This is a genomic window from Cellulosilyticum sp. WCF-2, assembly GCF_003990395.1.
Lineage (GTDB): Bacteria > Bacillota > Clostridia > Lachnospirales > Cellulosilyticaceae > Cellulosilyticum > Cellulosilyticum lentocellum.
In genome coordinates this window covers 403,701-519,043 of record NZ_CP034675.1, presented here as the reverse complement: position 1 = coordinate 519,043, position 115,343 = coordinate 403,701, and the positions used below count along the sequence as shown (strand labels likewise).

Here is a 115,343-nt window from a genome sequence, read left to right as displayed (position 1 = left end):
ATCCAGGGACTAATATTATTGATGTTGAAGCAGTAGCCAACCTTGCTCATCAATATAAATTACCACTAATCGTAGATAATACTTTTGGAACACCTTATCTCTTTAGACCTATTGAGTTTGGAGCAGACATCGTTGTACACTCAGCTACTAAATATATAGGTGGACACGGTACTAGTATAGGTGGTGTTATTGTAGATGCAGGTAACTTTGACTGGGCAGGAAGTGGTAGATTTAAAGATTTTACATCTCCAGATCCTAGCTACAACAACATCGTCCCAGCAGAAGCTTTTGGAGAACTTGCATTCATACTAAGAGCTAGAGTTAACTTACTTCGTGATACAGGTGCTGCACTTAGTCCATTTAACTCTTTCTTATTTATTCAAGGACTTGAAACACTTTCTTTAAGAGTAGAAAGACATGTTGAAAATGCTAAGAAGATTGCAGAATACTTATCTAACCATCCAAAAGTAGCTTGGGTTAACTATCCATCATTAAAAGGAAATAAGTATTACGATTTAGCACAAAAATATTTCCCTAAAGGAGCAGGGGCTATCTTTACCTTTGGTGTAAAAGCAGGAGAAGATGCAGCTAGAAAGTTCACTGAAAGTCTAGAAATCTTCTCACTATTAGCTAATGTGGCAGATGCTAAATCACTTGTTATTCACCCTGCAAGTACAACTCATAGTCAACTAAATGATGAAGAATTAAAAGCAGCTGGTGCTACTAGAGATTTAGTACGTTTATCAATTGGAATAGAGGATGTAGAAGACTTAATTGCTGACTTAGAGCAAGCCTTTAATCAAATCTAATACGGGGAAGATTTGAATCTTTAAAAGCTCAATATACTTAGCTGAAAATGGCTAGATATATTGAGCTTTTATTATGTCCTTTTAATGATATAAAATGTGGGGCTGATACTAATATAGTATGTAAATCTTGTACTAGTATGATATGATATAAGGTAGAGTAGTCTTAATTGTGAAGGAGTGTTTATATGAACATTAAATTAGTACATACTATATCCGTAGAAGACTATAATGACCTAAGAAGTGGGGTAGGTTGGGAGACGTTAGAGAATGAACAAGCACAAAGAGGGATTGAAAATACATACTACTTAGTAGCAGCTATAAAGGATGAACGGACTATAGGTCTTACTAGAGTTATTAGTGATGGTGGCTATATTGCCCTCATTGCAGATGTTATAGTTAACCCTGATTATCAAGGACAAGGTATAGGCAAAATGTTGGTAGAAGATGCACTTACTTTTATAGAAACTCATTTAGGCAAGGATGAGTTAATGGTTATGGTGAGTTTAATGGCTGCCAAAGGGAAAGAAAAGTTTTATGAGAAATGTGGATTACGAGTAAGGCCAAATAACGAAGCAGGCGCAGGGATGTGCTTGTATTTTAATAAGAAATAAGAAAAGGAAAGAGAAAATAAGGAGACTAAACATGAGTATTTATTTAGTAGATTTCGAGAATGTAACATCAGAAGGGTTAAGTGGAGTAAGTAAATTAAGCGAGGAAGACAAAGTCATTCTTTTTTATAGCACAAAAGCTAATAAAATTTCGATGCCAATACATGTGGAGATGAGTAAAAGCTTAGCAAGCTTTGAATATAAAGAAGTATTAGTGGGAGGAAAGAATGCCTTAGATTATCAGCTTTCTACTTATTTAGGCTATTTAATCGGACAAAAGGAAGATACCAATTATTATATTGTAAGCAAAGATAAGGGATATGAGTATTTAAGTGATTTTTGGAAACAAACTTTAGGAGAAACAAAACAGCAAATTAGCATTGAACATATAGGTGCTATAAAAGCTGCTAAATCAGTTAATAAAATAGAAGCTATCCACGAGGAGCAGGAAGAAAAGGAAAATAAAATAGTAGAAGCTATTAGTGTGCAAGAAAGTAAACTTGTTCTAGAACCAACTAATAGAGAAACTAAGGAAGCAGAGGTAGCATTTAATAAAAAGTTTAATAACCAAAATAAGAGAAATGGTATGAAGAGTACATATCATATTAATAGGAAAAAACCAGTAGTCTCAGAAGCGCAAAATGTTCAAAAAACAAGTGAGTCTAAAAATTCTATCGTCGTTAAAGAAAACGCATTTTCTTATAATGAGAAGGTAGTCAAGGGAAATCAGCCCAATATAGAAGTTGAGAAGCAACTTAGACAATTGATAGATAAGGAATTACAAGAAGATCAAGTAAAACGAATTGTTCAGTACTTTAAGCAAGCAAAAAATAAACAAGAACTCCATCGTAAGATAGTAAAAGTACTAGGTCAAGATAGAGGAACAGTGATTTATCACAAAATCAAGAGACTTATTAAAAAATAAAGAAGCCTAGAATAAGTAATGAATGGTTATACTAAGTAGTAAATAGGCGTTAGTTTGAAATAGTAACGGTAATGAAAGTAAGGAGAGTAAAATGGCAAACGAAATAATGGTATATACAGATGGTGGAGCAAGAGGTAATGGAAAAGAAGACTGTGTTTCAGCTTGGGCATATACTTTAAGTTATGGAGAACATTACAAAGAAAATAAAGGCGCAATGTATGGCGCAACTAATAACCAGATGGAGATGACTGCTATTATTGAGGCTTTAAAAGCAATTAAAAATAAGACCATTCCTATCAAGTTACATAGTGATTCTGCCTATTGTATTACTGGTATTACTTCATGGATTCATAACTGGAAGAAAAAAGGTTGGATTAACTCAAAGAAGGAACCTGTGGAGAATAAGGAACTTTGGATTGAAATGGACAAGCTAGTTAGAGAGTGCACATCTATTAAATTTATTAAGGTTAAAGGTCATGCAGATGTACAGGGGAATATAAGAGTAGATGCCTTGGTTAACCTAGCTATGGATGAACTAATTGCAGAAGGAAGATAACAAAAAACACGTTTTCAATTTGGCTTTAACAAGCATTTTGAAGACGTGTTTTCACGTTTTAAAAGCCATATACTTTAGATTCGACATTAAAACTTAATTGATATATTACTTTCGTTATTACTTTCTTCAAAAAAAGAGTTCTAGATAGGATATCACAAAAAATGTAGCTATAGCTACATAAAATAAAAATCGGTTTGGTTATAATAAGCTTAATACAAGACAGAATAATAGGAGGTAATGATGAGTGCTTTTTTAGGACCGATTCATTATTGGTTATATAATAAAATACAAATGCAACAAGACTTAGTAGAAGAAATAATGCTATTAGCAGAGCAAAAATGGGGATTTAATTTAGCCGAAGAAGCTGATGAATGCTATGGAAAAGCAGAAAGAAGGCCACTAGAGCAAGTAATTGATGGGACTAATATTCATGGTTGGTTACAACAACAGGTTTCAAATGCTGAATACAGGCTTGCTTTTTGTGTGACTAAACTCATTAAAAATGATAAAAATGCGCTAGAATTTTTAAGAGTAATTTTTGAAAGCAAAGGTAGGGATAAGGCTAGAGCTATAGAAACAAGTTTAAAGGCAAATGAACTTTATAAAGTCATTACAGATAGTTGGTTAGATGGCATGCCTTGTGATCATGCCTATCTAGTAATAGAACAAGGTGAAGAGCGTATTACCTTTAGACGAAATAGTTGTGTACATGAATCATACTGGAAAGCAGTAGAGGGGAATATAGACGATTATTATGACCTTAGAAATGCTTGGATAAAGGGATTATTAGAGGAACAAAAAGCGAAACTGGAGAAGATAAATGAAGTAACCTATAAGTTAGAAAAGGAGGACAGGTATGAATAGTATAGAACTTATGATGGAAGAACATCGTTATATTTCACGTATGTTAAAAGTAGTACGTAAGGCTTGTTTAGGCATATTACAAGGTGAGGCCATTTGTTTTGAGGATTTTTACCAAATCATAGATTTTATTAGAAATTATGCAGATGCTCATCATCATGGAAAAGAAGAAAAGTTCCTATTTAAAGAAATGATAAATCATTTAGGGGAACTGGGTTCAAAATTAATTCGAAATGGTATGTTAGTTGAACATGATTTAGGAAGACTTTATATTAAAGATTTAGTTGAAGCATTAGAAAAAGTAAAGGTAGGTAATGAGGAAAGTAAATTAGATGTTATAGCTAATGCCATTAGTTATACGCATCTTTTAGAAAGACATATTTCCAAGGAAGACGAAGTAGTTTATAGTTTTGGTGCACGCCAATTATCTAAAGAAGTGCTTGAAATGGTAGATGAGCAAAGCACAATCTTTGAAGAGGAAGCTAAAAAGCAAGGTATTCAAGACAAATATATAGATTTATTAGAAGCATTAGAGAATAAATATACTGTGGTAAAATAGGATAAGTATAAAGAAAAACACCCATGAAAGATAGTTGATAGGTATCTTTCATGGGTGTTTTTTTGTTTTAAGAGGGAATTAAGGATTTTATGAATCTTAAATTATGATTTCATAAAATCATCATTAGAAAAGCGAACTTTATGAGTGATTTTATCTGTTAATTTAATTTTAAAGCCACAGATTAATGCAATAACTAGGGCGATAACTGAAACGTGGAAGCAAAGAACAGTAGCAACTAATACAGCTATGAGTGGTGCGTGAATGTAATCATGATCATCTTTGCTTAATACGAAATGAGTGGTTTTAAGTGTGTCTACATAAGTGTTAATTTGTTCCTGAGTTGTATTAATATTTGTACGGCGTGTTGCTTTACCTTCCTTTTCAAGAAGTGCTAGGGCTTCTACGATGTCACCATTACTTCTTTCTAAAGCATCTTTAGCTTCAGTATAAGTGGCATTAGTTCTTTTCATAATTAAATCGATTTGGTCTAGTGAAATTGACATATTGGATCTCCCCTTTTCATTTTTTAATTCATTTTCATTTTTGGATTCATCTTTGCTAAAAGTAATTGCCATTTTTTATAACTCCTTAAGTCGTTCTTTATGATATTAGTATAAGAAGCATGGATGAGAGTGCATTAAATAGAGGATTAAGATTTCATGAGAAAACTATGAAAGAATCTTAATATAGGATTTAATGAATTATGAGAAAAATTTATATGATTTACGTAAATGAGGTTGACTTTATCACTTTAGCACGCTAAAATATCTAAGTAGTTAGTTAAAAATAATGTTCAAGGGAGAGATATATTATGAGGTTAAGAAGCTTATTAAAACAAGTAGGCATATTTTCTATAGTAGGTTTACTAGCATTTAGTTTAGTAGGATGTGGTCAAAGTAAAAAAGAAGTATTAGTTGTAGGTCTAGATGATACTTTCGCACCTATGGGATTTAAAGATGAAAATGGGGAAATCGTAGGATTTGATATTGACCTTGCCAAAGCAGTTGGGGAAAAAATGGGCAAGGAAATGAAGTTTCAGTCTATAGATTGGAGTATGAAAGAAGCAGAACTTAATGCTAAAAACATTGATTTTATCTGGAATGGCTATAGTATTACTGATGAAAGAAAAGAACAGGTAGCATTTGGTACACCTTATTTGAAAAATAGACAAATCATTATCACTTTAGCAGATTCACCAATCAATACTAAAGCAGACCTAAAAGATAAAGTAGTAGGTGCTCAAACGGGGTCTACAGCAGTAGATGCTATCGAAACAGAACCAGAAGTATTAGCTACCTTTAAAGATGGTAAACCTGTTACATATGAAACAAATAATGATGTTTTAATGGACCTTGAAGCAGGACGTTTAGATGCTGTTGTGGCTGATGAGATTATTGTTAAGTATTATATTAGCAAAAAAGGTGCAGAGAAATACAAAATCTTAGATGAAGATTTTGGGGAAGAAGAATATGGTGTAGGTATGAGAAAAGAGGATACAGCTTTAGTAGAGGCTTTCAATAAAGCTTATGCTGAACTTAAACAAGAAGGTAAACTAGCTGAGATTTCAAATACATGGTTCGGAGAAGATATTACACAATAAATAGTAAAGAGGTTTATAAAACTTTAACCATAGCTTACCTATTAAATTGAGATGTAATTTAATAGGTAAGCTATAAATTATAAATCAACTTAAGTTATTAAAAGTCAAAAATAATGATTTAATTTGTTTTATAATAAAATAAATTGCCTATTGTTTTAAAATTATATATTATAAATGAGATAGGTGTTAATAAGCTTTTATATAGAAACTATATTATAAGACTAACAATAATATTCATAGGAGAGAAATGGGAGGACAATCAATGGATGGATTTTTAGACCAATTAGTGAATATAGCAGAGTATACAAAGATGATGCTGCCTCAGATGATGGAGGGCTTAGGGGTAACTTTACAGGTATTTGCTTTAACATTAATTTTTGCGATTCCTTTGGGGATATTGGTGGCTGTATGTCGTTTATCTCGTTTTAAGGTATTACGCAAGATAATGGAATTTTACATACTCCTTATGAGAGGAACACCTCTTCTATTACAAATTATATTTATATTTTTTGGCTTCCCAATATTAAATATTGCTATTCCTCGTATGCCAGCGGCACTTTTGGCATTTTCTTTAAATTATGCAGCTTATTTTGCTGAGATTTTTAGGGCAGGTATTAGTTCTATTGACCAAGGACAGTATGAAGGAGCAGAAGTGTTAGGGTTATCAAAGCAAGATACTTTCTTTAGAATTATTTTGCCACAAGCTTTCAAACGGGTATTGCCTCCTATTGCAAATGAAGTTATCACACTAGTAAAGGATACGGCCCTAGTTTATGCTGTAGGTTTTGATGATTTGCTTAAAATAGGTAAGACAGCTACTAATAGAGATGCAAGTCTTCTGCCTCTAGTGCTTGTAGCCGTAATTTACCTCCTACTTATCTTAGTTCTATCTAAGGTATTAGCAGCAGTTGAGAAGAAATATGACTATTATAAATAAAGGAGGCAAATCATATGCTTAAAGTAACTGGGCTCTATAAAAGTTTTGGAAAAGTAGAGGTTTTGAAAGGCGCTTCATTAGAAGTGAAATCAGGAGAAATTGTAGTAGTAGTAGGGGCCTCTGGAGGAGGAAAGACTACTTTATTAAGAAGCATTAATTACCTAGAGAGATGTTCGGCTGGTAGTATAGAGATTGCAGGAGAGTATCTATTAAAGGATGGTGCTTATGCATCTAAAGAAGAAATTAGGTCTATTAGAAGAAATATTGGGCTTGTATTTCAAAGCTTTAATCTTTTTCCTCATAAATCTGTACTTGATAATTTAATAGAAGCGCCTACTCGTGTATTAGGGCAGCGTAAAGAAGAAGCTACAAAGCAAGCTATGGATATTTTAAGTTTTTTAGAATTGGCAGATAAGGCGAATAGTTATCCTTTTGAACTCTCCGGAGGGCAAAAACAAAGGGTAGCTATAGGTCGTGCATTAGCTTTAAAACCTAAATTGATGTGTTTTGACGAACCAACCTCTGCACTAGACCCTACTTTAACAGGTGAAGTGGCTAAAGTTATTAGGAGCCTTAGTACGGAAGGAATGTCTATGCTTATTATTACACACGATATGGAGTTCGCTAAAATGGTAGCAGACCGTATTGTTTCTATGGAAGACGGACGAGTATTAGAAAAACATATTTATAGTAAAGAAGCGTAAAGATAAGGTGAGAAGGAAAGCAGTTATCCTTCTCTTTTTTCTTTAATAGAAGTTTAGATACTTATTTGGAGGGATAATGAAAAATGAGGAATGGGAGATATTCTAATTAACAATTCTTCATTATTACTTATTTATATGGAAATAGGATATGATATAATGAACATATTAAATGTCAATACTTCTACTAAAGAGGATAGAAAGAGGAAGAAGATGTACAAGGATTATAATGATAAAATCCCAAAAGAAGCAATACAAATTATACAAATGATAGAAGCTGCTGGCTATGAAGCCTACATTGTTGGTGGGTGCGTTAGGGATTTATTGATGAATAGGCAACCTCATGACTGGGATATTACTACTTCGGCTAAGCCAGAAGAGATTAAAAGAATATTTAAGCGTACTTATGATACAGGTATTGAACATGGAACAGTAACGGTTATTTTAAATACAGAGCATTTTGAAGTAACGACTTATAGAATAGAGGGAGAATACAAAGATTTTAGAAGACCGGATAAGGTGAGTTTTGTAGATGATATTACATTAGATTTATCTAGGCGTGACTTTACCATGAATGCTATTGCCTATCATCCAGATAGAGGGTTCGTAGATCCTTATGAAGGACAAAGGGATATTAAAAGACAGTGTATTCGATCTGTTAGATGCGCAAAGGAACGTTTTACAGAAGATGCCCTTAGAATACTAAGAGCTGTTAGATTTTCAGCTCAGTTAGGGTTTCAGATAGAGACAGAAACGCTAAAGGGTATAGAAGCTTGCAGAGCGTTATTAACTCATATTAGTAAAGAGAGAATTAGAGATGAATTCCTTAAAATTTGTGTTTCATCGAGGCCAGGACATATTGATCTGTTATATCAATTAAAACTACTAGAATATATTTTTCCAGATTTTATTAAAGCTTATGAAGTACCTCAAAATCATCCGCATCATACCTATAATGTAGCAAAGCATACCTTAGTAGCAATGGAAAATTCAGAGCCTACAGTAATTGTAAGATTAACAATGCTTTTACATGATATAGGAAAGGTTTATACGAGAACAACTGATAAGCATGGCATAGATCATTTTTACAACCATCCTAAGCGCTCAGAACAAATTGCATCAGAGATACTTAAGGATTTAAGAATGGATAATCATACCATTAAAGCAGTATGCGAGCTAATTCGTTACCATGATTATCATATAGAACATCACATTTCAAAGGTTTATGTAAAGAAAGTGATGATGGTTATAGGAGAAGAACTATTTGATGAACTTCTTAAAGTGCAGTATGCAGATGCTATGGCACAAAATCTAGAAAAATTACAGCCTAAACTAGATGCTATAGAGAAGCAAAGGAATTATAAAAATGAAGTTATAGCAAATCATGAACCCTATCATAAAGGAATGTTGGCTATTACAGGTTCAGATTTGATAGAAATAGGAATTCCAAAAGGCAAAATCATAGGAGATTTATTAGAAGCAGCACTTCAGAAAGTTATTCATGAACCTAATTTTAATCAAAAGGCTCTTTTACTAACGTATTGCATGGAGCATTACAAAGTAAAAGGAAAACAAGTTTAAGTTAAAACCAAAAAGGCGAAGAATGTAAATACATTCTTCGCCTTTTTGGCATGAGGTGATAAGAAAGTTAGTATGAGTCCTAACCAAGCCTATCATCATCTTTATCATGAAGCTCACTATAAAGAATATTAAATTGTGAAAGATTAAAATAAGGAATTCCCACAATTTCTGAGCGCCCATTAACTTGGGTATAACAAATATTTTCTTCCTCATTAACATTTCCAATAGTAAGAGATAGAGTATCGCCAGTTTTTAAATGAATGGTGCATTTAAGTAGGGGCGCATTAAAACCATAGACGCTTAATACATGTTCATTAGCTTCTTCAGTAATAAAGCTTTGAATCTTAGCAGTCTGTAAGAAGTTCATAAACTCATTTGCTAAGCGATTATCTAGCTCCTCACTAGCTAGAGAAATACCATTTTCAGTAATAGTAGGCATTAAAGTAGCAGCATGCCCTTTATAAGTTAAGTTGATTTTTTTCACATTAGTTAATTCAAAGTTAAGTAGTTCCTTGCTTCCCCAATCATTAGAGTTGGTACTAATACTACCAAAAGCAGTATTACTCATTGTATAAACTGTATCTGTTAATGGTGCATAGACATAATCACTTTTTTCATTAAAAGCCTTACCTTTAATTACCTTATACTCATGACCTGCTTCATCATATAAGGTAATACTTGAAGCCATATCATCTATGCCATAGTTTGTTAAATCAGAAGGAGATACCTCTACTACCTGTTCAAATAAAGGCTCCAAAAAAGGAGTTATAACATTGTATATATATAAGGCATCAGCTTTACGGTTGTTTGAGGTAGATAAACTCCAGTTGTCTTCTTCGCGTACAGCTTCAGTAACTTTACCTGCAGCTTCATAAGTAACTTTAACAATATCTGTTGATTTTTCCGACCAAATAATAGGCGGAAGATTAGTGGTATCAGCAAAGGATACAACCTCTTGTTTCTGCTGATAAGAAAAAAGAAAAATAATAGATATTAAAAAAACAACAATAGGAACAAGCCAACCTTTACGTTTCATTTCAATAACCTCACCGATTTCAAATCAAATTTATGTTTAAAAGTATTTTTATAATAGACATTTTTTACTAAAAAAAATAAAAGTTTTATGCAACATGAATATTATATCACACCCCGTGTGATAAAAAAGTGAATTTTTAAAGATAAGCTAAAAAATAAATGGAAATTAGATATTTTTTATTCTATCGTATCATATAAATTAAGAGACGAGAGGAGTAAGGGTGGGATACAGAAAGATCGCAGGATAGGAGGAGAAGAAGTGAGACCACTAAGTAGAGAGTTAATTGCTCAATATGATTTAAATATAAAGAAATATCAATATATAAGAAGTAACTATTATCTAGAGACCAATAAAGGTAAATTTGTACTACGTAGGGTTGAAATACCCAAAGAACAAATTTCTTTTAACTACGAGGTGGATACACAGCTTCAAGAGAGAAACTTTAATGGAATTAGTAATATATATGCTACTAAAAAGAAAATACCATATGCACTTTTGGGAGAACAGTATTACTTGATGCAAGCGTATGAGTCTTGTGAAGAGACTGATTTTAAAGAGTATGAAGATCTAAAGGGCATTATCACGTCCTTAGCTCTTTTTCATAAAGTAGGAGTAGAAATTAATAGTAAAATGAGAGGTGTAGAAGAGATAAAAATTAAGAATATTTATGAGTACTATTTAAGAAGAAGAGCAGAAAATACTAAGTTAAAGAAAAATATGATAGCTTTAAAGCAAAAATCCAACTTCGAAATTATGTTTTTAGAAGGCTGTGAAGAATACAGGGAGCTAGAAGAACTAGCATTACAAAGCATTGATTCACAGCTAGTAGAAAGGCTAATCAAAGGAGTAAAACAAAACAAAAGTATAGCGCATAAAGATTTCACTTATCATACGGTTAATAAGACTGAGAGCGGTAAATATATTATTAGTGGATTGGATGTATGTAATTATGATATTCAAGTTCTAGATCTTGCTCAAATTCTAAGTAAAATGATGCAAAAGAATGAATGGAATAATCAAATCTTATATGAGCTTATAGAAGAATATAATAAGGAAAGACCACTATCTCAAGATGAGTTTAAAATGCTTAAATTTATGATGATTTATCCAGAAAAATTTAATAGTATTTGTTTTAAGTATATTGGCTCAAAAAGAAGATGGAATTATAGTATGTTTGAACAAAAATGGGAAAACATGCTCCATTATAAAGAAAATCAAATTGAAGTCGCTAAACAAATTCATGGTTGGTAATCAAAGCAAGGGAGAATTTTCTTTGTATAATGAAATAAGGAATTATAATGATTAGAGGATGATTAAGGTGGGAGCCGAGATCATCTTTTACATTATCATTCCTTTTTTTGTGTGAATCCTGCTGAATTGACTTTTTAAGCGAAAGAGGTACAATAAAATGAGAAGTCAATAAAGGGGTGAAACAGTGAAAAGAAACAACAAAAAATTCATTATGAATATGATTATTGTTTCAGTGGTAGGACTCATTACATTAATGATTGTAATGTTTATGGTAATTAGTACATATATAAAAGATGAAGCTAAAGGAAACAGCGTTCAAGTAGAAGCTCAAGTAGAAGAAAACAATACAAAAGTAGAATATAGTTCTACGGTACTAGTTCTAGTTGAGAAGATTACACAAAGTGATATCATAGGTTTTGACATAGAGAATAAAACTGAAGTGAGTAGAAAGATAAGTGAAGGTACTAAAATTAATGACATGTATGGTAGTGTAATGCCAGCTTCACAGATTAAACCAGGAGATATTGTAGAGGTGGTTTATCAAGAAGATAAAGCCAAGGTACTTTCTATTAGTAAAACTTCTAGGGCAAAATCATGGAAGAAGATAAGTGGAGTCACAGTTGATCAAAGTAATAAGCAGATAAATATCGGGGGTACTGCTTATGAATATGTTGATGATACAATGATTTTCCAAAGCGATGGTAATAAAACTAACATGGCATTTGTAACACCTTTTGATGTTGTCAGTATTCAAAGTGTTAACAATGTTATTTGGAGCATTACTATTGATGAAGTAGCTGGTAGTATTGCTGTTACAGATTTGCCAACTACAAAAGGAAGCCTAGAGATAGACCGCTCTCGTTCCTTTAAATTAGATGAGCTTAAAGGAGATATTAGCGTTATTCCAGGACAGCATAAGGTTCTTCTACAAATGGAAGGATATGAAATCATTACAGAGAATATTACGATAGAATCGGGCGAAAGCTATGAAATTTCCTTAAAAGATGCTAAAAAGGCATATACAGTAATCAATCCTTTAGTTAATAGTGGTGTAACTAATTACACCATTAAGATAGGGGATAAAACGTATAATAAAGGTGAAGAAATTAAATTGCAACAAGGTACTTATAAAGTAGAAGCAGAAGCGGATGGGTATGAACCTTGGTCAAAAGAGATTATTTGTGATAAAGAAACTTATAATCTTTATGTATCTTTTATACAAAAACCAACACCTTCAGAATCGCCTGATGCAACGGGAGAAACAAATACTGTACTCAATAATACCCAAACAATTACTTTAAATACAAATCCAATAGGTGCTAAAGTCTACGTAAATGGTGTTTTTAAAGGAGAAACTCCTTGCACAGTAACATTGATTAATGGTAGCTATGGTGTCATATTTGAAAAAACAGGTTATAGTGCGTATTCTACTACCCTATTATTAGATGGTAGCAATGAACAAACCGGTTACTTATATGACTTAATTGCAAATTAAAAAATGAGAAAAGAAATTGATTAATTAAAAACTATATACATAAAGAAAGAAAGCTAAGAGGAAACTTTTAGCTTTCTTTCTTTATGTACTCAAAAATAAGAATAGAAACGAGCTCTAATTAATAAACATAGTAATAAATGGTCTTTAAAGAAGGTGTTATGGCGATGCTCAATATAGGAGATTATGTAGTAAGGCTGTCCTATAACAAGGATATTTTATTTCGTATAACATATATTTCACCCAATCAAATTGCTAGACTGAAAGGCGTGTCTTACCGCGTTATTGCAGATGCACCTATTTCGGACCTAGAACTCTCGGTAGGGATGCGTTATACCAATGAAGAAAGTAGTATTATGAGTACCATTGAAGCAACGGTAGAAAAAATCATGAAGAAAAGAGCAGAAATTGAAAAAGGGAAAGATCCTAGGTTCCAAAAAACAGGGACGGTTCTGCATGTAGATGGAGATGCTTTTTACTTAAACCTATGTCTTAAATATTATAAAATGCTAGATATACCAGCTATAGGAGAGCATATATCAGAATCAGAACAACCAAAGAGAATTAAGTACCTTTTGGAAAAATATGCTCCAGATATTTTAGTACTCACAGGGCATGATGCACTGAATAAAAACTATAAAACTTTATATGATATCAGCGAATATAGGAACTCACAGTATTTTGTAGAGTCTGTTAAGAGAGCAAGAGCTATTAAACCCAATATGTCGGAGCTGGTAATATTTGCAGGGGCTTGCCAGTCTTATTTTGAAGAGATATTAGCAGCTGGAGCTGACTGAATAAAAATGCGACAATTTTTTATAACCAAATTGCCTTGATAGAAGGGCCTTAACGTCTAATGGGGCTTTTTTTTTATGCCTTCAATAATACTTTCAACAGGCTCTATTGCCAATGATCCTGTATCTGAATCCCATACTATGTTTTTAAGAACCATACGGATAAGTTGTTGTTGTTCTTCAAAAGCAAGATTTCTAATATCTGCACATTTATCTAACATAATACCTAACATTGCTATTTCTATTTCTTGGTTATCTAGTGCCTTATTTTCTTCTTGTATAGTTTTTAGTTCTAATTCGCTTGTTGCAATTTCTTCTTTCAAAGTTTTTATTTTAGCTAGTAGTATTTTAGCGATATCATCATCAGTCATAGAGAGCTTATTAACTAAATTAGTGATTTGGTTTTGCTTGGAAGAGATTAAGGTAATTAATTCACCTTTTCTATTACTTCTAGTGATGTCTTTTCGCTGAGCTTTGTTAAAATCTATGAAATTATATAGTATTGTATCCTTTTTTATTCCTATGTTTTCAAGGTAACTAACCACAGATTCATCAATGTCACTTACTTTAACATTACCATTATCGCATTGTGATCCTTTAGAACGCTTTTTTAAAGCACAAGAATAATAATAAGTGCAATTACCAGTTTTTGTACTTATATGACCATGGTTAATCCTCATAAATGAACCACATTTACAACGTAATATGCTAGTAAGTAGGGCATTATGCGTTTTACCCATATTAGGATAACTATCCCTATTATCTGCCAGTGTTTTTTGAACATCTAACCACATTTCAGGATCCAATATACCGATGTGTCTGCTTACTGCAGCTACCCACTCAGTAATGTCTCTGGCATCTTTAGTTGTTTTACCTGATACTGTCTTGGTTTTATTATAGATAAGGATTCCATGTTTGCCATCTGGTGCACCACTTACATTCATTCCAGTTTCACTAAGGTAAGCAATTACATCTTTATTAGCTTTTACATACACAGGATTAGTAAGAATAAATTTAAGTGATGATAAGCTATAAAATCCATTTTTACGTGTTTTATAGTTATGCTGCATTAAATAGGTTTCAACTTTATTCAATGACTTAAGTTCTATATATTTCTTGTAGATTAATTTAACAGTTTCAATTTCAGGTTCATTCTTTTCTAGTTTATACATTTTTCTTTCAGTCATGTCATTGTCTAGGTAGTCAACTGGAATACTAATGTATCCAAGAGGAGTTGTACCGCCTAACCAATATCCGTTTTTAGCCAATTCAATCATATTATCTCTTACACGTTCAGCAATTGTTTCCCTCTCTAGCTGGGCGAATACACTCGCAATATAGATCATTGCCCTTCCCATTGGAGTACTGGTATCAAATTGCTCCTTGATGCTTACAAATGCCACTGAATTAGCTTCCAATAATTCTAGAGTAGAGGAGAAGTCGGATACATTACGACTTATACGATCCAATCGATAGCACATGAGTACATCAATTTTTTTATTCTTTATGTCATTAATAAGTTCTGTGAATTTAGGACGGTTTGTATTTTTACCACTAAACCCCTCATCCTCATAGATAATAAAATTTGTGTCTTTGTAATCATAGCGCTGAGCATATTCTTTACAAAGTTGAACCTGATTTTCGATACTATCACCAGATGTTGAGAATCTAGATTTTCGTGAGTAGATAGCTATATTCATGGACATCACATACCTTTCATTTACTTTCTATATTTTTTAGGTGTAAATTTGGCCTTACTTAACATTCGTGCTTTTTTAGTCACTTTTTCAAGAGCAATAAATAGTAGACGCTCACTCTCCTTATCTAACACAAGGTATTCTTGATTAGAGAAAAGTATTCCTTTATCATATTTTTCTCTAGTAACACGCATTTCTTTATCAATAATCCTTCTGTCCTTTTCAGTTAATGCTGAATCAATTTCTTCATCAGACATTTTTTTAACTTCATCAAAATTTATATAACTCATAATGTTGCCCCCTTTAAATTCATAATTAATATTTAAATCGAATATATGTTCGATTTGTGTGCTAAAAATAAAAAGGCTTTTGCCCATTAAGTTTAAGTTTTAACAATTCTGCAGGTAAGTATTCAGCTGCAGCTATTTCATTTATTGATTTTCCTATGTATTCACCTAGCAATTCATCATTTATTAGTAATTCACAAGCAAAGATATTCGCTTCTTTCTCTATCTTTGAACTACATAATAGTGTCTTGTTTTGAATAAAGTAGCAATTTGTAGTTGGATGCAATAGAGCATGGCCTAATTCATGTGCAAGTACAATTTTTCTTTGATGAAAACTAAGTTTCGAATTAAGAAAGATAACTTTCTTTCGTTTAAGCAACCTATAAGAACCAGCTTGATTTCCCAGATCCCATTCTACAATCTTTATATTTAAGAAATCAGCTAGTTTATCTGGATCGCTTGTATTATATTTCTTAATTAATTTAAGTACCTTTTGTCTTATTTGTTGATGCACTAATATCCCACCTCCAAGAGACAGTTGAGTAAAAATAAGTTTATGTTATTGGTGACCTTCTTCCGTAGCATTAAAATACTTCTTACCTAAATTTCTGTATATTTTATGTTTAAATCCATTAGTTTGATCTGTAAACTCAAGAACAATAAAGTGATCATGCAATTCTTGTGTGCTCAATTCATCAATCCATTTAGAAACAGTGGCTTTCCTACATTTTAAGCTTGGCATACTTGCTATGTTTGTACATAATTCCATTTGAGTATGTATAAATGATATGGGAGAGTCATTAATAGCAGCATCATAATTTGTTAGATCCTCAATACAGAATCCTTTATATAATAATGATTCAGAGTCTTTATTTTTACACAAGAAGAATTTTTCTACACCATGGTAAATATTTAGATAGCAAAGATTATATATTAATAATTGAGCGTTTTTTAAAAGATTATTTAAGTCACTTTCTAATGAGTTCTTATTCCTACCAACTTGAAAATCACAGCTAATAAGGCCTAATTCTATTGCTAATCTATAGATATGTTTACAAGGGTGCTTACGTCTAATAAAGTCTCCACATGAACAATTTCTAAGTGTAGCAATATAAGGGGTTTTGCCAGACCCTTTAAATTCACCAGTTTGTGAATCAATATCTATACGAGTGGGTGTAACATCGGCTGAGCAAGCTTTATCAAATCTCTTTTTCTGTTCACTATCCGTAGTAATTAAATCTAAAAAATCCATTAGTATCTCCCCCTAATAAAATTATTTTCGATATTTCTTCGGTGTATATTTTTCTTTGTTTTCTATTTTTATACTTCTTAGAGCAAATTCTAAAGCTTGTTCAAACAGGTCGGCATCATCTTGATCCATTTCTTCACCATTATAATAAATCGGTCCATCTTCACCAGCTTTTATTTTGTTCATTATTGATGCTATATCTTTAGCAATATCCCGTTCATCCTTTTTTGTGAGTTGCATATCTGGTAAATTATTTTTACTAGATGAAAAATTAGTCTTAGCTGAACTATGGCCTAACAAATAATCGATAGACACATTGAATAAAGAGGCTATCTTTAGTTTAATATCATCACTTGGAGTTCTATTTCCTGCTTCATACTGGGACAAAGTAGAGTTGGAAATATTAAGTTTTTTTGAAAGCTCTAGTTGGCTAAGATTATTATCTGTTCGTAGTTGTTTTATTCGTTTACCCAGTATATTTTCTTCCATAATAGTCCTCCTTTTTACAAAGTGTAAATTACTATTAGTATACCAATAAAAGAAAACAAAAAAATATGTTTTTACAAAAAGTAAAATACAGTATTGACTTTTACTAAGTGTAAAACTATAATCAAATCATAAGGTTTTACATTTAGTAAAAGTAAGGGGGTGTTTTTATTAATAGTAAAAAATCAACATTAACATTATATGATTTACGCATATCTAAAGGTATGACGCAGAAGCAAGTAGCAGAAAAGCTTGAAATATCTATATCTACGTATAATACCTATGAAAATGGAACAAGGAATATCCCGTTAAGAATAGCGGAAAATATTTCTAAATTATTCGACGTCAATTTAAATGAAATTTTTTTACCTGTAACTTTTACTATATGTAAAAGTGATATCGCATAGGACAAACCTTAACCGTCATAAATTGATATAAAGGAGTGAGGCCCATGAAGAAAAGGCAGATTAATATCATATGTGCATATACACCAGATGAACTTAGTGAGGGTTTATCAAATGCTTTATCAAGAATATTATTTGATAAATATTTAAAAGACCTTACATATGAGGAAGTTGAAACAATTATTCACAATTTAAAGCAAAGGCTTCAAACCTCTAATTCAGCATGAGTGTAATCAGTGAGTAGCTATTGGAGGCGTAGCTACATAAGATAATCTGATTATAATATACCAATAAATGGAAAACAATGGACGCGCGGGCCAAGTTTAGTGCATAATTTGGCCAGAAAATACACGAAAGGAGAAAAAATATGAGAACAAAAGAATTTACGAGATTAATCGTAAAGGCTAGAAAAGAACACAGACTCAGCCAACAGGAAGCATGTGAGTTACTAGGAATATCTGATGCTTCAACATTAAGCAAGTTTGAAAATGGGATAAAGGTTCCAGGGGAGGACATTGTGGTTAGGATGGTAGCTGTATATGATGAACCATTTATAGGTTATATGTACCTGAAGGAATGTACAAAGATAGGTGAAATGCTACTACCTAACGTGTTATTAGCTGAGTTAGATAACTTAGCACTTAACTTTCAGAATGAATTTGAAGATGTATCTGCCATCCGAAGGGAAATTCTAGCTATGGCACGAGACAACCTGATAGATGAAGATGAAAAGCCTCAATGGGAAGATGTAATTCAGAAAGAAATATCAGAATTACTAAGTGTACTAATACCACTTAGGATAAGAAATTTCAGTACAAAAAAACAAAAGCCCTCACAAGGCGGCAACCTTGTAAGAGCATGTTACTAAAAACTAAATTGATAACTAAATTATATCACTCGGATGTAATTTAGTCAAAGGGGATAATTAAATTGAAAAGAATATTTGATGCAGTAACTGATGAAGTAATTAATGAAGTTTTAGGGTGTATGGTTACAGTAATGCCACCTATAGCATGTGTGATTTTATGCCTTTATTTTTATTAATTGGAGGGACAACATGGGAATGAGTGTAATTGTAACAGGAAACAGAGAAACGGTAGAACGTAAGATTAGAATACTTAAAACTCAGATTGAACTAGATATAAATAAAGAAGACAGTAGATCATTAGTTAATCACCAGCTTGCATTAGAAGCACATGAAGATAGAGTGAACAAATTAAATGCAGAAGGAGTGGTTTAAAATGATGGACAAGCTTTATGTACAACATTATCAGGAGATTAAAAATCTATGCGATAAAGTAACGCATACGATAGAGAGCTTACCTCGTGGTGAGTATGTTCACACAATGGAAGAAGAGCATATTTATAACGCACTTTATAAGCTGAATGATGCACTAGAACATGCGCAAGATGCGATTGAATACTGTAAGAAAGAAACCAAAGAGGGTTATATTAAAGAATCACCTTATACAGAAGGTCGTTATGTACTAGGCAAACATGAATTTACTTGTGGGCAGGCTATTGAAATCTTTATTTGGGGCAAATGGCATAGGGGTAGAGCTGAATATGATGAGGAGTATTACTTCGTGGGATGTGGTAATCCCTCCTTTGCAGAGTTAAAGAAAAACAGGGTAAAGGTAAGAATAAGAATTTAGAGGGGGCAAAATAATGGATGAGGCTATTGTATATGCTAAACGTAAGATTAGAAGTTTCCCGGAGCTCTACAGAGCATACGCTGAAAACTTGGACTTGTTTAAAATGTTAGTGGAAGATTGCAGGAAACAGTTAGAGGCAGAACAAATGTCTCTAACTTACATAAAATTAATAGGGGGAATGAAGCGTGAGCAAAATATTATTTGATACATCCCCCTTAGTGGTGGATACCATATTAGCAACTCAAATAGGACTGAATGAAGCCATAGTATTACAACAGGTGCATTACTGGATAGAAGTGAATAAGGCTAAAAAGACAAATTATTATGATGGCTATTATTGGACCTATAACTCTATGAAAGAATGGAGCAAAAGATTTCCATTCTTTGCAGAGAAAACGTTAAAGAGAATATTTAACAACTTAGAGGAAATGGGCATTTTTAAAACGGGAAACTATAACAAAATGCGTATGGATAGAACCAAGTGGTACACAATCGACTACATAAAACTAGAAGAATACATAGATAAACATACTGTCAACGAAGAGGTAGTTGAAGAAGAGGAAGAAGTTACACATGAAGAGTGTTCACCTACTGAAAACACACCTAGACAAATTGACCCAATGCAATATCCCAAACGGGAAAATGCATTAGGACAAAATGACCCAATGCAAGAGGACAAATTGACCCAATGCAAAGGGACAAAATGGCCCAATGCATTAGGTCAAAATGACCCAACCAATACCAGAGATTTCACAGAGACTTCTTCAGAGATTTCTTCAGAGACTTCATCATCATCCATGAAAGACATTGTTGAGTTTTTCCAAAACAACTTCTACTTGCTACAAGCATATGAGGCAGAGGTATTAACTGATTGGGTAAATAGATTATCACATGAATTAGTTTTAGCAGCCATGAAGGAATCTCGGAAGAACAATGCAAAGACCTTAAAATACATTGAACGGACATTGCTTAATTGGGAGAGGGATGGCATTAAGACATTGCAGCAAGTAGAAGCATATAACAAGGCGAGGGAGGCGTACAAGAATGGACAAGGCAGGAGAGATAACAAAGCACCTGATGAGTCAAACGAATACAAAGGACTCGGACTTAAAATGTCAGATTTGCAGTAAGTGTGGCGCACCTAAGGAATACATCGTAAAGCTATTTGGTAGCAGCAAGAAGGTACCCATTGCATGCAAGTGTGAATCAGAAGCCTATGCCAAGAAAGAAGAAGAGGCTACCAAGCGCGATAAGATGAGAAAGCTTGAATCCTTAAAGCGATACTCGTTGATGGATGCATCATTTGAACAGTGCACCTTTGAAAATTGGGAAACCGATGAACATAATCAAATTTGGTACAAGCTAGGACAAAGGTATTGTGATGAATGGCAAAGTATGAAGCGTGAGAATATCGGGATGCTCCTTCATGGGGAGCCAGGGCGAGGAAAGTCCTATTTGAGTTATTGCATAGCCAATCGATTAATTCAGCAGGGAGTACCAGTGATAGCGACTAGCAGTATTAATATCATCAACAAAGTATATGAGTCATACTCAACTGGTGAAGAGGGTGAGGCAGATATACTCAATCAATTCAAGAATGCAAGTCTAGTGGTATTAGATGATTTAGGTGCAGAGCATGAGGGCAAGACAGGTAAAGAAAAGCAAATTATCTACTCACTCATTGATACAAGGATTAGACAACAGCTACCAACGATTATTACCACTAACCTTACCATGGACCAGTTAAAGAATAAGCTAACAGGAACGGATGGTATAGCTAGGACTTATGACCGGATCATAGAGGCTTGCCCAGCAATAGAGATAACTGGAAGGGCATACAGAATTGAAAAGGCTAAAGTAAAACTAAATAGGATTAGGGATTTAGTGAGGTGACAGGATGAATTTAACAGTAATATGCAGAGAACTAGTTGATTCTAAATGGATTTTTCATTTGGAGAGTGATGTAAAGCTAGGCAAGGACGAGTGGATAAGCTTGGTTAAGGCATACATTGAACAGAATGAGCACCAAGCAATATTTGAGAAAATCAAGCAAACAGTACAGCTATGGAACAAACATGATACCAAAGAGGAAATAGCACTTTTAGTATATGCATCAAAGTATTGTAAGCATGTAGAAATAGATAAAGAGATAGATAGCACCTCATACAGAGAGATAACAGATTGCATGGGGGAAAGGCAATTAAGTTTTTACTAAGGGGTGATAGGCATTGATCAAGTCAAAAGAGCAGCTACGCCAAGAGGCAAAAGGAAAGCTATTACAAGAATTTGGCAAGCTAGAAATAGATATAAATACAGTAGCTGCAGCTCTAAAGGAATTAGAGCATGACATCAAGAATGCTGAAACCATCGAAGTAAATGCAAGAGAGCAAAATATTTTAGCAGGGATGCGAAGAGATATGTTGATGATAAAAGATGATGTACATCGCATAAGAAAAACATTGCTATAGGGCCAGGAGAGATTATGGAAGATATAAAAGCATTTGAATTAGCAAAGTGGATGAATAAAGTAGTCAATAAGTACAACATCTCAGTGCTAACGATAACAGAAACATTCAAGAAAGAGCTAGATGAACACAAGGACATTGAAATTGCCAAGCTAAGCACAGTGAATAGATTAACGCATAGAGGATGATGCAATGTGAAAATAGTATTAGAGGTGATGAGTCACAGTACGGAACAGGTAAATAAAAGGCAGTTTGAACATTACAAACTTAAGGTATTAGAGGCTGACAAGGTATATGTAACAGAAGGATTTGCACAAGTAGGTGTAAAGATTGCGCCACGTGATGTTATAGAGCATATGAGCGTAGTAAAAAAGCTTTCATGCTCAGAACTATGTAGAGCATTCTATGAGGCAAAAGCCATTGAAGAAAAGACAAAGAAGAGCAGTCAAGTAATAAAAACCAGTGAGCCAGTAACAAGGATAGCACAAGTGATACAAAAAAAGGTTGAAGTAGTACATAAACAGGAAGTAGAGCAGATGAGTTTGTTTTAACAAAGTTGATTTTTATTAAGGGAGGTATAAAGGTGAGCTATAGCATTTATATTGGTAAAGCTATTATTTCATATAGCAATGAAGAAGGAGACGCATATGTAAGCGTTGAAGCCGAAGGAGAAGTAAATGAAGAAGCGCCTAACTTCGGGTATGGAGATATTAGTGGTCAAGGCAATGGGAGACATCCTGGATATTCTCAAATGGCTAATTTTTGTAGAGAAACAGGGCTTTATAATCTGTTTTATGATAAAGAGGATGGCATATTAAGGCATCATCCTGGTTGCGTACCGCTTGAAAAAAGGCATTTAAAGGCAGTAGTTACAGCAAAAGAAAAATGGGAATTAGATTATCCGGAATGCAAACAAAAGATACCATATGAATATACAGAACCAGAAAACTATAAAGACATGAGTTGGAATGAACGAGAAACGTATGAAAAACAGCAAGGATTTGACTGGTTTTACGCTAGACTTATTTGGTATGAGTTTTGGATGAAGTATGCATTAGAGAAATATGAAATGCCAGTTATTAGCAATACATAGAACAAAGTGTTTTTTGTTGATAGGGGGAATGAACGTGAGTTGTAGATGTGCAAAGCAAACGGATGAATGGCATGGATGGGAATGCAGCATTACAGAAGGACCTTGTATGTTTCTATATCCTAGCAGCAAGGCTTGTGCTGAAGAATACGGAGAAGGGCCAGATGCTTGCGAGGAGGAAGAGGAATGATTGATAAAGAAATGTTTGAACTTATTAAATCAGTGGAACCAGGCGCAAACATAGAAATAGATATTAAAGCATTAGATGGTCTAATTACACTAATTGGCAAGTATAAAGGTGGTTTACAACAAGAAGGTTTTTACAATCCTAAAAGTGGTGGATGGAGTTGCTATGAAAGCGAAGGTTGGGAACCTTGCTATGAATTCTATTTCCAAGAAGAAGGCAAGCGAAAAATATACATAATGCAAATAGGCTGGAAGGTTGAAGCAATAAGGATAATAAAATAACTTTTTTAAACGGAGGAAAATAAGATGAAAAAAATAATAGTAGTGGTAGCAGCAATGTTAATAATGGCAACAGTATTTGTAGGGTGCCAAACAGAATCACAAAGAGTATCGTACAACCTATCACAAGAAGCTGATAACTTTAATGTGATTAGACAGCTTACAGTAATTAATTGTATTGAAGGTGATGTGCTTTTTCAAATGACCGGGAAAATGTCTATAACAGCAGATGCAGCAGACAATCAGTTAGAAGTTATTGTAGAAGATGAAAATGGGTATTATCAGAAACACTTCGTAGGGCTAAGTGATAATGTTACATATGTAGTAGAGCAGCTAGGCGTAAAGAATGTATCAAAATACAAATACACTCTCAATTATAATCCTAAGATGTGGATTCCGGTGGATGTAAAGACTATTGATTAATAGAAATGCAGATAAAATTTTTTGATAGTAGCACAAAAAGGCACTAGAAAATACTAGGCCTTTTTGATAAAAATATACTCGAAACTCTATCCCTAGACAAGTATATATGGAAGTTAATTAGGAGACAAGCGGAAGATAAAGGAAAATTGAAGTACAAATTAATCTTTTAAGAAGGTGAGAGTATGAATTATAGATGTACAGAAGGGTTTCAAGTTCAATTAGTAGATGATGATGGATTTGAAATTGAGAATGAAAGCTTTAGTGTAGATAAAGGTAGCGAATGGTTTATTGAAGATTATATTGAAACATGGGATGAAGTTTTTCTGAGACAGTTAGAAAAAGATAAGTACGGTTATATAAAGATTAACAAAGATACATTAGATAGTTATTTCGAGGAGTTTTAAAATTGACTTTTGTTTAGGTAGGAAGTGAGGGCATGGATAACAATAAGATCTTAGAGCAAAGGTTAAAGATGCCTTTAGCCTGGAAGATACAACATACAGTTGAAACAATGGCTAGCTGGTCACATGATGGAGCGTACATAAGTTATAGTGGTGGTTTAGGTTCAAGGGTTCTAGTTGATATATACCATAAAAATAAATCAGAAATGAGCCCTATGCCTATAGTATTTGTGGATACAGGATTAGAGTACCCAAGTGTAAGAATGATGGGATTAAAGTATGCAACAATAACTTTAAAGCCTGATATGTCTTTTAAGCAAGTACTAGAAAAGTATGGTTATCCAGTAGTAAGCAAGGCACAGTCTTTAGCAGTATACAAACTAAGGCATAACAATTTAACTGACAAATACAGAAATAAGTTACTTCATGGAGATGAAAAAGGAACAGCAGGCAAGCTTAGTGAAAGGTGGAAAATACTTTTAGATGCTCCTTTTGAAGTAAGTAATAAATGTTGTGACGTGATCAAGAAGAAACCTTTTCATAAGTTTGATAAAGAGACAGGTTTAAAGCCCATAACAGCAGAAATGGTAGGAGAAAGCAGAAATAGACGTGATCTATATGTAAAGCATGGTTGCAAGATGCATAGCTTAGAACATCCTAAATGTGTTCCTATGGCATTTTGGACAGACCAGGACATACTAACATATGTTAAGACAAACAATATAGATTATGCAGAAGAATATGGAGATATAGAGTGCCCTAATGGGGGCAAATGTTTTACAAGTGGAGAGGATAGGACTGGATGCATGTTTTGCTTATACGGTATTCAATTTGAGCCACCATGGGATAACAGATTTACAAGAATGGCTAAGAATCATCCGAAGATTTATGACTATTGTATTAATAAGTTAGGATTGGGCGAAGTAATGGACTACATGGGAATAAACTACAAGCCTTATCCAGAGCAGTTAAAGCTATATTAACAAAATGAATTTTTAAATACTAATGGCCCCAATAAGGGGCCTGGAAACTTAGTTAGAGATTGAATAAATGTCTGTTGGCATAAGTATAATCGTTACATTATTAATATATACCTAAATATAAAGTTTATGCGTTAAAAGGTGAGATGCTTTTAAATAAAATAAGCCCCTAGATATAGGGGCATGGTGGAGAGTAATGGATTAAATATATAGTATTTTACAAGTAACATATAGGGCAGCTATAAATACAGCATACAGAAAAAGAAATTCATATTTTCTAAAAATATCTAGATTCATTGCTACACCTCCATTTAATAATAATTATTATATTTATAATATTACAAAAATTATATTTAATAAATGTAGTTTTTTGTAAAAGTAATCAAGTTTATAGGAAAGTACATCAAAATAAGAATTTGAAAGGGTGCGTTTAAATGAATAAGAAAATAAGAATTGTAGATGAAAAAACAAAAAAAACTATAGCAATAATTGAGAATGAAAGATTTTCAAGATTACCTATGATTAGTGAATATGTAGCATATGGAACATCTTTCTATGAGATTATAGGGGTGTTGCATGGATATGAGGAAGACCAACTTTATGTTGAAACACTAGATAATGTATTAACTAATTAAAATCAGAGTTTGGAGTGAGAGAAAATGAAGATAGATAGAAGAGACTTAGTCCTACCTATAGAGCTAGGAGAAACACTTTACTATGCTGATAATGAAATACAAGAAGTGGTAGAAGTAAATGTAAGAGAGTTTCATATCACAGGTGGATGTATACTTATATATTGCTTCGTAGCGAATAAACCATATAAATATAAGAAAAAGCGAGTAAGTATAACATTCAATTTAGAATGTGAGCAACCATTATTTAAAACTGAATGTGAAGCATTAGAATGTTTAGTTAATAAAATATAAGTTTGGAGGGATAAAGTTGAGTAAATTAATCAGAGAAAACTATTATCAGGATGGGTTAGTTAAATATGAATGCACAGAATGTGGACTTGAATTTATTGTAGGGGCAGATTTATCTGGTAGTTGTAAACACATAGGTTGTCCATATTGTGGAGCTAGAGGAGAACATGCTACACAGGCAGTAGCTGTTATGAGAGAGGAAATGCTGGATGAACTTGGCTGTATGGGAATTTATTATGATTTAAACACCGAGGAGGAATAAGTATGAAAGATGCAATACAGTTTGCAATAGGTGGAATAAAGTGTGATAACCCAACATGTGATTATATGGATCAGTCAGTGGAACTTAAGGATTATTCTAATTGGTTAAACAAGCCATGTCCTAAATGTGGGAGTAATTTATTAACACAAGCTGATTATGACAACGTAAAAGCAATCGTTGAATTAGCTGACATTATGAATAAATCAATAGGGCCAGTAGCAGATGATAACCCAACTTCAACAGCTACGGTAAGAATGAATGGAACAGGCAAGGTTGAGATAGAAATAGGTGAATAAAATCTGATTTTTAAAGCTATACAGATTTAAAGCTTAATTATAACTTTTAAATGACAACATCATTATATTAATTGTTTATACGTTATTTTTCTAAAAGGAGCTGATTAATATGAGTACAGACTTATATTCACAGGAACGTTGGGAAAAAGTTAATGCAGTAAACAAGGAGTTAATGCAGTTATATTTACGAAGTACTAGGATAGATAGGAGAAGACCTAATACATGTTCAGAGTACACATATGATTTGAGGTTTTTTCTTATTTGGAATCTACTATATAACAATAACATGAATGTTCTTGAATTTAAAAAAAGAAACTTTGAGGACTTTAAATTCTTTATGACAGATGAGAGAGAAGTAAGCAATGCACGTGTTAATAGGCTGCTATGCGTAGTTAGAAGAATGATGGATTACGCAGAAGATGATGACGATTTATATGAGTCTTATGTTAGAAATGTAGCGGCTAAAGTAAAGAGTCTAGAGAAGAAACCAGTTAAAGAGAATACTTTTTTAAAGCAAGAACAGATTGACTTACTAAGAGGATACTTGATTAATAAAAAAATGTATCAACATTTGTGCTTGCTGGATCTATTTTATGACACAGGAGCAAGAATAAATGAAGTACTTCAGGTGGAGAATACAGATACACTTAAAAATGGGTACATAAAGGTGGAATGCAAGGGTGGAGAAAAACAATATATTTTAATTCATGAGCATTCACAACAGAGCATAGAGTTGCACTTAAGTGTAAAGGAAAATGGAGAAGCATTTTGGCAAAGCAAGTATGGACCTGTGAAAAATACAAGTACTTTAAGAGGTTGGGTTAAAGACATGTACAAGATACTTAAGAAATTAGATCATAATACTCCATACTTCACCCCTCACAGTTTTAGACATACATTCTTAGAAAACACTACCAATGGAACCCATTATTTATGTAAGCAGATCGGAAGGGCTTTTACCATGGAAGAAGCACAGTTACTTGTACATCATAAGTCGATAGACATGACAAAGAGTTATCTTAAGCCAAAAGATGATGAATTAATTTTTAATATGTTTGGCATCAAAATAGCTTAGCAAATAGAGTTTATGTAGGAAATAACTCTTACTTAATAAAATTTGAATGAGAAAACGGAGGAAGATAAATGAGGTATAGATTGTTTAAGTTAGTAGATCAGCTTAGAAAAAAGAACTTTGCACGTTGTAGAAGATGTGGCAGAAAGTTAAAAGCTATAGAACTATACTACTATGATTGCTTTTGTGAAAGATGTGAGCAAAAAATCAACAAAGAAATGACAATTCACTAAGAGGAGTGATGGTTAATGACAACAGTATGGACAAAGGAAATGGACGATTTCATAAAGAAGTATTATACAAGAATAGGACCTATAGCTGTAGCAAATCGTTTAAGTATAACCACAGAGGAAGCAAGCAAAAGAGCTGCGTGGTTAGGCGCGACTATGAGAAAAGACAGTAAGGAGCTAAGTGACTTTGACATCTATCAAATGAAGTATAGAAAATTAAAGTCAAAGCTTAAAGTTGGTGATACATTAAGCGTTGCTACAGAGAGACTTGTTAAAGATAGAGTATTAAAGGTACCTGAGAAGAAAAAGATAATAGGGATGTATAGTTCATATATTGTTTTAGATAATGGAAGATACAGAGAGACTATTACATACATAGAATTAGTTGAACAACTTAAAATATCATAAAACAGAATAAAACATTATAAAAGAAGTTAAAGCAAGATAAAAAGAAAATAAAAAAGAATAAAAAGGTTGAGGCTTATGGACAAGTTGGACTTTATGATTCTAAATGTACTAAATGAAAGTGAGGCACGTACATCTATAAGTGCTATTTCACGAAAGGTAATGCTAGGACAGATTGAGACAGGTGCACAAAATCTATTTTTGAGACTAGGTAAGTTAGTTAATAAAGAGTTAGTAAGTTGTGGACTTAAAGAAGGTAGAGAACATACTTATTTCATAACAGATTTAGGTGTGAATAAATTAATGGAGGTACTCAAATGAAAAAGAGGGTAGGATTTATAGCAGTTGGACAAGCAGGCGGAAACATTGGAAGTGCACTTGAGAAAAATGGTTGGAACGTATTATTTTTAAACACATAAACAGAAGACCTAGATACTTTAACTAAAGTGAAGTATAAGTACCACATTAAAGGTGGAGAAGGATGTAATAAAGATAGAAACAAAGCAAAGGAGTTAGTGGTTGAAGATTTTAAACAACTAGCAAGTGAAATAAGTAGTAAGGTACCAGAAGAATTCATATATGTCATATTTAGCAGTGGTGGGGGAACTGGGTCAGGAGCTTCTCCTATGCTTATAGATCTGTTAGTGCAACATATGGATAAGAAAGTTGGAGCCATTACGATTATACCAGGAGAGAATGAACCATTTAAAACACATATTAATTCATATGAGTGCTTTAGAGAACTAGCAGACATTGAGATGGCAAGTACTATTGTTCTAGATAATAATTCATTTAAGAATAAGATGATTATTAATCAAGAGTTTGTAAAAGCTTTTGAAGAAATGATGGATATGCCAACTCATACAGATGTAAGAGGGAATATTGATAAAGCCGAAATGAAAGAGCTAATTGAAACAAGAGGAATGTTAACAATTAATAAAGTGGAAAAAGCAGAAAGTACAGCAGCAAAGCTGGTAGAGAGCTTCAAGAAAAACATCTATGCACCAATTGAAGCAGACAAGGTTATAAAATACATAGGATTACTTTTAGCAAAGCCATTAGAAATAACTGATATAAAAAAAGAAGTAGGGAATTACTTAGATGTTTTTCAAGGACATCATAGTGAATATACTTTATGCGTATTAGCAGGATTAAGCCTACCATTTACAAGGCTACAGGATATAAAGGAGAAAGTAAAAGAAAGTCAGGAGGATATAAAGAAAAACCTAAAGGCAACAAGCGTAAATAAGTTAAATGAAGAAATAGATTTTCTATCAAGCAGTTCATCAGCATCAAACAAGCAATCTAAGAGTAATGCAAATGACATTTTTGCAAAGTATAGAAAGAAGTAGTTGAATAGAGATAAAAGCCCTTATGCCCTTAGTATGGTACATAAGGGTTTTTGCGTGTGTTTAACAAGGGAGGACAAGCATATGATATTAGAAAAGGACATAATTAAAAGAATCGAATATTATTTTTATAACTATGAGCAGGAGTATGAGCAATTAGAGCTAATCAATGAGGATATTATATATGGGGTTCAGGCTGGTTTTGTTGATGGAAGTAAAGGGAATGCGATTAGTAGCAAGACGGAGAACAGCGCATTAGAGTTAATAGACAAGAGAAATGAGGAGAAAGAGTGCTGGCTAAATGTAGTAGAAAGCGTAATAGAAAGGTTCGAAGGGACAGAATACCAAGGTGTTTTTAATTTGACATATAAAGACCAGTATAAATTGCCAAAGATACTAAGGATACTTGCAATGGAAAAATCATGTTACTATGATAAAAGAAACGATATTATAACTTATGCAGCATTAAAGGCTGCCGAAAAGGGATTGATTATGGTTTGATTTAGGGAGTGGAAAAATAGTAGCAGAAAAATAAAAGGGGAAGTTTTTGGCATTTAATAAGTTATAATTATATTGTCCAAAGAATGAATAAAGCCTCCTAATAAAAAAGCCGATAGTGTAAAAACTATTGGCTTTTTGCATTGTAAAAGTTATTAAACAGGTGTGTACATAGACTTGACCCTAAAACTGTTTAAGGAGCTGATTACACATGTTAAAACCACCTATATCAAGAATGGGCGGAAAGTCAAAATTGAGGAAGACAATAATAGAAAGAATACCAGAACATACTTGCTATTTAGAACCTTTCTTTGGGGCAGGATGGGTATTCTTTGGTAAAGAACCAAGCAAGGTAGAAGTTATTAATGATGTAGATAAAGAATTAATTAATATGTTTAAGATGATTAAATATCATGCACCAGAGATAGAAAGAATGCTAGAGTATGAGTTTTCAGGAAGAGATATGTTTGAGGAATATAAGCACTGTACGGTTGAATACTTAACAGAGATTCAACGTGCAGTGCGTTTTTTATACCTTATCTCACAAAGTTTCGCCAGTAGGGGTGTGACTTATGGATATGGAACAAATACAAAGCCTTCACCACAAATATTTTATAAAGGTGTGTTAGGTGATATAAAAGAAAGGTTAAGGAATACTTATGTAGAAAACAAGAGCTTTAATGATATCATACACAGATATGATAGAAGTCATAGCTTTTTCTTTTGTGATCCACCTTATTACGAAACAGCAGGTTATGGCAATACATTTGGACATGATGAGCATCTAGTGTTACGCGATACACTATCAAGTATCAATGGCAAATTTTTAGTAACTATAAATGATCACCCAGAAGTAAGAGAGTGGTATAAAGGTTTCAACATAGAAGAAGTTAAAGTCTCATATTCGGTATCTAAAGAGAAATCGGCAAGAAAAGAGTATAACGAACTGATTATTACAAACTATTAAGCAAGGAGGTGGAGACTTGGGGAAAACAACACAGCCAATTAAAGATTTAGATCAGGAACTCACATTGTATGATTATCTATATGATACAGATAAGATGCTATATATTCTTGTCATACTTATTAGATATACAGGATATAGAGTTGGAGATTTGAGGTGTCTAAAGAAAAGAGATGTTATGCAAGAGTACTTGGAGATAACTGAAAATAAAACAAAGTATCTAAAAGACAAGTATGAAAGGCAGGCATATGAAAAAGATATTAGGCCTAAAAAACCTAAGCCTCCACGAAAAGTATTGATACATCCGACATTAAGAAAAGAAATAGATGAGTACACAAAAGATATGAAAACATGGCAAGTATTGTTCCCAAGTTCAAGGGGAAGGAATACACCTATGTCATATCCTCAACTTAATAGAAGAATGAAAAAGGTTGGAGAGATATTAAATATAAAGGACTTTGGATTTCATGCAATAAGGAAGACTTGCTTCTATAACGTCTATAAAGAAAGTGAAAGAATAGAAGAGGTACAACATTTTGCGGGGCATAAGTCACCAGTAACAACAAGTCAATATATAGGTTTAACGCAAGAGGTTAACGACAACTTAGTAAAAGATATGGTTGATCCATTAAAGAAATTTAAACGGTAGCAGCAGGACGAAGAATATCAGATGATTTGTTATGGAACATATATATCATAATAGAAATAAAATAATCATTAAAGATAGATGACTCAAAGGATAGAGAGGTATCAGACAAATGAGAAAGATATAAAAGATAACTCTCATATTTTGAAGGGGACAAAGTCATAGATGAATGACAATGAACCCTTTGATAGTCATAGGTACTTTCAGACTTAAAAAATGGATTGCGGGTACCATGACCCCGGGAATTCTTTAGTTCTAGAAATTTTTAGTTTAAAATTACCGTTTCCTAAGAAGTAAAAATATGATAATAAATTAACAAAGCATAAAAATATAAGTAATATCAAGGGATTGGTGGTGGTTGAGATTGTCAAAAATAACTGAAAAAACTGGCTCGATTGAAGGTCTAACAGTATCAGCAACAGTCTTAGGTGAATTATTAAGTGTCACTGATAGAAGAGTTAGGCAGTTAGCTGAAGAAGGAATATTTAGGAGGGTATCAAAAGGTAGATATCTTTTACCAGACAGTATAAAAACGTATATTAATATGTTGAAGATGGAAAATGATATTGCAGCATCAGGAGGAAATAATAATTTAGACCTAGAAACAGAAAAGGCCATTCACGAGAGAATAAAAAGACAGCAATCGGAGATTAAATTAGCATTGATGAGAGGAGAAGTACATAAATCAGAAGATGTTGAGGAAGTAATGACTGATATGCTGGCTTCTTTTAGGTCAAAAATGATGTCACTACCATCAAAATTAGCACCATTACTGCTAAATAAATCAGAAGCAACAACAGTTAGAGAGGTACTAACGAGAGAAATTCTTGAGGTGCTCATGGAACTTAAAGATTATAATCCATATGATTTTTATGGTGAGGAGTACATTGAGTATGATGAAGGTGAAGTAGATAATTATGAAAAAGAAGAAAATCATACGTAAAAATACATTAGAGATATTTAAAAATACTATAAAAGTACTAGAGCCGCCACCCAATCTTAAGCTAAGTGAGTGGGCAGATGAAAACAGAAGGTTATCAGCAGAGGCTTCGGCTGAGCAGGGTAGGTGGAATACTGACAGAGCTCCTTATCAGAGAGAAATCATGGATTCTATTAGTGATGACAGGTACCAGAACATTGTTGTTAAAAGCTCAAGTCAAGTTGGTAAAACGGAAATTGTTTTGAATACCATTGGATATATTGTAGACCATGAGCCTAGTCCTATGTTAGTTGTACAACCTACTGAAACAGCAGCTGAGGACTTTAGTAAAGATAGGCTTGCTAACATGATAAGAGATACACCATGTATAAGAGATAAGATTAAGCCATCTAAGAGTAGAGATAGTGAAAATACTATACTAAAAAAGAAGTTTCCAGGCGGTATTTTATCAATAGTAGGAGCTAATTCGCCCGTTGGATTATCGGCTAAACCTATAAGGGTTGTGCTATTTGATGAGGTTGATCGTTATCCAGCTTCTGCAGGTGTAGATGGAGATCCTGTAGATTTAGGTGAGAAGCGTACAAATACATTCTGGAACCGTAAAATAATTAAGGTTTCTACCCCTACAATCAAGGGTATTTCTAGGATTGATCAGGAATATGAGGCAAGTTCAAAAGGAGTATGGAATTTAAGATGTCCTTGTTGTGGCAGATATAATCCTTTGGAATTTAGAAGGTTAAGGTTTGAAGATGCAAACATGCAATGTATGCATTGTGATGAATATTTCTCTGAAAGTGAATGGAAAGAGCAGGATGGTAAGTGGATTCATGAATTTAATGACAATAAAATTAGGGGATTTCATTTAAATGAACTTGCCTCACCATGGAAAAGTTGGAGTGAAATAATAGCATCATTTAAAAAAGCTATGAAAAAGAAAAAAGAAACTGGAAGCATAGAGCAGTTAAAAGCTTTCATAAATACTTCTTTAGGTGAAGTATGGGAAGATAGAGCAGATGGTGATCAAGTTGAAGATGAAGAGTTATTAAAGAGAAGAGAATATTATTCTTCCGATCTTAAAGATGGAGCTATATTAATTACAGCTGGTGTAGACGTCCAAGATGATAGGTTTGAAATTGAGGTTGTAGCTTGGGGAAGAGGATATGAAAGCTGGGGAGTTCAATACAAAAAAATAAAAGGCGATTTAGATAAAGATGAAGTTTGGAAAGAACTTGAAGAATACTTAGATACAGAATTCTTCTTTGAGGATGGTAGAAGTTTATTAATTGCAGCCACTTGTATAGATACAGGTGGCCATTTTACTGATAAAGCGTATGCATTTATTAAAAGAATGGAACGAAAACATAAGCGTATTTATGGAATAAAAGGTCAAGGGGGGATAGGTATCCCACTTGTATATAAACAAACAACAAATACAAAAACAGGTGTAAGAATATTTATGCTTGGAGTAGATCAGGGCAAAGAGCTCATAATGGCAAGGCTAAAAACCAAAGAAGTAGGGCCTGGATACTGTCACTTCCCTAAAAATATAGAACGTGGATATGATGAAGTTTATATGAAAGGCATTAATTCAGAACAAAGGTTAATCAGATTTGTAAAAGGTAGACCAAAATTAGAGTGGGTTAAGAAGTCTGGTACAAGAAATGAGCCTTTAGACCTCAGAAATTATGCAACAGCAGCAGTGGATATTATAAATCCTAATTGGGATTCTTTAGAGGTAAAGGTGTTAAAGGGAATAAATTACATGAAGAGTCAACCAAAGAGCAAAAGAAGTAGGCCAAGTGGAGTAGTAAGTAGAGGAGTTGAAGTATAATGAGCACACGTTTAGAGTTAGCCAAACAACGTTTAGAAGCATATTATCAGGCAGAGATGGCCATTCTTACAAATCAATCGTATTCGATTGGTAGTAGATCTTTTACTCGTGCCAATTTAGCTGAGGTAAGAAATGCAATTAAAGAATTAGAGGCACAGGTGGCACAATTAGAAAACAAGACAAAGAAAGTAAGACGAATCATACCAATGGATGTATAGGAGGTGTAAGTTTGTGAATGCATTAGACAAGATATGTGAATTTATTAGTCCGAGTCTTGGGTTAAAACGTGAAGCAGCAAGAATGAGACTGGATATGGTAAGAAGCATACAGAATAGTGGGTATGATGAAGGTGGTGCCAGCCAAAGAAAAAATTCTATGAAAGGCTGGAATGCAGAAAGTTTAAGTCCGCAGGAAGATATAGACCTTAATTTAAACATTCTTAGGCAACGTACTAAAAGTCTGTTTATGACTTCTCCGTTAGCAGCTAGCGCAATAAAAACCAATAGGACAAATGTTGTAGGCGCAGGGCTTAGGCTCAAAAGCAGAATAGATTTCAAGGCGCTCGGAATATCTCATCAAGAAGCAGATGAATTAGAAAAGCAAATAGAAAGAGAGTTTAATTTGTGGGCAGAGTCTAAAAGGTGTGACAACTTAGGATTAAATGATTTCTATGAACTACAACAAATTGCTATTATGTCATGGTTAATAAATGGGGATGGGTTTGCACTTGTAAAACATACAAATACTACCCCATATATGCCATACGGTCTTAGAATTCATTTAATTGAAGGTGATAGAGTATCTACTCCAAATTCAAATGGTGACTATGTAAATTTAAGGTACAAACTTGAAAATGGAAATAGGATATATAGTGGTGTTGAAATTGACAAAGAGGGTTCGGTAGTAGCGTATCATGTTTGTAATTCATATCCTAATTCTGTGCTAGAGCTAAATAAAAAATGGGAAAGAGTAGAAGCATTTGGAGCTGAGACAGGACTTCCTAATGTACTCCAAATTATGGAGGCAGAGCGCCCAGATCAATATAGGGGTGTTCCCTATTTAGCAACAGTTGTAGAGAGTTTAAAGCAATTAACGAGATATACAGAAGCTGAACTGATGGCAGCTGTTATAAATGCTTTTTTTACTGTATTTGTTAAGACGGATTCGCCAGATGATTCGGCTAATGATTTTTCTGGAGTAACTGAAAATGAAACATCTATTGATTCGCCTGATTATAAACTAGGGCCAGGGATGGTAAATATTTTAAGAGAAGGTGAGAGTATAGAGATTGCAGATGCGAAAAGACCAAATGTAAATTTTGATGGTTTTGTATCTTCAATGACAAAATATATCGGAGCTGCTCTTGAAATACCATATGAACTATTAACAAAGTCTTTCACTGCTAGTTATTCAGCCAGTCGTGCTGCATTACTAGAAGCGTGGAAGGCTTTTAAAATGCGCAGAACTTGGTTTGCAAATGATTTCTGCCAGCCAGTCTATGAGATATGGCTCTGCGAAGCTGTTGCTAGAGGGAGAATTGATGCCCCTGGCTTTTTTAATGACCCATCAATTAGAAAAGCTTATTCAAGAGCAGATTGGAATGGGCCAGCTCCTGGGCAACTAGATCCAGTCAAGGAAGTTGATGCAGCAACTAAGCGAGTAGAAAATGGATTTTCAACACGTGAAAGAGAGACTATAGAGATAAATGGAGGTGATTTTGATAGAAATATTGAACAGTTAATTATAGAAAATGAAAAAATGAAAGCCATTAAGACAAAGGAAGGTGAGTAAAGATGCCAAGAATTATTAATGTAAAGGGGTTCATTATCCCACAAGAGTATGAATGGGCATATGCATGGATGGGATACCCATATACAACAGCAGCAATGGTAACTAAAGCACTACAGCAAGCAAATGGCGAAGACGTTGAGGTTCATATTAATTCATACGGTGGTTCTACATATGTAGGTAGTGAGATTTATACAGCCATAAAAGATTATAAGGGTAAGGTATTAAATAAAATCGTAGGATTAGCTGCTAGTGCTGCAAGCATTGTTGCAATGGCAGCAGAATGTTTGATTAGTCCCACTGGTGAAATGATGATACATTGTGCATCAACAGGAAATGAAGGCAACTATCGAAGCATGGATGATACAAGCCAGATGTTACAAGTTACTGACAGAACTTTAGTAAATGCTTATGTTCTTAAAACAGGGAAATCAGCAGAGGAGATTAAAAGCTTAATGGATGCTGAAACATGGCTAACCCCACAACAAGCATTAGAACTAAAGCTAGTGGATAAAATCATGTTCGTTGAAGATGGACAGTTAGATAGTACTGTTCAATTACAACCTGTAGCAGCATTACATGAAGGATTCATAGTTCCAAATACTGATATAGTAAATGAACTTATTAAATGTGGTAATGTAGATGCATTTAAAGAAAAGTTTATGAAAGGGTTTAATGGTCAATACGTGCCGGTGGCTACGTTAGACATAGATGAAAATGAGAAAGGAGTACAGAAAATGACTGTAAATGAGTTTAAAGAAAAGCATCCAGAGTTATTTAATCAGATCACTAATGAGGCAAAAGAGCAAGGGGCTAATGAAGAACGCTCACGTATTCAAGCTATTGAATCAATAGCTGCAAGTATCCCTAAAAATTTAATAGAGGATGCAAAGTATAATAATCCAATTGATGCAAAAGAGCTAGCATTTGTAGCTGCGCAAGATGCTGCTAAAAAAGGCCAGCAATTCCTTGACAATCTTAAATCTGATTCAACTTCATCTAATGTAGAAAAGGTTGATACTGAAGCAGAATTATCAAAAGAAGAGTCAGAAGCAGAGGAGGCTAATGCACTAGCAGCAGCAATGAATAAGGATTCAAGGAGGGTAAGATAATGAATTACGTTAAAGATGGAGAAGCATGTGTTTATGATGGATTATTTGCAAGCACAAAGATTCCTACAAAGACAAAAGGTATTAGCCTGAATGGTGCGCAAGGAACTCTAGAGAGGGGAAGTGTTATTTCACTAGATACTAATAAAAAAGGAAATCTATGCGATAAAGCAAAAGCAGGAGATACGGTCTATGGAATCTTAACTGATACTATTACTACAGGCGTAGAAGCCACTGATTATGTTATTACAGAAGTTTATCTTACAGGAGACTTTAATGCTGCCAGATTAGTTTTTGCAGAGGGAACTAGTCTATCAGACTTTGAAACACAACTTAGAGAATTAGGCATCTTTACTGATGCTGTAATGGAGGGATAAGAATATGACAATTACTACAAGAGCAATGTTACAAGCTTTAGATTTAAGAAAACCCATGAGAAGTTTCTTTACTGGTTTTTTCCCAAATTCACAGGTTCATATTGAAGAACTATTAGAAATTGAAACTAAAAAAGGCAAAAGACTTATGGCCCCATTTGTTTCAAAGAGAAAAGGTGGAAAGCTAATTACTAGAGCAGGATATTCTAGCAAACTAATTAAGGCTCCTAAAATTGCACCAGAAAGAATGACTACTGCAGATGATATCTCTCAAAAAACACTAGGGGAGAATATTTATAGTGGTAAAACACCAGCTCAGCGTAGCAGGGAAATCTTAGCCAGTGATCTTAGCGAACTCGAAGAGTACATATTGAGAAGAAAAGAATGGATGTGTAGAGAAATCATCTTAAATGGTAAGATTGACATCCAAGATGAAGATGAAGGCTTAGATATTCAAATCGATTATCAATTTGATAATAAAGAAACCTTGTCAGGTGAGGCTAAGTGGAACACATCAACAGCTAAAATCTTAGAAGACTTAACTAGATGGAGAAGAGCAGTTATTAAAAAGACAGGGAAGGCTCCAAGAGTACTTTTAATGGCTTCAGATGTTTATCAGTTATTTAAACAAAACAGTGGAGTTCAAAAAGAATTAAACATCTTGAACTTAAAAACAGCTGATATTACACCTAGAGTAATTGATCCAGCTCTTACGTTCTTAGGACGTATTATAGAGTTAGATTTAGATGTGTATTGCTATGATGAATGGTTTGTTGATGATGATGGTGAAGAACAACCAATGCTTCCAGAAGGTCATGTATTATTATTACCAGAAGTAGTAGGGTCTATAGAATATAGTGCGGTATCACAAATAGAAGGGGAGGATTTTGTGACATATGATTACGAAATGGTTCCTAAGTTCTGGGTTGATAATGAGAATGAACGAAAGATGCTTAGGATGACTTCTAGACCAGTACCACGTCCATATGATGTAGATGGTTGGTATGTTGCAGTTGTTAAGTAGGGGAGGGAACAGAGATGATTATTAAAGCTTTAGCAAAGATATCAATTCGCCAAAATGGAGAAATTGTTACATATGTTAATGGCCAAGAATTTGAGGTTTCAGAAGAGGATGCAAAAAGATTAATAGTATTAAAAGTAGCTGAAAATCTAGATGAAGCTAATCATAATGGACAGGATAACAACAATGGCTATCAAGATGGTGATGGATATCTTTCAGTAAAAGAACTTGAGAAGATGAAGAAACAAGATTTAGTTGATTATGCTAATACGATAGGCTTGGAGTTAGATTTTGCAACTAAACAACCGGACCTAGTGCATGCAATTACTGACTACATTGAGGAACTAAATGATGATCAGCTTTAAAGAAATTCAAAAATCAGATATGAAAGCATTTTTTAACACTGATGAATTCGCAGAGATTCACAATATAGGGGGACAAGATGTCCCCTTAATTATTGATGAGGACGAGCTAAAGAAGAGGCAACTTAAAGCAGCCGAAGGAGTTTATTTAGGAGAACTCCTTATTATGGTTGAAGAATGTAACCTAAAAAGTAGGCCAGAAGAAGGAAAGACGATAAAGCTTGATGGTAAAACATACTTTGTTATTTCATGTGCGCTAATTTCTAGTATGTATGAAATAGCGTTAGGAGCGAATGCATCATGGTAGAGATTGAAGTAGATAGAAGAGCAATGGCTAGAGTAGAGAGAGTACTTAGAGGAGTTCCTAATGGATCTAAAAGAGCGATTTCTAATGCTACTAATCGAGCAATAATTAAAGGTAGAACTATTATTAGTAGGGGTATAACTAAAAAGTTTACTATAAAATCAGCTGCAGTTAAGAATACACTCTCATTAGAAAAATCTACCATAAGCAGACTGGGTGGTAGTGTAACCTCTGCAGCTCCAGTAACTACTTTGATAAGTTTCAAAACAAATCCTAATAAGGTTACTAGCAAAAGACCTAATATGCTTAAGGTAAGTGTTAAAAAAGGTAGTGCAAAGCCAATTCCAGGAGCGTTTATTGCAAAAACAAAATCAGGGCATGTTGGTGTATTTAAGAGAAGCAATGGAACAAGGTTGCCAATTGCACAGTTAATGGGGCCTTCTATCCCATATATGGCAAAACCACAAGATATCTCAGATGATGTAAAAGCTGAAATGATTAATATGTTTAATACTAGACTAAATCATGAGATAAGTCGCCTACTAAACAAATAGCAAGGAGGCAATTATGACAGTATATCAAGTAATGGACAACTTAAAGAGTTTTATACTAGATGCTGTTAAAGAGGCACACTTAACCACTAAGAATAATGAAGGCAAGATACCAAGTGTTATTCTTGGGTATTTAGATCCATTAGATAGTGAAAAAGATGAACAGGAAGATTTTCCATACATTATTATTCGTTATATGGATGACCAGAGTGAAGGTGATAGCTCTAATTTAAAATTAAAGCTTATATTTGGCGTATATAGTGAGGATTTTTTAGGATGGGTTGATGTTTTGCACCTCTTTGAACTTGTCAAAATAGCAATATTAAAGAGGCCTGTATTTGACTTTTATACCATAGATAAGCCAATAAAGTCATCAATTCCAGAGGAACAACCATATCCTTATTTTTATGGTTTTATGGATTTAAACCTTACAATACCACAAATACAAGTGGAAGGAGTATAAAGATGGCAGTCAAAGTAAAAAAAGAAGAAAAAGTTGACAAACAGCCTGAGCAGATGGTTTATTGTGGCCCCAATATACCAGGATTAACACAATTTACTATACTTATAGGCCTACCCAATTACATTAAAATTCAGATCGATATGTGTGAAAGCATAGGAAAATTAATTGTTCCAATAGCTCAGTTAAATGATATGCGACTAAAGTTATGTGTAAAGGGCAGCTATGAACAAAGGCTGTATCAAAAAGTAAAAGAATATTCACAGGGAGGTAATAAGTAATGTACAAACATGGAGTATACACGAGTGAGATTCCAACAAGTATAGTTCCACCAGTAGAAGCTTTAGTTGGATTACCTGTAGTAATAGGTATAGCTCCTATTAATTTAGCTAGTGATCCCAAAACAAATGAGCCAGTTCTTTGTTATACCTATGCAGAAGCAGTTCAGTATTTAGGGTATATTAATGATTTTGAAAATTACACATTGTGTGAGTTTATGAAATCACACTTTACCCTATTCAGTGTGGCACCTGTTGTGTTTATTAATGTACTTGATAAAACAAAACATAAGGCAGCCGTAGCTGAAGCAGCCATTAGCATCGTAAATAATGAAGCAATCATTAAAGTACAGGGTGTTATTTTAGATACTCTAGTAGTTAAAAACGCATCTAGTGAAGTTGTTCCAGATATAGATTATGATGCAGGCTTCAATGATGCAGGGGAGTGTGTAATTACCATCTTAAATAAGTCTATATCTGGTGAAATCAAAGTATCATATGACAAAATAGATCCATCACTTGTCACAAGTGCTGATGTAATAGGTGGAGTAAGTAGTGAAGGTATTTCAACGGGGCTAGAGCTTATAAATCAAGTATTACCTAAATTCGGGATTGTTCCAGGTCAGCTAGTAGCTCCTAAGTATAGTTGTGATCCAAGTGTTGCTGCAGTAATGTCAAGTAAAGCTGGGAACATAAACGGATTTTTCAAATGCATTTCCTTAGTGGATATACCAGTATCTGAAGCAGGGAAGTATTCAGATGTTGTAGAATGGAAGAATTCCAATAATTATATTTATGAAAATCAAATTGCTTTGTGGCCAAAGGTAAGACTTGGTGATGACATATATCATATGAGCACACAAGTAGCAGGATTAATTTGCAAAACAGATTCACAAAATAATGGAGTTCCATATGTATCACCATCTAATCATTCATTACAGATGAATGGGCTAGTAGGAAATAACAATGATGAAGTTGTAATTGGAATAGATCAAGCGAATTATTTGAATGGTCAGGGTGTTGTAACAGCTATTAATTTTAGTGGAGGATGGAAGTTATGGGGAAATAGAACAGCTTGTTATCCTTCAGTAACTGATCCCAAAGACAGTTTTATTCCAGTAAAGAGAATGTTTTATTACATAGCTCAAACTATTATTCAAAGCTTTTGGCAAAAGGTTGATGCTCCTATAACAGTAAGGTTGATTGATACAATTGTAGATAGCTTAAATATTTGGCTAAATGGAATGACCTCGGCTGGTTATATATTAGGTGGTAGAGTTGTATTTTTAGAAAGTGAGAATCCATTAACTTCGATTATGGATGGTAAAATCAAGTTCCATGTGTATGTAACACCACCTAGTCCAGCCAGAGAAATTAGCTTCGACTTAGAATATGATGTGGACTACTTAAAAACATTATTTAGTTAGGAGGATGAAAGATGAATATACCAGATAAGCTTATTGCATATAGGGCCTATAAAGATGGTAAGGACATGATCGGCATTGCAGATGTAGAGTTGCCAGAAATAGAATCTATGACAGAGTCTATTAAAGGAGCAGGTATTGCAGGAGAAGTGGAGCTTCCAACTTTAGGGCATATTGGAGCTATGAGTATGACTATTAATTGGAGAACCATTACAGGTGATTTACTTGCTTTATCTGCTCCAGTAACTCATGCGCTTGACTTTAGAGCATCGCAGCAGGTGTATGATAGTGCAAGTGGTAAACTAAAAACTTCATCTGTAAAGCATGTGGTAAGGGCAATACCTAAGAAAATCACTCCAGGTAAAATGGAGACAGGTGCAAGTACAGAAAGTGGAAATGAGTTCAGTGTTTTATATTATAAGATGCTGGTTGATGGGAAAGTGGCAGCAGAAATTGATCCATTAAACTATATCTATATTATAGATGGAGTCGATTATTTAGCGGATGTTAGAAAGGACTTAGGCTTAGCATAAGCTTAGGTCTTTTTACTTTATAAAAGAGAGGAAAATAGAAAATGATTATTACATTAAAAAAATCTATTAAATATGATGGACAAGAAGTGAAGGAGTTAGAGTTAGACTTAGAAGCGTTAACAGCTCAAGATCTACTAGATGCAGAAGCAGAATTAGCAGCAGAAAGGAAAACACCACCTATCAAAGAATTTGATAAGTCTTATTTAGCAATCGTGGGAGCAAAAGCAGCAAAGGTTCCAACAGATATGGTTAAGCTTTTAGGTGCGAAAGATTTTACAAATCTTACTATGCAGGTACAGAATTTTTTAATAGCAGAGGCGTAACTCGTGATACGCCATTTAGAGAAATTTCTATACGTCTAGCCATGGCTACATTTAGCCCAGCAGTTACATTCTTAAAGATGACGCTTGATGAGATGGATAGTTGGATTGAAGCCGCAAGTAAGGTAGGTGCAAGGAATGGCCGATAAAGGAAGAAACTATAGTATAGCATTTGCAATAGCAGCTAAATTAGCTTCTAATTTTGGTAATACATTTGGTAATGCAACAAAAGCTGTAAATGGACTAGCAAATTCTATGTTAGCAGTAGCTGGGATAGATATGAGTTTAGATGGATTCCAAGATATAGTAGGTAAGTATGCCGAATTTGAACAGGCAATGGCAAATCTTCGGACACAAAGTGGAATGACAGAAAAAGAATTGTCTAGCGTAAGTGACAGCGCAAAGAATTTATTTGCTAATAATTATGGAACTGATATAAATGATATTGCACAATCAATGGCCAATATTAAGCAGCAGACAAAGTTAACAGGTAAGGAACTAGAGGATTTCACGAAGAATTCTATTGTATTTAGAGACACCTTTGAGTTTGCGACAGAAGAAAGTACACGTGCTGTTAATCAAATGGTGAAAGCTTTAGGAACATCAAGTGAAGAAGCCTTTAATTTACTTGCACAAGGAGCACAAAACGGGTTAAATGCTAATGGAGATTTAATGGACTGGGTAAATGAATACTCAGTCCATTTTTCACAAATGGGATTTTCAGCAGAAGAAATGTTTAATATGGTTGCTAATGGCGCTGATTCTGGTGTTTTTCAAGTTGAAAAACTAGGAGATGCAATTAAAGAGTTTGGAATTAGATCAAAAGATAGCAGTAATGGCACACTTGAAGCATTTAAAGCATTAGGGCTAAATGCAAATAAAATCACTTCAGACTTTGCAATGGGAGGACAAACAGCAAAACTAGCGTTCGAACAAGTAACTAATAAGCTATTTGCTATGTCAGATCAAGTGGCACAGGATCAAGTTGGAGTTGCGCTTTTCGGGACTATGTGGGAAGACTTAGGCAAGAATGGTATTAAGGCACTTAGCAATATAAATGGTGAGTTTGATGCTACTAAAAGTACTATGAATGAGATTGATGGTATAAAATACTCTACTTTGCAGGGGGTATGGGATGGGATTTTAAGAAAAATAGACATGATAAAGATACAATTAGGAGAGATGATAGGCCCAGAAATTAAGAGCTTTTTAGAAGTAGTATCTAACAATATTCCCATTGCCTTTGATAAAGTCTGTAGCGTGGCCACTAATTTTAAAAACATTGTAGTGAATACATTCAATAATCTTAGAGATAGAGTAATGGAAAATCAACCATTATTAGATGCCTTATCTGGGCTTGTAAATGACATAAATGATAGGTTTAACTATTTAAAACAAGCATTTACAGATGCGTTTGGAAGTCCCAAAGAAATACTTGATAATTTAAGTACAAACATTTTGCCTGCAGTAGCAGATGGGATTATGTTTGTAGTCCAAAAAGCTGTTGAGCTATATAATTTTATTAGCTCTAATTGGAATACAATAGAACCGATTGTATTAGGAATAGCAGCCGCATTTGCTACATACAAATTATCAATTATGGCGGTTCAAGCTAAAACTATTATTTGCACTAATGTTACAAAATATATGGCTTTAGCCCAGGCAAAGTTGAATGCAATTATGAATCTTAATCCATATGCTAAGGTAGCTTTGATAATAGGTGCAGTTGTTGCAGCTGGGATATATTTGTATAAAAATTGGGATACAATTAAAGCAAAGGCTATTGAGGTTTGGAATGGTATAAAAGGAGTATTTGGCGGAATTGGTGCATGGTTTCAAGAGAAGTGGAACTCAGTTTTACAAACCACTCAAAATATCTGGAACAATGTAGCTGGATTTCTTGGATCATTCCCCATAGGACAAGCACTTTTACAGAACATAACCAACATGATTGAAGCAGCGAAACAGATATTTGGTGGCATAATTGATTTTGTGAAAAATGTATTTACAGGTAACTGGCAGGGTGCATGGCAAGCGGTAATTGATATTTTTAAAGGGATGTTTGATATGCTCGTAGGTTTTGCTAAAGCTCCTATTAATGCGATTATAGGCATAATAAATACAGTAATACAATCTATTAATAAGGTAGGATTTACAATACCAGATTGGGTGCCTGTTGTTGGAGGACAAGCTTTTAAGATTAACATCCCTGAAATGCCAATGTTCTATAAAGGCTCTACAGGATTTAATACTCCAGACACATTTTTGGCTGGCGAAAGAGGCCCTGAAATTGTAACTAATGCAAAGGGGTATAGAGTATTTAACAACAGAGATACTAATGGAATGATTGGTAAAAGGTTTGGAAGTGGAATATCTGAAGCCAGTGGCCCTATGAATAATGTTGAGGTAATATTTAATCCTCAGATATCTATTTCAGGGGCATCTAATGTATCAGCGCAAGATATATTAGATGAGCTTATAAAATATGAGCCTCTACTTATTAAGAAGATAATCCAAGCTATTCAATCCAAGTCTAATAATGATAGGAGGTTAAGTTATGTCTCAAATTAATTACATAACCGTTCAAGGAGATACATGGGATTTTATTAGCTTTAAAGTTTATGACAATGAGCATTATATAGATATACTTATAAGCGCAAATCCGTCGTATATGAATATTACTATATTCCCAGCTAATATTGAGCTTGTTATTCCAGAAATTGAGCTAGAAAGAGTAGATACTTTACCTCCATGGAAGAAGGTGATTACTAAGTGAGCTATGAGAAGTTGTTTGCTAGAAGTGTTCATTTAATTGTTGAGTATCAAAGGGTAGATATTTCAAAAGACATTAGAAAGTATATTTTAGGTATGGCTTATACAGATAATGCAACTGGGGCAGCGGATGACTTAGACATTACATTAGAAGATAAGGAAGGATTATGGCATGGTTCATGGTTACCTCAAAAAGGTGATGTGATAAATGCCTCTTTTTATATTGAAAACTGGAATGGCAAGAAGGAAAAGCAATTTTTACCATGCGGAACATTTGAAATAGATGATATTTCTCTTAGTGGCCCTCCAGATACAGTTTCGATAAAAGGCCAAAGCGTACCAGTAAGTGAAGGTATTAAACGTACAGATAAAACAAAGTCTTGGAAGAAAATAAAGCTTTCAAAGATAGCCAAAGAAGTAGCTAGTAATGCAAAATTGAAGTGCTTATTTGAGAGTCAAGAAGATGCAGAGTATGACAGTATAGATCAGGTGAAGGAGCCTGATCTAATATTTTTACAAAGATTATGCAATGAGGCAGGATTGTCTCTAAAGGTAACAGCAGGTCAGGTAGTGATATTTGATGAGTATGCATATGAGTGTAAGAAACCAATTTTAACACTGACAAAAGGAGAATCTAACATTATTTCCTATGGTTTTTCAAATAAAACAAGTGATACGGGTTATAAGGCTTGTCACGTAAGATATGCCGATGCACAGACTAACAAAGTTATTGAAGCTACATTCACCGACAAAAGTAAAAAATACGGACCTATATTAGAAGTAAATGAGCAAGTAAAAACTTATGCAGAGGCAATGAAATTGGCTAAAAGTAAATTACGCGAGAAGAATAAGCAAGAGTGCACTGGTAGTTTATCTGTATTAGGAGATGTAAATCTAGTTGCAGGTGTAACAGTATTAATCAAGGGATGGTTATCGTTTGATGGTAAGTACATAGTCAATAAAGCAACTCATAATATTGTAGGTGGTTATACAACTGATATTGAAATCACAAAATGTTTGGAGGGGTATTGATGAAACAAACAAATATCTTGCGTATTGGTAAGGTATCAAGCACAAATCCAAAAGCAGCCACAGTCAAGGTTGTTTTTAGTGATATGGACAATATGGTATCTCATGATCTTCCGTTGCTCTTTCCACAAGGACTTAAAAATAAGGCCTATGCTATGCCTGATGTTGGAGAAAATGTTGTATGCCTATTTATAGAGCAAGGTGTAGGAGATGGCTTTTGTATAGGGAGTTTTTATACCTTATCTGATACACCACCAGTTACAAATCAAGACAAGGTTCATTATTCCTTTGAGGATGGCAGCCATGTAGAGTATGACAGAAGTAAGTGTAAACTTACTGTGCATGCAGTTGGAGATGTTCAGATAGAAGGAAGGAATATTACTCTGAGTGGTGGGACGATACAAATTAATGGAGATATTACATTGAATGGAAGCACAACACTATCTGGAAATGTTTCGTTAAGTGGTAGTGTAAGTTGCCCAGGATACTGCAAATGTTAGGAGGTACGAGATGATAGGTGCATTAGGTGATATTATTTTTAAGGTATCAGCACAAGATGTAAATACTTTTCAAGGACTAACAAGAAGTAGCTCAGGACGTTGGGCCTATCATGAAATCCATATGCAAAAACCAAAAAGTGAGTTTTTAGGACCTGATCTTGATACTATTTCATTCACTATGGAATTTGATATACGTTTGGGACGTAATCCACGTTATGACATGGAAAAGCTTATGATTATGACACGAGAAGGAGAGGCGTTTCCTCTTGTAATAGGTGGTGATGCTATGGGGTATTATCGTTGGACAGTGGAGTCGACAGAGCAGCAGTACATAAGTACAGATAATAAAGGTAAAATCTTAAGAGGAGCAATTGCTGTAACACTCAAGGAATACATAAAGTAGGAGGGATGATTATTGTATGAAGTAACTGGTGATATTCAAGAATTGAACATAGGAGCAACAGGCGTAGATGAAATTTTACAAAATATTAGTATGATTCTTAGAACTCCTAAGTACAGTGTTCCATTTGATAGAAATTTTGGTATAGATGCAAGTATGGTAGATCTGCCGATAGAGGTAGCAGAAAATCTCCTCACGGTGAGGATTATTGAAGCGATACAAGAATATGAGCCTAGGGCTACTGTACAAAAAGTGTCTTATACAAAGAATAATTCGACAGGAACGCTAAAACCGAAAGTGCAGGTGATTATCAATGGCATTAAGTGAGCTGAGCAATATTGATTTTTGTGATACATCTACAACTACAATAGAGGCAGATATTATCAATGTGTATGAAAGTTTATCAGGTAAGAAACTATATCCAGCAGACCCAGTAAGGCTCTTCTTGGTGAGTCTTGCACAAATCATTATTCAGCAAAGAGTTATTATAGATTTTTCAGCAAAACAAAATTTATTACGTTATGCTACAGGTGAATACTTAGATCAGGTTGTAGCTTTAGTAGGAGTAAAAAGACTTAAACCTTCTCCAGCAAGATGTACTCTTAAATTTACATTGTCAGATGCAAGACCTAGTGTTGTGTCAATACCAAAAGGTACACGTATTAAAGCAGGCGAGGTTTACTTTTTAACTATAGATTATGCTCAAGTGGCTGCAGGAGAATTACACTGTGAAGTAGGCGCAGAATGTATGAATAGTGGTACTATTGGAAATGATTTATTGCCAGGACAGATAAGTGAATTGGTAGATGTATTTCCCTACTTTGGAAGTGTAACAAATATAACTACATCATCAGGTGGAACAGAAGAAGAGTCGGACGATGCGTTAAGAGAAAGAGCTTTTAGTGCACCAGCTAGTTATAGCACTGCAGGCAGTGATGAGGCATATGCTTTCTGGGCAAAGTCTGTTTCACCAGAAGTATCAGATGTTAATGTAATATCAGATGTGGCAGGAGAGGTTCAAATTATACCAATAGGTAGCAATGGTTCTTTGTTATCTCAAGAGCTCTTGAATGAAATATTAGAATCATGCAGTGCTAAAAATGTTAAACCTCTAACTGATAAAGTAAGTGTGGTACAACCTGAAGAAGTCGAATATAACATTGAGGCAACATATTACATATCTAAGGATAATGTAACAATGTCCACATCTATTGAACAGTTAGTAGATTTGGCTATACAAGATTATATAGCATGGCAACATAGTAAGCTGGGTCGTGATATTAATCCATCAGAACTTATGTACCACATGATGAAATCAGGGATCAAAAGATTGGAAGTAACAAGCCCTACTTTTCAAGCTCTAACAAGTAGACAAGTTGCAAAACTGGGGACAGTTCAACTGGTATATGGAGGCCTAGAAGATGAATAACATTAACCAAACCTCTATTATGGATTTATTACCACCTAGTATAGCAAGCGATTCAAAGATTATTAATGCAGCTAAAGCTTTAGATAAAGAAATAGCAAAGGTTAATGAGTTGATGGAAAAGACAATCATACTGCCTTATATAGATAAGTTAGGCTTGGAATTAGTGGATATACTTGCGGAACAGTTTAAGGCACCATTTTATGATAGTTCTTTATCTATAGAAAAGAAGAGGGAATTAGTAAAAAAATCTATTGCATGGCACAACAGGAAAGGTACTGTTGGTGCACTAGAAGAAGTAGTAACGACTATCTTTGGCGAGAGTGAAGTAAGTGAGTGGTATGAATATGGGGGAGAGCCACATCATTTTAGAATAACCACTACTAATTTAGAAGTTGATAATGAACTTATACAACAATTTAAAGAAACCGCGGAGCATATTAAAAGAAAAAGCTCAAAGCTAGATGAGGTAATTGTAAATATAGCAAGTCAACTTGATATATTTACAGGATTTGCAATACATCAAGTTGACAAAATAATAGTACGTCAGGAGGGGTAAGGTGAGTATTTCAAATGTATTTTTAACTAATCAAGGAAGGATATTACAAGCAAAATGCATGTTAGGTAAAACTATTACTTTCACAAAAATTATATTAGGAGATGGAGAACTTCAAGGTAAGATAGTACAGGAATTAACAGCTGTTATTTCTCCTAAAATGAATGTTCCAATCACTAAGTTTCTTAAATTAGATGATGGGAAAGTAAAGATAGGTGGCAAGTTTAACAATACTGGACTAAATACAGGATTTTACTATAGAGAGTTAGGATTAATAGCGACAGATCCAGATACAAATAACGAGGTATTATATTGTTATGGAAATGCTGGAGTATTAGCAGAATATATTTCTGGGCAAGGCAGTGAGATTATAGAAAAGCAAATAGATATAATTGCACTAGTTGGAAACAAAGCAGATGTAACAGCTACTATAGAAGATAGCTTATTAGGTGTTTCGCCTGAAGATTTAGAAGCACACAATGAAAGTGAAACAGCACATCCTGCAATTAGAGCGTTAGTACAAAACTTATTTAGCGGTTTGAAACTTACATGGGATAATATTACAGGGAAGCCTAATACATTTCCACCACCAGTAGCCAGTTCTACAGTTTTAGGAGGAGTAAAGCAAGGTAATAATATTACTATTGAAGCTGATGGGACTATAAGTGGTGCCGCACCATATACCCATCCAAGTACCCATCCGGCAAGCATGATTACTGGGTTACCTACATCATTGCCTGCAAACGGTGGGAATGCAGATACTGTAGATGGTACGCATGCATGGTATATGCAAACATTAAGTGCATCTGGCACAACACACGGTGCTTCTGAGTGGTTAGCAAAAATACAACATAACGTAGATAGTGACAGTTATTTTAAGCTTGTTTGTGGAGATGGTGGTATTGGTGTTAAGGTTGATAATACTAATCTTGTTAAGGGAAGAGATTTAAGTGCAGAACTTGATAGTTTAAAATCTACTGTCGTTAGTGGGAAACAAAGTGTTGCCAACGCCATTAACGGCAAATTAGGTACAGCGTTGAGCAACCAAACTCCATTTGATGATATGGCATATTATATAGCAAATGGTCTCATTTCTTCACCTACTTCTGCTACTTGTGGAAGTTTTACTCTAACATTTGGTAATAACTTTTCAACTAGAAGTTGTTATATTGTTAGGTCTTCGTACAAGGTTTATTGCTATAGCCTCTATGGTGTTGCTGTTTCTTATCAAGTATATAAGAAACCAAGTGGTGGTAGCCTTAGTTTGCTATATTCAGGAACCATTTCAACAGCTTCTCCTAGCTATACCCAATTAACAGATGGAGATAATACTGCTGTTTACTTCATATTCTTTGGAACAAGTGGGGTTACTCTTCACGCAACCAACACTAATGGTAGCGGAAATGCTACTTTTGATTACTGTATATAGTGTATAGTTTTATAAATATGAAAGGAGTTATTCATAATGGAAAGATTATTGATATGTAAAGATGTAGAACAAAACACAATTTTAATTCAGCAACAACTAGATGAGACAGAGAATATAACCTATAGTATTATAGATAATCCACCAGTAATAGAGCTGGTAGAAGGAAAGATAGGAAAATATTCACTAGATACGGAGGGAAATATTATCGTTGTTTACGAGGATGTTCCTAAATCAGAAGTTGAGTTACTTAAAGAGGATAATGAGGCACTTAAGCAAGCGGTAACAGAGCTATCAATGATTGTATCTACACTCATGTCATAGGTATGATAAAAATTATTTAGTGAGGAGTGATTCTGATGAAATTCACAAGAGATTCAGGATTAGTAAAAGTATGGGTAGGAAATGTTCAGGCAAGTTTTTATACTAAAGAACAGGTTCCTAAGATTTTTAACCTGCAAGAAGTAGTTTGGGAAGTATTAGAAGAAAGCACAAAATAATTTAATAGATAGACATAAGAGAAGCAGCTTAATTGGCTGTATTTTTTATGCCTTTTTCCTAAGGAGGGAATATGAACGATATAAAAGCAACTTTAACAGGTATTGTGACAGCTATTTATATTTGGGTTAGCGCTTATTTTGGGGTGTTTACTCCACTTCTAGTGTTAACGCTAGTAGCTATGTTCTGTGATCTAGTAACTAGAATCTATGCAGCTGGCTCTAGCGACACAGAAAAGGTAGAAAGTAAGAAAGTAATGCTAGGTATATATCGAAAACTAGGCATGTGTATGCTTATTTTTTTAACCCTTATATTAGACTCGGGGTTAACCCTTATAGCACAAACCCTAGGTATAAATGTAGCTACTAAGATTATATTTACAGCCTTTACGCTAGCATGGATTTTTGTTAGGGAGTTGATTAGTAACCTAGAGAATTTAGCTTTAGCAGGTATAGACTTGCCTAAGTTTATTGTTAAGGCCCTTAACATAGCTAGGGACAAGATAGATAGTGCTGCAGATTTAAACGTACAAGGAGGTAATAAAGATGGAGATACAACAAAAACTATTAACCATTAATAAGTACAGTAGGCCTGGATCTAAAATAGGTCATATTAAAAAGATAACAGTACATTGGGTTGGGAATGCAGGTAGCTCAGCTATTGCTAATCGTAACTACTTTGAAGGGCTTAAAGAAGGGAAGAAGAATGCGTATGGCAATTATATATATGCTAGCTCACATTACATTGTAGGTCTACAAGGGGAGGTTGTCCTGTGTATTCCGGAAGATGAACTAGCATACCATGGCAATAGCCATAATAATATGGCAATAGGAATAGAAACGTGTCATCCCGATTGGGGTGGTAAGTTCTCAGAATTGACGTATAAGAGCCTTGTTGAGTTAGTGGCAGAATTATGCACTAGATATAAATTAAGTCCTCTAGTAGATGTAGAGAGACATTACGATATAACTAAAAAGGATTGTCCTCACTACTATGTAGTTAATGAGCAAGCGTGGAGAGCCTTTTTGGTAGATGTAAAAAATAAAATAGAAGAAGGTGATGAAATGCTAATTAAAGAAAAGCTTAATGTGAACGGTAAAGAAATAGAGGTGGATAGCATTACAAAAGATGGGGTTACTTATATACCAATGCGCCAGCTGGCTAATATGCTAGGGGCAGAAGTAACATACGATAATGCAACTAAAAGGAAAGGGTTAGTGGTACCGGCTAGGGCTTAGGCTCTAGCTTCTTTTTTTATGCCTAAAACGTAGATTTGTTTTACGATCACAAGCAAGCAATTGCGAATTTGCTAATAGTAAAATGTTGCATTTTTAGTACTAGTAATATAGTGGCTAGCATAAAATAGTAACACAGCTATCATATATGCAAAAAAGTTGACAATTGTAGAAAAAAATAATATAGTATTAATAAAATGTTCTAAAAATACAAATAATATTACTGGATATTTATACAACTAAGAAAATTATTAAGGGCTTGCTATAAAGAAATAAATCTGTGGCTAAGCTTATTTTTTATGGAGAATTTACATATGATTAAAGATTTTAGTTGTTGGATAGAATATAAAGGATTCTCAGAAGGTAGTGGTAGAAGTGAGAAGGTCTGGTTAACCAATTCTGATAATACAGAAACAGTCTTATTTAAATTCAATAAAGCAGAGACTACTACAGAACACATATCAGAAGCCATAGCATCTGATATCGCTAGCGTTTTAGGTATAAGTAGTGCTAAGGTGGAAATTGGAAGTTATAACAAAAGAATAGGGTGTGCCAGTTATCTAATAAATGAAAACGGTGAGGATTTAATAGAAGGGGTAAGATTAATAAATAAGTTTTATCCATATTATGATCAGGAAATTCTTTACGACAGTGAAAATGAAATGTATTATTCTTTAGAAATGATACTAGAAGCTCTTAGTTTGTATGAATTTAAAAATGAGTTTTTTAAAATAATGATTTTTGATTTTATAATTGGTAATACAGACAGACATCAAAATAACTGGGCTATACTAAGTAAAAATGGCATAAATAGACTCTGCCCAGTATATGATAATGGTTCATCATTATGTAGTTATATAAAGGATGATGATGTAAACAACTATTTAGGAAAAGACAGGGTTAGATTTAGAGCACTAGTAAATAGTAAATCTAAATCTAGAATAAAGATAGATTGTAAGAAATCAAAAGAGCCTACTCATCTAGAGGTATTTAGCTATATATATAGTAAGTTTCATGATGAAGTACATGAATTTGTAGATAAAACTATAGAAATACTAACTAATAGTAAGATTGATGAAATATTAAACCGATATAATAATAGTGAATTAGTTTCAGATAAAAAAAGGCTATTAATTTCATTGTTTCTTAAGCATAAAATTAATTTATTAAAATATGAAGTAGATTCGTGGAAGGAGGAATAACATGTCAATTAAAGATGGAAAAGACTATATTTTACTAGTGTGGAAAGCTCCAGAGACAAGAAAGCGTCATGTAGTAGGCCAGCTATCTAAGAATGGACAATATGAGTTTTCATATTTGCCAAGTGTTGATGAAGCTATTAAGGAAGGATTTGAACTAGTAATACCATTTAACGATACAAAAATCACCTACAAAAGTGACAAGTTATTTCCGACTTTTTCAAGTAGATTACCAGATAGAAAAAGAAGAGGAATTGAAGAAATCTTAAAGAAATATGATATGATGGAATTTGACGAATATAAGTTGTTAAAAAGAAGTGGCGCTAGATTGCCAATTGATAGTTTGGAATTTGTAGACCCTATTCCGGAAGAAGGTAATGTAAGTAGAAGGTTCTATATTGCAGGACCACGATACTATATTGGGTGTCAGGGAACTGCTTGTGATCAGAGCATTAATTTAGAAGTTAATGAGGAATTAAAAATAGTTCCACACCCAGAAAATGAGTATGACCCGAATGCACTTAAAATAGTTAATAAAATGTATGAACTGCTAGGATATATTCCTAGACATTTTAGTGAAGCTATATGTAAAAGACTTAATAGTGGATATAAGTATAAATGTGAAGTAATAGAAATAAATAAAAAAGCTAATTGTAATGAATGCATAGAAGTAATCTTAGATATTTTTAAATAAAAGAATAGTTTTAGATAGGATCAGGTGTAATCTTGGTCCTATTTTTATATAATAGAGAAAATAGATACTTAGTGTAATTAGTGAAAGGGTGTTAATAATGATAAAACAATCGCTAAAGTTTGCTATTTGGCCAAGTCTTGGGGTAATGGTGGGTGGCGTAATCATACCTAGATTTACACGTCCTCAGTTATATGAAACATATCCCACTATATTTGTTCAAGCTATTATCTACCTCGTGGTTGGATATATTGCATGTTTTTTAACTTATCTATTTTGTGAATGGATTAAATTAAAAGTCAGAAACAAATAGTCATATCATAACCTATAAAAAGATAGTTTTAGAGAGGGTCAGGTGAAAATGCCTGATCCTATTTTGTTTCATAAAATTACAAAATACTCTTTACAAAATCGAACATTTGTTCTATAATGAGCATGTATTCAAGCAAATATCCCCCCAAGGAATTTATCTATTGCCTTCCCCAGGCAATAGACCTAGGAGTCTATTTTTCTTTAGATCATGGTAACATGGTCTATTTTTTGTAAAAAAAGATAGTCGTAGAGATGGAGTAATCGATCTCATTTTGTACAAGAAAAAAAGTAGCTATTTAGCTACCTTTTCTTGAAAACTATGCAGATTACTACAGAACATACTGCCCAATAAGTTTGTTAAACGATCTAATATCAAAATTACCTTTAATCTCAAATCTTACATTGCCTAGTCCACTAAAACATAAATCTATTTCACAATCTAAGTCTAATAAACCAGCTGTTTCGACAGAGAATGCTTGCACCTTGCTATAAGGCAAAGAAGTAAAATCTTTTTTTGATCCTGTAATACCTTGTACATTAACAGCAATTACGCGCTTGTTTGTAAAGACAACCGTATCTCGTACGGTTTTAAATGCTGCAAAGATTTCTTCACTGTCTATAAGCATAGGTTGTACTAAACTTAGGCCTTCATTTGGATTAACTGGCTTAAGTTTAAGGAAGCTTGAGTTTTTAAAGTCAATCATTATAAAATCCTCCTTGTTTTTAATATAGTATATGATAACTATCTAATAAATCAGAATATAAATTTATCTGTATGTCTATAGTATGTGACCATCTTTTAATTTATAAAATAATTTAAATGATAATATTAGCTTTTTTGAAATAATACGCTTTATTGTAGACTCACTTATTCCTAATAATATCCCAAGCTGTTTATAGCTTAATTTATTTTTATTCTTGTATACTAATATTTTTTTCACATAGGCTCCTTCTTTTACTGTACCATAATACTCATGAAAATATTCAGCTTGTACATTAAAAAGCATGCACATTTTTTCTATATTATATATCTTAGGTGGAACATTGTTCTTTTCCCAACCTTCTACGGTATCAATATGGCAGTCAACAAGCTTAGATAGGTCGTTACGTTCTAAGTGATGGATAGCTCTTTGTTTGCGTATTTTTTCGCCTATAGTGGTTTCAGGCATATTCTTGTACAGCTCATTATATATATTATAATGAAGCTTCTCAAAAATCGTACTTTCATTCAGTGAGCTGGAGCTGATTTTGCAGCTTCTCCTGATAGAGTTTTAATCCATGCATTAGATCCAGTTTTTATAGTAGAGAAAATAGCCGAATGTCCTTTCTATAAAGTACTTCCTATTGAAGAAGCACTTGAAAATACGATTACTCAGTTTAATGGTCTAGGAGGATATGAAATATTAGGCAAGTGTAGGAGAGGTGGTCCAGTAGTCACAGATAAGCAGAAAAACGAAGCTAAAGAAAACAGGGAGCAAGAAGAGCATGTTACATTAGATCCCGCTCATATGACGAAAGAAGATATAGAAAGAGAACTAGCTAGGCCGCTTTTTAAGGATACGAGACAAGAGTTTGAAAGTAAGATTAAGCAGTATATTAATAAGCATCCATCTCTTTAAAAAATCCGATAACTTGCATATGAAAATCTGGAATAATATACAAATGATAAGAATATATATAAGACTAGAGAAAGTTAGTCCAAATTTATAGCAAAGTATTTATCATGTATACATATATTTGTATATAAGCCATAGGAGGGGGAAATATGTCAGTAGAACTGATAAAAAAGCCAATCACATTAGATGAGATGACTAAGAAAGAAAGTGTTCAAGTCATTAAAGAGCGTGACCTTATAGTACCCGATGGAAAACCAGATATGCAGTCTGTAGTGCAGATTGATGGAAGAATTAATATGGATCAAATTGATGTAACACAAGACCGTGTCATGTATAGGGGTAAAGTTGATTTATGTATCCTGTATAGGGCGGTTAATAATTCTAAATGCATCTATACCATGAAAGGATCTATTCCTATTGAAGATTTTGTCATTATGGATGGGGTAAATAGAGACCAGAGGGTAGATTTTGATTACGAAATAGAACATATCAGTAATAGCATTCTTAATGAGCGTAAACTGAATGTTAAAGTCATTATGCAAGTTGATGTAGGGGCTACAGGTTCTAAGGATACAACTGTTATTACAGAGGTAAGAGCAGATGGTCCTATTCAAACAAGAGAAGAGCCAATTGAAATTGTCAGCTTGGGTCATGAAAAAGAGGAAAAGGTCATAGTTAAAGAAGATTTAACCATTGCTCAGAATAAACCTTGCATTGGTGAAATTCTTAAATCAAATATGCAGATTAAAGAAGATCAAGTTAAGCGCACAGATAACGAAATTAAGTTTAATGGTATGATTGAAGTAACAACCATGTATAGGGTAGCAGAAAGTGATGAGGGAATAGAAATAGTAACGCATCGTGTTCCTTTTGAAGGTAGTATTGAAAATATGAAGGGTGAAAATGAAGTGTTTTGGGACTGCTCTCTCAGTGTAACACCCTCCTATATGCAAGTGGCACCAGATTATGATGGAGAAGACCGCATCATAGAATGTGAATGTATGGTAACGGCAAACTATAATACTTATAACAAATGTAGTTACGATACAGTTTCTGATATCTACTGCCCAGGTAAAAATGTAAAGACTAAGGAGAAATCCTTGGATTACATGAATCTAGTAGATCGGATAGAGATAACAATGCCTAAAAAAGAGTCTATGGCTATTGAAGATAGGCCAGAAGATACAATGGAAGTTTTCAGCATAAATGTTAAACCTATAGTAGAGGAGAAATCTTTGGTTAATGACAAGCTAACACTTCGAGGAATCCTTGAAATTACAACTGTTTTCCTTGTTAAATCAGAGGAGAACAATACTATTGATACAGCAGTTAATATCGTTCCATTTATACAAGAAATGGATGTTAAAAAGGTACCAGAGAAGGCTTATATTGCTCCTGTTGTAAGAGCTAAAGATGTAAATATTTATGCCCAAACGAAGAGAGAATTGGTGATTGAGTACTTACTAGACTGTATGGCAGAAATCTATGGTCAAGATAGGCTGAATGTATTAGAAGAAATTGATATTGATGATATGACCAAAGAACAGATAGATAATTATCCAAGCATGACAGTATATCAAGTAAAAAAAGGAGATACACTTTGGAGTTTAGCTAAACGTTTTAATACCACAGTTAAAGATATTCAGGATATTAATGACATTGATATACCAGAAAACTTACGTGAAGGACAAAAAATAATTATCCTTAAAAAGGTTAAATTTTAAGGTTAAAATAAATAGAAGGTTTAGCAAAGGCAACTCCTGTAAGCATTGTAGGAGTTGCTTTTTGCATTTATCATTAAACAAATTTTAAACTTTTATAAAAATAATTTAGAAAATGGATATTGTATACAGGGAATACATTCTCATTGACTTTGTATTTTAAGTGAGTTTATAATAAAACAAACACAAGTTATTTTTATTAAGGGAGCATATTATGAACTCAATTATATTAAAAGGAAGAGCTAAAATTAATTTGACGCTTGATGTAGTTGGGAAGAGAGAAAATGGCTATCATGATTTGCAAATGATTATGCAGACGATTAATTTATATGATACGATTTTTATTCGTAAGGCAAAGACACCTGGAATTAGATTAACAGCTAATTTCTCATGGCTTCCGACTAACGAGAAAAACATTGCTTATCGCGCAGCTCAGTTATTTTTTGAAGAAGCAGGCATAGAAGAATACGGAGTATCCATTGAAATTACTAAACGCATTCCAGTAGCAGCAGGACTCGCTGGTGGAAGCACAGATGCAGCAGCGACCCTTGTAGGCTTAAATAGATTATATGAAACCTTCTATAAAAGAGAGAAGCTTATGGAAATGGGACTTAAGTTAGGGGCAGATGTACCATTTTGTATCGCGAGAGGAACAATGCTTGCAGAAGGGATAGGAGAAGTGTTAACACCACTTAAACCTGTTCCAAGTATGCATGTGGTATTGGTTAAACCACCTATTAGCGTTTCTACAGCTTCTGTATATAAGGGGCTAGATATAAACCATATCAAGTTACACCCAGATACACCAAAGATGATACAAGCTATAGAAGCACAAAGCCCATATGAAATTGCTACTCACATGGCCAATGTGCTAGAAGAAGTCACTATTCCTATGCACCCGATTATAGGAACGATTAGAAGAGAATTAGTTCAGCATGGTGCTATGGGGGCTATGATGAGTGGCAGTGGCAGTGCAGTATTCGGATTATTTGACAGCAAGGAAAAAGCTAATAAGGCAGCTCAATATTTTAAAATAGAACGTAGTATAAGAGAAGTATATGTTACCACTACCTATTCACCTATAGAGAAAAAGAAGGATAAAAATGGAGTAAAATATGGAATAAAAAGAAGAGGTGTGAAAGGATGCTAGAAGATACTTACAACATGAAGATTAATGAATATCTCCCTTTAAGAGATATTGTTTTTCAGACACTTAGGAATGCAATTATTACTGGGGAATTACAACCAGGCGAAAGATTAATGGAAACTCAGTTAGGAGAAAAGTTAGGAGTAAGCCGTACACCTATTAGAGAAGCCATTAGAAAACTTGAGCTAGAAGGGCTTGTAGTAATGGTACCACGTAAAGGTGCACAAGTGGCACAATTTACAGAGAAAGATATTCAAGATGTTCTAGAAGTGAGAGCAGCTCTAGAAGCATTGGCAGCTAGACTTGCTTGTAGGCGAATGGATGATCGTGCATTCCTTAAACTTCAACTTGCTATTGCAGAATATAGCTATGCCGCAAAAAGTAGAGATTTAGAAACAATGATTGAAAAGGATGTAGAGTTCCATGATATCATTTGTAGTGCAACACAAAATGATAAACTTATTCAGCTTTTTAACAATCTTAAAGAGCAAGTTAACCGTTATCGTATTACCTACCTTAAAAACGTGGAAGACAGTGAGACAGTTGAGGCAGAACACATTGCTATTTTAGAAGCACTTAAAAATAAGGAAGAGGATGTGGCTAGTAAGCTAGCAACAAAGCATATTAATAAACAATGTGCCTCTATTACTGACTTTGTTAAGCAAAAATATAAATAATGAGTAAAAAGGGTTGTAAATCTTGGTTAGTAGCAAAGATTTATAACCCTTTTTATGCTCGTGATTGACAGCTAATATTGCTAAAAGCAAGAAATAAAGTTGGAATTTCGAGGGGTATCAATTAATACTAAGAGCGTCTTGAATAGATGATAGAAGAGTATGATAAAAATTAGACGAAAGAGTTTTGTAATTAAGTAAATAAATGTAAGGAAAATAATTATTAATACAAATAAATTTAGATAAATAGTCATATTATGCAAACCACAGTATGTACAAGGCTTATAGCAAATATCAACTAAAATATAATGCGATTATACTGAATATTATATAAAAAAATATAGTAGCAATACATAAAGATAAATGTTAAAATATAGGCATTGAAAATGTCATAGTATGGAGCTGAGGAGGAAAGAGATGAATTACAAGCAAAGTTATGAAATGTGGCTAGAAAGTGATGTTATTGACATAATTACAAAAGAAGAATTAAAAGCACTTAATAATGAAAAAGAGATAGAAGACCGTTTTTATAAAAATTTAGAATTTGGTACAGGTGGACTTCGAGGAAAAATCGCTGCTGGTACTAATAGAATGAATATATATACAGTAGGAAAAGCAACACAAGGTCTTGCAAAATATTTAGTTACAAATTTTACAAATCCTAGTATTGCTATTGCTTATGATTCAAGAAATATGTCAGATGTATTTGCAGAAACAGCAGCTAAGGTATTAGCGGCTAATGGTGTAAAAGTATATTTATATGAAAGTTTACGTCCTACGCCAATGCTTTCTTTTGCTGTAAGACATCTAGGAGCAGAAGCTGGTATTGTTCTTACTGCTTCACACAATCCAAAAGAATATAATGGCTATAAAGTATATGGTAGTGATGGTGGACAATTAACAGATAATGCAGCTAATGAAGTATTAGGTTATATCAATGAAATTGACTTATTTACAGGGATTAAGACAATGAATACAGAAGATGCTGTAAAAGCTGGTTTACTTGTATACATTGGAGAAGATGTAGATAATGCGTACTATGAAAAAGTAGAAACAGTAGTTGTTAACAAAGAGCTTGTTAAAGAAAGAGCAAGTGAGCTTAACATCATCTATACACCTATTCATGGTAGTGGAAATATACCTGTTAGAGCAATGCTTAAGAGACTTGGATACACCAATGTCCATATTGTAAAAGAGCAAGAGCTTCCAGATGGTAATTTCCCAACAGCACCATACCCAAATCCTGAAAATCCACAAGTTTTTGAACTTGCTATCGAGATGGCAAAAGAAGTAGGTCCAGATCTTATTTTCGGAACCGACCCAGATTGTGATAGAATTGGTGTTATTGTTAAAGAAGACAGCGGAGAATATAAAGTATTAACAGGGAATCAAGTAGGGGTATTACTTTCTGAATATATGCTTAATGCAAGAAAAGAAACTGGTGTACTTAGTACAAAAGATACCTTAATCAAAACAATCGTAACGACAGAAATGGCTACTAGAGTAGCAGAAGCTTATGATGCTCAAATAATGAGCGTACTTACTGGTTTCAAATACATTGGAGAAAAAATTGAAGAATTTGAACAAACAGGTTCAAATAACTTTGTACTTGGCTTTGAAGAAAGTTATGGCTATTTATCTGGTGGTTTTGTAAGAGATAAAGATGCTGTTATTGCTGCTACACTTATTGCAGAAATGGCACTCTATTATAAAACAAAAGGTAAAAACCTTGCACAAGCCCTCCATGATTTATTTGAGAAATATGGATATTATAAAGAAGAGTTAGTTTCTATCACAATGGAAGGTAAAGATGGCCAAGAGCAAATTGCAGCCATGATTACAGCTCTTAGAGAAAATACACCAACAGAAGTAAACGGTGTTAAAATTGCTACAGTAGAAGACTATAAGTTATCTACACGTACAAATGTACTTGAAGGAACAAAAGAAGAAATCAAACTTCCAAAATCCAATGTACTTAAATTTGTACTTGAAGATAGAAGTTGGTTCGTTATTAGACCATCTGGTACAGAGCCAAAAGTAAAGATTTATGCATCTGTAGTTGGGAAAGATGATGTAGATGCAGCGAAAAAGAGTAACGCGTTTGTAGCTAATATTAAACAAATACTTAATGTTAAATAAACCATAGACATTTATAAAGCCGAGTTTAAATCCCATAAGGGTATTAAACTCGGCTTTTCTATGTATTAAATAATATACTGTAACTCAACATGCACATAGTTATGTTCTGTAGTAATAGAATCTATTTCTACAGATAAAATAGTATCAAAGCCACAGCTTTGCCAAAAAGCTAAATCTTTCCAAGTTTTAAGAGCAGTATAAACACTTACTGTTTTATAATTCTGCTTTCCGAAGGCTTCTATAAGGTATGCTAATACATCTTCACCATAAGCCTTGTTTTTATAGGTGTCTGTAATATAGAAGAATGGAATATAGATATTATCAGAAGTAGGAAAGCCTAGATATACTTCTATATAACCAATCATATGCCCCTTTAGGTAAATGCAGTATATATAGCTACTATTTGCTATATGATTTGAAGGTAATGCTCCTTTACGCAAAATGACTTCTGGAGATGTAATTTCATAGCCGGAGTCAAAAGAATAGCACAGGGTAGCCTCAGCATAAATTTTCTTTAAGACCATTAAATCCTCAGAGGTTGCTAGGCTTAATTGTAAATGCTCAGTAGAAATAGTAGTGTTTAACATGTTAGTGGCCCCCTTTTTAATAAAAAGTGCATATGTAGGATAATTTATAATTAAATAATATTAAGTTTATATGAAAAAGTCAAACAGAATTCGAGTAAAAGCAACAAAAATTTTTGATTAATAGATAATAAATTTAATTAATATATAAAATTTTATGTATTGAAAAAATTAAGAATAAAAAGTATAATTATACTGATAATACAAAGCGTAGAAAAGAAGAAGTAGAATAAGCTAGGCTAACAGAGAGTTCCCGGTAGGTGAGAGGGGCAAGAAGATGCTTATTTGAATACATCTTGGAGTGTTGCTTCAAACAAGTATAAGCTTAAGTAGAAGCAAACGGTAGTGCACCCGTTATCGTGCTAGAGTATAATTAGCTTTGTGGCTAACGTACTTGAAGAGGTTATTATCGTGAGATAATAGCAAAAAAAGGTGGTAACGCGGGATATCAGCTCTCGTCCTTTACATAGTTAAAGGATGAGGGCTTTTTTGCTGCCTTTTAGGTAAAATCCTTTGTATTAGAAATATTAAAAAAGGAGATGAAGGTATGAGCGTGTATAGTGTCAAAGTGTTATGTGTGCTGGTTTTTATCTTAACTATGGTGGGTGTAGGGGTATACAGTAAGGCAAAAGTAAAAAACTCTAGTGACTTCTTATTAGGGGGAAGAAATATGGGGGGATGGGTAAGTGCTTTTGCCTATGGAACTTCTTATTTCTCCGCAGTTATTTTTATAGGTTATGCCGGAGCTCAAGGTTGGGAATTTGGCATACCTATTATATGGATTGGTATAGGAAACGCTGTGTTTGGTTGTTACTTAGCTTGGAAGGTTTTAGCTAAAAGAACTAGAGAGATGACACATAGGTTAGATGTAAAAACTATGCCAGAGTTTTTTGAAAAACGTTATAATAGTAATAATATGAAATTAATAGCAGCAGTGATTATGTTTATCTTTTTAGTTCCATATACGGCTTCTGTATATAAAGGCCTAGGATATATCTTAGAAAGCTCTTTTAATATTGATTTTAATTTAGCAATCTTTTTTATGGCGTTACTTACAGCTATTTACCTCGTATTAGGTGGGTATGTGGCTACAGCTATTAATGACCTGATACAAGGTGTTGTTATGTTGGTAGGTTGTGTTCTAATGGTAGGCTATGTCTTATATCATCCTAATGTAGGAGGATTACAAGCGGGACTTGAGGCATTAAATAAACTAGATCCTGCGCTTACTGCTCCGTTAGCAACAGGAGATAAAGCACTACCTCTATTAGGATTAGTTTTTATGACTAGTTTTGGAGTATGGGGTTTACCACAAATGATTCATAAATATTATGCAGTTAAAGATAATGCAGCCATTAAAAAAGGAACCATTATTTCTACAGTATTTGCATTAGTGATAGGTGTATCTGCTTATTTTACTGGTTCTTTAGGAAGATTGTTTTTTATTGATCCAAGTTCAGGAGTAGCAGTTATGCCAACTACAGCAGCAGGAGTACCTAATCCTGATATGATAGTTCCTACTATGTTAGAAGGAGCATTACCTGCTATGCTTATGGGTATTATTATTGTATTGGTTTTATCAGCATCCATGTCTACATTAGCTGCATTAGTACTTGTATCAAGCTCTACTATTTCTATTGACTTCATTAAAGGCTTTTTAGCACCTAAACTCTCAGATAAAGCAATCATGGTTATGATGCGTGTGAGCTGCATTGTATTTGTAGGGGTGTCATATCTTTTAGCAGTTATTCAATCTAGTACAATTGTTAATCTGATGTCTTTATCTTGGGGTGTTATTTCAGGAATGTTCCTAGGACCCTATTTATTTGGGCTTTGGTGGAAGAAAACTACTAAAGCAGGAGCATGGGCAGGCTTTATTGGTGGTGGATTAACTATTACCATTGGAACTATCCTTATCAACCAAAAGCTGCTTCCAGCAGGAGTAACATCACCTGTTATTGCTAGTCTAGCAATGATTGTATCGTGTATAGCCGTGCCGGTTGTAAGTGTACTAAGTACCCAGATGAGCGAAGCACACTTAAATCAAGTGTTTGGAGAAGCAAGAGAACTGTAAATCAGCAAATATTTTAATGGTAAGAGTCAATTAATTCATTTAAATCTTCCTATTAAATAGAGTTTATCGAATCAATGCATAAATAAATACAATCTATTTAGTATGACCTATAGTCTTCTAGAATTAAATGATATGTTCTAGAGGTTATAGGTCTATTTATAATGTGTATGATAATATTAGGTTTTTGCTATAAAAATGTACAAATTAATATGAAAAAAATACATATTTATATTTGACTAATAATAAACTCTAGTATATCATTTAAAGAATAAAAAGAATAAAATTTAAAAATATGAATAAAAACAGCATAATCGATGAAGAAAGGGATGTTAAAATGAAGAAGTTAACAAAGGTCTTAAGTTTAATGATGGTAACAACACTTTCACTTATGGGTGTAGGTTGTCAAAGCACTGCTACAGACAGTGGACAAACTGCTTCAACAGGGGATGCACAAAACTATAAAATAGGTGTTATTCAACTTGTAGAACATGCAGCTCTTGATGCTGCTTATAAAGGATTTGTAGATGGGTTAAAAGAAGCAGGATTTGAGGATGGCAAAAATATTACTATTGATTATCAAAATGCTCAAGGTGATCAATCTAACTGCCAGACAATCGCTAATAAGCTTATCAATGATCAAAACAATCTTATTTTAGCCATTGCTACACCAGCAGCACAAGCGGTAGCTAATACAACAAAGGATATTCCTATTTTAGTAACAGCAGTAACTGACCCAGCAGCAGCAAAGCTAGTTGCTTCTAATGAAGCACCTGGTGGTAATGTTTCTGGTACATCTGATTTAACACCAGTTAAAGAACAAATTGGCCTTATTACACAGCTAGTTCCAAATGTAAAAAAGGTTGGTCTTTTATATTGTTCAAGTGAAGCTAATTCAAAATTCCAAATCGAAATTGCTAAGAAAGAATTAGAAGCATTAGGGCTCGAAGGGGTAGAAGCCACTGTTTCTAACTCAAATGAAATTCAACAAGTAACACAATCTCTAGTAGGTAAAGTAGAAGCTATTTACATTCCAACAGACAATATGCTTGCAGCAGGTATGGCTACAGTAGCTCAAGTAACTACACCATCTAAGCTTCCAGTTGTTGTTGGTGAAGAAGGTATGGTTACAAATGGTGGAACAGCAACCTATGGAATTAACTACTACAATTTAGGAAAATTAACAGCAGCTCAAGCAGTTGCTATACTCAAAGATGGTAAAAAAACAGCAGAAATGCCTATTGAATACGCTAGTGAATGTACACTTGTAGTAAATGAAGAAGCACTAAAAGCAATGGGCATAGAATTACCTCAAGAATTAAGTGATCAGCTAGTAAAATAGGAGGTTTATATGAACATATTATTGGCTATAGTAGGGGCCATTTCTCAAGGTGTATTATGGGGACTTATGACTTTAGGTGTGTATATCACCTTTAAGATATTAGACTTTCCAGATATGACTGTTGATGGGAGCTTCGCTTTAGGTGGTGCGGTAAGTGCTATTTTAGTTGTAAAAGGAGTTAACCCATGGCTAGCAATATTACCTGCTATGTGTGCAGGAATGATAGCCGGAGCTGTTACAGGCCTACTACATACAAAAGTAAAAATCCCAGGTATTCTAGCAGGTATATTAACAATGCTTGCTTTATATTCTATTAATGTACGTATTCAAGGACAGGCAAATATCCCTCTTTTAGGAGAAAGAACAGTTATTTCAACCTTAGGTGAAGTAATTCAGACTTCTACAAACAATTTAGCTTTAATCATTGGATTAATTGTTTCTGTAGGTATTGTTGCCGTTTTATACTGGTTCTTTGGAACAGAACTTGGAAGTTCTATTAGAGCAACAGGAAATAATGAATATATGGTACGTGCCTTAGGTGTAAACACAGATAAAATGAAGATTATTGGTCTTATGCTTAGTAATGCCTTAGTTGCCTTATCTGGAGCCTTTGTTTCACAAAGCCAAGGTTTTGCAGATGTAGGTATGGGTCAAGGAGCTATTGTTATAGGGCTTGCTTCTATTATTATAGGAGAAGTTATTTTTGGCAATCGCTTTAACTTTGCTTATAAGTTAGCATCTATCATTGGGGGCTCTATTATTTATCGTATTATTATAGCGGTTGTACTTCAATTAGGAATGCAGTCTACAGACCTTAAATTACTAACAGCAGTTATCGTAGCTATTGCATTAGGTATTCCAGTAATGAAGAAAAAGCTAGATCAGCAGGCTAAGAGAAGGGAGGCATAACATGTTAAAGATAGAAAATCTATATAAGACATTTAATCCAGATACCATTAATGAGAAGAAAGCTTTAAATGGTATTGACCTTCATTTAAAACAAGGAGATTTCGTGACCGTTATTGGTGGTAATGGTGCAGGTAAATCTACCTTATTAAATATGATTGCTGGTGTTTATTTAAGTGATAAGGGCTCTATTGTTTTATCAGGAGAGAATATTACTTATCAATCAGAACATAAACGTGCTAGGCTATTAGGTCGTGTATTTCAAGATCCTATGAGGGGCACAGCAGCTGCAATGGAGATAGAGGAAAATCTAGCTATGGCTTATCGTAGAGGTAAGAAAAGAGGTTTAAGTTGGGGCATTACAAAGGAAGAGAAAAGCCTTTATGTAGAAAAGTTAAAGATGTTAGATTTAGGCTTAGAAAATCGTCTAACTTCTAAGGTGGGGCTTCTTTCAGGAGGACAACGTCAGGCATTGACCTTGCTTATGGCTACACTTCAAAAACCACAGCTATTGCTGTTAGATGAACATACGGCGGCCCTTGACCCTAAGACAGCACATAAAGTGTTAAGCCTTACTGAACAAGTGATTGCAGAAGGTCAACTTACAGCGCTTATGGTAACACACAATATGAAGGATGCTATTAGATTAGGTAATCGCCTCATTATGATGCATGAAGGCCGCATTATCTTTGATATTGAAGGCGAAGAAAAGAAAAACCTAAAAGTAGCTGATCTACTAAAGATGTTCGAAGAAGCAAGTTCAGGTGAATTTGCTAATGATAGAATGTTATTAGCGTAATAATAAGGATAAACTAAAGTAAAAAGTAGAATTATAGTTAAGACTAGAGAATTAAGTTAAAGACTTACTCTCTAGTCTTTTTTTGAAATTTATGGGTATTTGGGTTGTTATAGGATTAGTGGACTATGATATAGTGATAATATGATCTAGTAGAAACTACGAATATAAGGGGAATATTAGAAGATAGGAGCTTTGTTAATAAATATGATATAATAAGGAAAAAAGTCTTTGGGGTGAGTTGATGGATATAAAAATAATTGAGAAGTTAAACCCTATTTACGAAATTCTTGGGTTACTTTATATGAGCAATGATTATGGCAATTTCGAGAAAATGGCTATTGAACAGTTAAGTAATGAAGGGATAAATGGAGAGATTTTCATAAAGAAAAATTTAAGAGTGATAGAAAAATATGTAAAAGCATTTGATAAATATAAAGTTATTAATGATAATGAAATTTTATTTTTAGGTGATAACGAACTTGAAGTTTTCCTGATTCTTGCAAGCGTATTAATTAATAATAATAACATAATTGAAAATATTAATGGGATGACTAATGAGGAATTAAAGAAATTAATCATAGATGTATACAATGACCAGGCAGAAGGAAATGAAAGTGTTGAATCTATAGGGGATTTAAGGGGGATCATAGATTTTTTAAAGGAAGCAGACATCAGTGAAAGTAGTAAATGGAAGATGATTGCTGTATTGGATGCTCCTAAAGATTATTATATTAGATTAATCAGAGTAATAAATGATAATATGAAGGCCTATGAGGAAGCATACAAGGCTATAGGTAATCATATAAATAAGCTTCTCTCAGATTTAATAAAATATATTAACTCAGGGAAATGTGAAATTCTGAATAATATTATTGAAATGCCAAATCAAGAGAATGTTATAATACCTACTTTAGCATTTGGTGCAACGTTCATTAATATCAATAACACGTATTTTGTAGGTTTATTAGTTGAGTTAGTTTATAAAGAAAAATTAAAAGTAATGGGAAATAAGGGAGAGTTAGTGCTAAAGCTAAAGGCACTAAGTGATAAAAGTAAATTAGAAATAATAACTTTGCTTAAGAGTGGACATAAATACAATTTAGAAATAGCAGAAGCTTTGGGGTTAAGCCCAGCAACGGTTTCTTATCACATGGGATCATTACTAGAATACGGAATGGTAACAATAGAGAAGAAGCAAGGTAAAGTCTATTATTTTCTAAATGAACCTGGATTAAAAAATTTTATGAATGAACTTAGTAACGTATTATTTTAATAGAGCTACTTAGATAGATTAAGGAGATTAATCTTACCTAAGTAGCTCTATTTTTTGAAAATAGTTAGATGATTTTAAAAATTATTTGACATATATCTAATGAAGAATTAATATAAAAATATAATTTGATAATAATTAAATATATTAGACAAACATCTAATATACTAAATGAGGGGGATGTAGGGTGAAAGAATGTATTAAAAAAAGTAAGTTTTTATTAGCGTTGACGTTGTTACTTAGTTCATTATCATCAATATCAATTGTATACTTGTCCGTATTTGTACAAAAAACTATCGATTATGTCACAATAGGAGATAGTAATAATTTTCGTAATATCCTTATTTATACTATTAGCTATTCAATAACATTGGGATTAGTCTATTTTGCCTATGATATTTGTAGTAAGAAATTCATTAGAAACGTTCTAAAGATGCTAAGAAGTAAGGTTTTTAGAGGAATAATGAGAGCTAATCACAAAGATTTTACCAATAATAACACAGCAGATTATATTTCTGCATTAACTAATGATATGAAACTTATTGAAGAGAATTATATTATTCCACTACTGCAAATCTTACAATATACAGTTATGTTTATAGCGACAGTTATTCGTCTAATCATTTTAAGTCCAATAGTTACATTAGCATTATTTATTAGTATGCTACTACTATTTATTGTGCCTAGTATTTTTGGGAAAGCCTTAGAAAGTAAGCAGCTTGAAATATCTAATAGCTTATCAATATTTACTTGTAAGCTAAAGGATATGTTTTCTGGATATGATGTTATTCGATCCTTTAACTTAAAAGAGAAGATAGATGATGAATTTGAAGAGAATAATGAAAATATAGCGCGGATAAAATTTAATGCAGATAGACTGTTTGCTATTAATGAATCGGTGTCTCAAATACTAGGACTTGGAACTCAGCTTGTAGCCATTTTTTTATCAGGGTATTTTGTGCTGAGGGGTGATCTTTCAATGGGTATACTAATTGCTGTATTCCAGCTTTCAGGAACACTTGTGCAACCTGTAATAATAATCATGAGCAATATACCTAAAATCGGCAGTATGAAAGCGGTTCTTGAAAGATTAGAAACATTTTCAGAGTATGCCGACCATGGATTAATAGGCACGGATGAACCTACTTTTAATAAAAGCATAGAAGTTTCTAATTTACAGTTTAGTTATGATGAAGATAAGACTGTTATAAAAGGAATAGATTTAGAACTGAAGCAAGGGAAGAAATATGCAATTGTAGGAGGCAACGGTTGTGGTAAATCCACATTAATTAAGCTTATATCAGGATATTACTCAAATTTTACTGGTAATATTAGTTATGATGGAAAGAGCATTGAAAATTTAAGTATTGAAAAAGTTAATACAATGATGGCTATGATCCATCAAAATGTATACATGTTTGATAAAAGTATTAAGGATAATATATGCCTATTTAAGGACTTCACAGAAGCAGATATTAATGCTGCGTTAGAGTCAAGTGGAGCAGATAAATTTATAGGTAATATGAAAGATGGATTAGATTATTTAGTGGGTGAAAATGGAAGTAACCTGTCAGGAGGTCAAAGACAAAGGGTAGCTATAGCTAGAGCATTGATTCAAAAAACACCAATCCTTATATTAGATGAGGGTACATCAGCTATAGATATGCAAACAGCTTATGATATAGAAAGTAAACTTTTAAGTATAGATGATTTAACATTAATAACGATTACTCATAAAATGAGTGAAGAATTATTAGGCTTATATGATGAAATAATTTATATGGAAAACGGACTGATAATGGAAAACGGAACCTTTAAAGAGTTAATCAATAAGGAGGAAAAGTTCCTTGATTTTTATAGTTTAGCAAAAATGAGCTAGAGGAGATATTTTATTTCTTTCAATAAAACTTTTACACAATAGAGAAATAGATAAATTTGATAAATGAATACATTAAAAAATGCAGAGGCTATAGATAAGAAATGACGGCTCCTGCATTTTTAGTTAGTACATTGTAATTAGAATCTTTTGATATATAATAAAGATAAAAGTAAGGAGAAAGGAAAGTCGTATGTGTATGATAGTCATTGATTTAAGCAAATTACTCTGTACAAGATCTAATAAGAGGACGATCCTTGTATAGAGTAGTAGTTTAGTCGTCCCAATTAGATTTTGTACTTTTAGTTAAATACATTATTAACTAAAAAGGAGAAATCTAATGAAAGATTATAAATGGAATACATATATTATATTTTGGCTTACACAAATAATTTCACAGCTAGGAAGCTCTATGACTAGTTTTGCACTTATATTATGGGCATATAGTAAGACGCAGTCAGCGATGTCTATGTCACTGATGTCATTTTGCAATTATTTACCTTATATAGTAGTCAGCTTATTCGCAGGGGCATTTATTGATAGGCATAGAAAAAAGATGATTATACTAGGAGCAGATATGATTGCTGCTCTAAATACATTAGTAATACTGTTATTGCTAATGATTGGGAAGTTAGAGCTTTATCATATTTACATGGTAAATGCAGTCACAGGTGTAATGAATGCTTTTCAGGGGCCAGCTACTTCAGTGGCTATAGGAATTATTGTACCTGAAGGGCAATATGAAAAAGCTAGTGGAATGAATTCTTTTTCAAGTTCTGTATTAACAGTAGTTACACCAATGCTTGCCACTTTTATTTATGGAATTCTAGGATTAAAGAGCGTTATTTTGGTTGACTTATTAAGCTTTATAATAGCTTTTGTGGTACTTGCTGGTTTTACTCATATACCTGAAGGGCTTATAAGTAAAGAATGCAAAAAACAAACATTACTAGAGGGTTGCAAAGAAGGGTGGATGTACTTAAAAGAGCATAAAGGAATTTGGTACTTAGTATTAAGTATGACAGTAGCCAATTTGTTTTCACGTATAGGCTATGAAAATATTTTACCAGCATTAGTTTTAACTAGAAGTGGTGGAGATGAAGGCATATTAGCTTTAGTTACAGGATTTATAGGTTTTGGTGGCATTATAGGGGGCATAGCAGTTACCTTCATCAAATTCCCTAGTGCAAGAATAAAGGTGATTTATTTCTCTACAGCATCTTCATTCTTAGTAGGAGATATATTAATGGGAATGAGCAGGAATGCATGGATGTGGTGTTTCTCTGCTATAGCAACTAGTGTACTGATTCCTTTTATTAATGCAGGTATCAATGGCATTATGTATGAGAAGGTTCCTAAAGAGATGCAAGGAAGGGTGTTTTCAGTGAGAAATGCACTGCAAAATGGGACTATTCCTGTTGGGATATTACTAGGTGGTTATTTGGCTGATTATGTGTTTGAACCTTTTATGAAAGCCGATAACCAAATTGTTAGGTTCTTAGAACGAATAGTAGGAACAGGAAAAGGAATAGGTATGGCTGTTATGTTTTTATGTACAGGTATTTTAGGTGCGTTGTTTAGCGTGATATGGTATAGGCATAAAGATATTAGGAAGTTAGATTAAAATAGAATAAAAAAATCCTAGGACATAGGTGTATACAGAAGTAGCTTATGTTCTAGGATTTTTTATTTAAGGAGAAAAGTAGATTTCCTTAGTGGTTATATTTAAGATTATAGCTCTCATAATATGTTGCTCCTTTGTACATGATGTGGGTATATAGCTACTATAAGTGAGTTATAGATAAAAGGATTATAATAGGGGATAGTATCACAAAAATAAGGTTAGAAAAGCATGAGTGTGTTAAAATAGAGAGAGAATGATACTAAGATAAAATAAGGAGTCCTTTAATGAAAATAGAATTAATCTGCGTTGGTAAACTTAAAGAAAAATACTTGGTGCAAGCTATTGATGAATATAGTAAAAGATTAAGCAGATATTGTAAGCTCAATATGATTGAACTAGCCGATGAAAAAACACCGGATAATGCCTCAGAAAAAGAAGAACTTATGATTAAAGATAAAGAAGGAGAGAAAATTCTTTCTAAAATAAGTGATACAGCTTACGTAGTAGCTTTAGATTTGCAAGGCAAAATGTTATCTTCAGAAGAACTAGCAAGCTTTATAGAAGATTGTGGTGTAAGGGGAAATAGTCATCTTGTTTTTGTCATAGGAGGGTCATTAGGGTTATCAGATGCTGTGAGAGCACGAGCTAATTATAAATTATGTTTTTCAAAAATGACATTTCCTCATCAGCTATTTAGAGTCATGCTATTAGAACAGATTTATAGAGGGTTTAGGATTAATAATAATGAACCATACCATAAGTAAGTGATAGAAATAATGAAGCTATAAAAGGCAATACTTTGATATATACTATAATAATGAAGTAAATTTATATAAATACTTATTAGTCTAGCGGTGTAAATGTATAACAAGAGTATTCAGAATTAATAAAATTTGATATAATCTTATTAGGGACAGATTTATTTTGTCATGAATAGATAGGGGGAGTCTTATGGAAAGGCCTAATGAGTTTATAGAGAAATATGGTAAGGGGAAAAAATTGATTGTTGCTATTATAGTAGGGCGTATTATTTTAGAATGTCTTAGTATTGCAGCTGCTATTTCTCGTGAGTCTGGAGGGGGAGCAGCCGCAATAGGATGTATCATTTGGGCAATATTATTAGTGAAATTGTATTCAGGTAGTATATGGGTACCTTATGTTATTGCCACACTACAGGGCATAAGTACACTGATTGGAATTAGGTTACTATTAAGTGTGCTACCAGTATTGACCACTGGATACGGAAACATTTCACTAATGATAGTGACGTTGGTAGTGGTATCCTATTTAATAATTTCAGCGATTATTTTATTTAAAAATGAGAATATCAAGATCTTTCTAGAATATCAAGCTTAGGAAAATTAAATCTCTATTTTCTTAAAGGATAAGGGAAAATAGTAATTAGTAATAGTTAAAGCTAACGGATAATCTAATAAAATTTATTAATCAATCGATAGAAGTATCTAATAAAGATGCTTCTGTTTTTGCATTATGGGAGAATTTTAGCTGTATCAATTTAGACATGAGGTTATTACTTGGTAATGGAACGGTGAGTCATACCATAAATAAGAATCAAATCTTGCAAAACTAATGCGTATGAATTACATACTTTGTGACCATTTAACTCATAATAAATTTGTACGTATTTTAAGTAGCATAATATGAGGAGGATGGTTTGATGCCAAAGATAAGTTGTAGCGTAGTTTCTTGTTCTTATAATCAAGGAAACATATGTAGTGCCAGTATTTTGAATATTGTAGGGGCTAAGGCGAATATTACTGAGGAAACAAGTTGTAGTACCTATATCAATAAAGAGAAAGTTAGTAATGCCGTAGATGATAAGGTTAAAACAGGAGAGACAGAAGCAGTACTTTGTGAAGTGGAAACATGTATCTATCATGTCAGAAGTCACTGTTCTCTAGCAGATGGTATTGAGGTAAGCAATCTAGGAGAAGCAGAAACTTATAGGGATACAGACTGTTTAAGCTTTGAGCGTAGATCGGAATAAAATGTAGTTAGATAAAGGGAGCTGTTGTATTAAGCAACGGCTCCTATATTTTTCTTTTACATAATAGATTAAAGGATAATTTGCAAAATGATTCACTCAGAAATTTCCAAATGCATACAATACAGTAAAATGATTTTTTGGAGGGAATATGATAAGCGATCAAAGATATGTAATTTTATCACTTGAATTACATTTATTTTTCTCAAGAATTATGAAGGAACATGCACTTTTTTTAGAAGCAGGGTTTATGCCTAAAGACTCAAAGCTTGCTAGTGAGGCAGAGCATTACAAGAGAGAATTTGAAAGGTTACTGTCACAGGTGGTGAGTCTCAGTAATGGCGTAGTAAGACCAAGCGTTTTAAATTCTGGCGAGGTGGTAACTGACTATACATTAGGAACAGAAAGAAAGACTCAAAATTTCACAGGGATAAAGATAGATCAAAATATAACGATGCAGGAATCACAACTATATAGTGGAAATAACCCGCAGATTGGACCTAATACAGTAAATCGTGTAAGGCAACTTAACGCTAATGCAAGGAATCTTATTAATGGGCTGATTAATTTTAAGCAGAGACTATTAAACGGTGTTCTATCTTGTGATTTATTTACAGCTAATTATCCATTACTAATCGAACATATATTGCGGGAGGCAAGGCTATATTTGTCATTAGTAGGCGACTTAGAAAATAGGGTGGATATTGATTCTAAAGATGCTAGAGAAACGGAGTTGTTTTGGGATCAAATTATGATGGAGCATGCATTGTTTATAAGAGGATTACTTGACCCTTCTGAAGATGAATTAATTACCACCTCAAATGAATTTGCTAATGAATTTAAGAATTTAATTCAAGAGGCACAAACCATGACAAATGTAACAATAAATAGTGTTACTAATGAAACTTTAAATCAAACTATTCAATTGAAGAATTTTAAACAAGCGGGAACAGAAGGGATTGCTAGTTGTAAAATAAGATCTATAATACTGCCACTTCTGGCTGATCATGTACTAAGAGAAGCTAATCATTACATTAGATTATTAGAGACTTATGAAGGGACGTAATGATAGAACTGAGTAGCTATGTTGTGGTGATATGAAAGTAACTTATTAGAAGAATGATAGAAACTAAGGAAACGATATTAACCTTGTAATTATTAGGTTAATATCGTTTTTTGATAGAGATTCTTGTATTTACAAAATGGAGGTATGATTTATGAGAGTGACTTTATAAGAGCAAAAATAGGTATAACTAGGAGCTAAGGATGAAAGCTACAGGTAGTTTGGGACAAGACGAATAATTTTATCGTCAGAGATTTTAGCATCTCCTCGACCATCCCTATTACTAGTACTAAGATAGATTGAACCATCTGGGCCTTGAATAACTTCGCGTAAACGCCCGTATTCATTTAGAAACCATGATTCAATGTTCTCTACGAGAGTTCCCGATTCATCTAAAGAAATAACGAGTAGTCTTTTTCCATATAAAGTAGCAACAAGCAGTTTACCTTGAAATGGTCCTTGATTTACAAAAGTAATACCAGAAGGTGCCCATGTCTCATCGCCGCTGTTTATAAGAGGTCGTTGTAACATCATACCAGGCAAATCCTCATCTCCTTGAACAAGTGGCCAACCATAGTTTGCCCCAGGATAGATGATATTAATTTCGTCATGGGCAGATTGACCATGTTCCGATGCATATAAAATATTTTGCAAGCTCCATGCTAGCCCTTGTGGATTTCGATGGCCAAAGCTATATATAGGAGAATTAGGGATTGGATTATCAGTAGGAATATTACCATCTAATGTTAGGCGGAGGATTTTTCCAGCAGTGCTTGTGAGGTCTTGTGCTAAAAGGGGGTTGGTTGCATCTCCTGTTGAGATATATAACATTTGGTCAGGTCCTATCTTTAGTCTTCCACCATTATGAAACCTCCCGCCTGGAATTTTATCTATCAGAATGCGGTCAATAGATGCACGATTATTGTTTTCTGTTAATCTAATAACACGGTTATAGATTTGCCCATCTTCAGTGTAGGTATGCATAACATAAATATAGTGATTTTGTGAAAAGGTAGGATCCAGGACAAGTCCCATTAAGCCTCCCTCATCTTGACTAATAAAAGGAGATGTAAATGTAATAAGTGGATTTGGAAGAAGTATGCCATCTTTAATAACTCTGATGGAACCAGAGCGTTCCGTAAAATACAATTTGCCGTCGCTACTGATATCTATAGCCCAAGGAACATATAAATTTTCCGCAATAACTTCAACATTGTAAGGAAGTTGTCTTGAACGGACCAATCTTGAGGCGATGTGGAGAGGATTAGACCTTAAAACAAGTATAGCACATAAAAAGTTTAGTATTATTTTCTCCATTTTAATATCCTTATGATTAATGTGTCATTATTATATTATTGGGTTATCAAAATAATGGTGCATTCAGGTCAGTAAGAAAAATAAAAAGTACGCTCAATAACTATAAAAATAATAAATGTAAAATATAAATTTTATTAATGTAAAAAAATTAAAAAATATGATTTTTCTGTATAATTAGATGTGATATAATAAGATAGCCTAATTAATATGGCAATAAAAGGGATTTGATGGTGAAAATATGTTTAACTCGGTTTATTTTCTGATTATTATGATCTTTTCCTGTTTAATATGTTTGTTTTTTGTCATTTTTAATTTGTATTATAATGAGAGGTATTTAAGTTGTATATGTGCCAGTAATATTTGTGTTGTATTAAGTATTTTGCTACTTGTTCTTTACAAGGCAGCAAATGAACATTGGATTTTAAAAGGAATAACTTCAGTTGTTTTTTGTTGTGGCATACTTTTAAGTACTAGCGCAATATTAGTGCTTATGAAGGTTAAATTAAAACCTTCTTACTTTTTGGTGATTTTAGGTTTTTTAATAGTAGACTTTTTTTGTTATCCATTTTGTATAGGAATTAGTGTGTTTTTACATAAAATTATTCTAGTACTAGTATCACTAATCGTTGCTATTATGTTTTTTCACTCTAGAAGCAAGAGTGTATTAGCAAAGCTATTACTATGTAATAATATTATTTTAGCCATAATACAGTGGATATTTGCAGGAATATTTTATTCTAAAGGACCAACCTATTTCTTTTGGGATAATGTGGCCTATATTATACATAATTTTATTACTTCTACAATATTTGTATGTATTACTATTCAAGAATCTAAAGCATATTATGCACAGAGAGTAGATGAACTAAAGGGGGAAATTGTCCTAGGACAAAAGCAATTACAAGAGAGCTACGAAAAGAATGAACTGCGAAGTAGTATTTTTGCTGATTTATCTCATGAATTAAAGACGCCTATTAATGTGATTTATAGCAATATTCAATTGTTTGAAAAGTGTATGTCGGAAGATTCTACTGGAATATCAGAATCCGATAAGTATCTAAAAAGCATGCAAAAGAATTGCTATCGTCTTATTAAATTAGTTAATAATATCATTGATATGAACAAGATTGAATCAGGCTATATGAAGTTAGAAGTGAAAAATTATAATATTATTCCTTTTATAGAAGACATGGTTATGTCAATTAACGCTTTTGCCATGCAAAAGCAAATTAACGTTATATTTGATACAGAAATAGAAGAGCTTATTATAGCTTGTGATATGGATAAGGTTGAAAAGATTGTTTTTAATCTACTTTCTAATGCTATTAAATATACTCCTGAGGGGGGAGAGGTTTTAGTTTATATAAGTTATGATACGAATGATATATGTATTATGGTGCAAGATACAGGAGAGGGAATTCCAGAAGAACTACATGAAGCTATCTTTGGCCGTTTTATACAAAATAAAGGTGAACTTCATCAGAAATATAACAGTAGTGGTATTGGTCTGGCACTTGTTAAATCTCTTGCAGAGTTACAACAAGGTAGAATCTGGATTGACAAGGAATATAAAAAAGGGTGTAAAATGATTTTTTCCTTGCCACGTATTGTATTAGATCATATGGAGCCTATATTATATAACAATATGGGTTACAGTGAGTATAATATAGAATTTATATAAAGAAAGAACTATCACCTTGTGGTGATAGTTCTTTCTTTATATAGGATTAGCGAATAAAGTTGATAAATATTGTTATAATAGCTGAGTTAACAAAGTCAATAAACAAACAACCTACAATTGGAACAACAAAGTAAGGTGTAGGAACAAAGCCATATCTATTTGTAAGCTCATCCATATTAGCAATAGCATTTGGAGTAGCACCCATTCCAAAGCCACAGATTGCAGAAGCAAATACAGCCGCCTCGTAATTTTTCCCCATGACTCTATAGGTTATAATATAAGCAAATAAGCCTACTAAAATAACTTGGGCGATAAGCATAATGAAAAGTGGCAGTGCTAAATCGAATAGTTGCCAGAGTTTAAGTCCCATTAATGCCATTGTTAAGAAAAAGGATAAGCTTAATCCTCCTAGTGTCTCAATTTCCTTTTCCACAATAGGTTCTTTTCTAAAATCATATATATTTCTTATAAGGGCAGCAACTAACATAGCTCCAATATAAGAAGGAAAAGTTAAGCCAGATGCTTGGATTAACTTAGAAACGAGAGAACCGAGTCCCATTGCAATAAACAAGAAGCATGCACCTGTCATTAATCTTTTGAAAGATAAGATATTATGATTTTCTTCATTGTAATCGCCTACTTCCTCTGGTGGGGTAAGGTCATTCTCATCATGGACTGTGTGCAGTTTATAACGAAGAATCAAGTTTCTAGCAACTAAACCACCAATGATACTACCCATAATGAGACCAAAGGTTGCGGAAGCGACAGAAACTGTAGTGGCACCAGTAATTCCCATATCTTCAAGGATGGGACCAAAGGAGCCAGCAGTACCGTGTCCACCTACCATAGGAATAGAAGCGGTGCAAAGTCCCATTAAAGGGGATAAGCTAAATAATGAAGCTAATGTTACGCCAACTGTATTTTGTAAGATAACAAGTAACACTGCGAGCGAGAGAAAGGTAATTACTTTAATGCCACCTTGTTTTAGTATTTTGACACTGGCAGTAAACCCGATGCTAGTAAAAAAGGCTGTCATAAATATGTTTTGAAGTGTTGTATCTAAATTAATAGTTGCAATATTAGTTTGATTGAGTAGAAGTATTAATAGAGCAAAGATAAAGCCACCTACAACTGATGGCGGAATGCAATACTTAGAGAGTATAGAAAATTTAGTTCTCATATACTTACCCATGTAAAATACAAGAGAAACTAAGGCCATAGTCTCATAGATATCTAAATTAAATGTCATACATTATCTAGTCCTTTCTAGTACTTATTTGCGCATAGTATATAGCATAAGAAAATTAAAGTATAGCCTAATTAACCTAATTATGTAAAGGCGGAAGCAGCTAACAAAGTCAGACACTTGCATAAATTAGGAGGAATGAAGTGATTAGAAATGATAGTTTAATAAGCTTAGTATGGTTATATTAGCAAGTATTCATTCAAAAAGCATAATAGAAATTTTTAAAGTGGAGGTGAAAATTTGCTAGGAAACTTAAGTAAGAAGATAACTATTAATATCAAATGCATGGCTAGAATATGCTATAATGATATCAACTAATCTTAGAACATAAAAGGTGAAACACGCACTATTATGTTCTAAGATTTTTTGCTTTTATAAAATAGTTCGTTTGATTGTTAATAAAAATAGAGGTAAGAGGATTAAGAGATGAATAAATATATAGAGATTAAAAATGCACATATCCATAATCTTAAAGGAATCGATGTGAAAATCCCTAGAAATAAGCTGACTGTTATTACAGGTGTTTCAGGAAGTGGAAAGTCAAGTCTAGCTTTTGATACGCTCTATGAAGAAGGAAAACACAGATACTTAATGTTTTCGAATTCTGGCTTTATGGTGGAGGGAGAATCAGCATTTGATCAAATCACGGGACTTTCACCAACTGTTGCAGTGGAACAGCGCATTATTAGGCAGTCTAATCCTAGAAGTACAGTAGGAACTAAAACCAAAATAAGTAATATGTTAGCGATACTTTTTGCAACCTATGGGGAACGTGAAAATAAGTGTGAAGGTGGCAGACCTTTAACTATGGAGATGTTCCAGAAGAATTCAGCTAAAGGAATGTGCGTGAAATGTCTAGGGAAAGGCATTGTTAAGAAAATAGATGAGGAGAAGCTTTTTGGGGACGGTTCTCAAAAAATCGAGGATGTTTGTTTAGGAGTAGGAAAAAGAGGAAGCACTAAAAAGATGTTAGAGAGCTTTTATAAATACTATAAAGTTACAGGGGATACACCTCTTAATAACTTAACAAGCGACGAACTTTTTGTTTTGAAGTATGGGGATTATGGGAAATCCTCATTTATAGGTTTTATACCATGGATTACGGAGGTTACCAATGGGGCGTTTTCTGCTACTGGCAGATTAGAACAGATGCTAACTGAGGCAGGTTATATGGAAAAGGGAAAATGTCCTAAATGTCAAGGAATGGGTTTAGGAGAAGAAGCTATTCATACGTCTATTGGTGGGAAGACCATCTCTGAAATGGAGCAAATGTATATAAAGGATTTATATGAGTTTTTAAGTAAGCTAAGTACAAAGAATAGATTGATTCAAGAAATCCTTACGAAACTAGAATGCATGATTGATGTAGGGTTATACCACTTAGCTTTATCACGTTCACTTCCCACTCTTTCAGGAGGTGAGATTCAAAGATTATTTCTTGCCTCTTATATTATTGCAGATATGGATGCTATCATTTTCATTTTTGATGAACCTACTATTGGACTACATGAAATAGAAAAGGCAAAATTAATTGATATTATAAAAAAGCTTGTAGGTAAAGGAAATACAGTGGTTGCCGTTGAACACGATGAGGGCTTTATAAGGCAGGCAGATTATATTATTGACTTGGGACCGGATGCAGGAGTTTTAGGAGGTGCTAAGATTTACGAGGGTGATTTTAGCACCTTTTTATCCTGTGATGATTCTAGAACAGCACCTTATTTATCGGGAAAAAGACCTTTTGTACACAAAGAAGATTACCGAAGATTTAATGAAACAAAGCTGCTTACATTAAAAAACGCTTCCTTGCATAATTTAAAGAATATTACTGTAGATATTCCTCTAGGTGTAATGATAGGCGTGGTAGGTGTTTCAGGCAGTGGAAAGTCTAGCTTGATTTCAGAAACCTTAGTGCCTAAGTTAAAAGCATTACTTAAATCAAAGTGTATTATGGAAGATGAAGTAGAGGAAGCAATAGAATTAGGACAAGTAGAACTATTAGGCGTAAGTCAAATTAAGAAGTGCTACGTTATTGATCAAAAACCTATAGGCAGAACTAGGACCTCTTGCCTTGCAACTTATACAGGGACTATGGACCGTATTCGTCAGTTGTTTGCTAAGGCAAGTGACCTTCCTCCAGGCTTTTTCTCTGTTAATGCTCAGGGTGGTTGTCCCAAATGCAAGGGTGAAGGAGAAGTACACTATCATGTAGGCTATGGCAATTTTATTCATGTGAAGTGTGAAGCTTGTGAGGGTATAGGATTTATACCAGAGTCAGCAGAAGTGACACTTGAAGGAAAGAATATAAAGGATGTATTAGAGATGAGTGTAGATGAAGCAATAACATTTTTTAATGATAAAGATGAGCCAATTACCAATATGTTAGAGACCTTAAAACGTGTAGGCATGGGATATATTAAGTTAGGTCAGAAAACACCGACTATATCTGGAGGTGAAAGTCAGCGCATCAAACTCGCTAAGGAACTCTCAAAGGGACAAGCAGCTAAAGATTCTTTATACATTTTAGATGAGCCTACAACAGGGTTATCCTTTTATGATAGTGAAAAGCTTATGGTGTTATTACAAGAGTTAGTGGATAAAGGAAATACGGTTATCATTATTGAACATGATTCGCATGTTTTATCCAGCTGTGATTACTTGATAGAAATGGGTGCTGGTGGTGGGAAAGATGGGGGAGAAGTGATTGCAACAGGTACACCTAGGGAGTTAAAGGAAAATCCTCATTCTATTATTGGGAGGTATTTATGTTAGAGAAAGTAAAGGCTAAAGATAATGAACTTGGGCAAATGATAGACGACTATATTAAGCAAAAAAGATATCCGCAAATTAATAGTGTTTTGCTTTATCAAAATGGACAGATAATCGTAGAACGCTATTATAATAAGTTTACTAAGGAAAGTCGTAATCCTATTAAATCCATATGGAAAAGCATTATTTCTATTGGCATTGGTATCTGTTTAGATAAAGGATCTATCGAAAGTTTAGATGAACCTATTTGTAGGTACCTAGAAGCCTTTAACCAAAACAATCATCCTTATCATAAACTTATTACAATAAAACATTTGCTTACTATGACATCCGGGATTTATTGGAATGGGGGTAAACACTATCATTGTCCTATGTTAGAGCAGCTTAGAAGAACACAAGATTGGTTAGCACATTTAGCAGATATTCAAATGGAAGAGGTACCTGGAAGAAAGCATGTTTATAAAGAATGGGATGTGATTTTGCTAAGTGCCCTTATAAGTCAAGCTACAGGAATGAATACATTTGATTTTTGCAATAGCTACTTATTTACCCCACTTGATATTAAAAGCGAGAAATGGTGGACAAGCCCTTGTGGTATCACCTATAACATAGGGAATACACCCTTAGATGAAGCAACATCTCATTTATGCGCAAGAGATTTAGCTAAGATAGGAAATTTATTTTTGAATAGCGGCAAATACAATGGAAAGCAAATCATTTCGGTAAGTTATATAAAAGAAGCAACTACGCCAACAGAGCAAAATAGTAACTATGGTTTTTTATGGTGGCTAGGAGATGGCTGGTACGGTTGTCGTGGTTTTGGAGGACAGGAGATTAGAGTGATGCCTGAGCAAAATAGAGTTGGTATTATTCAGGCAACCCCAACATCATTAGGCAAATCTTATGAGGATGTATTTGCATTATGCAATCAAGCTACAAGGATTTTAGAATAAATGATACTAAAGTAGAATGAAGGCTTAGGGTCCCTAAAGTAAGACTAAAATAAAGTCTTAACTTTAGGGGCTTCATAATGATATAAATGCTGTAGTTTTTAATAAATTCTATATATTGAAAAAATATTTTATTTGTAGTAAAATAGCTAATGCTCATATTTTAATGATAAGCAGAGGGGGAGAATAGTTGGGAGGAAAACATCAATCAAATAAAGAAATGTCTGTGTGGCAAAGTATGGGGTATACTATAAAAACCATTTGGCATGCAGATAAAGGATGCATTATATATACTTTCTATAAGAACTGTACAGAAGAAGTATTTAATGCTTTTTTCTTTGTTTATATGACAAAGGCTATTTATGCATGTATCAACGATAGGGCACCTTATAGTGAACTCGTAAAGCTCATTGTATTTTTCTGCTCTCTACATATTATTATTCATTTAGCGTCTGCAGGTCATGCCTACTATATTAGACTAAAAACACCCAAGGTATATCGCTACATATTTGACAAGGTTATTACAAAGGCAACAGCTATTGAGCTTACTAGATATGAAGAACCTGATTTTTATAATAAGTTTTCAAGAGCTTTAGATGAATGTCTTAATAAAGCTATGGATGGCTTAGCTAATCTGGCGCAATCTTTAGGGCTTATTTTAGCTGTATTTTGTGCCATAGGTATTATTGCAACTGTGGATCCTTGGCTGATTCTTTTCATTTTTCCACCGGTTATTGGTTCGTTAATTTGTGGAGATAAAGAAAACAAAATGCACTTCGAACTTAGAAAAATGGAAACACCAGATAGACGAGTCACAGACTATGTCAAACGTGTTTTTTATGAAAAGAAGTACGCGGGAGAGATTCGTCTATATGGTATTAGGAATATCTTATTTAAAAAGCATATTGAGAGCTACAAGAATAGATATGCTATCAATGTGAAATATCGTAAGAAAATAGCGCTATATCAATTTTTAAATGCAGTTGTCTTTTTTGGACTTACGTATTTTAGCTCATATATGTATATTACTTTTGTTATTAAAGCTACAGGTACTAGTAGGATAGGAGCTTATGTGGCTATGTTATCAGCAATAGGTTTTGTATCCTGGCAGGTTAAAGAAGCAGTACAAAAGAGCATTGAGGCGGGTAAATACTGCCTTTATATGAATAACTTAAAGGATTTTCTGGAATATGAATCTGACAAGGCCTATAAAGGGGATAAAAAAATAGAGGGAGTTCTTGGAGATATTGAATTTAGCCATGTTAGTTTTACTTATGAGGGGGCTAAGTCACCTGTTATTAAAGACCTATCTCTCTTTATTAAGAGAGGCGAACGTATTGCATTAGTTGGGGAAAATGGAGCAGGTAAGACTACTTTGATTAAACTATTAATGGGCTTATATCCAATTACAGAGGGAGAGATTAAAGCTAATGGATGTAACATTAATGAGTTTGAACCAGAGAACTATCATGAGCACTTTGGAACAGTATTCCAAGACCTTCAGATATTTGCCTTGCCTTTAAGTGAGAATGTACTTATGCGTGCGCCAGAGACAGAGGAAGAAAGAGAGTTAGTAGTAGATGCACTTATAAAGGCACAGTTTGGAGATAAGTTAGCTACCTTAGAAAAAGGTATAGATACTATGGTGACAAAAGAATTTGATGATCAAGGTTTTGTGTGTTCAGGAGGACAGGCACAGAAAATAGCTATTGCGAGAGTATTTGCTAAGAATCCAGATATTGTTATCCTGGATGAACCTTCTAGCGCGCTAGATCCTATTGCAGAGTACAATATGTATAACAATATGCTACAAGTATCAGAAGGAAAAACCGTATTCTTCATCTCTCATAGACTATCTTCAGCACGAATTGCAGATAAAATTTACTTTTTAGAACATGGGCAGATTAAAGAAAGTGGTACACATGATGAACTTATGGCTTTAGATGGTAGTTATGCAGCTATGTTTAGACTTCAAGCTAAGAATTATCAGGAGAGTGGAAGAGGGGAGGTAGTCCTTCATGCCTAAAAATAAAGAGAAAGCAAGTAATCCTAACACAAGTAAGAAGCAAAAAGAAATAAAGCATGATGATAAGGATAAGAAGCAAGATAAATTAACCATGAGACGCCTTATTAGCAATGTATTTTATGTTGTAAAGTGTGCATTAAGAATAGATAAAGCATTAGTGTTTTTAGTAATAGGTGCTTTTGTCACTTGTGGTATTATTTATGCACTATTTGATACCTTGTTCCTTAAAATCTTTATAGATATGCTTTCGGATAAGGCTATAGATCTAAAGGCTACACTCGTTTTTATCATGGTAGGAATCTTAGTCATGGGAATAGGGCAAGCCATAGAAGTACTAGTTGAGAATTGGGCGAGAGCTAAATTTGTAAAAATGACAGGAAAGATTCAAGAAGATTTTATACGCAAGGTGGCAGATATTGACCTTATATGCTATGACCATAAAGATTATTTTGAGGACTTTGTTATTGCAGCAGCTCAGTCTGAAGAAATGATTACTACTGGTGTTCTAAGTATGGCTTGGATTCTAGGGAATATAACGACTATTTTAACCTTAGGTGGACTTATTATGGCTATTAATCCTATCATTGCCATCTTTCCTATTCTAGGTTTTCTTATTAATATGGTGACGCGCTTTAGCATTACTAAAATCGAGTACAACTATGAAATGGAAAGAAAGAGAGTTATGAGAAAAGCTGACTATTCTAAGCGTATTTTTTATCAACCAGAATATGCTAAGGAGATTAAGCTTTCAAAGATAGAGATTCCTCTTCGTAAACAGTTTGAAGAAGCCATAGAAGATATTATGTCAGAAGCTAAAACAGCAGGGGTTAAGATTGCTATTCTTTCTTTAATAAACTGGATATTTGTGTTTACTTTTTTATCTCATTTCTGTGTACCTATGTATTTAGGGTACTTAGCGCTAGTTAAGCTTAGTATAGGTCTAGGTGATGTAGCGGCCATGAATAATGCACAAGGTACAGTAAGAAATCGTTTAGATTCACTTAATTATGCTATGGTGGAATTTCAAAAGGTAGGACAGTTTGCAGAACGCTTTAGGCGTTTTATAGAATATGATATTAATATTGAGGGATATAAAGGAAGTAAAGAGGTACCAGTAGAAAAGAGTGTACTTGAAATTAAAGATATGAGCTTTCGTTATGAGGGAGCTAGTGAAGATACCCTTAAGCATATTCAGATGACTGTTAGGCCGGGAGAAAAAATAGCCATAGTAGGCGAAAATGGTGCAGGGAAGACAACATTTGTAAAGCTTTTAATGCGTTTATATGATGTAACAGAAGGTTCTATTTGCTATGGAGGAGAGGATATCCGCAGCTTTTCAACTAAAGCTTATAGAGATATTTTTGGAGCAGTATTCCAAGATTATCAGCTTTATGGTGCCACTCTAGAAGAAAATGTTTGGATGGATGATACTGCTATAGATGAAGATCATATTAGGAAGGCTTTAAACCTTGCTGATTTTGGAGCTAAGCTAGAAAGATTGCCCAAAGGACTCAAGACAGAAATGACAAGAGAGTTCTCTGATGAAGGAACAATGCTATCAGGTGGCGAGGCGCAAAAAGTAGCTATAGCTAGAATGTTTGCTAAAACAGGAAAACTTGCCATAGCTATTTTAGATGAACCTTCTAGTGCCCTGGATCCTTTTGCAGAATATAAGCTCAATCGCAATATGATGAAAGCAGCAAAAGATGCTACTATTATCTTTATTTCTCACAGACTTTCAACTACCAGAGAAGCAGACCGCATATATATGTTTGAACATGGTGAGATTATAGAACAAGGTACTCATGATGAACTAATGGCATTAAAGGGAGAATATGCTAAGATGTTTGAAAAACAGGCTTATTATTATCAAGAAGAAATAAGCAGTTAAGAGATAGCTGAATTTTTATTAGGGATTCGGTTTCTTGAGTACATATACATAAGTGTAAAAACAAAATAAATAAACAAAGTTTAAAACCAGAGTCTTAAGGTCTTAGCTTCCTAGCATAGGGTGCACCGGCCAAGACTTTAGGAGCTCCTCACTCATTGGTTTAGCTTTCATAACTAGTCTTAGTAGGCACTAAGTTATAACGCATACGTGCTGAGGAGCCATCTTGCGCCTTGATTAAGGTCTATTTAGCTAGCCACGAAAGTTAATTTCAAGAGTCTGGAGTAAAAAATAGTGCCCCAAGTATTCTATATACTTGGGGCACTATTTTTTTATTCAGCTTTTCTTTTTCTTAAAAACACTTCATGAGAGTAACTTTACTAGCTATTTGAAGTGTCCCTTTAATAGTCAGACTGATTCAATAATGGAAGTGTGCCATTCATCTTGGACTTTATTATAAAGTATTTTAAAGCATAGGAAGTGTACCATTAAAGTAATGCCCCAAGATATGGGATAGGAAATATATAAGGTAGTTAGTGTTGGCATCAGTTTAAATACAGTAAAAATCCAAAGAATACGTAAGCCACAAGCACCTAGTAGGGAAACAATCATAGGTATGACAGAATACCCAAGGCCTCTAATACTTCCAACTAATACATCCATGATACCACATAAGAAGTAGGTGGAGAAGATAACTTTCATTCGAACAACACCATAAGCAATCACCTCTGAATCAGAGGAATAGAGGCGAAGTAAAGGAAACCTAAATATAAAGAATAATAAGCTCATAGTACTGCCGACTACAAAGACACTGATTAAGCAAACACGTAATATAGGTTTAATGCGATCATATTTTTTACCACCTATATTTTGCCCAGTAAAGCTAAGGGCTGTTTGATGAAAGGCATTCATAGAAGTATAGACAAAGCCTTCAAGGTTAGCAGTTGCTGCATTTCCTGCCATAGCAATAGCACCAAAAGAATTAACTGAGGACTGGATGAGCACGTTGGAGATAGAGAAAATAGCTCCTTGGAAGCCTGCAGGTAAGCCGATGCGCATAATTTTAAGCAATACAGTTTTATTGATATGTAGCTTTGAAAGTATTAATTGGCAGCCACCAGAAGTACGCATTAAACAGAGTGTAATTAAAAAAGCAGAAATACACTGTGCAATAACAGTAGCAAGTGCTACACCAGCAACACTCATTTTAAAACCAATTACAAACACTAAGTTAAGAAGAGCATTAATGACCCCAGCTATAAGTAAAAAGTAAAGAGGTCTTTTAGTGTCTCCCGTAGCACGTAAAATAGAACTACCAAAGTTGTATAAAAGCATGGCGGGCATACCAACAAAATAAATTTTCATATATAAAGTAGCCAGTTCTATCACTTCATCGGGTGTTCCCATTAATAGGAGCAGAGGTTTAGCTAAGAGGATTCCGATAAAGCTTAGGAAAAAGCCACAGATTATACTTAGCAAAATAGAAGTATGTAAAGTCTCATGAAGATCTTGGTCATGATGTGCACCATAAGCTTGTGCAATAAGGACATTAGAACCAATAGATAGACCAATAAAAACATTAACGAGTAAGTTAATAAGCGAGGCTGTTGAGCCAACAGCTGCCAATGCTTCCTTACTCGAGTATTGTCCAACAACAATCATATCAATGGCATTAAAGAGTAATTGCAAGATGCCAGAACACATGAGAGGGATGGAGAAAATTAAAATTTTTTTAGTTAATGGACCATTACACATATCTATTTCATAAGAATTTTTAGTCATAATAAACACCTGAGTTTCTTTTTAGTAATAAGCGTTCTATTGTGTAAACAATATGCTAATTATAATATTATATATTTATTTTATTATAACAGAAAAGTAGGTTAAGTTAGATAAATTTGTTGATATTTAAATAGAGTAAGAGGTCCCCTTTGGAAAGTCTCTTTAATTTACTTTACAAAGGCTAATCTGTGATTTTAAAGTAGATCCAGTTGACACCACAGAAGATGTGTGATAAAATTCAGAAAATTAAAAATATGAAATATATGCGTATAAGAGAATGTAAGAATGCTACAAGATATTAAAATTCTAAATGGCAAAGGAAAAGTATAGTGAATAAGTGCAAAAAGTTTTTTCATCTCTATTCTCTTAGTTAAGATAATAAGTATATGGAGAAAACGGTTTTAGGTTTAGCATTGCTTTATATAACACAAAAAGAATAAGTTTGGGGGAGAAGAAATATGATAAAAAGAAAAGATGAGAAAACTATTTCCAGCATCAATAAGCAGCCTAGAGTATTGGTTATAACCGGTGTAAATATTATTAATGTGTTAGAGAAAGCTATTCATGAGAACAGTACGATTATTTGCAGTTGTGGAAAGATCGATAAAATCGGGTCCGCTGAAACCATATCTATTCCTGAAGATGCAGAAGTCTTAGACCTTTCAGGACGGTATATTCTGCCGGGATTGATTGATGCCCACGTGCATCTGGCTCATCCGGGCGTTGACGATTATGGAAGAATCAATACAGAAACCATGACAAAGAAGCTTCTACGACACTCCCACTTAACGCTAAAATCAGGTGTCACAACAATAAGAAATATGCCTGGTTCATTTGGGTACAATATTCTAAAATTTAGGGACGAAATTAACGAGGGAAAATACATAGGTCCTAGGATTTTAGCAAGCGGCCCTGCTTTATCAGTGCCATATGGTTATTTTAGTATAAAGAGATTTATTCCAGCTCCTCCAGTTTTATTATCATTTTTAAGCCTTATTTTTGGTGTTAAAGGATTATCAGTTGACATTGATGAGCCGCAAGAAGTGTTAGAAATCATTAAAAAGCTGAAGAAGGCCGGTGTGGATTTTATTAAAACCAGCACACCAGGAACATCTTTGTCATTCATTGAAAATGATTCTGAGAGTCGGGAGTTTTATATAAAAAGAAAGGTAGATCCGCGCCTACTGGATGCAAGTATGATTCCGGAGATATTGAAAGCCATTACAGAATCAGCTCATAAAGAAGGATTGAAGGTATCTGCACATTCAATTTGCTTACCTGAAGGTATTAAGCAGGCAGTTGAAGTAGGAGTAGACAGTATAGAGCATACGCCACTGGGGCTGATAGATGAGGCAACATTCAAGCGAATGAAAGAAAATGGAGTATGTTGGGTTCCTACTGCATATTGTTTTATACACTGGTCAGATTTAATAGATAACCCTGACTTATTTAGTAGACAGGAAGTGAAGGAGGCCGTACCAGAACCTTATCATTCCATGGGTAAAAAGGCTATAGAAAAGCAAAGGGAAGCCATAAAATCCGGAACAGATCCGATTTGGGTAAAGTTTTATGATGAGATGCCTAATTATAGGCAAACATATCTTCCTGTTAATCTTGAAAATGCTATTAAAGCTGGAGTGAGAATTGTAGCAGGAGTAGATGCGGGGATGGGAGGTGCAGGATATGTTCCCCATGGGTTCCTGTACAAGGAACTTGAGTTATTTGTGAAGCATGGAATGGATGAATATGAAGCTATTCGAACTGCTACAGTAAATGCTGCCGAACTCTTGGGTGTGGCTGATGAGCTTGGAAGTATAGACCTGGGTAAAAAGGCTGATTTAGTTATCCTGAGTGCAAATCCACTAAAGAATATATCTGACTTAAATCAAGTTGAGTTTGTCATAAAAGACGGTAAAATTGTTTACAGTGTTCATGCTGAGTGAACCAATTTTCTTAGTTTAGAAATTTACAATCGGGTTATTGTTCTTTACATACAAAGTAGGAAATTTATGTGCCTATGCATCTTATATAGTTCTTGCCCATCAATAACCCTAAGGGGAGTTTCCAATTGTATCTTATGTTTATTTAAGTATAGTCATATAGAGTATATATAACAAGAAAGTAATAGTTTAGTAAGAAGTATTTTTAAATAAACTGTGCATAAAAAAAAGCGATTACGTAGTTTAATTCACGTAATCGCTTTTTTTTATGCACAATAAAATGAATCAATTCTTCGTAGATCCATACCAAAATATCGCCAACGCCATCCCATTCGTCTCCAACCTGCAAGAGAGCGGGGGCCTACAAAAGTAACAAAAGCCCAAAAACCAGGGCCATTAGTTGGCCATATATAAACAAATCGATTAATACAAGGGGATATGGCACCTGTATCAATTGCAAGTGGTTGAATACCGCCACCAAATGCTTGAGGAGATCCAGGAGGACCGGGGGGGCCAGGAGGACCAGGGGGTCCAGGAGGCCTAGGAGGTCCTAGTTTTGTACCTTGATTTTTATTCGGAGTAAAGTTTGGAGGTGAACTTGTGGGTGGTTGCACTCTATGAATGCCTAAACGCTCAAATATATCAGACATTTTTCATAAACTCCCTGCACTTTTCTATTAATAGTTTATTAGAGAAAAAGTAATATTATGACTGCAAATTGAGTGTATTTATATTCGAAAACAAAAATTGAATTTTCGAGCATTTATTGGTTTTGATGTAAAAAGTATAAATGTCTCAAAAATACATAGTCTAATATAGGAAATCTTGAATCTACTTGAATAGGATGGGATGAAGATGAACACTTTTGAAATAAAAACAAAAGTAAAATTTGGACAAGGTTCACTTGCGTACCTTGAAACATTAAGAAAGAATCGTGTATTTATTGTGACAGACCCTTTCATGGTTAAGTCTGGAATGATTAATAAAATTACAGAATACTTATCACCTAATCAGTATGAAGTATTTAGTGAAATCGTACCAGATCCACCTATGGAGCTTGTTGTAAAAGGAGTTGAGGCCGTAACTTCTTACAAGCCTGAAGTAATCATTGCTTTAGGTGGTGGGTCAGCCATTGATGCAGCAAAAGCTATTATGGATTTCTCAAGGAAACTTGGAGAGTTAAAGGAAATGCAGTTTATAGCAGTTCCTACAACTAGTGGAACAGGCTCAGAGGTAACCTCTTTTTCTGTTATCACAGACGAGATTAAACATATCAAGTATCCTTTAGTATCAGATGAGTTCTTGCCAGATGTAGCTATTTTAGAACCAGAGCTTGTGAAAAGTGTTCCGAGTAGTATTGTAGCTGATACAGGTATGGATGTTTTGACTCATGCCATAGAAGCGTATGTATCCACAGCAGCAACAGATTTCTCTGATGCACTAGCTGAGAAAGCAGTAGAGTTAGTTTTTGAGTATTTATTAAGGTCTTATAGAAGTAGTGAAGATATAGAGGCAAAGGAAAAAATGCATAATGCATCTTGCCTTGCAGGACTTGCCTTTAATCTAGCTTCATTAGGAATTAATCATGCGATTGCCCATAATATTGGAGGCAAGCTTCATATTCCACATGGTAGAACTAATGCCATATTACTACCTTATGTTATTGAGTTTAATAGTGAAATTGAAGGGTTTAATCCTAATAAATATTCGATAGCAGCTAAAAAATATGCACAGTTAGCAAAGTTAGTGGGCATAGAAGGAAGCACAACTAGAATGTTAGTTAAGAATTTTATTCATGCCATTACGAAACTTCAACATGAAATGAAGATGCCTACGCGTCTTCAAGAATGTAAGGTCTCTCTAGAGGACATTAACAAGCTTAAACAAGAGATTGCAAAAGGTGCTTTAGAGGACGCATGTATTGTAACCAATCCACGTACTGCCACAGCAGGAGACATTTTAGAGATTATTTATAAGGTAAGCTAAATAACAATCTAGAAGAGAAAAGGATGAATGGAGAAAATGAGGTAAAGTATGGCTATTCATATAGAGGATAAACAACGCATTATTCAGGAATTTGTACCTGGAAAACAAATTACACTAGCTCATATTATTGCTAACCCTACCCAAGATATCTACAAGAAACTAGGCCTTATTACTGAGAAAATCAGTGCTATTGGGATTTTAACTATTACACCTAGTGAAGGCGCTATTATTGCAGCAGATGTAGCCACTAAGGCATCAGACATTGCTATTGGTTTTATAGACCGCTTTAGCGGGGCACTTATTATAAGTGGTGATATTAGTGCGGTAGAAGCTGCACTTAAAGATATTGTAGATGTGCTTAGTAATAATCTAGGATTTACACCTACAGCTATTACGAGGACTTAGGATATGAGCAGAGTTATTTTTATGGGTAGAACAGGCTGTGGAAAGACAACACTATGTCAAAAGCTTGATGAACTAGAAATTAAGTACAAAAAGACACAAGCTGTGGAGTTATACAATCATGCCATTGATACACCAGGAGAATATCTAGAAAATAGGAATTATTATAGTGCTCTTATTATGACGGCAGTAGATGCAGAGATTATTGCTTTAATAGGAGATCCTACAGCAGAAGATAACTTTATTCCTCCTGCTTTTGCATGTTCATTTGCGAAAGAACTTATCGGTATTATAACTAAGATTAACTTAGTAGAAGATGAGTCACAAATTCAGAAGGTAGAAGAAAGTCTTAAAGCAGCCGGAGTAAGTAAAATTTTTAAGGTAGATACAGTAGATGACATAGGAATAGAAGAATTATTTACTTATCTAGAAAAATTTTTAAGCCTTAAGGAATAGTAAGAGGTGTGTAGACCTAAATGGTTTAGGAGATTTAGGGGATAAAGATTATTAATGGAGGAAGTGAGGGAATGAGAGAAGAACTTCTAAGTGTAGGGATTGATATTGGAACCAGTACAACACAGCTTATATTTTCAAAGCTCATTATCGAAAATATGGCTTCTAGCTATACGGTACCGAGAATTGTCATTGTAGATAAAGAAATTATTTATAAAAGCCCCATTTACTTTACACCCTTGGTTTCTTTAAAAGAAATTGATGGACCTAAAGTGAGAGAAATCATTGAAAAGGAATATAAGAACGCAGGTGTAGATAAAAAAGACATTGATACAGGGGCCGTTATTATTACAGGAGAAACAGCCAGAAAAGAAAATGCAGAAGAAGTATTAACGACCTTAAGTGGGTTTGCTGGGGACTTTGTAGTGGCTACAGCAGGACCAGACCTAGAAAGTATTATATCAGGTAAGGGTGCAGGTGCTCATATCTATTCAAAAGAACATAATACAGTAGTTGTTAATATCGATATTGGCGGGGGAACCAGTAACCTCGCCGTCTTTAGAAGGGGAGATGTAAAAGATACTGGTTGTTTAGATATAGGCGGCAGATTAATAAAAGTTGATGTTATTTCTAAAAGAATAACATATATTGCGCCTAAATTAGAAACACTAGTGAAGAAATACCATTTAGGGTTAGAAATAGGAACTATAGCTACAAAAGATAATCTTAGACCCATTATAGACATAATGGTAAAGGTATTAATGCAAAGTGTTGGATTAGTACCTATAGATGAAGACTTTAAACTTATGGTGACTAATAAAAGTATTCTTTTAGATAATCCTATGGAATGTATATCTTTTTCAGGAGGTGTGGCAGATTATATTTACTACGATGAGAAAGAGCGAGGACCTATAAGAGACTATTTTGAGTATGGGGATATAGGCATCCTGTTAGGAGAGTCTATTAGACAGTCTGAGTTATGCAGCAAATTAAAGGTTATAAAAAGTACAGAGACTATAAGAGCAACTGTAGTTGGTGCAGGAACACATACTACGGAAATAAGTGGCAGTACTATTACCTACACAAAAAATGCTTTTCCTATTAAGAATTTACCTATTCTAAAAATGGCTTATGAGGATGAAAGTAGTGGCTCTATTGTGCTAGCAGAGGCCGTTAAGAAGAAATTAGAATGGTTTAAATTAGAAGGAGACTTGCAAAGGGTAGCCATTGCTATAGAAGGAAAAGAAAATCCTAGTTTCAAGGAAGTACAAGCATATGCAGAAGGGTTAGTAGAAGGTATGCAGGAACTTATTGAAAGGGAATTACCCCTCATTTTAATTGTAGAAAAGGATATGGCAAAGGTATTAGGACAGACTATGTACAACAAACTAAGTTTCAAGAAAGATGTAATCTGTCTAGATAGTGTAAAGCTAGATAATGGTGATTACATTGATATAGGCAATCCTATTGCAGAAGGAACAGTGCTTCCTGTAGTTGTTAAAACATTAGTATTTAATTGAAAGGAGTACCTTTATGATTTTAAAGACTCAATTATTTGGACATACCTACGAGTTCAAATCACTTAAAGAGGTAATGGCAAAAGCCAATGAAGAAAAGTCAGGAGATAAATTAGCAGGTCTAGCAGCAAGCAGTGCAGAAGAAAGAGTAGCTGCAAAAGTCGTATTAGCTAACATTACACTAGAAGATCTTAGAAACAATCCAGCAGTACCTTATGAACTTGATGAGGTTACTCGTATTATCCAAGATGATGTTAATGAAAAGATCTATAACGAATTTAAGCATATGACAGTAGCAGAATTTAGAGAATGGATTCTTGATGAAAAAACGACAGGTGCAGATATTCGCAGGGCATCTAGAGGGATTACTTCAGAAATAGTAGCTGCTGTAGCTAAACTAATGTCCAATATGGACCTTATTTATGGAGCAAGCAAAATTCGCATAACTGCTCACTGTAATACAACAATTGGTGAACCAGGAACACTTTCTTCCAGACTTCAACCAAACCATCCAACAGATGACCCTGATGGTATTATGGCTTCGTTATTAGAAGGTTTAACCTATGGGGCTGGAGATGCACTACTTGGACTTAACCCAGTAGATGATTCTACAGAAAGTGTTGTGCGTGTACTCAAACGCTTTGAAGAAATTAAACAAAAGTTTAAAATTCCAACTCAAACTTGTGTACTTGCCCATGTTACAACTCAAATGGATGCTATTCGCAAAGGCGCACCAACAGACCTTATTTTCCAATCTATTGCAGGGTCAGAAAAGGGAAATGAAGCCTTTGGATTTAATGCAGCTACTATAGAAGAAGCAAGACAGCTTGCTTTATCAGAAGGAACTGCAGAAGGACCTAATGTTATGTACTTTGAGACCGGTCAAGGCTCAGAGCTTTCCTCAGAAGCACATCATGATACAGATCAAGTAACAATGGAAGCAAGATGCTATGGCTTTGCTAAACGTTTTCAACCTTTCATTGTTAATACTGTAGTAGGTTTCATTGGACCAGAATATTTATATGATGGTCGCCAAGTAAGCCGAGCAGGACTTGAAGACCACTTTATGGGAAAACTAACAGGAGTATCTATGGGGTGTGATGCATGTTATACCAACCATATGAAAGCTGACCAAAACTCTATTGAAGATTTATCTGTTTTATTAACAACAGCAGGCTGCAACTATTTCATGGGTATTCCTCATGGTGATGATGTTATGCTTAACTATCAAACTACAGGTTTCCATGAAACAGCAGCACTTAGAGAAATGTTCGGACTCACAGCTATTAAGCCTTTCCATGAATGGCTAGTTAAGATGGGCTTTGTAGATGAAAAAGGCCGTTTAACTGAAAGAGCCGGAGACGCATCAATATTATTCTAGGATAAGGAGGCAAAATGATGAACGAACAAGATTTAAGAAAAATGGTAGAACAACTAGTAGAACAAATGGTTGGAAAAGACTCTAGTGCGACGGGTAGTAGTGTTACTATTCCAACTACACCAGCTGCATCCATTGTACAAGCAGCAAGTAATGAAACAAAGACAACTACTATTGACCCTAATGGATGCATTCCTGACATTACAAAGATTGATATTAAGAAGCAATTTTTAGTAGATCATGCAAAGGATAAAGAAGGTTATTTAGCAATGAAAGCTAAAACACCAGCTAGATTAGGTGTAGGTAAAGCAGGTGCACGTTATAAAACAATTACCATGCTTCGTGTAAGAGCAGACCACGCTGCTGCGCAAGATGCAGTTTTTAATGATGTATCAGAAGACTTTGTTAAAAAGAATAATTTCGTTTTCGTCAAAACCCTATGTAAGGATAAAGATGAATATTTAACTAGACCTGATTTAGGAAGAAGATTTGGACCAGAGGAGTTAGAAATTATTAAGAAGACCTGTGGCAATAATCCAAAGGTATTAATAGTGGTAGGTGATGGCCTATCTTCTTCAGCTATTGAAGCAAACGTAGAAGATGCTATCCCAGCTATTAAACAAGGCTTACAGATGTATGGTATTACTGTACCAGAGATCTTATTTATAAAATATGCCAGAGTTGGAGCTATGGATGCTATTGGCGAGGTAACTGGAGCAGATGTTATTTGTATGTTAGTTGGTGAAAGACCTGGTCTTGTAACTGCAGAATCTATGTCAGCTTATATAGCCTACAAGCCTAAACATGGTTTGCCAGAAGCTAAGAGAACGGTTATTTCTAATATACACAAAGGTGGTACCACAGCAGTAGAAGCAGGAGCTCATGCGGCTGAATTAATTAAAACTATGTTAGATAAAAAAGCATCTGGTATCGACTTAAAGTAGAAGGAGGCAGTCATAATGAAAAACGATAAAATGCGAGCTAATGTACTTGGTGTACGTGTCATTTCTAATGTCAGTGCAGAGCTTGCAGCAAAATTAGAATTAGGACCAAATCATAAAAGTATAGGAATCATTACTGCCGACAGTGATGATGTGACGTATACTGCATTAGATGAAGCAACTAAGGATGCAGATGTTGAAGTCGTTTATGCACGTTCTATGTATGCAGGAGCAGGTAATGCTTCTACAAAATTAGCTGGTGAAGTCATTGGTATTATTGGTGGACCAAGCCCCGCAGAGGTAAGAAGTGGTCTTAAGGCGGCTTTAGACTTCTTTGGGTCAGATGCTTGTTTTATAAGTGCCAATGAAGATGATTCTATTGTCTATTATGCGCATACAGTATCTCGTACAGGTTCATATCTATCTAAAGTGGCAGGTATTGAAGAAGGAGAGCCACTTGCTTATTTAATTGCTCCTCCAATGGAAGCAATATATGGACTTGATGCTGCTATGAAAGCTGCAGATGTTAAACTAGTTGAATTCTTTGGGCCACCTTCAGAAACAAACTTTGGTGGAGGGCTTCTTACAGGTACTCAATCTGCATGTCATGCCGCATGTGCTGCATTTGCTGAAGCCATAAAAGCTGTAGCAGATAACCCAAGGGATTATTAAGATGATGCAAGCATTAGGCCTCATAGAAGTAATTGGTTATCCTGCTGCAATAGAAGCAGCGGATGCCGCATTAAAAGCTTCTAATGTTCAACTAAGTGGTGTGTCAAAAGTTGGAAGCGGCATTATGACAGTACAACTTTTTGGAGATGTAGGAGCTATCACAGCAGCGGTGCAGGCAGGTGGTCAAGCAGCTGAAAGGATTGGTAAGGTTAGGGCAACTCATGTTATCCCTAGAGTAGATGAAAGCTTGATTGGAAAGGTAATACAATCAAGAGCAATGGAAACCAAAACTAACAAGGAAAGTACGCCTGAATTTAGTATGTATCAGCAAGAAGAGATACAGCCTGTGAAAACGGCACAACAAGCTCAAAGTATAGAAGGCAATGCCTCGATCCCAGAATCAGATATATTAAATGATGATACGGAGACTGGAGTAGGGCAGACTACTAATGAAGACATAGTAAGTGCTGAGGACCTTAGTAAAAAAAGTAATACTGAGCTGAGAGCACTTATTAAGGCTTTGGGGATCAATGTGCCTATCAAGCAATTAAAAGAAGCTAAAAAGTCAGAGCTGATTAAGATGATAACTGAGGCTAGAAAATAAACAAACTATAGATGACAACTAAGTAAGGAGGCCCCAATGGAACTAATAGATAAAGACTTACAATCCATTCAAGAGGTTAGAAACCTTTTAATAGAAGCACAAAAAGCGCAAGAGGTATTATCTACCTTTAGTCAATGTCAAATCGATAAGATTGTAAAAGCTATTGCAGATGCAGGAGCTGCCAATGCTGAAAAGTTAGCAAAGATGGCAAATGAAGAAACAGGTTTTGGACGTTGGCAAGATAAAGTAATTAAGAATATCTTTGGATCAAAAGGTATTTATGAAGCTATCAAAGATCAAAAGACAATTGGTATTTTAAGAGATAACAAAGAAGAAAAAATCTTAGATATAGGTGTACCTGTAGGGGTTATTGCAGGGATTGTACCATCTACTAACCCTACTTCTACAATTATGTACAAAACACTTATTTCCATTAAAGCAGGTAGCTGTATTGTTTTTTCTCCGCACCCAAGTGCGAGAAACTGTATTAAAGAAACAGTAGATATATTAACAAGAGCAGCAGAAGCTGCAGGTTGTCCAAAAGGAGCAATCTCCACTATTACGCTTCCAACTTTACATGCAACACAAGAACTTATGAAACATCCTAATACGAAACTCATTTTAGCAACTGGTGGACCAGGTATGGTGAAATCTGCTTATTCTTCAGGAACACCAGCTATTGGAGTAGGTGCAGGAAACGGGCCAGCTTTTATTGATAAAAGTGCAGATGTTAAACTAGCTGTTAAACGCATTATAGATTCCAAGACATTTGATAATGGTACCATTTGTGCTTCAGAACAATCTGTTATCGTTGAAAGATGTATGGAAGAAAAAGTAATTGCTGAGTTTAAAGCTCAGGGAGGCTATTTCTTAGATGAACAAGAGAATAAACAACTTGCTAAATTTATTTTAAGAGCAAATGGTACAATGAACCCTCAAATTGTAGGAAAGAGTGTAGAACACATTGCCAAACTAGCAGGACTTACCAAAGTGCCAAGTGCAGCTCGTGTACTGATTGGAAGGGAAATAAATGTTGGTCATGAATATCCTTATTCAAGAGAAAAGTTAGCACCTATCCTTGCCTTTTATGTAGAAGAAAATGTAGATGCTGTGCTTAAAAAGTCACAAGAAATCCTTCATTTAGAAGGGAAAGGGCATACTTTCTGTATGCATGCTAATGATGAGGAGCTAGTAAAACATTTTTCACTCCATATTCCAGCATCACGTATTTTAGTCAATACCATGGGTTCATTAGGTGGTGTTGGTGGTACAACTAACTTATTCCCAGCACTTACCTTAGGTTGTGGGGCAGTAGGTGGTAGTTCCTCTTCTAATAACATTGGTCCTATGGATCTTATTAATATTAGACGTGTAGCCTATGGAATAAAGGAAATAGAAACACTAAGACAAGAAGCCGGAGTTGGTTGTTCTTCGTCAAATATTGGTAATAGCTGTTGTGAGAAGAGTTTAGTAGATGAAATCGTAAGAAGGATTATGAAAGAGTTAATATAATTAGCGAAAAGTAGAATACTAAGGATGTAGTGTAATAGATGACACTATACTTTATAGGAGGAAAATAAAATGGCAAATACAAATGCATTAGGAATGATTGAAACAAAAGGTTTAGTTGGCGCAATTGAAGCAGCTGATGCCATGGTAAAGGCGGCCAATGTTGCTTTAGTTGGTAAAGAGCAAATTGGAGGTGGCCTCGTGACTGTAATGGTAAGAGGAGATGTAGGTGCTGTGAAAGCAGCTACAGATGCAGGGGCAGCAGCAGCAGAAAGAGTAGGAGAACTAATCTCTGTGCATGTTATTCCAAGACCTCATTCAGAAGTTGACGTTATCTTGCCACATAGTCATGCACAAGCATAAGACGCTCCTATAGGAAAAGCCCTTTAAGGGTAAGAAGAGGATACCTAGAGTTATATCTAGGTAACCTCTTTCTATAACAAGGTAGCAGACTATATTATAGGGCAAGAAGGTGAGTAAGTGTCCGTATTAACAGAAAATGATGTAAGACAAATGCTTGCAAGTGGACAGCTAAAAGAAAAAGGTCAAATAGTTGTTCCACGTAATAAAATCATTACACCTTCAGCTAGAACTTATTTATTAGAAAAAGGCATTGAAATGAAGATGGAAGATAATCCCGTAGGAGAGGTGACGAAGGTGAGTGAAGAGTATATAGCAGCAGATGAAACAGAAGTCTATGAGACTATCTTTGGTGCTAAATTAAACGAGAAACCTGAGCATATGACACACCTTAGAGGCAACCTATTGGTATTTAAAGATCATCCTCGCATTGCTTTTAGAGGTGCGATAGATAGCTTAGAGGCAGAAATAGTCATGACACAGATATCTGCAGAAAAGCAGCACTTGCCTCAGATGATAAAAGACCTTGAAGAAATTATTAAGTTCATTAGAAGGTTATTAAGAAATGAAGTGTGTGGTGAACCAATAGGTGAATTTACATTGCAAGGCTTAGATGCTAAAGAGCTTAGAGAACACTCCCATCATCCAAGTAAATATTATGGTATAAGTCATTTTTTACCTAATTATAAGCAAGGTGAAATGGTAGCTTATCTTAATAAACTAAGAACCTTAACACGTGAAACAGAGCTTATTGCCTACAAAGCTTTTAAAGATGAGTATGGGCAAGTTAGTAGAGAAGATATTATTAAGTCTTTAAACCGTTTATCCTCATTATTCTGGGTTATGATGTTTAAATATTTAGCAGGTAAATATAAAACTAACGCATAAGTTTTATAAGTTTATAAAATCAATGAAATGAATTCAGTATAGAGAAGGGAGATTATATGTCAGCATCAGTAGACCAATTAGTAGACACCATAGTAGAAGCCTTAAAAAAGCAATTGTTTATTGAAGTAGAAGCCTCTGGTAGACATGTGCATCTTTCAAGACAAGATGTAGATACATTATTCGGCGTAGGCTATAAGCTTACACCCGTAAAGGAATTATCTCAGCCAGGACAATATGCTTGTAGTGAACGTGTTACCGTTTCCGGACCAAAAGGAAGTTTAAAGAATGTAGTTGTATTAGGTCCAGAAAGAAAAGCCTCTCAGGTGGAGATTTCCTTAACAGATGCCTTAGTCCTAGGAATTAAAGCACCTATTAGGCAAAGTGGAGATATTACAGGAACACCTGAGATTACAGTGAGTAATGGAGATAGACAGGTAAAGCTTTCACAAGGACTCATTGTAGCTAAAAGGCATATGCATATTACACCAGAGGATGCAAACAGATTCCATGTAACAGATGGTGAGATTGTAAAAGTAAAAGTTTTTGGAGCAAGACCACTTATTTTTGATGATTTAGTAGTGCGTGTAAGTAAGGATTTTAGAACATATATCCATATTGACTATGATGAAGCAAATGCATGTGGTTTTACTAAAGGTACCTTAGGTATGATTATTAAATAAAATGAGAAGGGGTGGGAGCGTGTACAATCAAACCTTGATAGATGAAATTTTGAATGAAGTTTATAAAAGGCTAGAGGATAAATGTAATGAACAAACTTCATTAAAGAAGCTGATATTTATTGGCCCCATGCCCGATGTAGGTTTAAAGTATTTAAAGCAAGCTTATAAGTGTAGTGTTTATAAGAATAGCGAGGAAAGCTATGAAGGGATAGTAATTACTAAGCTTACTATAGAGATGCTAGGCCATTTAGCTACTAGCTCGCCTGTTACAGAAGAGGAAAGTCTTATATTAAAAGCTCTTTTAAATGAGAAACAGGTTTATATGCTAGAAGAAGGTATAGAATACAGGCGTTACAAAGAAAATGCGCATAAAGCTCTATACACACTTTTAATGGATTACGAAGATAAGATTAAAAACTATGGTATTCAGTGTATTAGTCATTTAGATGAATTACTTAATAGTGCAAAGTCTAGAGATAATCACAAAGCACCAAAACCCATTACAGGTAATGTTAACTTTGATATGACTTATAAAAAGTTACTTTTAGAGGCAGACCTTATTAAGAAACATCTTGAAGGAATTTGTATTGTTACTATTTCAAAAGGCTGCATTATTACCCCGCTAGCAGATGATTATATACGAAAGCATCATATTGAGATTAAAAGAGTATAGGAGATGCAGAAGCTATGGAAATAGGCAGGGTTATAGGGCGTGTATGGGCCACTAAGAAGGATGAACAGTTAAATGGTCAGAAATTCCTTGTTCTTAAGATACTTCTAGAACAAGGAAAGGAAAACCCAGAGCTTATTGTAGCAGCAGATATTATTGGTGCAGGAGTAGGTGATTTGGTGTTAGTGGTAAGAGGTGGTTCTGCACGTTATGCAGTAGGTAATCCGGATTGTCCTATTGATTCAGCCGTTGTTGGTATAGTGGATTCTATAGAGGTAGAGGAAAATGAATAGAAGCATAGGTGCACTTGAATTTAGGAGTATTAGTAAAGGAATTGAGATTTCTGACCAAATAGTAAAAAAGGCAAATGTTGAAATTATTTATTGTAGAACCATTTGCCCTGGTAAATTTTTAATTATTGTAACAGGAGATGAGGGCGCGGTAGATGAGGCTATTGATCATGGAAAGAGCCAAGTTGCTAGAATTTTAGTAGATAGTTTTAAACTACATGCAGTATCTCCTGTTATTATAGATGCTTTTAAAAATAAGTATGTAACTAAGGAAATAATAGATGCAATAGGTGTTGTAGAAACTAATAAGGTTTGTACGGGAATTGTAGCACTGGACCGCGTTTTAAAAGCTAGTGATGTTAGACTTATTAAAATGCAATTAGCACAATGTATTAGTGGCAGATTAGTTTTTACTATAACAGGTCCTGTTAGTAGTATTGAATATGGTTTCTTGGAAATTAAGAACATATTAAGTGAGAATGAGTATTCCAATACAGCTATTATTCCATCTCCCAGTAAGGAGATTAAAAAATACTTAATCTGAAAGTATCTAATGATAATCCAAATAAATGGAGGCGTTTTTTATGAGTATAAACGAAATCATTGTTTATATCATGGTGATTTTTGCAGTGCTTGGAGCTATAGATAAAATTATAGGTAATCGGTTCGGGTTAGGAGAGAAGTTTGAAGAAGGGATTATGGCTATAGGAACACTAGCCATATCTATGGTTGGTATTATAGCATTAGCACCTGTTATTGCAGAGCTACTTAAGCCAGTTATTGTTCCTTTATTCGGATTTTTAGGGGCTGACCCAGCTATGTTTGCAGGTTCTATTTTGGCAAATGATATGGGAGGAGCACCTCTTGCTGAAGCTTTAGCTATAGATCCTAATGCAGGACTATTTGGAGGCCTTATCGTAGGTGCTATGCTTGGGCCAACAATTGTATTTACTATTCCAGTAGGGCTAGGCATTATTGAAGAGTCAGATCGTAAATATTTGGCAACAGGAGTCCTAGCAGGAGTTATTACAATTCCTATAGGGGCCTTTGTGGGAGGACTTGTAGCAGGTTTTCCAATCATGATGGTTATTATGAATCTTATTCCAATCATTATTTTTGCAGTGCTTATCGCTTTGGGACTATTCTTTTTTGAAAATGGTATGATTAAAGGTTTTACTTACTTCGGAAAGTTCGTAGTAGCTGTTATTATCTTTGGTCTTGCGTTAGGTATTATTGAGCAGCTTACAGGTATTGTTATTATTCCTGGTATGACACCTATTTCGGAAGGTTTTACTATTGTAGCAGACATTGCGATTGTATTAGCTGGTGCATTTCCATTAGTGTATGTCATTACGAAAGTCTTTAAGACACCTCTAATGAAATTAGGAAAGGTATTAGGAATGAATGATGTGGGAGCAGCTGGCCTTGTAGCGAGTTTAGCTAATAGTATTCCTATGTTTGGCATGATGAAGGATATGGATGCAAGAGGGAAGATTCTAAATGTTGCATTTGCAGTATCTGCAGCTTTTGTATTTGGAGATCACCTAGGTTTTACCGCTGGCTTTAATCCAGAAATGATATTCCCTATGATAGTAGGAAAGTTAGTAGGGGGTATTACAGCTATTATTGTAGCTATGTTTATTGCCAATAAAACACTTGGAAAGGAAAAGGCATAGATGGATATAGATCGCTCAACTTTAGAGACACTTATTAAACAAATCATTGTAGAAAAACTAGGAGCAGGAAGTTGCAATCATGTGGACTTTTCAAGACAAGTAACCTCTTCTGGTGTAATGTCTGTTAAGGTGCCAACTGTAAAAGTAGACGAAAGTAACCGCCTTGATACAGGCGTGGCTGCTGATATAGTTTATACAAAAGATTTATTTACTTTACAAGAAAGCCCAAGGCTAGGCTGTGGTGTGATGGAAATGAAATCAACTACCTTTGATTGGACATTAAACTATGATGAAATAGACTATGTCATTGAAGGCAGTTTAAGTATTATCATTAATGGAGAAACAGTAACTGCCAATGCAGGAGAATTAATTCTTATACCAAAAGGTTCTAGTATTAAATTCTCTGTGCCTCATTATGCCAGATTTATATATGTGACTTACCCAGCCGACTGGGCAGGACAAGCTTAAAATATGGGAAATAGCAAAGGAGGATGCTTAAGGGCATCCTCTTTTGCTATTTTAGAACAGCTTTAAAGGGAAAATTGAGCTATAATATAAATAAGGAATAAACTTAGGATGTAAATATAAGAAATACAAATAGAAATTTGCCTTGGCGTTTATGAGGAATGCTGCTGGGCGGAAATGAGAGGAGAGGGCTATCTTCCAGTGTTCCGGTTCAGGTTTTTAGAGGCACTAGGCTCCTTTATTTGGATGAACGTGCGAAAACTCCCGTTGGTCAAACACTCGCACTAAAAACCATCCAAAACACTCGCCAAGTGCCTCTAAAAAACTTTCCCAAGTCACCCTTCCAGATAGCTCTCTCCTCTCATTTCTTACAAGCATTATTGACCTTATAAATACCACCGACATTAAGAGAGCCTGGAAAGAAGGCGTAACGACAGAGCGTGTTAATTAATAGCAGTTAGAGAACGTAAAAAAGCACATCTCCAAGTACTGTATATACTTGAAGATGTGTTTCCTTGGTCCAGACTCTGGTAATTAACTTTCGTGGCTAGCTAAATAGGCTCTAATCAAAGCGCAATATGGCTCCTCAGCACGTATGCGTTATAGCTTAGTGCCTACTAAGACTAGCTATGAAAGCTAAACCAATGAGTGAGGAGCTCCTTAAAGTCTTGGCCGGTGCACCCTATGCTAGGAAGCTAAGACCTTAAGACTCTGGTTTAAAACTTTGTTTGGTAATGCTAAGTATAAAAACCTTTAAAACAACTTATAAGTGGCGCCTTCCTTGCAGCGCACCAGTGAACATTTTCCTTAGAGCCAGAGGTACCTATAACGATAGATTGAGACTTACGAGGCCCGGTCAGTTCCTCAGGTTGAAGCTGTGGTAATTATGCCGAGGGAAGTTATTGATTTTGTTTTTACACTTATATATATGTAGCCAAGAAGCCGAATCCCTAATAAAAATGGATAAATTATTATTATTTCTCTTTTGCATTTCTCATTAGGGTATTGAACGCTCATTTTAATTCAAAAGTAGTTGTTAGTAAGGAATCTTTCTTCTCTTTGGCAAACACTTAAGGAGAGTGTCTCTACGCGTTATTGTTGGTAGAAGTGAGAGAGGGTGGCTGCCTGACGGGGTGACTTCGGAGTATTTTCAGTAGGCACTTAGCGAACGTTTTGGATGGTACTTAGTCCACGTGTTTGAGGGAACCGAGTTTGTGGGCGTTCATCCAAAAAAGTGAGCTTAGTGCCTACTGAAAATACGGAGCGGAACCACGGCAGGTAGCCACCCTCTCTCACTTCCGCCCAAATAGCCCGTAAAGTCCAAGGCAAATTTCTATTTATAAGAGCAATTGTATAATTACGTTATATCTATAATGAAGGATAAGATCAAATAAAAATACATAATTATATCGACTACAAAGGAGGATTGGCATTGAAGTTAATTATTTCTTACATACGTAGACATTTAATGGGATTTTGTCTAGCAATTTTATTTTTGGTCATTGAATCTTTTTGTGATTTAATGCAGCCCATGATGATGTCTAAAATAGTAGATGATGCAGTAGCTAGTGGTAATGCTACATTGGTGTTAAAGCTAGGAATGATGATGTTAGGAATTGCACTTATAGGTGCGGCAGGAGCAGTAGGACGGAATTACTTTGCGGGGCATATTTCGCAGACTATAGGAAAAGAAATGCGCTCGGAACTTTACCGTAAAATTCAAAGTTTTTCTTTTGAAAATATAGACCACTTAGAAACAGCTTCGCTTATTACACGTATTACTAATGATGTGGCTCAAATTCAAAATTTTATTAATGGCTGTATGCGAATACTAGTAAAGGCGCCGATTATTTGTATAGGAGCCATAGGATTTATTATTATCCAGACACCTGCACAAATACCAGTAGTCGTTTGTATTTTAGTCATAGCTACGGTGCTTATTATTGGCAATATGAAATTAGGGTATCCTAGATTTAGAAAAGTACAGATTAAACTGGATGCCTTAAATGATGTAAGCCGTTCGTATCTTAATCTGGTGCGTGTTGTAAAAGCTTTTGGGCAAGAAGAACAAGAAAAGGAGAGGTTTGGAGAGGTGGCAGATGAATTAGCAGTAGCTAATCAAAGTGCTATGAGAGTCAATGCAGTATTTAATCCACTGATTAGCCTAGTCGTTAACCTTGGTATTGTAGTTTTACTTTGGACAGCAGGTTATGAGGGGAGAGATATAGAAATAGGAAAACTCATGGCCAGTGTTAACTATATGACCCAGGTATTATTTGCGTTGGGAATGGTATCTAATATTTTAAATAATATGATACGTGCTAATGCTTCTGCTAGCCGTGTAAAAGAAGTATTAGAGGAAGTGCCTGCCATGATAGAGACCACCAAGGACAAAGAAATAGATTTAGCTGAAGGTATTTCTTTTGAGGACGTAAGCTTTCATTATCCTTCTACCAAAGAATATACCTTAGAGCATATGACTTTTCACATTCCTAGAGGAAAGACCTGTGGTATTATTGGTTCTACAGGTTCAGGGAAAACCACATTGACTCAACTATTACTTCGTTTTTATGATACAACTGGCGGCAAGATAAAAGTAGGTAAGCAGGATGTCAAAGAAGTAAAGCTAAAAGCTCTACGTGAAAAGATGGCTTTAGTTTCTCAAAAGGCTCTTTTATTTAGTGGAACGATTGAAAGTAACTTAAGATGGGGACAGCCAGGAGTTTCAGAAGAAAAGTTAAAGGAAGCGATCCGCATTTCTCAGTGTGAGGGATTTATAGCAGATTTAGATCAAGGATTACAAACTGTCTTGGGGCAAGGAGGTATTAATCTTTCAGGTGGGCAAAAGCAAAGACTTTCGTTAGCTAGAGCGTTAGTTAAAGATCCAGAAATCTTAATATTAGACGATTGTACCAGTGCACTAGATGCTACTACTGAAGCCAAGGTGCTTCAAGGGATTAGCACTTATGCAAAAGGTATGACAACCTTCTTAATTACCCAGAGGATTTCAACGGTTATGAAAGCAGATTATATTCTATGCTTGGAAAATGGAAAGTTAGTAGGAAAAGGAACTCATGATGAATTGATGGAGCAGTGTTCTATTTATCATGAGATTTATGAGTCACAGATAGGAGGTGAATAGGTTGGCTGATATGCAAAAGAATCCTATGGGGGCCAACACTGGTTCAACTTGGAAAAGAAGTTTAGGTACCGTTGTAAAACCTAAGAATTTCAAGGGAACATTAAAAAGATTATGGGAACTTACAAAGGGACAAAGGCAAGGGCTAGGGTTAATTTTTATGTTATCAGGCTTTGCAGCTATTATTGTAATGGTAACACCTTATTTAATAGGTAAGGTAGTGGATTCAATAGAAGGAAGAAACCCTAGTCTTATATTATTAATAGTATTAGCTGCTTTTTATGTAGGGGATTATCTCATTAAATTCATTCAGGGCTATGCTATGGCAGTTGTTTCACAAAGAATGATTAAGTACATTCGTAAAGTATTGTTTATTCACTTTAATCATTTGCCCCTTGCCTTTTTTGACAAAAGGCAAAATGGAGATCTTATGAGTAGGTTAACCAATGATATCGATAATATTAGTACAACTATATCAGACTCACTGACCCAGCTGATGCAATTAGTATTCACCATAGTTGGTGTATTTTTAGTGATGCTTTCTTTAAATATTCCATTAACAGGAGTAACCTTGGTGGCAGGCCCACTTATTTATCTTTTAACCAAGAGTATCACTAAAAGAACGAGAATACTTTTTAGGAAACAGCAAGAGGCATTAGGACGCCTTAATGGCCATATCGAAGAAAGTATCTCAGGTACTATGATTGTTAAGGCTTATGGTAGGGAAGAAGCCTTGATAGAAGAGTTTGAAGAGGTAAATGATAAGCTAGCAGCAGTAGCTATTAAAGCGCAGATATGGTCAGGATTTTTAATGCCACTTATGAATGTTATCAATAACCTATGTTTTATATTTATAGCAGTAGTAGGAGGCTTGATGGCTACAAAGGGTGTTATTACAGTAGGGATTATCTCAAGCTTTTTACTTTATGCAAAGCAGTTTACACGTCCACTCAATGAAGTTGCCAACATTTATAATATTTTACAAACAGCTGTGGCTGGTGCAGAGCGTATCTTTGAAATTTTTGATGAAGAAGTAGAGCTAGAAGATGTACAAGGAGCCAAAGCTCTGGCAAAGCCAAGAGGAGAGATTAGCTTTGAGGATGTATGCTTTGGTTATGAAGAAGGGCAGCCTATTCTTAAGTCTATCAATCTAAATATAGAGCCAGGTACAAGAGTGGCCATTGTTGGTTCTACGGGAGCAGGTAAAACGACGATTATTAGTTTGCTTACTAGATTTTATGATGTAAGTTCCGGCAGAATTCTTTTAGATGGAGAAGATATAAGGAATTATCGAAGAAAAGACCTTAGGGATTGCTTTGGCGTCGTACTTCAAGATGCAGCTCTTTTCCCTATGAGCATTCTAGAAAATATTAGGTATGGCAAACCAAGTGCTACAGATGAAGAAGTCATAGCAGCTGCCAAAAGTGCTAATGCCCATGACTTTATTCAAAGGCTTCCTAATCAATATCATACCATCATAGGGTCAGAAGCCAACTCCTTAAGTCAAGGAGAGAAACAGCTAATCACCATTGCAAGGGCTATTCTAGCCAATGCACCGATTATGATTTTAGATGAAGCTACTAGCTCAGTTGATACACGTACTGAACGAAAGATTAAAGAAGCCATCAAGACACTTACAACAGGAAGAACTTCTATCTTTATTGCCCATCGCTTATCGACTATTAGAGACTGCTATATTATCGTTCTTGAAAAAGGTGAGATTGCAGAGATGGGATATCATGAGGAACTTTTAGAAAAGCAAGGGATATACAATAGGATGTATCAGACGCAAATTGGAGCATAGTACTAGTAACTATTTGGTGTAACAGATTGATATAACAGAACAAAAATAAAGCGTGAGACCATTGCCATGATCTCACGCTGGAAAATGATATGTATCATATAGTATATAATGCTATTTTTATCCTATCCTCATAGGAGATTTCGCATGATATACATATAGACTTTTCTGACTGCTATTTAAATCAAATAAGGATTTAAATTATACTTGAGTATTTATTTTATCATAGCTAATATTTCTGCCTCAGGAGTTGAAGAATCACAACGCACTTCTACTTGTCCATTATGACTGACAATAAAGCCTGGTACAGTTAGAATATTATATTTTTCTCTAAATGAGTTAATTTCCTTATCTAGAGCATTATCACTTTCTATATAATAAATAGCCTGGTTAATTTCATTAGTCAATCCACTTAATTTTCTAGCAAACTTACGACAGAATGGGCATGTTGCACGACCAATATAAACAATAGCTAATTCTTCTTTAGACAGTAATTGATCTGCTTCTGTAGAAAATATTTTCTTAAATGATTTCACATCTTCTTCGTATGTAGCTTGTTCAAACATTTTGGTCCTCCTAGGTTTTTAGCATATTATATCAAAACTAAATGATGTCATCAAACATTTGTATTCTCATCTGAGTGCTTTGCCGCGAAGAATATATAATGTATGATACCCATTATGATATAAATCATACATAATAATGAATGAAAATATATTAATTAAGGGGTAAAATGAAGAGATAGTAACTATGTTTAAAAAGAAGAGATTAGACTTATAACTTAAAAAAGAGTATCGCTATTTTGTTGGAGAAATAGTTTGAGCTCTTAATCTATAGGTAATCAAATACAAGAGGATAGTGATAAAGCTGGCACTATCAAAAGATATAAAGGGAGAGAAATATGAAAAATATAGTATTATTAGTAGTTGATGTTCAAACAGCACTTGTTGAAGCAGGTCCATATAATAAAGAAAGGGTCATAGGTAACATAGCTTACCTTCTTCAGCTCTGCAGAGCAAATGGAGTAGAGGTGGTCTATGTGCGTCATGATGATGGAGAGGGGAGTAACCTTGAACAAGGGACTCCAGGATGGCAGATTTATAATGAAATTAAGCCCATGAAAGAAGAACGTATTTTTGAAAAGCAGTATAATAGTGCTTTTTTACATACAGGGTTAAAAGCGTATCTTGATAGCAAGCAAGTAAAAAACATTATTTTAGTAGGCATGCAGACAGAATACTGTATTGATACAACTTGTAAAGCTGCTTTTGAACATGGCTATCAACTTATTATTCCAGAGGAAACGAATATGACCTTTGATAATGAGTATTTACCTGGTAAAAAGCTATATGAGTTTTACAACTATAAAGTTTGGAATAAACGTTTTGCTACAGTACAATCAATAGAAGAATTAGAAGAAGAGTTAAAGAAGTAATTCTTATTAGATGAAATTATTAATAGAATAGATATTTACAATAAAACAATGCTCTTTAAAGCCTTAAGCTTTAAAGAGCATTGTCCATTTATCGATAGATTCAAATCCGAGACGGTGATAAATTTTACCTGCTTCTGGATTATCATAGAATAAGCAAAGTGATTTACCTTCATTTTCAATAAGATCTCTACAAAGTTTAGAAAGTGAGTCAGACATGAGCCCTTGATTACGATAAGCTTTACGTGTAGCAACACCTATGATCATAGCAGACATAGAGTTTTCAGCTGTAGTTTGTACCACATTTTTAAGAATACCATCTTCTGTTTCTGTATAATAAACACGACCGGCACCAGAACGAATAATACGTTCTAATGATTCTGGCTTAGAAGGAGATTCACTAAATTCTTCAATCTCATTTAATAGTTCACAGATACGAGAAGCATCCTCAGGAATGGCAACTTTTATAGGGAGGCTAACAACTTTGAGCTTATCAGCTGTTTTAAGTTCACAAAAGTAAGTACTCTTGTAGTGATAGGTATTAAAATAAGGTTTAAACAAGTTAAGAACACTTTCTTTTCCGGAAATACCCACATGGTTTGCATCTGATTTAATAATTTCTACAAATGGTAATGGATTAAAGTCAAGAGCTTTATAGTAAGGAATATAAAATTGATTATAACGAACAAGTACACCATCTAGTTCACCTAAATCATTAAAATCTCCCCAAAACTCTTGAAAGTCTTTATCAAACCCATCTTGTTCAATATCACCAATCATAAAAAGATTAATAGCAGGCTCTGCGCTAAGAAAAGCTAAAGTCTGTGCACGGTCTGCTTCTACTAATTTACGAATCATAGATATCCCCCCGTTTTTGAGTAATTTCATCTATACTATCACTAACATAAATGGTTGTCAAACATATAACTACAATTATAAATAAATAAAAATATATTGACTCTAACCTTACAGGAATATGTAAAGTAGGTTTAGTTACAAAGTTATACAACTGTGAAAGGAGAGGTTAAGCTGTGTTTGCGCAGTACCTGAATATTGCTTTAATATGTATCATGTTGGGGATATAGAGAGGAAAATATAGATGTAGAGGTTTGTGAAGCTGTTACTGAAATGAAAGAAGATTCAGATAAAGACCATTGAAAAAGTAGAAATGGCTGTATGTACTTTGCACAAGGGGCCTTATGAAGACTTTCTAAAAGCCTATGGAGCTATTTTAAGATGGACGGTGGAGGCTCTATTTACCACGATGCCCCTGAAGTAGATACTACACTTAAAGCTTATTATGAAACATTACAACTATCTTTTAATGAAGGAAAGATGCCAGAACTTATAGATACTCAGAATGTGGCACTTAGGTATACCATTAAAGACTTTGAATTTATATAAGATGCAAGCCTTGCTCAATTTTACGAGTTACCAGTAAGTACCTATGTAGGTTATATCTCAGAGTTTAACTTAGATATAGATGTCTTTCATTTAGATAGAGTAGAATGGATCACAAGTGAGCAAGTAGAAGAAATGAAGGAACTAGGATTAAGTGAGGAGGATATGCTTCAAATCTCCATAAATTTAATAATATTGACTGACAGCTAAAGGTGAGGGTGTTTTATCTATAAAGAGTTCTAAATTTCAGAGGATATAAAAAGACTAACTGAAAGTTAGAACTCTATTTATATAGAGTGATTTAATATGAATTCAAGGTGTTAGATAAATAGGCTTATAATAGAAAATCTTTTTAATAAAATGATAGATACATTATAAATCACATAATATAATGAAGTAGAGTAAATGTAATGAATGAAAGTGAGGCTAAAGAGCTGTATGAGTAGGAAGAGAAATCTAACTATGAAGAAGGTTGGAATGGAACATCTTAAGCAGTACAATCAGCTACTTCGATATGTCTTTCAAGTAACTGACCAACAATTACAACAAGTGGGCTGGGAAGAAAAAGAGATTATTCGTGCGAAGGCACCAACTTTAGAGCAGGCAGATGTACTAGGTTGGTTTGATGGGGATAACCTTATTTCTCAAGTGGCAGTTTATCCTATGAAGGTATGTATATTTAGTGAGGTCTATGATATGGGCGGACTTACAGGAGTAGGAACTTACCCTGAATATGCTAATCAAGGGTTAATGCATAAGTTGTTAGAACAAGCTTTGAAGAATATGAAAGACCGTCAGCAAAGCATATGCTATTTGTATCCATACTCTGTCCCCTATTACCGCAGAAAAGGTTGGGAGATTATATCTGATAGAATTACTTATGAGATTAGTGATTATCAATTGCCTAAAAATAAGCAAGTACCAGGAGAGGTACAAAGGGTAGAGGTGGAAAGTGACGAGGTTAAAAACACCTATGAAAGGTTTGCCCTTCAAACTCATGGAGCACTGCTAAGGGACGATTTAGCTTGGAATGAATACTTACTATGGGATACAGATGATCTAATGGCAGCAGTTTATTATAATGAGCAAGGAGATCCAGATGGATATGTCTTGTATGATATTAGAGATGAAATTTTCCATATCAAGGACATGATATTTGTGAATGAAGAAGCACGTAGTGGGCTTTGGAATTTTATTAGTGCTCATTTTTCAATGATTACAAAAGTAATAGGCAATACATATACAGATGAACCTTTAGCATTTTTATTAGAAGATGCAGATATTAGAGAGACAATCTCACCCTACTTTATGGCACGGATTGTGGATTTAGAGGCATTCATTAAACAA

The 115,343-nt window shown here is 34.3% G+C and carries 132 protein-coding genes, 1 pseudogene and 1 other annotated feature (2 of these 134 cut by a window edge); of the genes and pseudogenes, 117 read left to right on the top strand and 16 right to left on the bottom strand.

The genetic code is table 11. The features are described 5' to 3' along the window. From EKH84_RS02255 to EKH84_RS02230, 6 genes are all read left to right on the top strand, one after another. Positions 1-809, top strand: the 3' portion of a protein-coding gene (locus tag EKH84_RS02255; protein WP_127064983.1) for an O-acetylhomoserine aminocarboxypropyltransferase/cysteine synthase family protein. The gene continues 469 nt to the left of window position 1, outside the view; the window shows 809 of its 1,278 coding nt (coding positions 470-1,278); the start codon falls outside the window, past its left edge; its stop codon occupies positions 807-809. A gap of 185 nt (positions 810-994) precedes the next feature. Beyond that, positions 995-1,420, top strand: coding sequence for a GNAT family N-acetyltransferase (locus EKH84_RS02250; protein ID WP_127064982.1), 426 nt, complete (start codon positions 995-997; stop codon positions 1,418-1,420). Between the two features lie 31 nt (positions 1,421-1,451). Continuing rightward, on the top strand, positions 1,452-2,342 hold the full coding sequence (locus tag EKH84_RS02245) for a PIN domain-containing protein (protein WP_127064981.1): 891 nt from the start codon (positions 1,452-1,454) through the stop codon (positions 2,340-2,342). 91 nt (positions 2,343-2,433) lie between these two features. Next, complete coding sequence (locus EKH84_RS02240; RefSeq protein ID WP_127064980.1) at positions 2,434-2,898, top strand: ribonuclease H family protein; 465 nt, start codon at positions 2,434-2,436, stop codon at positions 2,896-2,898. Between the two features lie 240 nt (positions 2,899-3,138). After that, complete coding sequence (locus EKH84_RS02235) at positions 3,139-3,762, top strand: hypothetical protein (protein ID WP_127064979.1); 624 nt, start codon at positions 3,139-3,141, stop codon at positions 3,760-3,762. Further along, positions 3,755-4,318 (top strand): hemerythrin domain-containing protein, encoded by a 564-nt coding sequence (locus EKH84_RS02230; RefSeq protein WP_127064978.1) that lies wholly within the window; start codon positions 3,755-3,757, stop codon positions 4,316-4,318. The genes EKH84_RS02235 and EKH84_RS02230 overlap by 8 nt, the downstream gene beginning before the upstream one ends. A gap of 101 nt (positions 4,319-4,419) precedes the next feature. Here EKH84_RS02230 and EKH84_RS02225 read toward each other — a convergent pair whose 3' ends face one another. Further along, the gene (locus tag EKH84_RS02225; RefSeq protein WP_127064977.1) at positions 4,420-4,893 is read right to left on the bottom strand and encodes a hypothetical protein; all 474 of its coding nucleotides are present in this window, start codon (positions 4,891-4,893) and stop codon (positions 4,420-4,422) included. Between the two features lie 236 nt (positions 4,894-5,129). Here EKH84_RS02225 and EKH84_RS02220 point away from each other — a divergent pair, with 236 nt between their 5' ends. The 4 genes from EKH84_RS02220 (at position 5,130) to EKH84_RS02205 (ending at position 9,137) form a co-directional block, all read left to right on the top strand. Further along, positions 5,130-5,918: an amino acid ABC transporter substrate-binding protein gene (locus tag EKH84_RS02220; RefSeq protein ID WP_127064976.1), complete on the top strand. Its 789-nt coding sequence runs from the start codon at positions 5,130-5,132 to the stop codon at positions 5,916-5,918. Positions 5,919-6,180: 262 nt separating this feature from the next. Then, positions 6,181-6,855, top strand: coding sequence for an amino acid ABC transporter permease (locus EKH84_RS02215; RefSeq protein ID WP_013659086.1), 675 nt, complete (start codon positions 6,181-6,183; stop codon positions 6,853-6,855). 14 nt (positions 6,856-6,869) lie between these two features. After that, a complete protein-coding gene (locus tag EKH84_RS02210; protein ID WP_127064975.1) occupies positions 6,870-7,559 on the top strand; it encodes an amino acid ABC transporter ATP-binding protein in 690 nt (229 codons plus the stop codon). Between the two features lie 156 nt (positions 7,560-7,715). Next, on the top strand, positions 7,716-9,137 hold the full coding sequence (locus EKH84_RS02205; protein ID WP_190283459.1) for a CCA tRNA nucleotidyltransferase: 1,422 nt from the start codon (positions 7,716-7,718) through the stop codon (positions 9,135-9,137). 79 nt (positions 9,138-9,216) lie between these two features. Here EKH84_RS02205 and EKH84_RS02200 read toward each other — a convergent pair whose 3' ends face one another. Then, positions 9,217-10,173 carry a DUF4340 domain-containing protein gene (locus EKH84_RS02200; protein ID WP_127064973.1) on the bottom strand — a complete coding sequence of 319 codons (957 nt, stop codon included), beginning with the start codon at positions 10,171-10,173 and terminating at the stop codon, positions 9,217-9,219. A gap of 258 nt (positions 10,174-10,431) precedes the next feature. On the opposite strand from EKH84_RS02200, the gene EKH84_RS02195 reads away from it, so the two are divergent. From EKH84_RS02195 to EKH84_RS02185, 3 genes are all read left to right on the top strand, one after another. Next, positions 10,432-11,424, top strand: a complete 993-nt coding sequence (locus EKH84_RS02195; protein WP_127064972.1) for a hypothetical protein — start codon at positions 10,432-10,434, stop codon at positions 11,422-11,424. A gap of 184 nt (positions 11,425-11,608) precedes the next feature. After that, positions 11,609-12,919 (top strand): PEGA domain-containing protein, encoded by a 1,311-nt coding sequence (locus EKH84_RS02190; protein ID WP_127064971.1) that lies wholly within the window; start codon positions 11,609-11,611, stop codon positions 12,917-12,919. Between the two features lie 158 nt (positions 12,920-13,077). Beyond that, positions 13,078-13,713, top strand: a complete 636-nt coding sequence (locus EKH84_RS02185; RefSeq protein ID WP_243118633.1) for a sporulation peptidase YabG — start codon at positions 13,078-13,080, stop codon at positions 13,711-13,713. Between the two features lie 56 nt (positions 13,714-13,769). Here the strand turns inward: EKH84_RS02185 and EKH84_RS02180 are convergent, their stop codons facing one another. The 5 genes from EKH84_RS02180 to EKH84_RS02160 form a co-directional block, all read right to left on the bottom strand. Continuing rightward, the gene (locus EKH84_RS02180; RefSeq protein WP_243118632.1) at positions 13,770-15,416 is read right to left on the bottom strand and encodes a recombinase family protein; all 1,647 of its coding nucleotides are present in this window, start codon (positions 15,414-15,416) and stop codon (positions 13,770-13,772) included. A 14-nt stretch (positions 15,417-15,430) separates the two neighbouring features. After that, positions 15,431-15,697 carry a hypothetical protein gene (locus EKH84_RS02175; RefSeq protein WP_127064970.1) on the bottom strand — a complete coding sequence of 89 codons (267 nt, stop codon included), beginning with the start codon at positions 15,695-15,697 and terminating at the stop codon, positions 15,431-15,433. A gap of 61 nt (positions 15,698-15,758) precedes the next feature. Next, positions 15,759-16,208, bottom strand: coding sequence for an ImmA/IrrE family metallo-endopeptidase (locus EKH84_RS02170; protein WP_127064969.1), 450 nt, complete (start codon positions 16,206-16,208; stop codon positions 15,759-15,761). 45 nt (positions 16,209-16,253) lie between these two features. Next, the gene (locus EKH84_RS02165) at positions 16,254-16,946 is read right to left on the bottom strand and encodes an SWIM zinc finger family protein (protein ID WP_127064968.1); all 693 of its coding nucleotides are present in this window, start codon (positions 16,944-16,946) and stop codon (positions 16,254-16,256) included. A gap of 21 nt (positions 16,947-16,967) precedes the next feature. Beyond that, entirely contained in the window at positions 16,968-17,432 is a 465-nt protein-coding gene (locus EKH84_RS02160; RefSeq protein WP_127064967.1) for a helix-turn-helix domain-containing protein, read from the bottom strand. Positions 17,433-17,599: 167 nt separating this feature from the next. Here EKH84_RS02160 and EKH84_RS22810 point away from each other — a divergent pair, with 167 nt between their 5' ends. The 60 genes from EKH84_RS22810 (at position 17,600) to EKH84_RS01880 (ending at position 54,987) form a co-directional block, all read left to right on the top strand. After that, complete coding sequence (locus tag EKH84_RS22810; RefSeq protein WP_256372393.1) at positions 17,600-17,836, top strand: helix-turn-helix transcriptional regulator; 237 nt, start codon at positions 17,600-17,602, stop codon at positions 17,834-17,836. Positions 17,837-17,880: 44 nt separating this feature from the next. Continuing rightward, the gene (locus tag EKH84_RS02150) at positions 17,881-18,060 is read left to right on the top strand and encodes a hypothetical protein (protein ID WP_127064965.1); all 180 of its coding nucleotides are present in this window, start codon (positions 17,881-17,883) and stop codon (positions 18,058-18,060) included. 140 nt (positions 18,061-18,200) lie between these two features. Further along, on the top strand, positions 18,201-18,701 hold the full coding sequence (locus tag EKH84_RS02145) for a helix-turn-helix domain-containing protein (protein WP_127064964.1): 501 nt from the start codon (positions 18,201-18,203) through the stop codon (positions 18,699-18,701). Positions 18,702-18,890: 189 nt separating this feature from the next. Then, positions 18,891-19,073 carry a hypothetical protein gene (locus tag EKH84_RS02140; protein WP_127064963.1) on the top strand — a complete coding sequence of 61 codons (183 nt, stop codon included), beginning with the start codon at positions 18,891-18,893 and terminating at the stop codon, positions 19,071-19,073. 1 nt (position 19,074) lies between these two features. After that, positions 19,075-19,488: a DUF5348 domain-containing protein gene (locus tag EKH84_RS02135; protein ID WP_127064962.1), complete on the top strand. Its 414-nt coding sequence runs from the start codon at positions 19,075-19,077 to the stop codon at positions 19,486-19,488. Between the two features lie 13 nt (positions 19,489-19,501). After that, positions 19,502-19,693: a hypothetical protein gene (locus tag EKH84_RS02130; protein ID WP_127064961.1), complete on the top strand. Its 192-nt coding sequence runs from the start codon at positions 19,502-19,504 to the stop codon at positions 19,691-19,693. Next, entirely contained in the window at positions 19,674-20,618 is a 945-nt protein-coding gene (locus EKH84_RS02125; RefSeq protein ID WP_127064960.1) for a DnaD domain-containing protein, read from the top strand. The genes EKH84_RS02130 and EKH84_RS02125 overlap by 20 nt, the downstream gene beginning before the upstream one ends. Beyond that, positions 20,533-21,381, top strand: a complete 849-nt coding sequence (locus EKH84_RS02120; protein WP_207669753.1) for an ATP-binding protein — start codon at positions 20,533-20,535, stop codon at positions 21,379-21,381. Before EKH84_RS02125 ends, EKH84_RS02120 begins: the two co-directional genes overlap by 86 nt. 4 nt (positions 21,382-21,385) lie before the next feature. Then, a complete protein-coding gene (locus EKH84_RS02115) occupies positions 21,386-21,703 on the top strand; it encodes a hypothetical protein (RefSeq protein WP_127064959.1) in 318 nt (105 codons plus the stop codon). Between the two features lie 13 nt (positions 21,704-21,716). Further along, entirely contained in the window at positions 21,717-21,956 is a 240-nt protein-coding gene (locus EKH84_RS02110; RefSeq protein WP_127064958.1) for a hypothetical protein, read from the top strand. 14 nt (positions 21,957-21,970) lie between these two features. Next, a complete protein-coding gene (locus EKH84_RS21820) occupies positions 21,971-22,141 on the top strand; it encodes a hypothetical protein (RefSeq protein ID WP_190283458.1) in 171 nt (56 codons plus the stop codon). 6 nt (positions 22,142-22,147) lie between these two features. Next, entirely contained in the window at positions 22,148-22,504 is a 357-nt protein-coding gene (locus EKH84_RS02105; protein WP_127064957.1) for a hypothetical protein, read from the top strand. Between the two features lie 32 nt (positions 22,505-22,536). Then, complete coding sequence (locus EKH84_RS02100) at positions 22,537-23,046, top strand: hypothetical protein (RefSeq protein WP_127064956.1); 510 nt, start codon at positions 22,537-22,539, stop codon at positions 23,044-23,046. 34 nt (positions 23,047-23,080) lie between these two features. Further along, entirely contained in the window at positions 23,081-23,233 is a 153-nt protein-coding gene (locus EKH84_RS21815) for a hypothetical protein (protein ID WP_190283593.1), read from the top strand. Further along, positions 23,230-23,511 carry a hypothetical protein gene (locus EKH84_RS02095; RefSeq protein ID WP_127064955.1) on the top strand — a complete coding sequence of 94 codons (282 nt, stop codon included), beginning with the start codon at positions 23,230-23,232 and terminating at the stop codon, positions 23,509-23,511. The genes EKH84_RS21815 and EKH84_RS02095 overlap by 4 nt, the downstream gene beginning before the upstream one ends. A gap of 24 nt (positions 23,512-23,535) precedes the next feature. After that, a complete protein-coding gene (locus EKH84_RS02090) occupies positions 23,536-23,931 on the top strand; it encodes a beta-sandwich lipoprotein (RefSeq protein ID WP_127064954.1) in 396 nt (131 codons plus the stop codon). 182 nt (positions 23,932-24,113) lie between these two features. Continuing rightward, the gene (locus EKH84_RS02085) at positions 24,114-24,335 is read left to right on the top strand and encodes a hypothetical protein (RefSeq protein WP_127064953.1); all 222 of its coding nucleotides are present in this window, start codon (positions 24,114-24,116) and stop codon (positions 24,333-24,335) included. Between the two features lie 32 nt (positions 24,336-24,367). Beyond that, positions 24,368-25,315 (top strand): phosphoadenosine phosphosulfate reductase domain-containing protein, encoded by a 948-nt coding sequence (locus tag EKH84_RS02080; protein ID WP_127064952.1) that lies wholly within the window; start codon positions 24,368-24,370, stop codon positions 25,313-25,315. Between the two features lie 431 nt (positions 25,316-25,746). Further along, the gene (locus EKH84_RS02075) at positions 25,747-25,947 is read left to right on the top strand and encodes a hypothetical protein (RefSeq protein WP_127064951.1); all 201 of its coding nucleotides are present in this window, start codon (positions 25,747-25,749) and stop codon (positions 25,945-25,947) included. Between the two features lie 24 nt (positions 25,948-25,971). Beyond that, a complete protein-coding gene (locus EKH84_RS02070; RefSeq protein WP_127064950.1) occupies positions 25,972-26,238 on the top strand; it encodes a hypothetical protein in 267 nt (88 codons plus the stop codon). A gap of 16 nt (positions 26,239-26,254) precedes the next feature. After that, the gene (locus tag EKH84_RS02065; RefSeq protein WP_127064949.1) at positions 26,255-26,497 is read left to right on the top strand and encodes a hypothetical protein; all 243 of its coding nucleotides are present in this window, start codon (positions 26,255-26,257) and stop codon (positions 26,495-26,497) included. 2 nt (positions 26,498-26,499) lie between these two features. Beyond that, positions 26,500-26,793, top strand: coding sequence for a hypothetical protein (locus tag EKH84_RS02060; RefSeq protein WP_127064948.1), 294 nt, complete (start codon positions 26,500-26,502; stop codon positions 26,791-26,793). 109 nt (positions 26,794-26,902) lie between these two features. Then, positions 26,903-27,868, top strand: a complete 966-nt coding sequence (locus EKH84_RS02055; RefSeq protein WP_127064947.1) for a tyrosine-type recombinase/integrase — start codon at positions 26,903-26,905, stop codon at positions 27,866-27,868. A 68-nt stretch (positions 27,869-27,936) separates the two neighbouring features. Continuing rightward, positions 27,937-28,098, top strand: coding sequence for a hypothetical protein (locus tag EKH84_RS21810; protein WP_190283457.1), 162 nt, complete (start codon positions 27,937-27,939; stop codon positions 28,096-28,098). A 15-nt stretch (positions 28,099-28,113) separates the two neighbouring features. Further along, a complete protein-coding gene (locus EKH84_RS02050) occupies positions 28,114-28,503 on the top strand; it encodes a hypothetical protein (protein WP_127064946.1) in 390 nt (129 codons plus the stop codon). 75 nt (positions 28,504-28,578) lie between these two features. Then, positions 28,579-28,821 (top strand): hypothetical protein, encoded by a 243-nt coding sequence (locus EKH84_RS02045; protein ID WP_127064945.1) that lies wholly within the window; start codon positions 28,579-28,581, stop codon positions 28,819-28,821. Positions 28,822-28,946: 125 nt separating this feature from the next. Next, positions 28,947-29,852, top strand: coding sequence for a hypothetical protein (locus tag EKH84_RS02040; protein ID WP_127064944.1), 906 nt, complete (start codon positions 28,947-28,949; stop codon positions 29,850-29,852). Between the two features lie 81 nt (positions 29,853-29,933). Continuing rightward, positions 29,934-30,350, top strand: coding sequence for a hypothetical protein (locus tag EKH84_RS02035; RefSeq protein ID WP_127064943.1), 417 nt, complete (start codon positions 29,934-29,936; stop codon positions 30,348-30,350). Between the two features lie 208 nt (positions 30,351-30,558). After that, complete coding sequence (locus EKH84_RS02030) at positions 30,559-31,314, top strand: DNA adenine methylase (protein WP_127064942.1); 756 nt, start codon at positions 30,559-30,561, stop codon at positions 31,312-31,314. A gap of 16 nt (positions 31,315-31,330) precedes the next feature. Next, complete coding sequence (locus tag EKH84_RS02025) at positions 31,331-31,960, top strand: tyrosine-type recombinase/integrase (protein ID WP_127064941.1); 630 nt, start codon at positions 31,331-31,333, stop codon at positions 31,958-31,960. Positions 31,961-32,321: 361 nt separating this feature from the next. Next, complete coding sequence (locus EKH84_RS02020) at positions 32,322-32,900, top strand: hypothetical protein (RefSeq protein WP_127064940.1); 579 nt, start codon at positions 32,322-32,324, stop codon at positions 32,898-32,900. After that, complete coding sequence (locus tag EKH84_RS02015) at positions 32,875-34,728, top strand: phage terminase large subunit family protein (protein ID WP_127064939.1); 1,854 nt, start codon at positions 32,875-32,877, stop codon at positions 34,726-34,728. Before EKH84_RS02020 ends, EKH84_RS02015 begins: the two co-directional genes overlap by 26 nt. Beyond that, positions 34,728-34,946, top strand: coding sequence for a DUF6148 family protein (locus EKH84_RS02010; RefSeq protein WP_127064938.1), 219 nt, complete (start codon positions 34,728-34,730; stop codon positions 34,944-34,946). The genes EKH84_RS02015 and EKH84_RS02010 overlap by 1 nt, the downstream gene beginning before the upstream one ends. Positions 34,947-34,959: 13 nt before the next feature. Next, positions 34,960-36,519 (top strand): phage portal protein, encoded by a 1,560-nt coding sequence (locus EKH84_RS02005; protein ID WP_127064937.1) that lies wholly within the window; start codon positions 34,960-34,962, stop codon positions 36,517-36,519. Positions 36,520-36,521: 2 nt separating this feature from the next. Then, positions 36,522-37,628, top strand: coding sequence for a head maturation protease, ClpP-related (locus tag EKH84_RS02000; RefSeq protein WP_127064936.1), 1,107 nt, complete (start codon positions 36,522-36,524; stop codon positions 37,626-37,628). Further along, positions 37,628-38,002 carry a hypothetical protein gene (locus EKH84_RS01995; RefSeq protein ID WP_127064935.1) on the top strand — a complete coding sequence of 125 codons (375 nt, stop codon included), beginning with the start codon at positions 37,628-37,630 and terminating at the stop codon, positions 38,000-38,002. Before EKH84_RS02000 ends, EKH84_RS01995 begins: the two co-directional genes overlap by 1 nt. 4 nt (positions 38,003-38,006) lie before the next feature. After that, entirely contained in the window at positions 38,007-39,023 is a 1,017-nt protein-coding gene (locus EKH84_RS01990) for a major capsid protein (RefSeq protein ID WP_127064934.1), read from the top strand. Positions 39,024-39,037: 14 nt separating this feature from the next. Further along, on the top strand, positions 39,038-39,385 hold the full coding sequence (locus tag EKH84_RS01985) for a hypothetical protein (RefSeq protein WP_127064933.1): 348 nt from the start codon (positions 39,038-39,040) through the stop codon (positions 39,383-39,385). Further along, positions 39,372-39,689, top strand: coding sequence for a hypothetical protein (locus EKH84_RS01980; RefSeq protein WP_190283456.1), 318 nt, complete (start codon positions 39,372-39,374; stop codon positions 39,687-39,689). The genes EKH84_RS01985 and EKH84_RS01980 overlap by 14 nt, the downstream gene beginning before the upstream one ends. Then, positions 39,683-40,240, top strand: coding sequence for a phage tail protein (locus EKH84_RS01975; RefSeq protein ID WP_127064931.1), 558 nt, complete (start codon positions 39,683-39,685; stop codon positions 40,238-40,240). The genes EKH84_RS01980 and EKH84_RS01975 overlap by 7 nt, the downstream gene beginning before the upstream one ends. A 13-nt stretch (positions 40,241-40,253) precedes the next feature. Continuing rightward, positions 40,254-40,700 (top strand): hypothetical protein, encoded by a 447-nt coding sequence (locus tag EKH84_RS01970; protein WP_127064930.1) that lies wholly within the window; start codon positions 40,254-40,256, stop codon positions 40,698-40,700. 2 nt (positions 40,701-40,702) lie between these two features. Continuing rightward, entirely contained in the window at positions 40,703-40,978 is a 276-nt protein-coding gene (locus EKH84_RS01965; protein ID WP_127064929.1) for a hypothetical protein, read from the top strand. Then, on the top strand, positions 40,978-42,402 hold the full coding sequence (locus EKH84_RS01960) for a phage tail sheath family protein (protein WP_127064928.1): 1,425 nt from the start codon (positions 40,978-40,980) through the stop codon (positions 42,400-42,402). The genes EKH84_RS01965 and EKH84_RS01960 overlap by 1 nt, the downstream gene beginning before the upstream one ends. Before the next feature lie 11 nt (positions 42,403-42,413). After that, a complete protein-coding gene (locus EKH84_RS01955) occupies positions 42,414-42,932 on the top strand; it encodes a phage major tail tube protein (protein ID WP_127064927.1) in 519 nt (172 codons plus the stop codon). Between the two features lie 41 nt (positions 42,933-42,973). Then, a complete protein-coding gene (locus tag EKH84_RS01950) occupies positions 42,974-43,255 on the top strand; it encodes a phage tail assembly protein (protein WP_127064926.1) in 282 nt (93 codons plus the stop codon). 135 nt (positions 43,256-43,390) lie between these two features. Further along, entirely contained in the window at positions 43,391-45,823 is a 2,433-nt protein-coding gene (locus EKH84_RS01945) for a phage tail tape measure protein (RefSeq protein ID WP_127064925.1), read from the top strand. Next, the gene (locus EKH84_RS01940; protein ID WP_127064924.1) at positions 45,810-46,028 is read left to right on the top strand and encodes a tail protein X; all 219 of its coding nucleotides are present in this window, start codon (positions 45,810-45,812) and stop codon (positions 46,026-46,028) included. The genes EKH84_RS01945 and EKH84_RS01940 overlap by 14 nt, the downstream gene beginning before the upstream one ends. After that, complete coding sequence (locus tag EKH84_RS01935) at positions 46,025-47,056, top strand: phage late control D family protein (protein ID WP_127064923.1); 1,032 nt, start codon at positions 46,025-46,027, stop codon at positions 47,054-47,056. Before EKH84_RS01940 ends, EKH84_RS01935 begins: the two co-directional genes overlap by 4 nt. Continuing rightward, entirely contained in the window at positions 47,056-47,553 is a 498-nt protein-coding gene (locus EKH84_RS01930; protein ID WP_190283455.1) for a phage baseplate assembly protein V, read from the top strand. Before EKH84_RS01935 ends, EKH84_RS01930 begins: the two co-directional genes overlap by 1 nt. Positions 47,554-47,563: 10 nt before the next feature. Continuing rightward, positions 47,564-47,956: a phage tail protein gene (locus tag EKH84_RS01925; RefSeq protein ID WP_127064921.1), complete on the top strand. Its 393-nt coding sequence runs from the start codon at positions 47,564-47,566 to the stop codon at positions 47,954-47,956. Positions 47,957-47,968: 12 nt separating this feature from the next. After that, complete coding sequence (locus tag EKH84_RS01920) at positions 47,969-48,280, top strand: GPW/gp25 family protein (RefSeq protein ID WP_127064920.1); 312 nt, start codon at positions 47,969-47,971, stop codon at positions 48,278-48,280. Further along, positions 48,267-49,382 (top strand): baseplate assembly protein, encoded by a 1,116-nt coding sequence (locus EKH84_RS01915; protein ID WP_127064919.1) that lies wholly within the window; start codon positions 48,267-48,269, stop codon positions 49,380-49,382. Before EKH84_RS01920 ends, EKH84_RS01915 begins: the two co-directional genes overlap by 14 nt. Further along, complete coding sequence (locus EKH84_RS01910; RefSeq protein ID WP_127064918.1) at positions 49,375-49,938, top strand: phage tail protein I; 564 nt, start codon at positions 49,375-49,377, stop codon at positions 49,936-49,938. The genes EKH84_RS01915 and EKH84_RS01910 overlap by 8 nt, the downstream gene beginning before the upstream one ends. Position 49,939: 1 nt before the next feature. Beyond that, complete coding sequence (locus EKH84_RS01905) at positions 49,940-51,364, top strand: hypothetical protein (RefSeq protein WP_127064917.1); 1,425 nt, start codon at positions 49,940-49,942, stop codon at positions 51,362-51,364. 36 nt (positions 51,365-51,400) lie between these two features. Continuing rightward, positions 51,401-51,685 carry a hypothetical protein gene (locus EKH84_RS01900; RefSeq protein WP_127064916.1) on the top strand — a complete coding sequence of 95 codons (285 nt, stop codon included), beginning with the start codon at positions 51,401-51,403 and terminating at the stop codon, positions 51,683-51,685. Between the two features lie 35 nt (positions 51,686-51,720). Then, entirely contained in the window at positions 51,721-51,861 is a 141-nt protein-coding gene (locus EKH84_RS21805; protein ID WP_190283366.1) for a hypothetical protein, read from the top strand. Positions 51,862-51,932: 71 nt separating this feature from the next. Beyond that, positions 51,933-52,436 carry a phage holin family protein gene (locus tag EKH84_RS01895; protein WP_127064915.1) on the top strand — a complete coding sequence of 168 codons (504 nt, stop codon included), beginning with the start codon at positions 51,933-51,935 and terminating at the stop codon, positions 52,434-52,436. Further along, on the top strand, positions 52,405-53,097 hold the full coding sequence (locus EKH84_RS01890) for an N-acetylmuramoyl-L-alanine amidase (protein WP_127064914.1): 693 nt from the start codon (positions 52,405-52,407) through the stop codon (positions 53,095-53,097). The genes EKH84_RS01895 and EKH84_RS01890 overlap by 32 nt, the downstream gene beginning before the upstream one ends. A gap of 311 nt (positions 53,098-53,408) precedes the next feature. After that, positions 53,409-54,296, top strand: a complete 888-nt coding sequence (locus EKH84_RS01885) for a HipA domain-containing protein (RefSeq protein ID WP_190283346.1) — start codon at positions 53,409-53,411, stop codon at positions 54,294-54,296. 1 nt (position 54,297) lies between these two features. After that, a complete protein-coding gene (locus EKH84_RS01880; RefSeq protein ID WP_127064912.1) occupies positions 54,298-54,987 on the top strand; it encodes an HIRAN domain-containing protein in 690 nt (229 codons plus the stop codon). A gap of 638 nt (positions 54,988-55,625) precedes the next feature. Here the strand turns inward: EKH84_RS01880 and EKH84_RS01870 are convergent. Beyond that, the gene (locus EKH84_RS01870) at positions 55,626-56,000 is read right to left on the bottom strand and encodes a PH domain-containing protein (RefSeq protein WP_127064910.1); all 375 of its coding nucleotides are present in this window, start codon (positions 55,998-56,000) and stop codon (positions 55,626-55,628) included. Between the two features lie 75 nt (positions 56,001-56,075). After that, complete coding sequence (locus EKH84_RS01865) at positions 56,076-56,465, bottom strand: hypothetical protein (protein WP_127064909.1); 390 nt, start codon at positions 56,463-56,465, stop codon at positions 56,076-56,078. Between the two features lie 78 nt (positions 56,466-56,543). On the opposite strand from EKH84_RS01865, the pseudogene EKH84_RS22805 reads away from it, so the two are divergent. From EKH84_RS22805 to EKH84_RS01840, 5 genes and pseudogenes are all read left to right on the top strand, one after another. Then, positions 56,544-56,714: pseudogene (locus tag EKH84_RS22805) on the top strand (sporulation peptidase YabG); the annotation flags it as partial. Positions 56,715-57,061: 347 nt separating this feature from the next. Further along, the gene (locus EKH84_RS01855; protein WP_127064908.1) at positions 57,062-58,636 is read left to right on the top strand and encodes a DUF3794 and LysM peptidoglycan-binding domain-containing protein; all 1,575 of its coding nucleotides are present in this window, start codon (positions 57,062-57,064) and stop codon (positions 58,634-58,636) included. A 211-nt stretch (positions 58,637-58,847) separates the two neighbouring features. Further along, a complete protein-coding gene (ispE, locus tag EKH84_RS01850; RefSeq protein WP_127064907.1) occupies positions 58,848-59,783 on the top strand; it encodes a 4-(cytidine 5'-diphospho)-2-C-methyl-D-erythritol kinase in 936 nt (311 codons plus the stop codon). Continuing rightward, entirely contained in the window at positions 59,777-60,457 is a 681-nt protein-coding gene (locus tag EKH84_RS01845) for a GntR family transcriptional regulator (RefSeq protein ID WP_127064906.1), read from the top strand. Before ispE ends, EKH84_RS01845 begins: the two co-directional genes overlap by 7 nt. A 414-nt stretch (positions 60,458-60,871) precedes the next feature. Beyond that, a complete protein-coding gene (locus EKH84_RS01840) occupies positions 60,872-62,593 on the top strand; it encodes a phospho-sugar mutase (RefSeq protein WP_127064905.1) in 1,722 nt (573 codons plus the stop codon). Positions 62,594-62,658: 65 nt separating this feature from the next. Here EKH84_RS01840 and EKH84_RS01835 read toward each other — a convergent pair whose 3' ends face one another. Continuing rightward, a complete protein-coding gene (locus EKH84_RS01835) occupies positions 62,659-63,180 on the bottom strand; it encodes a GNAT family N-acetyltransferase (RefSeq protein ID WP_127064904.1) in 522 nt (173 codons plus the stop codon). A gap of 199 nt (positions 63,181-63,379) precedes the next feature. Next, positions 63,380-63,643: a binding site (T-box leader), on the top strand. Between the two features lie 81 nt (positions 63,644-63,724). On the opposite strand from EKH84_RS01835, the gene EKH84_RS01830 reads away from it, so the two are divergent. From EKH84_RS01830 to EKH84_RS01780, 11 genes are all read left to right on the top strand, one after another. Beyond that, entirely contained in the window at positions 63,725-65,251 is a 1,527-nt protein-coding gene (locus EKH84_RS01830) for a sodium:solute symporter family transporter (RefSeq protein ID WP_127064903.1), read from the top strand. Positions 65,252-65,585: 334 nt separating this feature from the next. Then, positions 65,586-66,590: an ABC transporter substrate-binding protein gene (locus tag EKH84_RS01825; RefSeq protein ID WP_127064902.1), complete on the top strand. Its 1,005-nt coding sequence runs from the start codon at positions 65,586-65,588 to the stop codon at positions 66,588-66,590. 9 nt (positions 66,591-66,599) lie between these two features. After that, positions 66,600-67,499 carry an ABC transporter permease gene (locus EKH84_RS01820; RefSeq protein ID WP_127064901.1) on the top strand — a complete coding sequence of 300 codons (900 nt, stop codon included), beginning with the start codon at positions 66,600-66,602 and terminating at the stop codon, positions 67,497-67,499. Between the two features lies 1 nt (position 67,500). Next, on the top strand, positions 67,501-68,295 hold the full coding sequence (locus EKH84_RS01815) for an ABC transporter ATP-binding protein (RefSeq protein WP_127064900.1): 795 nt from the start codon (positions 67,501-67,503) through the stop codon (positions 68,293-68,295). 241 nt (positions 68,296-68,536) lie between these two features. After that, positions 68,537-69,568, top strand: a complete 1,032-nt coding sequence (locus EKH84_RS01810) for an ArsR family transcriptional regulator (protein ID WP_127064899.1) — start codon at positions 68,537-68,539, stop codon at positions 69,566-69,568. A 184-nt stretch (positions 69,569-69,752) separates the two neighbouring features. Further along, positions 69,753-71,444, top strand: coding sequence for an ABC transporter ATP-binding protein (locus tag EKH84_RS01805; RefSeq protein ID WP_127064898.1), 1,692 nt, complete (start codon positions 69,753-69,755; stop codon positions 71,442-71,444). Positions 71,445-71,781: 337 nt separating this feature from the next. Beyond that, positions 71,782-73,065, top strand: coding sequence for an MFS transporter (locus EKH84_RS01800; protein ID WP_127064897.1), 1,284 nt, complete (start codon positions 71,782-71,784; stop codon positions 73,063-73,065). 284 nt (positions 73,066-73,349) lie between these two features. Further along, a complete protein-coding gene (gene rlmH / locus EKH84_RS01795; RefSeq protein WP_127064896.1) occupies positions 73,350-73,829 on the top strand; it encodes a 23S rRNA (pseudouridine(1915)-N(3))-methyltransferase RlmH in 480 nt (159 codons plus the stop codon). A gap of 187 nt (positions 73,830-74,016) precedes the next feature. Then, positions 74,017-74,421: a hypothetical protein gene (locus EKH84_RS01790; RefSeq protein WP_127064895.1), complete on the top strand. Its 405-nt coding sequence runs from the start codon at positions 74,017-74,019 to the stop codon at positions 74,419-74,421. A 322-nt stretch (positions 74,422-74,743) separates the two neighbouring features. Next, positions 74,744-75,073, top strand: coding sequence for a DUF1540 domain-containing protein (locus EKH84_RS01785; RefSeq protein ID WP_013659058.1), 330 nt, complete (start codon positions 74,744-74,746; stop codon positions 75,071-75,073). Between the two features lie 148 nt (positions 75,074-75,221). Further along, complete coding sequence (locus EKH84_RS01780; RefSeq protein ID WP_127064894.1) at positions 75,222-76,136, top strand: DUF2935 domain-containing protein; 915 nt, start codon at positions 75,222-75,224, stop codon at positions 76,134-76,136. 207 nt (positions 76,137-76,343) lie between these two features. Here the strand turns inward: EKH84_RS01780 and EKH84_RS01775 are convergent, their stop codons facing one another. Next, entirely contained in the window at positions 76,344-77,450 is a 1,107-nt protein-coding gene (locus EKH84_RS01775) for a PQQ-dependent sugar dehydrogenase (protein ID WP_127064893.1), read from the bottom strand. Positions 77,451-78,033: 583 nt separating this feature from the next. Between EKH84_RS01775 and EKH84_RS01770 the strand changes: the two genes are divergently transcribed. Beyond that, entirely contained in the window at positions 78,034-79,131 is a 1,098-nt protein-coding gene (locus tag EKH84_RS01770) for a sensor histidine kinase (RefSeq protein WP_190283454.1), read from the top strand. Between the two features lie 46 nt (positions 79,132-79,177). Here EKH84_RS01770 and gltS read toward each other — a convergent pair whose 3' ends face one another. After that, positions 79,178-80,380: a sodium/glutamate symporter gene (gene gltS / locus EKH84_RS01765; protein WP_127064891.1), complete on the bottom strand. Its 1,203-nt coding sequence runs from the start codon at positions 80,378-80,380 to the stop codon at positions 79,178-79,180. A 423-nt stretch (positions 80,381-80,803) separates the two neighbouring features. Here gltS and EKH84_RS01760 point away from each other — a divergent pair, with 423 nt between their 5' ends. The 4 genes from EKH84_RS01760 to EKH84_RS01745 all read left to right on the top strand — a co-directional run bounded on the left by EKH84_RS01760 (position 80,804) and on the right by EKH84_RS01745 (position 88,013). Beyond that, positions 80,804-83,149, top strand: coding sequence for an ATP-binding cassette domain-containing protein (locus tag EKH84_RS01760; protein WP_127064890.1), 2,346 nt, complete (start codon positions 80,804-80,806; stop codon positions 83,147-83,149). Continuing rightward, a complete protein-coding gene (locus EKH84_RS01755; protein ID WP_127064889.1) occupies positions 83,143-84,099 on the top strand; it encodes a serine hydrolase domain-containing protein in 957 nt (318 codons plus the stop codon). Before EKH84_RS01760 ends, EKH84_RS01755 begins: the two co-directional genes overlap by 7 nt. A gap of 187 nt (positions 84,100-84,286) precedes the next feature. After that, positions 84,287-86,122, top strand: a complete 1,836-nt coding sequence (locus EKH84_RS01750; protein ID WP_127064888.1) for an ABC transporter ATP-binding protein — start codon at positions 84,287-84,289, stop codon at positions 86,120-86,122. Then, positions 86,115-88,013: a peptidase domain-containing ABC transporter gene (locus EKH84_RS01745; RefSeq protein WP_127064887.1), complete on the top strand. Its 1,899-nt coding sequence runs from the start codon at positions 86,115-86,117 to the stop codon at positions 88,011-88,013. The genes EKH84_RS01750 and EKH84_RS01745 overlap by 8 nt, the downstream gene beginning before the upstream one ends. A gap of 405 nt (positions 88,014-88,418) precedes the next feature. On the opposite strand, the gene EKH84_RS01740 is transcribed toward EKH84_RS01745, so the two are convergent. Continuing rightward, complete coding sequence (locus EKH84_RS01740) at positions 88,419-89,792, bottom strand: MATE family efflux transporter (protein ID WP_127064886.1); 1,374 nt, start codon at positions 89,790-89,792, stop codon at positions 88,419-88,421. A gap of 458 nt (positions 89,793-90,250) precedes the next feature. On the opposite strand from EKH84_RS01740, the gene EKH84_RS01735 reads away from it, so the two are divergent. Then, positions 90,251-91,735, top strand: a complete 1,485-nt coding sequence (locus EKH84_RS01735; RefSeq protein ID WP_127064885.1) for an amidohydrolase family protein — start codon at positions 90,251-90,253, stop codon at positions 91,733-91,735. A 263-nt stretch (positions 91,736-91,998) separates the two neighbouring features. Here EKH84_RS01735 and EKH84_RS21800 read toward each other — a convergent pair whose 3' ends face one another. Next, entirely contained in the window at positions 91,999-92,382 is a 384-nt protein-coding gene (locus EKH84_RS21800) for a hypothetical protein (RefSeq protein WP_190283453.1), read from the bottom strand. Between the two features lie 205 nt (positions 92,383-92,587). Between EKH84_RS21800 and EKH84_RS01730 the strand changes: the two genes are divergently transcribed. The 19 genes from EKH84_RS01730 to EKH84_RS01640 all read left to right on the top strand — a co-directional run bounded on the left by EKH84_RS01730 (position 92,588) and on the right by EKH84_RS01640 (position 111,166). Beyond that, positions 92,588-93,718: a 1-propanol dehydrogenase PduQ gene (locus tag EKH84_RS01730; protein WP_127064884.1), complete on the top strand. Its 1,131-nt coding sequence runs from the start codon at positions 92,588-92,590 to the stop codon at positions 93,716-93,718. A 48-nt stretch (positions 93,719-93,766) separates the two neighbouring features. Then, positions 93,767-94,123 (top strand): ethanolamine utilization microcompartment protein EutS, encoded by a 357-nt coding sequence (gene eutS, locus EKH84_RS01725; protein WP_127064883.1) that lies wholly within the window; start codon positions 93,767-93,769, stop codon positions 94,121-94,123. Positions 94,124-94,126: 3 nt separating this feature from the next. Beyond that, positions 94,127-94,576: a EutP/PduV family microcompartment system protein gene (locus EKH84_RS01720; RefSeq protein ID WP_127064882.1), complete on the top strand. Its 450-nt coding sequence runs from the start codon at positions 94,127-94,129 to the stop codon at positions 94,574-94,576. Between the two features lie 71 nt (positions 94,577-94,647). Further along, complete coding sequence (eutA, locus tag EKH84_RS01715; RefSeq protein WP_127064881.1) at positions 94,648-96,093, top strand: ethanolamine ammonia-lyase reactivating factor EutA; 1,446 nt, start codon at positions 94,648-94,650, stop codon at positions 96,091-96,093. A gap of 13 nt (positions 96,094-96,106) precedes the next feature. Continuing rightward, positions 96,107-97,471, top strand: a complete 1,365-nt coding sequence (locus EKH84_RS01710) for an ethanolamine ammonia-lyase subunit EutB (RefSeq protein ID WP_127064880.1) — start codon at positions 96,107-96,109, stop codon at positions 97,469-97,471. A gap of 17 nt (positions 97,472-97,488) precedes the next feature. Continuing rightward, on the top strand, positions 97,489-98,412 hold the full coding sequence (eutC, locus tag EKH84_RS01705; protein WP_127064879.1) for an ethanolamine ammonia-lyase subunit EutC: 924 nt from the start codon (positions 97,489-97,491) through the stop codon (positions 98,410-98,412). A 15-nt stretch (positions 98,413-98,427) separates the two neighbouring features. Beyond that, the gene (eutL, locus tag EKH84_RS01700; protein ID WP_127064878.1) at positions 98,428-99,081 is read left to right on the top strand and encodes an ethanolamine utilization microcompartment protein EutL; all 654 of its coding nucleotides are present in this window, start codon (positions 98,428-98,430) and stop codon (positions 99,079-99,081) included. A 1-nt stretch (position 99,082) separates the two neighbouring features. Continuing rightward, positions 99,083-99,685: a BMC domain-containing protein gene (locus EKH84_RS22695; RefSeq protein ID WP_127064877.1), complete on the top strand. Its 603-nt coding sequence runs from the start codon at positions 99,083-99,085 to the stop codon at positions 99,683-99,685. Positions 99,686-99,721: 36 nt separating this feature from the next. Next, on the top strand, positions 99,722-101,197 hold the full coding sequence (locus tag EKH84_RS01690; RefSeq protein WP_127064876.1) for an acetaldehyde dehydrogenase (acetylating): 1,476 nt from the start codon (positions 99,722-99,724) through the stop codon (positions 101,195-101,197). Positions 101,198-101,266: 69 nt separating this feature from the next. Beyond that, positions 101,267-101,557: an ethanolamine utilization microcompartment protein EutM gene (gene eutM / locus EKH84_RS01685; protein ID WP_013659034.1), complete on the top strand. Its 291-nt coding sequence runs from the start codon at positions 101,267-101,269 to the stop codon at positions 101,555-101,557. A 117-nt stretch (positions 101,558-101,674) separates the two neighbouring features. Further along, positions 101,675-102,442, top strand: coding sequence for a cobalamin adenosyltransferase (locus EKH84_RS01680; protein WP_127064875.1), 768 nt, complete (start codon positions 101,675-101,677; stop codon positions 102,440-102,442). Between the two features lie 56 nt (positions 102,443-102,498). After that, a complete protein-coding gene (gene eutD / locus EKH84_RS01675; RefSeq protein ID WP_127064874.1) occupies positions 102,499-103,122 on the top strand; it encodes an ethanolamine utilization phosphate acetyltransferase EutD in 624 nt (207 codons plus the stop codon). Between the two features lie 19 nt (positions 103,123-103,141). Next, positions 103,142-103,795 (top strand): hypothetical protein, encoded by a 654-nt coding sequence (locus tag EKH84_RS01670; protein ID WP_127064873.1) that lies wholly within the window; start codon positions 103,142-103,144, stop codon positions 103,793-103,795. A 14-nt stretch (positions 103,796-103,809) separates the two neighbouring features. After that, a complete protein-coding gene (locus EKH84_RS01665) occupies positions 103,810-104,085 on the top strand; it encodes a EutN/CcmL family microcompartment protein (RefSeq protein ID WP_127064872.1) in 276 nt (91 codons plus the stop codon). Next, positions 104,078-104,626, top strand: coding sequence for a BMC domain-containing protein (locus EKH84_RS01660; protein ID WP_013659029.1), 549 nt, complete (start codon positions 104,078-104,080; stop codon positions 104,624-104,626). Before EKH84_RS01665 ends, EKH84_RS01660 begins: the two co-directional genes overlap by 8 nt. Before the next feature lie 40 nt (positions 104,627-104,666). Further along, positions 104,667-105,758 (top strand): ethanolamine utilization protein EutH, encoded by a 1,092-nt coding sequence (eutH, locus tag EKH84_RS01655; protein WP_013659028.1) that lies wholly within the window; start codon positions 104,667-104,669, stop codon positions 105,756-105,758. Continuing rightward, complete coding sequence (locus EKH84_RS01650; RefSeq protein ID WP_127064871.1) at positions 105,759-106,226, top strand: cupin domain-containing protein; 468 nt, start codon at positions 105,759-105,761, stop codon at positions 106,224-106,226. A 1,429-nt stretch (positions 106,227-107,655) separates the two neighbouring features. Further along, positions 107,656-109,365: an ABC transporter ATP-binding protein gene (locus tag EKH84_RS01645; RefSeq protein WP_127064870.1), complete on the top strand. Its 1,710-nt coding sequence runs from the start codon at positions 107,656-107,658 to the stop codon at positions 109,363-109,365. Between the two features lie 10 nt (positions 109,366-109,375). After that, positions 109,376-111,166 (top strand): ABC transporter ATP-binding protein, encoded by a 1,791-nt coding sequence (locus tag EKH84_RS01640; protein WP_243118667.1) that lies wholly within the window; start codon positions 109,376-109,378, stop codon positions 111,164-111,166. Positions 111,167-111,378: 212 nt separating this feature from the next. On the opposite strand, the gene EKH84_RS01635 is transcribed toward EKH84_RS01640, so the two are convergent. Continuing rightward, a complete protein-coding gene (locus tag EKH84_RS01635; RefSeq protein WP_013659024.1) occupies positions 111,379-111,729 on the bottom strand; it encodes a thioredoxin domain-containing protein in 351 nt (116 codons plus the stop codon). 335 nt (positions 111,730-112,064) lie between these two features. Here EKH84_RS01635 and EKH84_RS01630 point away from each other — a divergent pair, with 335 nt between their 5' ends. Beyond that, a complete protein-coding gene (locus EKH84_RS01630; protein ID WP_127064869.1) occupies positions 112,065-112,598 on the top strand; it encodes a cysteine hydrolase family protein in 534 nt (177 codons plus the stop codon). 63 nt (positions 112,599-112,661) lie between these two features. On the opposite strand, the gene EKH84_RS01625 is transcribed toward EKH84_RS01630, so the two are convergent. After that, positions 112,662-113,453 carry a GNAT family N-acetyltransferase gene (locus EKH84_RS01625; RefSeq protein ID WP_127064868.1) on the bottom strand — a complete coding sequence of 264 codons (792 nt, stop codon included), beginning with the start codon at positions 113,451-113,453 and terminating at the stop codon, positions 112,662-112,664. 378 nt (positions 113,454-113,831) lie between these two features. Between EKH84_RS01625 and EKH84_RS21795 the strand changes: the two genes are divergently transcribed. Together EKH84_RS21795 and EKH84_RS01615 are read left to right on the top strand one after the other, a co-directional pair. Then, a complete protein-coding gene (locus EKH84_RS21795) occupies positions 113,832-113,999 on the top strand; it encodes a hypothetical protein (RefSeq protein WP_190283452.1) in 168 nt (55 codons plus the stop codon). 459 nt (positions 114,000-114,458) lie between these two features. After that, on the top strand, positions 114,459-115,343 hold the 5' portion of the coding sequence (locus tag EKH84_RS01615) for a GNAT family N-acetyltransferase (RefSeq protein WP_330547581.1). The gene runs 303 nt beyond the window's last position; only the first 885 of its 1,188 coding nucleotides appear in the window; its start codon is at positions 114,459-114,461; its stop codon lies off the right edge, out of view.

Bases quoted from the DNA above. Each gene is read 5' to 3' on its own strand.
- EKH84_RS02250 (WP_127064982.1), top strand. From the start codon at position 995: ATGAACATTAAATTAGTACATACTATATCCGTAGAAGACTATAATGAC.
- EKH84_RS02245 (WP_127064981.1), top strand. From the start codon at position 1,452: ATGAGTATTTATTTAGTAGATTTCGAGAATGTAACATCAGAAGGGTTA.
- EKH84_RS02240 (WP_127064980.1), top strand. From the start codon at position 2,434: ATGGCAAACGAAATAATGGTATATACAGATGGTGGAGCAAGAGGTAAT.
- EKH84_RS02235 (WP_127064979.1), top strand. From the start codon at position 3,139: ATGAGTGCTTTTTTAGGACCGATTCATTATTGGTTATATAATAAAATA.
- EKH84_RS02230 (WP_127064978.1), top strand. From the start codon at position 3,755: ATGAATAGTATAGAACTTATGATGGAAGAACATCGTTATATTTCACGT.
- EKH84_RS02225 (WP_127064977.1), bottom strand. From the start codon at position 4,893: ATGGCAATTACTTTTAGCAAAGATGAATCCAAAAATGAAAATGAATTA.
- EKH84_RS02220 (WP_127064976.1), top strand. From the start codon at position 5,130: ATGAGGTTAAGAAGCTTATTAAAACAAGTAGGCATATTTTCTATAGTA.
- EKH84_RS02215 (WP_013659086.1), top strand. From the start codon at position 6,181: ATGGATGGATTTTTAGACCAATTAGTGAATATAGCAGAGTATACAAAG.
- EKH84_RS02210 (WP_127064975.1), top strand. From the start codon at position 6,870: ATGCTTAAAGTAACTGGGCTCTATAAAAGTTTTGGAAAAGTAGAGGTT.
- EKH84_RS02205 (WP_190283459.1), top strand. From the start codon at position 7,716: ATGAACATATTAAATGTCAATACTTCTACTAAAGAGGATAGAAAGAGG.
- EKH84_RS02200 (WP_127064973.1), bottom strand. From the start codon at position 10,173: ATGAAACGTAAAGGTTGGCTTGTTCCTATTGTTGTTTTTTTAATATCT.
- EKH84_RS02185 (WP_243118633.1), top strand. From the start codon at position 13,078: ATGGCGATGCTCAATATAGGAGATTATGTAGTAAGGCTGTCCTATAAC.
- EKH84_RS02180 (WP_243118632.1), bottom strand. From the start codon at position 15,416: ATGTCCATGAATATAGCTATCTACTCACGAAAATCTAGATTCTCAACA.
- EKH84_RS02175 (WP_127064970.1), bottom strand. From the start codon at position 15,697: ATGAGTTATATAAATTTTGATGAAGTTAAAAAAATGTCTGATGAAGAA.
- EKH84_RS02165 (WP_127064968.1), bottom strand. From the start codon at position 16,946: ATGGATTTTTTAGATTTAATTACTACGGATAGTGAACAGAAAAAGAGA.
- EKH84_RS02160 (WP_127064967.1), bottom strand. From the start codon at position 17,432: ATGGAAGAAAATATACTGGGTAAACGAATAAAACAACTACGAACAGAT.
- EKH84_RS02150 (WP_127064965.1), top strand. From the start codon at position 17,881: ATGAAGAAAAGGCAGATTAATATCATATGTGCATATACACCAGATGAA.
- EKH84_RS02145 (WP_127064964.1), top strand. From the start codon at position 18,201: ATGAGAACAAAAGAATTTACGAGATTAATCGTAAAGGCTAGAAAAGAA.
- EKH84_RS02140 (WP_127064963.1), top strand. From the start codon at position 18,891: ATGGGAATGAGTGTAATTGTAACAGGAAACAGAGAAACGGTAGAACGT.
- EKH84_RS02135 (WP_127064962.1), top strand. From the start codon at position 19,075: ATGATGGACAAGCTTTATGTACAACATTATCAGGAGATTAAAAATCTA.
- EKH84_RS02130 (WP_127064961.1), top strand. From the start codon at position 19,502: ATGGATGAGGCTATTGTATATGCTAAACGTAAGATTAGAAGTTTCCCG.
- EKH84_RS02120 (WP_207669753.1), top strand. From the start codon at position 20,533: ATGGACAAGGCAGGAGAGATAACAAAGCACCTGATGAGTCAAACGAAT.
- EKH84_RS02115 (WP_127064959.1), top strand. From the start codon at position 21,386: ATGAATTTAACAGTAATATGCAGAGAACTAGTTGATTCTAAATGGATT.
- EKH84_RS21820 (WP_190283458.1), top strand. From the start codon at position 21,971: ATGGAAGATATAAAAGCATTTGAATTAGCAAAGTGGATGAATAAAGTA.
- EKH84_RS02095 (WP_127064955.1), top strand. From the start codon at position 23,230: ATGATTGATAAAGAAATGTTTGAACTTATTAAATCAGTGGAACCAGGC.
- EKH84_RS02090 (WP_127064954.1), top strand. From the start codon at position 23,536: ATGAAAAAAATAATAGTAGTGGTAGCAGCAATGTTAATAATGGCAACA.
- EKH84_RS02085 (WP_127064953.1), top strand. From the start codon at position 24,114: ATGAATTATAGATGTACAGAAGGGTTTCAAGTTCAATTAGTAGATGAT.
- EKH84_RS02080 (WP_127064952.1), top strand. From the start codon at position 24,368: ATGGATAACAATAAGATCTTAGAGCAAAGGTTAAAGATGCCTTTAGCC.
- EKH84_RS02075 (WP_127064951.1), top strand. From the start codon at position 25,747: ATGAATAAGAAAATAAGAATTGTAGATGAAAAAACAAAAAAAACTATA.
- EKH84_RS02070 (WP_127064950.1), top strand. From the start codon at position 25,972: ATGAAGATAGATAGAAGAGACTTAGTCCTACCTATAGAGCTAGGAGAA.
- EKH84_RS02060 (WP_127064948.1), top strand. From the start codon at position 26,500: ATGAAAGATGCAATACAGTTTGCAATAGGTGGAATAAAGTGTGATAAC.
- EKH84_RS02055 (WP_127064947.1), top strand. From the start codon at position 26,903: ATGAGTACAGACTTATATTCACAGGAACGTTGGGAAAAAGTTAATGCA.
- EKH84_RS21810 (WP_190283457.1), top strand. From the start codon at position 27,937: ATGAGGTATAGATTGTTTAAGTTAGTAGATCAGCTTAGAAAAAAGAAC.
- EKH84_RS02050 (WP_127064946.1), top strand. From the start codon at position 28,114: ATGACAACAGTATGGACAAAGGAAATGGACGATTTCATAAAGAAGTAT.
- EKH84_RS02045 (WP_127064945.1), top strand. From the start codon at position 28,579: ATGGACAAGTTGGACTTTATGATTCTAAATGTACTAAATGAAAGTGAG.
- EKH84_RS02035 (WP_127064943.1), top strand. From the start codon at position 29,934: ATGATATTAGAAAAGGACATAATTAAAAGAATCGAATATTATTTTTAT.
- EKH84_RS02030 (WP_127064942.1), top strand. From the start codon at position 30,559: ATGTTAAAACCACCTATATCAAGAATGGGCGGAAAGTCAAAATTGAGG.
- EKH84_RS02015 (WP_127064939.1), top strand. From the start codon at position 32,875: ATGAAAAAGAAGAAAATCATACGTAAAAATACATTAGAGATATTTAAA.
- EKH84_RS02010 (WP_127064938.1), top strand. From the start codon at position 34,728: ATGAGCACACGTTTAGAGTTAGCCAAACAACGTTTAGAAGCATATTAT.
- EKH84_RS02000 (WP_127064936.1), top strand. From the start codon at position 36,522: ATGCCAAGAATTATTAATGTAAAGGGGTTCATTATCCCACAAGAGTAT.
- EKH84_RS01995 (WP_127064935.1), top strand. From the start codon at position 37,628: ATGAATTACGTTAAAGATGGAGAAGCATGTGTTTATGATGGATTATTT.
- EKH84_RS01990 (WP_127064934.1), top strand. From the start codon at position 38,007: ATGACAATTACTACAAGAGCAATGTTACAAGCTTTAGATTTAAGAAAA.
- EKH84_RS01985 (WP_127064933.1), top strand. From the start codon at position 39,038: ATGATTATTAAAGCTTTAGCAAAGATATCAATTCGCCAAAATGGAGAA.
- EKH84_RS01980 (WP_190283456.1), top strand. From the start codon at position 39,372: ATGATCAGCTTTAAAGAAATTCAAAAATCAGATATGAAAGCATTTTTT.
- EKH84_RS01975 (WP_127064931.1), top strand. From the start codon at position 39,683: ATGGTAGAGATTGAAGTAGATAGAAGAGCAATGGCTAGAGTAGAGAGA.
- EKH84_RS01970 (WP_127064930.1), top strand. From the start codon at position 40,254: ATGACAGTATATCAAGTAATGGACAACTTAAAGAGTTTTATACTAGAT.
- EKH84_RS01965 (WP_127064929.1), top strand. From the start codon at position 40,703: ATGGCAGTCAAAGTAAAAAAAGAAGAAAAAGTTGACAAACAGCCTGAG.
- EKH84_RS01960 (WP_127064928.1), top strand. From the start codon at position 40,978: ATGTACAAACATGGAGTATACACGAGTGAGATTCCAACAAGTATAGTT.
- EKH84_RS01955 (WP_127064927.1), top strand. From the start codon at position 42,414: ATGAATATACCAGATAAGCTTATTGCATATAGGGCCTATAAAGATGGT.
- EKH84_RS01950 (WP_127064926.1), top strand. From the start codon at position 42,974: ATGATTATTACATTAAAAAAATCTATTAAATATGATGGACAAGAAGTG.
- EKH84_RS01945 (WP_127064925.1), top strand. From the start codon at position 43,391: ATGGCCGATAAAGGAAGAAACTATAGTATAGCATTTGCAATAGCAGCT.
- EKH84_RS01940 (WP_127064924.1), top strand. From the start codon at position 45,810: ATGTCTCAAATTAATTACATAACCGTTCAAGGAGATACATGGGATTTT.
- EKH84_RS01930 (WP_190283455.1), top strand. From the start codon at position 47,056: ATGAAACAAACAAATATCTTGCGTATTGGTAAGGTATCAAGCACAAAT.
- EKH84_RS01925 (WP_127064921.1), top strand. From the start codon at position 47,564: ATGATAGGTGCATTAGGTGATATTATTTTTAAGGTATCAGCACAAGAT.
- EKH84_RS01915 (WP_127064919.1), top strand. From the start codon at position 48,267: ATGGCATTAAGTGAGCTGAGCAATATTGATTTTTGTGATACATCTACA.
- EKH84_RS01910 (WP_127064918.1), top strand. From the start codon at position 49,375: ATGAATAACATTAACCAAACCTCTATTATGGATTTATTACCACCTAGT.
- EKH84_RS01900 (WP_127064916.1), top strand. From the start codon at position 51,401: ATGGAAAGATTATTGATATGTAAAGATGTAGAACAAAACACAATTTTA.
- EKH84_RS21805 (WP_190283366.1), top strand. From the start codon at position 51,721: ATGAAATTCACAAGAGATTCAGGATTAGTAAAAGTATGGGTAGGAAAT.
- EKH84_RS01895 (WP_127064915.1), top strand. From the start codon at position 51,933: ATGAACGATATAAAAGCAACTTTAACAGGTATTGTGACAGCTATTTAT.
- EKH84_RS01890 (WP_127064914.1), top strand. From the start codon at position 52,405: ATGGAGATACAACAAAAACTATTAACCATTAATAAGTACAGTAGGCCT.
- EKH84_RS01885 (WP_190283346.1), top strand. From the start codon at position 53,409: ATGATTAAAGATTTTAGTTGTTGGATAGAATATAAAGGATTCTCAGAA.
- EKH84_RS01880 (WP_127064912.1), top strand. From the start codon at position 54,298: ATGTCAATTAAAGATGGAAAAGACTATATTTTACTAGTGTGGAAAGCT.
- EKH84_RS01870 (WP_127064910.1), bottom strand. From the start codon at position 56,000: ATGATTGACTTTAAAAACTCAAGCTTCCTTAAACTTAAGCCAGTTAAT.
- EKH84_RS01865 (WP_127064909.1), bottom strand. From the start codon at position 56,465: ATGCCTGAAACCACTATAGGCGAAAAAATACGCAAACAAAGAGCTATC.
- EKH84_RS01855 (WP_127064908.1), top strand. From the start codon at position 57,062: ATGTCAGTAGAACTGATAAAAAAGCCAATCACATTAGATGAGATGACT.
- ispE (WP_127064907.1), top strand. From the start codon at position 58,848: ATGAACTCAATTATATTAAAAGGAAGAGCTAAAATTAATTTGACGCTT.
- EKH84_RS01845 (WP_127064906.1), top strand. From the start codon at position 59,777: ATGCTAGAAGATACTTACAACATGAAGATTAATGAATATCTCCCTTTA.
- EKH84_RS01840 (WP_127064905.1), top strand. From the start codon at position 60,872: ATGAATTACAAGCAAAGTTATGAAATGTGGCTAGAAAGTGATGTTATT.
- EKH84_RS01835 (WP_127064904.1), bottom strand. From the start codon at position 63,180: ATGTTAAACACTACTATTTCTACTGAGCATTTACAATTAAGCCTAGCA.
- EKH84_RS01830 (WP_127064903.1), top strand. From the start codon at position 63,725: ATGAGCGTGTATAGTGTCAAAGTGTTATGTGTGCTGGTTTTTATCTTA.
- EKH84_RS01825 (WP_127064902.1), top strand. From the start codon at position 65,586: ATGAAGAAGTTAACAAAGGTCTTAAGTTTAATGATGGTAACAACACTT.
- EKH84_RS01820 (WP_127064901.1), top strand. From the start codon at position 66,600: ATGAACATATTATTGGCTATAGTAGGGGCCATTTCTCAAGGTGTATTA.
- EKH84_RS01815 (WP_127064900.1), top strand. From the start codon at position 67,501: ATGTTAAAGATAGAAAATCTATATAAGACATTTAATCCAGATACCATT.
- EKH84_RS01810 (WP_127064899.1), top strand. From the start codon at position 68,537: ATGGATATAAAAATAATTGAGAAGTTAAACCCTATTTACGAAATTCTT.
- EKH84_RS01800 (WP_127064897.1), top strand. From the start codon at position 71,782: ATGAAAGATTATAAATGGAATACATATATTATATTTTGGCTTACACAA.
- rlmH (WP_127064896.1), top strand. From the start codon at position 73,350: ATGAAAATAGAATTAATCTGCGTTGGTAAACTTAAAGAAAAATACTTG.
- EKH84_RS01790 (WP_127064895.1), top strand. From the start codon at position 74,017: ATGGAAAGGCCTAATGAGTTTATAGAGAAATATGGTAAGGGGAAAAAA.
- EKH84_RS01785 (WP_013659058.1), top strand. From the start codon at position 74,744: ATGCCAAAGATAAGTTGTAGCGTAGTTTCTTGTTCTTATAATCAAGGA.
- EKH84_RS01780 (WP_127064894.1), top strand. From the start codon at position 75,222: ATGATAAGCGATCAAAGATATGTAATTTTATCACTTGAATTACATTTA.
- EKH84_RS01775 (WP_127064893.1), bottom strand. From the start codon at position 77,450: ATGGAGAAAATAATACTAAACTTTTTATGTGCTATACTTGTTTTAAGG.
- gltS (WP_127064891.1), bottom strand. From the start codon at position 80,380: ATGACATTTAATTTAGATATCTATGAGACTATGGCCTTAGTTTCTCTT.
- EKH84_RS01760 (WP_127064890.1), top strand. From the start codon at position 80,804: ATGAATAAATATATAGAGATTAAAAATGCACATATCCATAATCTTAAA.
- EKH84_RS01755 (WP_127064889.1), top strand. From the start codon at position 83,143: ATGTTAGAGAAAGTAAAGGCTAAAGATAATGAACTTGGGCAAATGATA.
- EKH84_RS01745 (WP_127064887.1), top strand. From the start codon at position 86,115: ATGCCTAAAAATAAAGAGAAAGCAAGTAATCCTAACACAAGTAAGAAG.
- EKH84_RS01740 (WP_127064886.1), bottom strand. From the start codon at position 89,792: ATGACTAAAAATTCTTATGAAATAGATATGTGTAATGGTCCATTAACT.
- EKH84_RS01735 (WP_127064885.1), top strand. From the start codon at position 90,251: ATGATAAAAAGAAAAGATGAGAAAACTATTTCCAGCATCAATAAGCAG.
- EKH84_RS21800 (WP_190283453.1), bottom strand. From the start codon at position 92,382: ATGTCTGATATATTTGAGCGTTTAGGCATTCATAGAGTGCAACCACCC.
- EKH84_RS01730 (WP_127064884.1), top strand. From the start codon at position 92,588: ATGAACACTTTTGAAATAAAAACAAAAGTAAAATTTGGACAAGGTTCA.
- eutS (WP_127064883.1), top strand. From the start codon at position 93,767: ATGGCTATTCATATAGAGGATAAACAACGCATTATTCAGGAATTTGTA.
- EKH84_RS01720 (WP_127064882.1), top strand. From the start codon at position 94,127: ATGAGCAGAGTTATTTTTATGGGTAGAACAGGCTGTGGAAAGACAACA.
- eutA (WP_127064881.1), top strand. From the start codon at position 94,648: ATGAGAGAAGAACTTCTAAGTGTAGGGATTGATATTGGAACCAGTACA.
- EKH84_RS01710 (WP_127064880.1), top strand. From the start codon at position 96,107: ATGATTTTAAAGACTCAATTATTTGGACATACCTACGAGTTCAAATCA.
- eutC (WP_127064879.1), top strand. From the start codon at position 97,489: ATGAACGAACAAGATTTAAGAAAAATGGTAGAACAACTAGTAGAACAA.
- eutL (WP_127064878.1), top strand. From the start codon at position 98,428: ATGAAAAACGATAAAATGCGAGCTAATGTACTTGGTGTACGTGTCATT.
- EKH84_RS22695 (WP_127064877.1), top strand. From the start codon at position 99,083: ATGATGCAAGCATTAGGCCTCATAGAAGTAATTGGTTATCCTGCTGCA.
- EKH84_RS01690 (WP_127064876.1), top strand. From the start codon at position 99,722: ATGGAACTAATAGATAAAGACTTACAATCCATTCAAGAGGTTAGAAAC.
- eutM (WP_013659034.1), top strand. From the start codon at position 101,267: ATGGCAAATACAAATGCATTAGGAATGATTGAAACAAAAGGTTTAGTT.
- eutD (WP_127064874.1), top strand. From the start codon at position 102,499: ATGTCAGCATCAGTAGACCAATTAGTAGACACCATAGTAGAAGCCTTA.
- EKH84_RS01665 (WP_127064872.1), top strand. From the start codon at position 103,810: ATGGAAATAGGCAGGGTTATAGGGCGTGTATGGGCCACTAAGAAGGAT.
- EKH84_RS01660 (WP_013659029.1), top strand. From the start codon at position 104,078: ATGAATAGAAGCATAGGTGCACTTGAATTTAGGAGTATTAGTAAAGGA.
- eutH (WP_013659028.1), top strand. From the start codon at position 104,667: ATGAGTATAAACGAAATCATTGTTTATATCATGGTGATTTTTGCAGTG.
- EKH84_RS01650 (WP_127064871.1), top strand. From the start codon at position 105,759: ATGGATATAGATCGCTCAACTTTAGAGACACTTATTAAACAAATCATT.
- EKH84_RS01640 (WP_243118667.1), top strand. From the start codon at position 109,376: ATGCAAAAGAATCCTATGGGGGCCAACACTGGTTCAACTTGGAAAAGA.
- EKH84_RS01635 (WP_013659024.1), bottom strand. From the start codon at position 111,729: ATGTTTGAACAAGCTACATACGAAGAAGATGTGAAATCATTTAAGAAA.
- EKH84_RS01630 (WP_127064869.1), top strand. From the start codon at position 112,065: ATGAAAAATATAGTATTATTAGTAGTTGATGTTCAAACAGCACTTGTT.
- EKH84_RS01625 (WP_127064868.1), bottom strand. From the start codon at position 113,453: ATGATTCGTAAATTAGTAGAAGCAGACCGTGCACAGACTTTAGCTTTT.
- EKH84_RS21795 (WP_190283452.1), top strand. From the start codon at position 113,832: ATGGACGGTGGAGGCTCTATTTACCACGATGCCCCTGAAGTAGATACT.